Source organism: Methylobacterium nodulans ORS 2060, from assembly GCF_000022085.1.
Classification (GTDB): Bacteria; Pseudomonadota; Alphaproteobacteria; order Rhizobiales; family Beijerinckiaceae; genus Methylobacterium; species Methylobacterium nodulans.
This window is the reverse complement of record NC_011894.1, coordinates 438,694-553,152: the sequence shown is the minus strand read 5'-3', so window position 1 is coordinate 553,152 and position 114,459 is coordinate 438,694. Positions and strand designations below refer to the sequence as shown.

General features: G+C 70.9%; 97 protein-coding genes (2 of these 97 cut by a window edge). 38 read left to right on the top strand and 59 right to left on the bottom strand.

The features are described from left to right. The 4 genes in view from MNOD_RS02410 to MNOD_RS02395 are tightly spaced (at most 40 nt apart) and all read left to right on the top strand, a layout consistent with a single transcriptional unit that may run on beyond the window. Positions 1-984 carry the 3' portion of an ABC transporter permease subunit gene (locus MNOD_RS02410; RefSeq protein ID WP_015927241.1) on the top strand. 27 nt of this gene lie to the left of the window's left edge, so 984 of the gene's 1,011 nt are visible here — the last part of the coding sequence; its start codon lies off the left edge, out of view; its stop codon occupies positions 982-984. A gap of 40 nt (positions 985-1,024) precedes the next feature. Further along, positions 1,025-1,936 carry an ABC transporter permease subunit gene (locus MNOD_RS02405; protein WP_015927240.1) on the top strand — a complete coding sequence of 304 codons (912 nt, stop codon included), beginning with the start codon at positions 1,025-1,027 and terminating at the stop codon, positions 1,934-1,936. Between the two features lie 4 nt (positions 1,937-1,940). Beyond that, entirely contained in the window at positions 1,941-2,963 is a 1,023-nt protein-coding gene (locus MNOD_RS02400) for an ABC transporter ATP-binding protein (protein WP_015927239.1), read from the top strand. Next, on the top strand, positions 2,960-3,949 hold the full coding sequence (locus MNOD_RS02395) for a peptide ABC transporter ATP-binding protein (protein WP_015927238.1): 990 nt from the start codon (positions 2,960-2,962) through the stop codon (positions 3,947-3,949). Before MNOD_RS02400 ends, MNOD_RS02395 begins: the two co-directional genes overlap by 4 nt. Before the next feature lie 287 nt (positions 3,950-4,236). Here MNOD_RS02395 and MNOD_RS02390 read toward each other — a convergent pair whose 3' ends face one another. Next, positions 4,237-5,121, bottom strand: coding sequence for a LysR family transcriptional regulator (locus MNOD_RS02390; RefSeq protein WP_015927237.1), 885 nt, complete (start codon positions 5,119-5,121; stop codon positions 4,237-4,239). A gap of 428 nt (positions 5,122-5,549) precedes the next feature. Between MNOD_RS02390 and MNOD_RS42560 the strand changes: the two genes are divergently transcribed. From MNOD_RS42560 to MNOD_RS02375, 3 genes are all read left to right on the top strand, one after another. Further along, positions 5,550-13,556, top strand: a complete 8,007-nt coding sequence (locus MNOD_RS42560; RefSeq protein WP_015927236.1) for a glycerophosphodiester phosphodiesterase family protein — start codon at positions 5,550-5,552, stop codon at positions 13,554-13,556. A gap of 326 nt (positions 13,557-13,882) precedes the next feature. Continuing rightward, positions 13,883-14,701: a nucleotidyltransferase family protein gene (locus tag MNOD_RS02380; protein WP_015927235.1), complete on the top strand. Its 819-nt coding sequence runs from the start codon at positions 13,883-13,885 to the stop codon at positions 14,699-14,701. Continuing rightward, the gene (locus MNOD_RS02375) at positions 14,694-15,416 is read left to right on the top strand and encodes a metallophosphoesterase family protein (RefSeq protein WP_015927234.1); all 723 of its coding nucleotides are present in this window, start codon (positions 14,694-14,696) and stop codon (positions 15,414-15,416) included. The genes MNOD_RS02380 and MNOD_RS02375 overlap by 8 nt, the downstream gene beginning before the upstream one ends. Before the next feature lie 17 nt (positions 15,417-15,433). Here MNOD_RS02375 and MNOD_RS02370 read toward each other — a convergent pair whose 3' ends face one another. The 11 genes from MNOD_RS02370 to MNOD_RS02320 all read right to left on the bottom strand — a co-directional run bounded on the left by MNOD_RS02370 (position 15,434) and on the right by MNOD_RS02320 (position 26,329). Beyond that, positions 15,434-16,420 carry an SDR family oxidoreductase gene (locus MNOD_RS02370; RefSeq protein ID WP_015927233.1) on the bottom strand — a complete coding sequence of 329 codons (987 nt, stop codon included), beginning with the start codon at positions 16,418-16,420 and terminating at the stop codon, positions 15,434-15,436. Positions 16,421-16,604: 184 nt separating this feature from the next. After that, complete coding sequence (locus tag MNOD_RS02365; protein WP_015927232.1) at positions 16,605-17,297, bottom strand: DUF4336 domain-containing protein; 693 nt, start codon at positions 17,295-17,297, stop codon at positions 16,605-16,607. A 27-nt stretch (positions 17,298-17,324) separates the two neighbouring features. Beyond that, on the bottom strand, positions 17,325-17,915 hold the full coding sequence (locus MNOD_RS02360) for a TetR/AcrR family transcriptional regulator (protein WP_043747872.1): 591 nt from the start codon (positions 17,913-17,915) through the stop codon (positions 17,325-17,327). A gap of 438 nt (positions 17,916-18,353) precedes the next feature. After that, positions 18,354-19,151, bottom strand: coding sequence for a GntR family transcriptional regulator (locus MNOD_RS02355; protein ID WP_015927231.1), 798 nt, complete (start codon positions 19,149-19,151; stop codon positions 18,354-18,356). A gap of 116 nt (positions 19,152-19,267) precedes the next feature. Next, positions 19,268-20,029: an ABC transporter permease gene (locus tag MNOD_RS02350; protein WP_015927230.1), complete on the bottom strand. Its 762-nt coding sequence runs from the start codon at positions 20,027-20,029 to the stop codon at positions 19,268-19,270. Further along, positions 20,026-20,952, bottom strand: coding sequence for an ABC transporter ATP-binding protein (locus MNOD_RS02345; protein WP_015927229.1), 927 nt, complete (start codon positions 20,950-20,952; stop codon positions 20,026-20,028). The genes MNOD_RS02350 and MNOD_RS02345 overlap by 4 nt, the downstream gene beginning before the upstream one ends. Before the next feature lie 65 nt (positions 20,953-21,017). Beyond that, positions 21,018-21,968: a S1C family serine protease gene (locus MNOD_RS02340; protein ID WP_015927228.1), complete on the bottom strand. Its 951-nt coding sequence runs from the start codon at positions 21,966-21,968 to the stop codon at positions 21,018-21,020. A 110-nt stretch (positions 21,969-22,078) separates the two neighbouring features. Further along, positions 22,079-22,450 (bottom strand): response regulator transcription factor, encoded by a 372-nt coding sequence (locus MNOD_RS02335; protein WP_015927227.1) that lies wholly within the window; start codon positions 22,448-22,450, stop codon positions 22,079-22,081. Then, the gene (locus MNOD_RS02330; protein WP_015927226.1) at positions 22,447-23,319 is read right to left on the bottom strand and encodes a S1C family serine protease; all 873 of its coding nucleotides are present in this window, start codon (positions 23,317-23,319) and stop codon (positions 22,447-22,449) included. The genes MNOD_RS02335 and MNOD_RS02330 overlap by 4 nt, the downstream gene beginning before the upstream one ends. A gap of 436 nt (positions 23,320-23,755) precedes the next feature. Beyond that, the gene (locus MNOD_RS02325; RefSeq protein WP_015926940.1) at positions 23,756-24,808 is read right to left on the bottom strand and encodes an IS110-like element ISMno16 family transposase; all 1,053 of its coding nucleotides are present in this window, start codon (positions 24,806-24,808) and stop codon (positions 23,756-23,758) included. Between the two features lie 246 nt (positions 24,809-25,054). Further along, positions 25,055-26,329 (bottom strand): glycosyltransferase family 4 protein, encoded by a 1,275-nt coding sequence (locus MNOD_RS02320; protein ID WP_015927225.1) that lies wholly within the window; start codon positions 26,327-26,329, stop codon positions 25,055-25,057. A gap of 99 nt (positions 26,330-26,428) precedes the next feature. On the opposite strand from MNOD_RS02320, the gene MNOD_RS02315 reads away from it, so the two are divergent. Together MNOD_RS02315 and MNOD_RS02310 are read left to right on the top strand one after the other, a co-directional pair. Beyond that, a complete protein-coding gene (locus MNOD_RS02315) occupies positions 26,429-27,697 on the top strand; it encodes a glycosyltransferase family 4 protein (RefSeq protein WP_015927224.1) in 1,269 nt (422 codons plus the stop codon). Between the two features lie 73 nt (positions 27,698-27,770). Then, positions 27,771-29,186 (top strand): DegQ family serine endoprotease, encoded by a 1,416-nt coding sequence (locus MNOD_RS02310; protein WP_015927223.1) that lies wholly within the window; start codon positions 27,771-27,773, stop codon positions 29,184-29,186. Here the strand turns inward: MNOD_RS02310 and MNOD_RS02305 are convergent. Next, positions 29,176-29,385 carry a hypothetical protein gene (locus MNOD_RS02305; protein ID WP_015927222.1) on the bottom strand — a complete coding sequence of 70 codons (210 nt, stop codon included), beginning with the start codon at positions 29,383-29,385 and terminating at the stop codon, positions 29,176-29,178. The genes MNOD_RS02310 and MNOD_RS02305 overlap by 11 nt on opposite strands. Before the next feature lie 268 nt (positions 29,386-29,653). On the opposite strand from MNOD_RS02305, the gene MNOD_RS02300 reads away from it, so the two are divergent. From MNOD_RS02300 to MNOD_RS02275, 6 genes are all read left to right on the top strand, one after another. Next, the gene (locus tag MNOD_RS02300) at positions 29,654-30,073 is read left to right on the top strand and encodes a DUF2852 domain-containing protein (RefSeq protein ID WP_015927221.1); all 420 of its coding nucleotides are present in this window, start codon (positions 29,654-29,656) and stop codon (positions 30,071-30,073) included. Positions 30,074-30,203: 130 nt separating this feature from the next. Further along, positions 30,204-31,460 carry a GTP cyclohydrolase II gene (locus MNOD_RS02295; protein WP_015927220.1) on the top strand — a complete coding sequence of 419 codons (1,257 nt, stop codon included), beginning with the start codon at positions 30,204-30,206 and terminating at the stop codon, positions 31,458-31,460. 280 nt (positions 31,461-31,740) lie between these two features. Next, positions 31,741-32,997, top strand: coding sequence for a URC4/urg3 family protein (locus tag MNOD_RS02290; protein WP_015927219.1), 1,257 nt, complete (start codon positions 31,741-31,743; stop codon positions 32,995-32,997). Between the two features lie 51 nt (positions 32,998-33,048). Next, positions 33,049-33,711: a uracil phosphoribosyltransferase gene (gene upp / locus MNOD_RS02285; RefSeq protein WP_015927218.1), complete on the top strand. Its 663-nt coding sequence runs from the start codon at positions 33,049-33,051 to the stop codon at positions 33,709-33,711. 111 nt (positions 33,712-33,822) lie between these two features. Next, the gene (locus MNOD_RS02280; RefSeq protein ID WP_015927217.1) at positions 33,823-34,830 is read left to right on the top strand and encodes an NAD(P)H-quinone oxidoreductase; all 1,008 of its coding nucleotides are present in this window, start codon (positions 33,823-33,825) and stop codon (positions 34,828-34,830) included. Positions 34,831-34,927: 97 nt separating this feature from the next. Next, the gene (locus tag MNOD_RS02275; RefSeq protein ID WP_015927216.1) at positions 34,928-35,242 is read left to right on the top strand and encodes a hypothetical protein; all 315 of its coding nucleotides are present in this window, start codon (positions 34,928-34,930) and stop codon (positions 35,240-35,242) included. A 64-nt stretch (positions 35,243-35,306) separates the two neighbouring features. Here the strand turns inward: MNOD_RS02275 and MNOD_RS02270 are convergent, their stop codons facing one another. The 9 genes from MNOD_RS02270 to MNOD_RS02230 form a co-directional block, all read right to left on the bottom strand. Further along, positions 35,307-36,188: a 3-hydroxybutyryl-CoA dehydrogenase gene (locus tag MNOD_RS02270; protein ID WP_015927215.1), complete on the bottom strand. Its 882-nt coding sequence runs from the start codon at positions 36,186-36,188 to the stop codon at positions 35,307-35,309. A 169-nt stretch (positions 36,189-36,357) separates the two neighbouring features. Further along, a complete protein-coding gene (locus tag MNOD_RS02265) occupies positions 36,358-37,308 on the bottom strand; it encodes an electron transfer flavoprotein subunit alpha/FixB family protein (protein WP_015927214.1) in 951 nt (316 codons plus the stop codon). A 31-nt stretch (positions 37,309-37,339) separates the two neighbouring features. Continuing rightward, a complete protein-coding gene (locus tag MNOD_RS02260) occupies positions 37,340-38,089 on the bottom strand; it encodes an electron transfer flavoprotein subunit beta/FixA family protein (RefSeq protein ID WP_015927213.1) in 750 nt (249 codons plus the stop codon). A gap of 230 nt (positions 38,090-38,319) precedes the next feature. Continuing rightward, positions 38,320-38,895 (bottom strand): cob(I)yrinic acid a,c-diamide adenosyltransferase, encoded by a 576-nt coding sequence (locus tag MNOD_RS02255; protein WP_015927212.1) that lies wholly within the window; start codon positions 38,893-38,895, stop codon positions 38,320-38,322. 111 nt (positions 38,896-39,006) lie between these two features. Then, positions 39,007-39,597, bottom strand: coding sequence for an acyloxyacyl hydrolase (locus MNOD_RS02250; protein WP_043747866.1), 591 nt, complete (start codon positions 39,595-39,597; stop codon positions 39,007-39,009). 274 nt (positions 39,598-39,871) lie between these two features. After that, a complete protein-coding gene (locus tag MNOD_RS02245; RefSeq protein WP_015927210.1) occupies positions 39,872-40,909 on the bottom strand; it encodes a transporter in 1,038 nt (345 codons plus the stop codon). A gap of 2 nt (positions 40,910-40,911) precedes the next feature. Further along, positions 40,912-41,121, bottom strand: a complete 210-nt coding sequence (locus MNOD_RS02240; protein WP_015927209.1) for a hypothetical protein — start codon at positions 41,119-41,121, stop codon at positions 40,912-40,914. Between the two features lie 218 nt (positions 41,122-41,339). Next, complete coding sequence (locus MNOD_RS50265) at positions 41,340-42,023, bottom strand: hypothetical protein (RefSeq protein ID WP_015927208.1); 684 nt, start codon at positions 42,021-42,023, stop codon at positions 41,340-41,342. 718 nt (positions 42,024-42,741) lie between these two features. Continuing rightward, complete coding sequence (locus MNOD_RS02230) at positions 42,742-42,972, bottom strand: hypothetical protein (RefSeq protein ID WP_015927207.1); 231 nt, start codon at positions 42,970-42,972, stop codon at positions 42,742-42,744. Between the two features lie 254 nt (positions 42,973-43,226). Between MNOD_RS02230 and MNOD_RS02225 the strand changes: the two genes are divergently transcribed. Beyond that, the gene (locus tag MNOD_RS02225) at positions 43,227-44,942 is read left to right on the top strand and encodes an IlvD/Edd family dehydratase (protein ID WP_015927206.1); all 1,716 of its coding nucleotides are present in this window, start codon (positions 43,227-43,229) and stop codon (positions 44,940-44,942) included. Here MNOD_RS02225 and MNOD_RS02220 read toward each other — a convergent pair. Further along, positions 44,930-45,874, bottom strand: coding sequence for a hypothetical protein (locus tag MNOD_RS02220; RefSeq protein ID WP_015927205.1), 945 nt, complete (start codon positions 45,872-45,874; stop codon positions 44,930-44,932). The two genes, MNOD_RS02225 and MNOD_RS02220, sit on opposite strands and share 13 nt — an antisense overlap. A 77-nt stretch (positions 45,875-45,951) precedes the next feature. Then, positions 45,952-46,599: an alpha-ketoglutarate-dependent dioxygenase AlkB gene (locus MNOD_RS02215; RefSeq protein ID WP_015927204.1), complete on the bottom strand. Its 648-nt coding sequence runs from the start codon at positions 46,597-46,599 to the stop codon at positions 45,952-45,954. Between the two features lie 82 nt (positions 46,600-46,681). Here MNOD_RS02215 and yddG point away from each other — a divergent pair, with 82 nt between their 5' ends. After that, positions 46,682-47,566, top strand: coding sequence for an aromatic amino acid exporter YddG (gene yddG, locus MNOD_RS02210; RefSeq protein WP_015927203.1), 885 nt, complete (start codon positions 46,682-46,684; stop codon positions 47,564-47,566). Between the two features lie 206 nt (positions 47,567-47,772). Here the strand turns inward: yddG and MNOD_RS02205 are convergent, their stop codons facing one another. Together MNOD_RS02205 and gloB are read right to left on the bottom strand one after the other, a co-directional pair. After that, positions 47,773-48,219, bottom strand: a complete 447-nt coding sequence (locus MNOD_RS02205; RefSeq protein ID WP_015927202.1) for a cupin domain-containing protein — start codon at positions 48,217-48,219, stop codon at positions 47,773-47,775. A 159-nt stretch (positions 48,220-48,378) separates the two neighbouring features. After that, positions 48,379-49,146 (bottom strand): hydroxyacylglutathione hydrolase, encoded by a 768-nt coding sequence (gene gloB, locus MNOD_RS02200; RefSeq protein WP_015927201.1) that lies wholly within the window; start codon positions 49,144-49,146, stop codon positions 48,379-48,381. A gap of 206 nt (positions 49,147-49,352) precedes the next feature. On the opposite strand from gloB, the gene MNOD_RS02195 reads away from it, so the two are divergent. From MNOD_RS02195 to MNOD_RS02180, 4 genes are all read left to right on the top strand, one after another. Then, positions 49,353-50,093 carry a class I SAM-dependent methyltransferase gene (locus MNOD_RS02195; protein ID WP_015927200.1) on the top strand — a complete coding sequence of 247 codons (741 nt, stop codon included), beginning with the start codon at positions 49,353-49,355 and terminating at the stop codon, positions 50,091-50,093. A gap of 7 nt (positions 50,094-50,100) precedes the next feature. After that, a complete protein-coding gene (locus tag MNOD_RS02190; protein WP_015927199.1) occupies positions 50,101-50,808 on the top strand; it encodes a MarC family protein in 708 nt (235 codons plus the stop codon). 136 nt (positions 50,809-50,944) lie between these two features. Next, on the top strand, positions 50,945-51,742 hold the full coding sequence (gene dapB, locus MNOD_RS02185) for a 4-hydroxy-tetrahydrodipicolinate reductase (protein ID WP_015927198.1): 798 nt from the start codon (positions 50,945-50,947) through the stop codon (positions 51,740-51,742). 31 nt (positions 51,743-51,773) lie between these two features. Next, positions 51,774-52,400 (top strand): 2,3-bisphosphoglycerate-dependent phosphoglycerate mutase, encoded by a 627-nt coding sequence (locus tag MNOD_RS02180; protein WP_015927197.1) that lies wholly within the window; start codon positions 51,774-51,776, stop codon positions 52,398-52,400. 110 nt (positions 52,401-52,510) lie between these two features. Here the strand turns inward: MNOD_RS02180 and MNOD_RS02175 are convergent, their stop codons facing one another. Then, positions 52,511-53,470 (bottom strand): ring-cleaving dioxygenase, encoded by a 960-nt coding sequence (locus tag MNOD_RS02175; protein ID WP_015927196.1) that lies wholly within the window; start codon positions 53,468-53,470, stop codon positions 52,511-52,513. Positions 53,471-53,635: 165 nt separating this feature from the next. Here MNOD_RS02175 and MNOD_RS02170 point away from each other — a divergent pair, with 165 nt between their 5' ends. The 3 genes from MNOD_RS02170 (at position 53,636) to MNOD_RS02160 (ending at position 56,047) form a co-directional block, all read left to right on the top strand. After that, positions 53,636-54,571, top strand: a complete 936-nt coding sequence (locus tag MNOD_RS02170) for a glycosyl hydrolase (protein ID WP_015927195.1) — start codon at positions 53,636-53,638, stop codon at positions 54,569-54,571. Beyond that, a complete protein-coding gene (locus tag MNOD_RS02165) occupies positions 54,568-55,425 on the top strand; it encodes a PIG-L deacetylase family protein (RefSeq protein ID WP_015927194.1) in 858 nt (285 codons plus the stop codon). The genes MNOD_RS02170 and MNOD_RS02165 overlap by 4 nt, the downstream gene beginning before the upstream one ends. A gap of 445 nt (positions 55,426-55,870) precedes the next feature. Continuing rightward, the gene (locus MNOD_RS02160) at positions 55,871-56,047 is read left to right on the top strand and encodes a metallothionein (RefSeq protein WP_015927193.1); all 177 of its coding nucleotides are present in this window, start codon (positions 55,871-55,873) and stop codon (positions 56,045-56,047) included. A 141-nt stretch (positions 56,048-56,188) separates the two neighbouring features. Here the strand turns inward: MNOD_RS02160 and MNOD_RS02155 are convergent, their stop codons facing one another. The 8 genes from MNOD_RS02155 to MNOD_RS02120 form a co-directional block, all read right to left on the bottom strand. Continuing rightward, on the bottom strand, positions 56,189-57,211 hold the full coding sequence (locus tag MNOD_RS02155) for a UDP-glucuronic acid decarboxylase family protein (protein ID WP_015927192.1): 1,023 nt from the start codon (positions 57,209-57,211) through the stop codon (positions 56,189-56,191). A gap of 58 nt (positions 57,212-57,269) precedes the next feature. Beyond that, positions 57,270-58,418 (bottom strand): CgeB family protein, encoded by a 1,149-nt coding sequence (locus MNOD_RS02150; RefSeq protein WP_015927191.1) that lies wholly within the window; start codon positions 58,416-58,418, stop codon positions 57,270-57,272. Next, the gene (locus MNOD_RS02145; protein ID WP_015927190.1) at positions 58,415-59,512 is read right to left on the bottom strand and encodes a CgeB family protein; all 1,098 of its coding nucleotides are present in this window, start codon (positions 59,510-59,512) and stop codon (positions 58,415-58,417) included. The genes MNOD_RS02150 and MNOD_RS02145 overlap by 4 nt, the downstream gene beginning before the upstream one ends. A gap of 85 nt (positions 59,513-59,597) precedes the next feature. After that, entirely contained in the window at positions 59,598-60,710 is a 1,113-nt protein-coding gene (locus MNOD_RS02140; RefSeq protein WP_015927189.1) for a CgeB family protein, read from the bottom strand. Then, on the bottom strand, positions 60,707-61,867 hold the full coding sequence (locus tag MNOD_RS02135; protein WP_015927188.1) for a glycosyltransferase family 4 protein: 1,161 nt from the start codon (positions 61,865-61,867) through the stop codon (positions 60,707-60,709). The genes MNOD_RS02140 and MNOD_RS02135 overlap by 4 nt, the downstream gene beginning before the upstream one ends. Beyond that, positions 61,852-63,150, bottom strand: a complete 1,299-nt coding sequence (locus tag MNOD_RS02130) for a TIGR04295 family B12-binding domain-containing radical SAM protein (protein ID WP_015927187.1) — start codon at positions 63,148-63,150, stop codon at positions 61,852-61,854. The genes MNOD_RS02135 and MNOD_RS02130 overlap by 16 nt, the downstream gene beginning before the upstream one ends. Positions 63,151-63,247: 97 nt before the next feature. Further along, a complete protein-coding gene (locus MNOD_RS02125; RefSeq protein WP_015927186.1) occupies positions 63,248-64,342 on the bottom strand; it encodes an NAD-dependent epimerase/dehydratase family protein in 1,095 nt (364 codons plus the stop codon). After that, the gene (locus MNOD_RS02120) at positions 64,339-65,457 is read right to left on the bottom strand and encodes an NAD-dependent epimerase/dehydratase family protein (RefSeq protein ID WP_015927185.1); all 1,119 of its coding nucleotides are present in this window, start codon (positions 65,455-65,457) and stop codon (positions 64,339-64,341) included. The genes MNOD_RS02125 and MNOD_RS02120 overlap by 4 nt, the downstream gene beginning before the upstream one ends. 337 nt (positions 65,458-65,794) lie before the next feature. Between MNOD_RS02120 and MNOD_RS02115 the strand changes: the two genes are divergently transcribed. Next, positions 65,795-66,592, top strand: a complete 798-nt coding sequence (locus MNOD_RS02115) for a lytic murein transglycosylase (RefSeq protein WP_015927184.1) — start codon at positions 65,795-65,797, stop codon at positions 66,590-66,592. 159 nt (positions 66,593-66,751) lie between these two features. On the opposite strand, the gene MNOD_RS02110 is transcribed toward MNOD_RS02115, so the two are convergent. Both MNOD_RS02110 and MNOD_RS02105 read right to left on the bottom strand, forming a co-directional pair. After that, entirely contained in the window at positions 66,752-67,906 is a 1,155-nt protein-coding gene (locus tag MNOD_RS02110) for a DUF2778 domain-containing protein (RefSeq protein ID WP_043747857.1), read from the bottom strand. Positions 67,907-68,705: 799 nt separating this feature from the next. After that, a complete protein-coding gene (locus MNOD_RS02105) occupies positions 68,706-70,937 on the bottom strand; it encodes a putative bifunctional diguanylate cyclase/phosphodiesterase (protein WP_015927182.1) in 2,232 nt (743 codons plus the stop codon). A gap of 448 nt (positions 70,938-71,385) precedes the next feature. Between MNOD_RS02105 and MNOD_RS02095 the strand changes: the two genes are divergently transcribed. From MNOD_RS02095 to MNOD_RS02075, 6 genes are all read left to right on the top strand, one after another. Next, positions 71,386-74,217, top strand: a complete 2,832-nt coding sequence (locus MNOD_RS02095; RefSeq protein WP_015927181.1) for a PAS domain S-box protein — start codon at positions 71,386-71,388, stop codon at positions 74,215-74,217. Positions 74,218-74,330: 113 nt separating this feature from the next. Further along, positions 74,331-74,477, top strand: coding sequence for a hypothetical protein (locus tag MNOD_RS45945; protein WP_015927180.1), 147 nt, complete (start codon positions 74,331-74,333; stop codon positions 74,475-74,477). 196 nt (positions 74,478-74,673) lie between these two features. After that, positions 74,674-74,922 (top strand): HP1242/YdcH family protein, encoded by a 249-nt coding sequence (locus tag MNOD_RS02090; protein ID WP_015927179.1) that lies wholly within the window; start codon positions 74,674-74,676, stop codon positions 74,920-74,922. A 15-nt stretch (positions 74,923-74,937) separates the two neighbouring features. Next, the gene (locus MNOD_RS02085; protein WP_015927178.1) at positions 74,938-75,333 is read left to right on the top strand and encodes a hypothetical protein; all 396 of its coding nucleotides are present in this window, start codon (positions 74,938-74,940) and stop codon (positions 75,331-75,333) included. After that, positions 75,330-75,593, top strand: a complete 264-nt coding sequence (locus MNOD_RS02080) for a hypothetical protein (RefSeq protein WP_015927177.1) — start codon at positions 75,330-75,332, stop codon at positions 75,591-75,593. The genes MNOD_RS02085 and MNOD_RS02080 overlap by 4 nt, the downstream gene beginning before the upstream one ends. A 139-nt stretch (positions 75,594-75,732) precedes the next feature. Beyond that, the gene (locus MNOD_RS02075) at positions 75,733-76,548 is read left to right on the top strand and encodes a universal stress protein (RefSeq protein ID WP_015927176.1); all 816 of its coding nucleotides are present in this window, start codon (positions 75,733-75,735) and stop codon (positions 76,546-76,548) included. A 15-nt stretch (positions 76,549-76,563) separates the two neighbouring features. Here MNOD_RS02075 and MNOD_RS02070 read toward each other — a convergent pair whose 3' ends face one another. Beyond that, a complete protein-coding gene (locus MNOD_RS02070) occupies positions 76,564-77,304 on the bottom strand; it encodes a helix-turn-helix domain-containing protein (protein ID WP_015927175.1) in 741 nt (246 codons plus the stop codon). Positions 77,305-77,527: 223 nt separating this feature from the next. Here MNOD_RS02070 and MNOD_RS02065 point away from each other — a divergent pair, with 223 nt between their 5' ends. Then, positions 77,528-79,297, top strand: coding sequence for a methanol/ethanol family PQQ-dependent dehydrogenase (locus MNOD_RS02065; protein WP_083786653.1), 1,770 nt, complete (start codon positions 77,528-77,530; stop codon positions 79,295-79,297). Between the two features lie 346 nt (positions 79,298-79,643). On the opposite strand, the gene MNOD_RS02060 is transcribed toward MNOD_RS02065, so the two are convergent. Genes MNOD_RS02060 through MNOD_RS02030 form a run of 7 tightly spaced genes read right to left on the bottom strand, consistent with a single transcriptional unit; the run spans position 79,644 to position 87,880 of the window. Continuing rightward, complete coding sequence (locus MNOD_RS02060) at positions 79,644-80,639, bottom strand: SDR family oxidoreductase (RefSeq protein WP_015927173.1); 996 nt, start codon at positions 80,637-80,639, stop codon at positions 79,644-79,646. Beyond that, a complete protein-coding gene (locus MNOD_RS02055) occupies positions 80,636-81,526 on the bottom strand; it encodes an SMP-30/gluconolactonase/LRE family protein (protein ID WP_015927172.1) in 891 nt (296 codons plus the stop codon). Before MNOD_RS02055 ends, MNOD_RS02060 begins: the two co-directional genes overlap by 4 nt. A gap of 15 nt (positions 81,527-81,541) precedes the next feature. Then, positions 81,542-83,263, bottom strand: a complete 1,722-nt coding sequence (locus MNOD_RS02050) for a GMC family oxidoreductase (protein WP_015927171.1) — start codon at positions 83,261-83,263, stop codon at positions 81,542-81,544. A gap of 7 nt (positions 83,264-83,270) precedes the next feature. Continuing rightward, complete coding sequence (locus tag MNOD_RS02045) at positions 83,271-83,945, bottom strand: gluconate 2-dehydrogenase subunit 3 family protein (RefSeq protein WP_015927170.1); 675 nt, start codon at positions 83,943-83,945, stop codon at positions 83,271-83,273. After that, the gene (locus MNOD_RS02040) at positions 83,938-84,999 is read right to left on the bottom strand and encodes a hypothetical protein (protein WP_015927169.1); all 1,062 of its coding nucleotides are present in this window, start codon (positions 84,997-84,999) and stop codon (positions 83,938-83,940) included. The genes MNOD_RS02045 and MNOD_RS02040 overlap by 8 nt, the downstream gene beginning before the upstream one ends. Next, complete coding sequence (locus MNOD_RS02035) at positions 84,989-86,083, bottom strand: enolase C-terminal domain-like protein (RefSeq protein WP_015927168.1); 1,095 nt, start codon at positions 86,081-86,083, stop codon at positions 84,989-84,991. The genes MNOD_RS02040 and MNOD_RS02035 overlap by 11 nt, the downstream gene beginning before the upstream one ends. 3 nt (positions 86,084-86,086) lie before the next feature. Then, entirely contained in the window at positions 86,087-87,880 is a 1,794-nt protein-coding gene (locus MNOD_RS02030; protein WP_015927167.1) for a thiamine pyrophosphate-requiring protein, read from the bottom strand. Between the two features lie 275 nt (positions 87,881-88,155). Between MNOD_RS02030 and MNOD_RS02025 the strand changes: the two genes are divergently transcribed. Next, complete coding sequence (locus tag MNOD_RS02025; RefSeq protein WP_244424759.1) at positions 88,156-88,863, top strand: Crp/Fnr family transcriptional regulator; 708 nt, start codon at positions 88,156-88,158, stop codon at positions 88,861-88,863. Between the two features lie 450 nt (positions 88,864-89,313). Here the strand turns inward: MNOD_RS02025 and MNOD_RS02020 are convergent, their stop codons facing one another. Continuing rightward, positions 89,314-89,523 (bottom strand): TOBE domain-containing protein, encoded by a 210-nt coding sequence (locus tag MNOD_RS02020; RefSeq protein ID WP_015927165.1) that lies wholly within the window; start codon positions 89,521-89,523, stop codon positions 89,314-89,316. Between the two features lie 188 nt (positions 89,524-89,711). Here MNOD_RS02020 and MNOD_RS02015 point away from each other — a divergent pair, with 188 nt between their 5' ends. From MNOD_RS02015 to MNOD_RS02005, 3 genes are all read left to right on the top strand, one after another. Continuing rightward, on the top strand, positions 89,712-91,592 hold the full coding sequence (locus MNOD_RS02015; RefSeq protein WP_015927164.1) for a PHA/PHB synthase family protein: 1,881 nt from the start codon (positions 89,712-89,714) through the stop codon (positions 91,590-91,592). Positions 91,593-91,691: 99 nt separating this feature from the next. Continuing rightward, a complete protein-coding gene (locus MNOD_RS02010) occupies positions 91,692-93,134 on the top strand; it encodes a bifunctional enoyl-CoA hydratase/phosphate acetyltransferase (RefSeq protein WP_015927162.1) in 1,443 nt (480 codons plus the stop codon). Continuing rightward, positions 93,131-94,300, top strand: coding sequence for an acetate/propionate family kinase (locus MNOD_RS02005; protein ID WP_015927161.1), 1,170 nt, complete (start codon positions 93,131-93,133; stop codon positions 94,298-94,300). The genes MNOD_RS02010 and MNOD_RS02005 overlap by 4 nt, the downstream gene beginning before the upstream one ends. Positions 94,301-94,732: 432 nt before the next feature. On the opposite strand, the gene MNOD_RS02000 is transcribed toward MNOD_RS02005, so the two are convergent. From MNOD_RS02000 to MNOD_RS01990, 3 genes are read right to left on the bottom strand one after another with little or no spacing between them, the layout of a single operon-like run. Next, complete coding sequence (locus MNOD_RS02000; protein ID WP_015927160.1) at positions 94,733-97,627, bottom strand: NHLP bacteriocin export ABC transporter permease/ATPase subunit; 2,895 nt, start codon at positions 97,625-97,627, stop codon at positions 94,733-94,735. Continuing rightward, positions 97,624-99,801, bottom strand: coding sequence for an NHLP family bacteriocin export ABC transporter peptidase/permease/ATPase subunit (locus MNOD_RS01995; protein ID WP_015927159.1), 2,178 nt, complete (start codon positions 99,799-99,801; stop codon positions 97,624-97,626). Before MNOD_RS01995 ends, MNOD_RS02000 begins: the two co-directional genes overlap by 4 nt. A gap of 6 nt (positions 99,802-99,807) precedes the next feature. Further along, entirely contained in the window at positions 99,808-101,076 is a 1,269-nt protein-coding gene (locus MNOD_RS01990; protein ID WP_015927158.1) for an NHLP bacteriocin system secretion protein, read from the bottom strand. Between MNOD_RS01990 and MNOD_RS01985 the strand changes: the two genes are divergently transcribed. After that, positions 101,075-101,839: a hypothetical protein gene (locus MNOD_RS01985; protein WP_244424645.1), complete on the top strand. Its 765-nt coding sequence runs from the start codon at positions 101,075-101,077 to the stop codon at positions 101,837-101,839. The two genes, MNOD_RS01990 and MNOD_RS01985, sit on opposite strands and share 2 nt — an antisense overlap. A 177-nt stretch (positions 101,840-102,016) precedes the next feature. On the opposite strand, the gene MNOD_RS01980 is transcribed toward MNOD_RS01985, so the two are convergent. The 7 genes from MNOD_RS01980 to MNOD_RS01950 form a co-directional block, all read right to left on the bottom strand. Beyond that, entirely contained in the window at positions 102,017-103,669 is a 1,653-nt protein-coding gene (locus MNOD_RS01980) for an ABC transporter ATP-binding protein (protein WP_015927156.1), read from the bottom strand. Further along, positions 103,666-104,538: an ABC transporter permease gene (locus tag MNOD_RS01975; protein WP_015927155.1), complete on the bottom strand. Its 873-nt coding sequence runs from the start codon at positions 104,536-104,538 to the stop codon at positions 103,666-103,668. Before MNOD_RS01975 ends, MNOD_RS01980 begins: the two co-directional genes overlap by 4 nt. Beyond that, complete coding sequence (locus MNOD_RS01970) at positions 104,535-105,476, bottom strand: ABC transporter permease (RefSeq protein ID WP_015927154.1); 942 nt, start codon at positions 105,474-105,476, stop codon at positions 104,535-104,537. Before MNOD_RS01970 ends, MNOD_RS01975 begins: the two co-directional genes overlap by 4 nt. Before the next feature lie 7 nt (positions 105,477-105,483). Beyond that, positions 105,484-107,061: an ABC transporter substrate-binding protein gene (locus MNOD_RS01965; protein ID WP_015927153.1), complete on the bottom strand. Its 1,578-nt coding sequence runs from the start codon at positions 107,059-107,061 to the stop codon at positions 105,484-105,486. 176 nt (positions 107,062-107,237) lie between these two features. Next, positions 107,238-108,965, bottom strand: a complete 1,728-nt coding sequence (gene ureC, locus MNOD_RS01960) for an urease subunit alpha (protein WP_015927152.1) — start codon at positions 108,963-108,965, stop codon at positions 107,238-107,240. Positions 108,966-108,998: 33 nt separating this feature from the next. Further along, the gene (locus MNOD_RS01955; RefSeq protein WP_015927151.1) at positions 108,999-109,619 is read right to left on the bottom strand and encodes an urease subunit gamma; all 621 of its coding nucleotides are present in this window, start codon (positions 109,617-109,619) and stop codon (positions 108,999-109,001) included. Between the two features lie 78 nt (positions 109,620-109,697). Further along, complete coding sequence (locus MNOD_RS01950) at positions 109,698-110,540, bottom strand: urease accessory protein UreD (RefSeq protein WP_015927150.1); 843 nt, start codon at positions 110,538-110,540, stop codon at positions 109,698-109,700. 95 nt (positions 110,541-110,635) lie between these two features. On the opposite strand from MNOD_RS01950, the gene MNOD_RS01945 reads away from it, so the two are divergent. After that, complete coding sequence (locus MNOD_RS01945; RefSeq protein ID WP_015927149.1) at positions 110,636-111,073, top strand: cupin domain-containing protein; 438 nt, start codon at positions 110,636-110,638, stop codon at positions 111,071-111,073. Positions 111,074-111,198: 125 nt separating this feature from the next. Here the strand turns inward: MNOD_RS01945 and MNOD_RS01940 are convergent, their stop codons facing one another. From MNOD_RS01940 to MNOD_RS01930, 3 genes are all read right to left on the bottom strand, one after another. Further along, the gene (locus tag MNOD_RS01940; RefSeq protein WP_015927148.1) at positions 111,199-112,512 is read right to left on the bottom strand and encodes a M16 family metallopeptidase; all 1,314 of its coding nucleotides are present in this window, start codon (positions 112,510-112,512) and stop codon (positions 111,199-111,201) included. Positions 112,513-112,555: 43 nt separating this feature from the next. Next, positions 112,556-113,935: a M16 family metallopeptidase gene (locus MNOD_RS01935; RefSeq protein WP_015927147.1), complete on the bottom strand. Its 1,380-nt coding sequence runs from the start codon at positions 113,933-113,935 to the stop codon at positions 112,556-112,558. 286 nt (positions 113,936-114,221) lie between these two features. After that, positions 114,222-114,459 carry the 3' end of a hypothetical protein gene (locus MNOD_RS01930; protein WP_015927146.1) on the bottom strand. It continues 425 nt past the right edge of the window, so the window shows 238 of its 663 coding nt (coding positions 426-663); its start codon lies beyond the right edge, outside the window; the stop codon is at positions 114,222-114,224.

Below are 114,459 nucleotides of genomic sequence, written 5' to 3'. Positions count from 1 at the left end.
AGCCTGATCGTGCCGACCTTCATCGGCATCACGCTGGTCGCCTTCTTCCTGATCCGCCTCGTCCCGGGCGATCCGATCGAGACCATGGCGGGCGAGCGCGGCATCGATCCGGCCCGCCACGAGGCCCTGCGCCACGAGCTCGGCCTCGACCGGCCGATCCTGGTCCAGTACGGGATCTATCTCGGACGCCTGCTCCAGGGCGATCTCGGCAAGTCGATGATCACGCAGGAGACCGTGATCAACGAATTCGCCAGCCTGTTTCCTGCCACGGTCGAGCTCGCGGTCTGCGCCATCCTGTTCGCCGTGCTGCTCGGCCTTCCGGCCGGCATCCTGGCGGCGGTCAGGCGCAACTCCATCTTCGACCACGGGGTGATGGGGCTCTCGCTCGCCGGCTACTCGATGCCGATCTTCTGGTGGGGCCTGCTCCTCATCCTGCTGTTCTCGGTGCAGCTCGACCTCACGCCGGTCTCGGGCCGCATCGCCGTGCAGTATTACGTCGAGCCGGTGACCGGCTTCCTCCTGATCGACAGCCTGCTCTCGGACGACAGGGGCGCCTTCGGCTCGGCGCTCGCCCATCTGGTGCTGCCGGCCATCGTGCTCGGCACGGTGCCGCTGGCGGTGATCGCGCGCATGACCCGCTCGGCCATGCTGGAGGTGCTGGGCGAGGACTACATCCGCACCGCCCGGGCGAAGGGGCTCTCAGGGATGCGCGTCATCGGGCTGCACGCCCTGCGCAACGCCCTCATCCCGGTCGTGACCGTGATCGGCCTGCAGGTCGGCGTGCTGTTCACGGGCGCGATCCTGACCGAGACCATCTTTTCCTGGCCGGGCATCGGCAAGTGGCTGATCGAGGCGATCGGCCGGCGCGACTACCCGGTGCTCCAGGGCGGCATCCTGCTCATCGGCGCCGTGGTGATGACGGTGAACCTCCTCGTCGATCTCGCCTACGGCCTCATCAACCCGCGCATCCGGCACATGCGATGACGCATACGCCCGAACTCCGCCCAACCCTGTCGAGGTGGTCATGACCGCCGAGGTGATGGAGACCCCTTCCGCCGCCGCCCCAAGCGCGACGCCGCCGCACCCGCTGAAGGAATTCTGGTCCTATTTCCGGGCCAATACGGGCGCGGTGATCGGGCTTGCGGTGATCGTGCTGGTGCTCGCCCTGGCGGCGCTCGCGGACGTGGTGGCGCCGCACTCGCCCACCCTCACCAACGAGGCGATGTTCCTGAAGCCGCCGTTCTGGCAGCAGGGGGGCTCGCTCGCCTATCCGCTCGGCACCGACGCGATCGGGCGGGACATCCTCTCGCGGCTGATCCACGGGGCGCGGCTCTCGCTCACCATCGGCATCGCGGTGGTCGCGCTCTCGATCCTGGTCGGCACCGCGCTCGGGCTCGCGGCGGGCTATTTCCGCGGGATCGTCGACATCGCGATCATGCGGGTGATGGATATCATCCTCACCCTGCCGAGCCTGCTGCTCGCCATCGTCATCGTGGCGATCCTCGGGCCCGGGCTGATGAACGCCATGCTGGCGGTCGCCGTGGTGGTCCTGCCCCATTACGTGCGCATCGCCCGCGCGGCGGTGCTGGCCGAGGCGTCGCGGGACTACGTGACCGCCGCGAAGGTCAGCGGGGCGGGGACGCTGCGGCTGATGTTCAAGGAGATCCTGCCGAACTGCATGGCGCCGCTGATCGTCCAGGCGTCGCTCGGCATCTCGACGGCGATCCTCGACGCAGCGGCCCTCGGCTTCCTCGGCCTCGGCGCCCAGCCGCCCGCCCCCGAATGGGGCACGATGCTGGCCGATGCCCGCGAATTCGTGCTGCGGGCGTGGTGGGTCGTCACCTTTCCCGGGCTCATGATCCTTATCACCGTGCTGGCCTTCAACCTCCTGGGCGACGGCCTGCGCGACGCCTTCGACCCCAAGCTGAAGCGGTAGCCCCGTGCCCCTCCTCGAGATCGAGAATCTCTCCGTCGAGTTCCCGAGCGCGGGCGGCGTGATGCGCGCCGTCGACGGGGTCTCGCTCAGCCTCGAAGCGGGCGAGGTGCTCGGCGTCGTCGGCGAATCGGGCTCCGGCAAGAGCGTCACCATGCTGGCGCTGATGGGGCTCGTCGCCTATCCGGGCCGGGTGCGCGCCGACCGCCTGCGCTTCGAGGGCCGCGATCTCCTCACGCTGTCGGCCCGCGAGCGCCGTCGCCTCACCGGCAAGGACGTCGCGATGATCTTCCAGGAGCCGACGACGAGCCTCAATCCCTGCTTCACGGTCGGCTTCCAGCTCGCCGAGACCCTGCGGCTGCACGAGGGGATGGGCCGGCGGGCGGCCCGCGACCGGGCGGTGGAGCTGCTCGCGCAGGTGGGCATTCCGGCGCCCGAGAGCCGCCTCGGCGCCTATCCGCACCAGCTCTCGGGCGGCATGAACCAGCGGGTGATGATCGCCATGGCGATCGCCTGCAACCCGAAGCTGCTGATCGCCGACGAGCCGACGACGGCGCTCGACGTCACCATCCAGGCCCAGATCCTCGACCTGCTGCTCACCCTGCAGCGGGAGCGCGGCATGGCCCTCGTGCTCATCACCCACAATATGGGCGTGGTGGCCGAGACGGCGCAGCGCGTGATCGTGATGTATGCGGGCCAGGTGATGGAGGAGCAGAAAGCCGCCGCGCTGTTCGCGGCGCCCCAGCACCCCTACACGGCGGCGCTCCTCGCGGCCCTGCCGGAGCGCAGCGAGGGCGGGCGGCTCGCCACGATTCCCGGCGTGGTGCCGGGGCTCTTCGATCGGCCTTCCGGCTGCCTGTTCAGCCCGCGCTGCACCGACGCGACCGAGCATTCGCGCCGGGTGCGCCCGGAGCTGCGCGCCTGCGGCGAGGGCAGGGTGCGCTGCCACTATCCGCTCGGCGACCCGCAGCGCACGGCGCGCATCGCAGAGGACGGGCGGGTCGGCGCCACCGAGGCGGTGACGTCGTGAGCGCGCCGGTCGTCGAGGCGAAGGATCTCCGTCAGGTCTACGAGATCCGCCGCGGGTTTTTTCGGGCACCGGCCCGGCTCCAGGCCGTGGGCGGCGTCTCCTTCGCGGTGCAGCCCGGGCGGACGCTCGCCGTCGTCGGCGAATCCGGCTGCGGCAAGTCCACCCTGGCCCGCATGGTGACGCTGATCGAGCCGCCGACCGCCGGCTCCCTCACTCTCGACGGGATCGACGCCGTCGATCCGCCGCGTGCCGATTGGCGGCGGCTGCGGCGCATGGTGCAGCTCGTGTTCCAGAACCCTTATGGCTCCCTCAACCCGCGCCGGAAGGTCGGCGCCATCCTGGAGGAGCCGCTCGCCATCAACACCGACCTGGCGCGGCCCGAGCGCACCGCGCGGGCCCGCGCCATGCTCGCCAAGGTCGGCCTGCGGCCCGAGCATTACGACCGCTACCCGCACATGTTCTCCGGCGGCCAGCGCCAGCGCATCGCCATCGCCCGCGCGCTGATGCTGAGCCCGAAGCTCGTGGTGGCGGACGAGCCGGTCTCGGCCCTCGACGTGTCGATCCAGGCGCAGGTGCTCAACCTGCTGGCCGATCTGCAGCAGGAGCTCGGCCTCGCCTACCTGTTCATCTCGCACGATCTCGGCGTCGTCCGGCACATCGCCCACGACGTGCTGGTGATGTATCTCGGCCTCGTCATGGAGCAGGGCGAGAAGGGGCGGATCTACGCCGCCCCGCTCCACCCCTATACCCAGGCGCTTCTCGGGGCGACGCCCGGCCTCACGGGGGCGAAGCGCAAGCGGATGGTACTCGGTGGCGACCTGCCCTCGCCCCTCTCGCCGCCGAAGGGCTGCGTCTTCTCGACCCGCTGCCCCTATGCGACCGATCTCTGCCGCGCCGAGCGTCCTGCGCTGCGCCCGCTCGACGGCCGGCTCGTCGCCTGCCACTACGCCGAGACCTTCCTGGCCGAAGCGCCCGCCGCGGCCTGATTCCGCGCTGTCGCTTCTGCGAGTGCATTCCAAGAGACTTCATACGGCGTCCGGCCGAGACGAGTGCGCGCAAGAAACCCCTCTCCCGTGCGGGAGAGGGGCAGGGGTGAGGGTCCCGGACCCTTCAGAATAAAGCCGAGACGGTGGTGCTGGCAGCGGCCCGGTTCAGTCGTCTTGCTGAACCACCTGGGCCCTCACGTGGGATCTTCGATCCCCATACCCCTCTCCCGCACGGGAGAGGGGATCCCGCGCCCTCTTGTCTCCGAACAGATCAGCCGGACACCGTATCATGCCATCTCCGGAGGCTCGCTGCGCCAGCTTCGTGCGCCGTCGAAGAAGGCCCGGACCAGCGGCTGGTTGCGCCGCTCGGCGAGCGTGATGGCATATTCGTCGATGCCGATCCGGGCATCGACGATCGGCACGAAGGCGAGGCGGGAATCGTGGCCGAATTCCCGGTCGGCGACCACCCCGCAGCCGAGCCCGCCGGCGACCGCCTCGCGGATGCCGTCGCGCGTCGAGATTTCCAGGACCGGGCCGGTCTCGACGCCGTGCTCGGCGAGATTGGCCTCCAGCACCGCCCGGGTGCGCGAGCCGCGCTCGCGCAGGACGAGAGCGAGGCCGGCGAGATCGCGCATCGCGATGCGCCGCCCGGCGAGCGGATGGCTGCGCGACACGCACAGGCCGATCTTCATCGACATCAGATAGACGCCGTGGAGCTGATCGGTGTCCGGCCGGGTCGCCGTCACCCCGACATCGGCCCGGAAGTTCTGCACCTGTTCGACAACGCGGTCGGAATTGTCGATCACGAGCGAGAAGGTGAGCTGCGGCCGGCTCCGCTTCAGCGCCTGGAGAATGGCGAGCGGCACGATCGGCCCGTCGCCGGCGACGCGCAGATGGCCGGCCTCGCCGTCGCGCGGGGCGCGGCGCAGGAAGCGCTGGGCTTCCGCCTCGGCCTCGAACAGGCGGGTGGTGATCGCGAACAGCTCCCGGCCGTTCTCGCTGAGCACGGCGCCGCGCGGCTTGCGGTCGAAGAGATGGAGACCCGAGGCCGCTTCCAGCTCGCGGACCTGACCGGAGAGCCCTGACTGGCTCACCGAGGCCTGGCGGGCCGCTTGGGTGAAGCCTCCGGCGCTGGCGACGAGGTGGAAGGCCCGGAGTTTGCTGATCGACATGCCCTCTCGCCCGCTCCCCGGTGACGGACCGTACCGGCGGCACGGTCAAGTCACGCCGACGCCTGGGCACCCGGCAGGCGCAAACCCTGCGGGCCGGGGGCATGCGGCCCCGATTCGTCGAGGCTCGCCGGCTGCCGTAGTGCCGCTACGAGCTTGTCGAACCTCCCTCGGCCTTGGACCGAATGCCGTCCGGCAGAGCGCGCCCGATTCTCATCCGATGCTCTAGGGCGCGGAGCGTAACACCTTGATGACATCGGCGCCCGCCCCGGAAACATCCTGCGGGGCGATGTGCACCATCGAAAATCGTTATGGCTGAGGAGCCGAGTTCTCGGCGAACTGTCACAGAGACGAAGAGCGCCGTTGCTAGCGGTCGCCGCAACCGAGGCCGCCCGGCCTCCATCGGCCAGCGGATGCGAAGAGGCGCGATCATGTCCACGACCACCCCGGCGAATGCAGTCGAAGCATCGACCGACTGGATGCTCGGCATCGTCAAGGCTGCGCCGAACCAGACCCTGCGGGTCGCTCCCGGCGGCACGGGCACGGCGAGCGCCTATACGCTGGTCTACGACGTCTATGTTCCCGCGGCGAATGCGGGCGGCTGGCTGCCCTTCCTGCAGACGGACTCGGCCAACAGCAACGACGGCGACCTCTTCGGCAAGATCGAGGCCGGCAGCTACGGCATCGGCATCGGCGGCGACTACAAGGGTTCGGCCAAGCTCGATGCCTGGAACCGCATCGCCTTCACGGTCGAGACCCAGAATGGCGAGGTGGCGATCGGCAAGTACATCAACGGCGAGTTGGTCGGCAGCCAGACCTCGACCAGCACCGATCGCTACGCCATCGACAGGAGCAAGGGCTTCCTGATCTTCTCCGACGAGGACGGCGAGACCTCCGCGGGCTACCTCGGCAGCTTCCTGTTTGCCGACCGGGCGCTGAGCACCGATGAGGTCAAGGCGCTCGGCGGAGCGTCGAAGGAGGGCGTGTCGAAGGCGGCCATTGCGGGCGCCAGCCAGTTCGATTTCACCGACGGCACGCTCAACGCCACCTTCGGCACGGCGACCCTGCAGGCGACCGGGCTCACACCGACATTCGGCACCCCGGCAACGCTCGGCATTCCGGCCATGCCGGACGCGAGCGAGGTGCTGACGCCCGGCCGGGCCAACGACTTCCTGGTGATCGCCCATCGCGGCGCGCAGGCCTACCGCCCCGAACATACGCTCGAAGCCTACAAGCTCGCGATCGACATGGGCGCGGATTTCATCGAGCCCGATCTGGTCTCGACCAAGGATGGCGTGCTGGTCGCCCGCCACGATCCCTGGCTCGCCTCCGTGAAGCTCGATGCGGCCGGCACTATCGCGCGTGACGCGAATGGCAAGCCGATCGTCACGAGCCAGACGACCAATGTCGCCGACATCGCGAAATTCGCCGACAAGCTGACGGTCAAGGACTATGCCGGCGGCAAGGTCGCGGGCTGGTTCGTCAGCGACTTCACGCTCGCCGAGATCAAGGAACTGCGCGCGCGCGAGGACCAGCCCCAGCTCCGCCCGGGCTCGGCGAGCTATGACAATCAGTTCCAGATCCCGACGCTGGCCGAGATCATCGCCCTCGTGAAGCAGACCGAGGCCGATACGGGGCTGACGATCGGCATCTATCCCGAGACCAAGGACCCGACGTTCCACAAGATTCAAGGTCTCGATACCAGCAAGATGCTGATCGACGCATTGAAGGAGGCAGGTTTTATCGATCCGAGCCGTGTTTTCATCCAGTCCTTCGAATTCGCCAATCTGATCGAGCTCAAGACGAAAATCATGCCGGCCGCCGGCGTGAATCTCCCGCTCGTGCAATTGGTTTATTTCCAAGCCCCCTATGTTCCTGACGATGTCGCCTACAATTTCTCCGGCGCGCCCGGTGCCGATCCTTCGGTCTATAATGTGCTGGGTCTCAACCTCTCGGCGACGTCCACCTATGAGGCTTTCACGACCCCGCAAGCTCTGAAGACGATCGCCAACCTCTATGCATCGGGCCTCGGCCCCGACATGCCCTTCGTCATCGACGCTGCAACCGGTGCGCCCAAGCAGCTTCTCCTCGATGTCCATGCGGCCGGTCTGAAGGTGCATCCCTACACGCACCGCGACGATGCCTTCGGCGCCAATTCGAAGAGCTTCATCGACGCCCTGACGAAGGCCGGCGTGGACGGCGTCTTCACGGACAATACGGATACGGTGGTCAACGCGGTCCTCGCCGCGCAGCCGGTTCAGGACGCGGCCGGCACCTTCACGGGCGTGCCCTCGCTTGGCGGCGATCCCGGCGTGCTCCATGTCCCGGCCCCGGCGAAGAAGACCGACGGCTTCGTGTTCGATCCGGCCATCGACGGCACGGCCACGACCTACACCATGATCTTCGACGTGCTGGTCAAGACGGGTGATTTCGCGGGCGACTGGAACGCGCTGTTCCAGACCAACCTGACCAATGGCGACGACGCCAAGTTCTTCATGAAGAAGGACGGTGCGACCTTCGGCATCGGCAAGGGCGATTATCACGGCAGCGCCACCCTCGACACATGGCACCGCATCGCCGTGACGCTGACCGCCAATGGCGACGGCACCTCGACCATGCGCAAATACATCGACGGGGTCGAGGTCGGCAGCTCAGCCTATGCGACGGCGGATTACACCATCGACGACAAGGGCGTGCTCCTGTTTGCCGATAACGACGGCGAGGGCGTGCCCTCGCACCTCAACAGCTTCTACTTCACCGACCGGGCGATGACCGGCGACGAGATCAAGGCGCTCGGCGGGTCGAAGGTCGGCGGCGTGCTCGCGGCCGCGCCCGCGCAGGGCCGTGCCACCCAGTTCGACTTCGCCAACGGAACCCTGGCGGCCAGTTTCGGCAGCGGGACGATGGCGGCAGCCGCCACCGTGGTGCCGCCGGAGCCGGCCGCCGACAAGCAGGCCGTCGTCTTCGGCACGCCGGAATCGCTCGGCCTGCCGGCGCTTCCCGGCGGGCAGGACGGCGTCATCAGCGCGCCGAGCTTCGATCCCGACCACGGGCTCGAATTGAAGCCGGGCTTCGCCCCGAAGAACGGCAGCGCCACCTTCGACACCTACACAATCGTCTATGATCTCTATCTGCCGAAGCAGACCGGCCTCGGCTCGATCTTCCAGAGCGATCTCAGCAGCCGCAGCGACGGCGATCTCTGGCTCGGCTTCAGGGACGACCAAGCCGTCCTCGGCACCGACAGCCAGGATGAGGGCAGGATCACCCTCGATGCCTGGCATCGCCTGGCCTTCTCTATCGAGCGGATCAGCAGCGACTCCTTCACCCTGAAGAAATATGTCGATGGCGTAAAAATCGGCCAGCAGACCGTCAAGAACGACTTCGTCATCGGCGACAAGGGCTTCCTGCTGTTTGCCGATGACAGCAACGAAACGCCGAAATTCTCACTGTCCTCCGTCGCCTTCATGGAGAAGACCCTGAGCGAGAGCGAGGTCGCGGCTCTCGGCGGCGCGAGTGCCGGCGGTCCGTTCACCGCGCCCATCGCCGGGGTGAACGGCGTCCAGTTCGACTTCAGCAAGGGCGAATTCAGCCCGAGCTTCGGCAGCGGCACCCTGACCGCGCGCGCGCCCGGCGTGGTGGAGCCGCCGCCGCCCGCCAGCGTGCGGGTGGGCGCCCCCATCAAGGACATGCTGGTCACGCCCACGGCCGCGAACACGGTCATCGACCTCGCCGGCGTCTTCGCCGGCAACAATCTCACCTACAAGGTCGAGACCGCCGAAGGCCGGGTGGTCAACGCTTCGGTCGCGGACGGCAAGCTGACGCTCGACTTCGGCGGCCTCGGCCATTCGGATGTGCGGGTGACGGCGACGGATGCCGCCGGCAATACCGCCGCCGATGCCTTCCGCGTTCGTGTCGCCGGTCCGAACGCCTATACGATCGCGGTGCTGCCCGACACGCAGGACTATACCGACCAGAACACCGCCAACGGCCCGCCCGAAACCTTCTACCGCATGACGGAATGGCTGGCCGCCCATAAGGATGCGCGCAAGATCCAGTTCGTCGCGCATGTCGGTGACGTCACGCAGAACAATCTGCCGACCGAATGGGTCGTCGCCGAAAAGGCCATGCGCACGCTCGACGGCAAGATCCCCTATTCGCTGCTGCCGGGTAATCACGACCAGGCGAATGGCGGCACGGCGGCCAATCACTCATCGGTCAATCTCGACACGCTGTTCTCGCCGGAGAAGCAGGCGGCGACCAACCCCAATACCTTCCGCGGTGTCTACGACCAGGAGCCGACCTCCAGCCGCAACAATTACCACACCTTCACCGCGCCGGACGGCACCAAGTGGCTGATCCTGTCGATGGAGTTCGGCCCGCGCGATGACGTGATCCGCTGGGCGAGCGAGGTGCTCGACAAGCATCTCGACCACCGGGTCATGATCATCTCGCATTCGCTGACCGACTTCGCCAGCCGCCACGACGCCGCCGGCCTCGGCCTCTATGATGAAGGCACCGGCGCCGATTACGGACTGCGCAACGATCCGCAGAGCGTCAATGACGGCGAGACCGTCTATCGCCTGCTCTCGGCCAAATATCCGAACATCAGCTTCACCTTCTCCGGCCATATCTTCGGCGACGGGGCGGAGACCAATGTCAGCTACTCGCAGCACGGCAATCCCGTGTACGAGATGCTGGTCAATTATCAGAACGGCATTTCCCGTGAGATCACCGGCAACGGCAACGAAGCCCTCGGCAATCGCGGCGGCAACGGCGCCATCCGGCTGGTGACGATCGATCCCGACAACAGGACGCTCTCGACGGAAACCTACTTCACCGAATTCGACGATTATCTCGACGGCTATCGCGTCAAGCCCGAGCTCGACCGCAACGGGCTGACGGGCTCCTACCGCGGTCACCAGGAGGAGTTCGGCAACGTCGAGCTCGGGGCGCCGGAGCTGCGCGCCGTCGCCAAGGCCGGGGATGACCTCTACCTGTCCGCCCCGGCCGGCGCGGACAGGCTGGCGGTGACGCTCAACGCCTCGCGCACGCTCGATCCGGCGCACGACATCGCTTCCTATGTCTGGCGCAATGCCGATGGCGATGTCATCGCCAGGGGCGCCAAGCCGACGGTCGATCTCGCCGTCGGCCGGCATCCGCTGACGCTCGAAGTGACGGACGCCAAGGGTCACGTCACGACCGATCAGAAGCTGGTGGTCGTCAAGGGCGATGCCACGCTGCTGGTCGAGAACTTCAACGACGGCAATGCCTACGGCTGGGTGAAGCCCCCCGTCCCCGTCAAGACGCTCTCCACCGGCACGCCGGCCGAGTTCGGCCTGCCGGCGCTCCCGGGCGGCGAGAAGAAGGTGGCGTTCGTCCCGGCGCTGCCCTCGAACGAAGGGCTGCGCGTCACGCCCAATCTCGGCGCGCCCGCGGGCACGCGCATCGCCTCCTATTCGGTCATCTTCGACATCCTCGTCCCGCCCGGCCAGGGTGACTGGACGAGCCTGATGCAGACCGACGTCGCCAACAAGAGCGACGGCGATCTGTTCATCCGCAGCAATGGCAACGGCACCGGCGGCATCGGCATCAGCAGCAATTATACTGGCAGCCTGCAATACGGCGCCTGGCAGCGCGTCGCCTTCACCTTCAAGGAGGAGGCCGACGGGACGGTCACCCTGAACAAGTTCATCGAGGGCGTGAAGGTCGGCTCGCAGAGCGTGTCCGGCGACCGCTTCAAGCTCGACGTGAGCCAGGGGGCGCTGTTCTTCTCGGACGAGGACGGCGAAGTCTCGAAGCTCTATGTCTCGAGCCTGCTCATCACCGACAAGGTCTACACGGAGGCCGAGATCGCGGCCCTCGGCGGAGCCAAGGCCGGCGGCATCGTGGCGTCAGCGCCGACGCCGCTCTCCGTGCAGTTCGACTTCAACGATGCCGGCCTCAGGCCGAGTTTCGGCCCGGCCGAGATGAGCTTCGGCTCGCTGGACAATACTGGCAGCAGCGGCAATTTCGTGGTCAAGGGCTCGGTCTTCGCGCGCCCGACGGCTGCAGAGGGGCAGGCCGCGCCGGAGGCCAGGCTCTACGACCAGTCCGACGCCAAGGGCAATCTGCTGCTCTGGGGCGACGCCACGGCCAAGTCCTGGTCCGACTATGCCTTCGAGGCGACGCTGCAATCGACCGACAATGACGCCATCGGTCTTGTGTTCTCCTATCAGGACGCCCAGAACCATTACCGCCTGACCTTCAACGGCAAGACCAACCGGCGCGAACTCGTCAAGGTCAAGGACGGCGTCGAGACCGTGCTCGCCTCCGCGGCCAAGGGCCAGCCCTTCCAGACCGACATGGCGGTGAAGGTCGCGGTTCTCGACGGCAAGATCAGCGCCTTCCTCAATGGAAGCTCGATCTTCGACGGCGTCGTCAAGGATGCCACCGATCCGCTTAAAGGGGGTACGGTCGGCCTCTATTCGAGCGAGCAGCGCTCCTCGATGTTCGATGATCTCGTCGTCACCAAGGTCAAGGCGCTGGCGCATGCCGGTGCGGATCAGCGGGCGATCGATTTCGACGGTGACGGTCTGGCTTCCGTCCGGCTCGATGCCGGTGCCTCGCTCGGCCTTGCTGACATCGTCAGCTATCGCTGGACCGATGCGAATGGTGATGAGGTCGCCACCGGCATTGAGCCGGAGGTGAAGCTCGGCCTCGGCTCCAACGCGCTCACGCTGACGGTGACCGACGCCAACGGCGCCACGGCCACCGACCGCGTCGATATCGATGTGATGGCCAAGAGCCAAGTGCTGCTCAACGAGAGCTTCGGCTCCGCCGAGGCGCTCGCCAAGTGGCGGATCCTTGACGAGGGCGAGTCCGGAGGCGTCGGGCCCGATGGCAAGTCCTCGCAATGGGAACTCCGCGACGGCCGGCTCGTGCAGCTCTCCGACCTGCAGAGCCGCCAACTCGAATGGCAGGGCGGGGCGACTGCTCCCAACCTGTGGACGCGCGGCTGGAGCCCCCTCGGCGATGGCGTGAACGTCCTGCGCCGCGGCACGCAGGCGATCTACGACGATCCGGCGGCGAAGGAGTGGACGGATTATTCCGTCGAGGCGACGATCAAGACGCTGGACAACGATGCGCTCGGCTTCCTCATCCACTATGTGGACGCCAAGAACTACTACAAGGTCGAGCTCGACGCGGAAGGCAATTACGATCGCAAGGCGGGCAACGGCGCGGGCAGCCTGTTCCAGATCACCCGGGTGCGCGACGGTGTCGAGGAGGTTCTCTATCAGGTTCCGGCCAAATATGAGCCGGGCACCGAGATGCGGCTGCGTGTCGACGTCATCGGCGGCAAGATCTCCGCATTCCTCGATGGCGAGGCCATCTTCGCCTATCCGATCGAGGACCACGCCCATCCGAAGGGCACTGTCGCCCTCTATTCCTGGGGTAGCGAGGGCGTCAGCTTCGACGACGTCCGCGTCATCGCGCCGGGTGAGGCAGCGCCCGGCAACCTCCAGCTTTCGGGCGGGGAGGGCGACGATTCGCTCACCGGCAGCGCCGGGAACGACACGATCCGGGGCGGGGCCGGCAACGACACCCTGAAGGGCTTTGCGGGTGCCGACCAGCTCTTCGGGCAGAACGGGAACGACACGGTGTGGGGCGGAGCCGGCAACGACTTCGTCTCGGGCGGCTTCGGGGCCGACAGCGTCTCGGGCGATGCCGGCGACGATCTCGTCTTCAGCGACGACGATGATGATGTCGCGGATGGCGGGGCGGGCAACGACCGCGTCTATGGCGGCACCGGCGCCGACCTCGTCTTCGGCGCGGCCGGTGACGACCAAGTCTATGGCGAGTGGGGCAACGACTTCGTCAGCGGCGGCGAGGGCCACGACTTCGTCTCGGGCGGCTTCGGCAACGACGAGGTGAATGGGGATGCCGGCAACGACCTGCTCTTCGGCGACGACGGCGACGATGCGGTCTCGGGCGGGGAGGGCGATGACCGCGTCTATGGCGGCACCGGCAACGACCTGGTGAGCGGGGAGGCGGGCGCCGACCAGGTGTTCGGCGAGCAGGGTGAGGACGTGCTGCTGGGCGGGGCGGGCTCGGACTACCTATCGGGCGGGGCGGGCGCCGACCAGCTGTTCGGGGGCGAGGGCGCGGACCTGTTGTTCGGCAATGCGGGCGCCGACGCGCTGACGGGGGGCCTTGGGTCCGACGCATTCGCGTTCGGGCGCGGGGACGGTCAGGACGTGATCCGGGACTTCGTGACCGGGGGCGCGGAGCGGGACGTGATCGCGTTCAACAACGGCGCGTTCGGGTCGTTTGCGGCGGTGCAGGCGGCGCTGCGGCAGGAGGGCTCGGATGCGGTGATCGCCTACGGCACGGGCGACACGATCACGCTGCAGAACGTGCAGGCGACCAGCCTCACCGCCCAGAACTTCACCTTCGCCTGACCTGATGCCAACGGCCCAGGCTGCTGACGCAGCGGGCCGTTGACCTCTCTCGAAGGGTCGATGCCAAGCCTCAGGCTTGGCGACCCTTCGAGACCGAAACCAACGGGCATTGTCAAAGCCCGCCGGCATGAGTTCACCACCGGCTGCCGCCTGACGGATGAGCCCTGACGCGGCCGCAAGGCGCCCCCCGATGGCAGCCCCACCGGCCCTCAAGCTAATGGTTGCTCAACATGAGGAACGGGGCGGCGTCCATGCAGGTCAGGTGCGATTGAGGCGGGCGGCCTAGTGCTCCGGAACCGGAGCCGCTCCCGGTCGGTTGGAGCGGGATGCCGGATCCCCGCTCTCCCCTGCCGCAGGTCATCGCGAAGGCGGAGCCAACGCTCGTCAGCCCGGAGGCCGAGGCCTTCTATGCCGAGGCGATCTCCCGGCTCGTCGCCTCGGGCCTGCCCTTCCTTCTTGCCGGCACCTACGCGGTCAGCGCCTATACGGGGATCACCCGCGAGACGAAGGATCTCGACGTCTTCTGCAAGGCCGGGGATGCGCCGCGCATCCTCGCCCATTTCCAGGACCTCGGCTACACGGTCGCCATCGAGGACGAGCGTTGGCTTGGCAAGGTCTTCGGCGACGGGCATTTCTTCGATGTGATCTACGCCTCGCCGAGCGGCGCGACCCCGGTCACCGAGGCGTGGTTCGCCCATGCCCACCAGATCGAATTGTTCGGCCATACCGTGCGGATCATCGGGCCGACCGAACTCGTCTGGTCGAAGGCCTTCATCCAGATGCGCAACCGCTTCGACGGCGCCGACGTGGCGCACACGATCCTGCGGGCACACGAGGCAATCGATTGGACGCGGCTCCTCGCCTACATGGAGCAGCACTGGGAATTGCTGCTCATGCATCTCCTCGCCTTCCGCTGGATCTACCCGACCGACCGCGAGGTGGTGCCGGCTTGGCTCCTCGACGAGCTGCTCGACCGGCTCGCCCAGCTGCGCAAGCTGCCGCCGCCGCAGATGAAGATCTGCCGCGGACGCATGCTGTCGCGGGTCGATTACGCGATCGACGTCAAGGAATGGGGCTACGCGGATCTCGGTGGCGAGGGCGCGTGGCGGGACGACATCACGGAGAATGCTCAGGACCATGGCTGACCGCACCGGATCGCTCAAGGTCGCCGCCATCGGTGATCTTCACGTCAAGGAAGAGGGGCAGACCTCGTACCGGGACCTGTTCGGCGAGATCTCGCGGGAGGCCGACGTGCTGGTTCTCGCGGGCGACCTGACCGATCTCGGCACGGCGCGGGAAGCGGAGATCCTCGCCGAGGAGCTGCGCGCCTGCGCGATCCCGGTGGTCGGGGTGCTCGGCAATCACGATTACGAATCGGGGACGCCCGAGGAGGTCTGCCGCATCCTGCGCCAGACCGGGATGCGGCTCCTGGAGGGACAGTCGGTCGAGATCGAGGGTGTGGGATTCGTCGGCGTGAAGGGCTTCGTGGGCGGCTTCGGGCGCTTCACGCTCGGCGCCTTCGGCGAGGCCGCCATCAAGGCCCTGGTGGCCGAGAGCCAGCACGAGGCGATGCGGCTCGAGAATGCCATGCGGCATGTGGCGAGCCGCCGGGCCCTCGTGGTGCTGCACTACGCACCGGTCGCCGCGACGGTGCAGGGCGAGCCGCCCGAGATCTTCCCCTTCCTCGGCTCCTCCCGCCTCGCCGAGACGATCGACCGGTTCGAGGTCGGCGCCGTGGTGCACGGCCACGCGCACCGGGGCACCTTCGAAGGCCGCACGCCCGGCGGTGTCCCGGTCTACAACGTGGCGATCCAGATCCCGAAGCCGAACGGCCGACCCTACGCGCTGCTGGAGCTCTGAGCCGGCCGGAGCCCGGATCAACGCGCCCGCGCCGCCGCCCGGGTCGAGGCGAGCAGCATCAGGCCGGCGGCGCCCATGACCGCGCCGACCGTGCTCAGCGTGCGCGCCGAGGGCAGGCCCTTGCGGGCCCGCCAGCCGCCGCTCGTCCGCGGCCGTTCGGGAACCGGTGCGCGGATCGCCCCGTGCGTGATCGGCGCCGGCCGAGCCCGGTCGAGGGCCCGATGGATGGCGATGCCCATCAGGTGCTCGGTCGGCCAGGGGGCGAGCGCATAGGCGGCCTGGGCGAGGCGGGCGGGCCAGCCCACCGCGACCTCATCGTGGGGATGGCGCACGAGATACACGAAGGTCTCGGCCACGTCTTCGGGCGCGTAGACGAGCGGCCCGGTGTCGATGGCGCGCCCGGAGACGTTCGCCCCGTGCTCCAGCCCGGGCGTGTCCACGATCGTGGGGAAGACCGAGCAGACGTGGATGTGCCGGTGGCGGCGCAACTCCTGGCGCAGGCTCGCGGTGAAGCCGCGCAGGCCGAACTTGCTCGCCGTGTAGGCCGCCGCGAAGGGGGTGGGTGCCCAGCCGCCGAGCGAGATGGTGGTGATCAGCGTCCCGTGGCCCTGGCGCAGGAAATAGGGCAGGGCGGCGTAGGCGCCGTAGACGCCGCCGAGCAGGTTGACCTCGATGGTGCGGCGGTGGAGGTCGAGGGGCGCGTCCTGGAACGGGCCGAACACGCCGGTGCCGGCGTTGTTGATCCAGACGTCGAGGCCCCCGAAGGCCTCGTGCGCGGTGCGGGCGAGGTGCTCGACCGCGTCGGGGTCGGTGACGTCCGTCGGCACGGGGATCGCCTTCCCGCCCTGCGCGCGGCACTCCCGCGCCAGATCTTCCAGGGCCTCGCGGCGCCGGGCGGCGAGCGCCACCCGGGCGCCCCGACGCGCGAAGGCCAGGGTGGCCGCGCGGCCGATGCCGCTCGATGCGCCGGTGATCACAACCACGGCATGGCGCAGGTCGGTCATGCGAACCTCCGGGTCGGGGTGTCTGGCAACGCAACCCCGGCCTTGGGGCCGATGTTCCGTCCGCTCGGGTGCCCACAGCACAGGCAGCGATCGCGCGGGCGTCGCTCGCGCGGCAGTACAGCAATGCCCCGTCATGATCTTCATCACGCGCTGATGGCAGCGGCGGTTCAGGGCCAAATGACTTTCAGGCTACCAACCATCTGAATGCACGCCGCAGGAATGCTTGGCTGTCTTCGATGACAGGCGTTCCATGCGCCATCAACACCTTTTCAGAGGGCCATGCGAGAATGCGTTCGAGCGATCCGCGGGCCGCATGGCGATTGGTGAAGGCTGCGCGGAACTTTCGAGGCACCGATGGTTCCGGGCCAAGCATAAGGTCCCATTTCGCAACGATCGAGCGCCAGCCCGAAAACCAGCCGGCGGGAAATTGCTGGATCAGATCGGTGAAGATCACGGTGCCGCTCTTGCGGTGAAAAAACACCGCCTCACTGGTTATCGCGTTGCCTCGCACTACAACGTATTCGATCTCTCCGGACCACTCCGGAACTGACGCGCCGTCCAGCTCGTCGTCAAATGCTATGTCTTTGCGCTTCTCTTGCAGTCCAGGAGCGGCATAGATCCGTGCATCTGGATAAGCATGCTTCCAATCAGCGATGAACAGGTGATGCAGCGAGTTGGGCGCCACCAGATAGCGGACCTTTCCGAGAGCATCGACATCGGCGCGAAGGTCCTCCGTCAATGCAACTGGCGACCATACGAAAAGGTTTTCGCCAGACAGACTTATGACAACCATGCGCGTCGGGTAGTGAAATCCAAGCATGGCCACGACATCAGAACCATTGGCCGTCCATATCGCGTGACCAAATTCTTTCAACATGCTCGATCCTGCTGTCGGAAAACTCTGTTACGGGGTTGAACGTGAGGATTGCTCGCCGATGCCTTCGACAACGATACGGATGAGATGTCTGATGTCCTCCTGGCTGAATGGCCTGCCTGAAAGAGCCGTGAGCATGGCTTGGGCATAGATGCCGAGCAGAACGAGCGACATGAAATTAGGGTCGTCATCCTTGCGAATGACACCCTGCCGTTGGCCAAGAACGAGAAGGTCTCGGACGAGCCGCTGGAAGGAGGGACGATCTGGCGGAGGTTCAAGAGATGGCCGCTCCGTGGGGGCAAGGGCAAGTCTCGCAATGGAAGGATTAGCCAAGCACCAGCTCGCGCTGTCGAGAAAGACTTTCTCAAGGAGCACAAGGACGTCTTCATTCACCTCCATGCGCGCACGATAAATCTCATCTCCGGCCTCCACACGGGCGATGAGATGAAGTGCGATTTCCTCTTTCGAGCTGAACAGATTGTAGACCGTCTTGCGGGTCAGACCTGCGCGCGTCGCGATTTCCTCTACCGATGTGTTAGTAAAACCCAGCTCTCGAAACGCTTCGTCAGCAGCGTCGAGGATGAGGCTTCGAGACCGTTCCGTTCGCTTGGGGGATGTCATTTTTACACATTAGTGTAAATTTACTCATATGTAAATAACAAATTGCCCGTGTGGATATATGCAACTTAAAACTGAAACATATCCAAAAACGAACGAGCGTATAAATCGCACTTTCGATCAGTGAGCGCGATGTCCCGAACAGAACGATCCCGCAGGCAAATCCTTGACGCCGCCATCATCGAATGCCCGGCTGTCGCAGGCGCCGCTGAACATTCCCGACATCCACCCCGGTATTGCCGAAACCTATCGGAGCAGGATCGAGCGACTGACCGCCGCGCTCGCTCATCCCGACGACGCGCCGGAGATGGCCGAGGCCATCCGTGAGGTGATCGAGCGCATCGTCATCACCCCTGGCCCGACGCGTCACGACCTCAGCATCACCCTGCAAGGCGAGCTTGGCACCATCCTTGGTTGGATCGAGCGCACTGGCAAACCCGGCTACAGGCCCAAGCCCGACACCCCCTCATCCCGTTTGTCGGTCTCGGTCAAAACAGGGGGATCGATCCCGGACATGTCGAAATATTCCGCGTTGAGCCAGGCGATGCCGCCGAGCTCCGCGAGCAGGCCGTCGAGATGCGCGCCCATGGCGGCGCAGGCCGCGGCGGGGTCGCGTGCCCGGATGGCGTCGAGCACCGCCCGGTGCTCGATGAGGATGCGCGCGAACCGTCCCGGCTGCGGCAGGGTGAGGCGCCGGAAGCGGTCGACCTGGATCTTCACCTGCCGGGTCAGCCGCCACAGGCCCGGATAGCCGGCCGCCCCCGCGACCGCGGCATGGAAATCCTCGTCCCGCTGCCGGAAGGCCTCACGGTCTTGATCCGCCGCGGCCTCGTCCAGGGCGACCATGATGCGGTCGAGAGCGGCGAGATCGGCAGGCTTCGCGTGCTCGGCCGCAAGCCGGGCGCTCGATTCCTCGAGCGCCCGGCGGATCACGATGACCTCCGGCAGGTCGCGATAGGGAATGCGGGCGACGTAGGTTCCGGCTTGGGGGAAGATCTCGACCAGCCCCTCGTCGGCGAGCTTCAGCATCGCCTCGTGGACCGGCGTGCGGCTCACGCCGTAGCGGGCGGCGATCTCCTTCTCGTTGATCGGCTGGCCGGGCAGTCGGGCGAGGGAGGCGATCTCGGTCCGCAGCTCCTGGCAGATCACCGTCGCGGCGGACGGCGCCCGGCCCGGCCGCGGCGTGGACGGGATGCGGTTCGGCGCCTTGCGCATCATCGGCGTGGGGATGTCCGCCATCAATGTCGTCCCTCAGCCCGCCGGCGCTCGGGCGCCGGTCTCGGAGGGTCTCACTGAGCCGCACCGTAGACTGAGATATCAGATCGGCAAGAGGGTGCGCTCGGGAAGGGGTGCGGTCAGGTCTTCAGCCGGTAGCCGGTCCGGAACATCCAGGTGACGAGGGCGAGGCAGATCGCCAGGAAGGCGAGCGCCATCACGAGGCTCACCCCCACGCTGACATCGCCATGCCCGTAGAAGCTCCAGCGGAAGCCGCTGATCAGGTAGACGACCGGGTTGACGAGGCTGAGCCCCCGCCAGAAGGGCGGCAGCATGTCGATGGAGTAGAAGCTCCCGCCCAAGAAGGTCAGCGGCGTGACGATGAGGAGCGGCACGAGCTGGAGCTTCTCGAACCCGTCCGCCCACAGGCCGATGACGAAGCCGAACAGGCTGAAGGTCACCGCGGTGAGCACCAGGAACAGCACCATCCAGACCGGGTGCTCGATGCGGATCTGCACGAAGAGCGACGCCGTCGCCAGGATGATGAGCCCGAGCAGGATCGACTTCGAGGCGGCTGCCCCGACATAGCCGGCGACGATCTCGATGGGCGAGATCGGGGCGGAGAGGATCTCGTAGATCGTGCCGGAGAAGCGCGGGAAGTAGATGCCGAAGGAGGCGTTCGCGATGCTCTGCGTGAGGAGCGAGAGCATGATCAGCCCCGGCACGATGAAGGCGCCGTAGGGCACCCCCTCGATGACCGTCAGGCGCGAGCCGATCGCCGCGCCGAAGACCACGAAGTAGAGCGAGGTCGAGATCACGGGCGCCACGATGCTCTGCAGCAGTGTGCGCCAGGTGCGCGCCATCTCGAAGCGATAGATGGCGCGGATCGCGGGCCAGTTCATGCGGGATCCTTGACGAGGCCGACGAAGATGTCCTCGAGCGAGCTCTGCCGGGTGTGAAGGTCGCGGAAGCGGATGCCGGCCGCGCGCAGGTCCGTGAGCAGGGCCGTGATGCCGGTGCGCTCGCCCTGGCTGTCGTAGGTGTAGGTGAGTTCGGTGCCGTCCTCCGAGAGGTCGAGGCGGTGGGCCGAGAGCGTGTCCGGCACCGCGACGAGGCGGGTCTGAAGCTGGAGGGTGAGCTGCTTGGTGCCGAGCTTGCGCATCAGCTCGGTCTTGTCCTCGACCAGGATGATCTCGCCGCGGCGAATCACGCCCACCCGGTCGGCCATCTCCTCGGCCTCCTCGATGTAGTGGGTGGTGAGGATCACGGTGACGCCCTGGTCGCGCAGCCGCCGCACGAGGCGCCACATGTCCTGGCGGAGCGCGACGTCGACGCCCGCCGTCGGCTCGTCGAGGAAGAGCACCTGCGGCTCGTGCGACAGCGCCTTGGCGATCAGCACCCGCCGCTTCATGCCGCCCGAGAGGGTCATGATCCGGCTGTCGCGCTTCTCCCACAGCGAGAGATCCTTCAGCACCCGCTCGATATGGGCCGGGTCCGGCCTCAGGCCGAACAGGCCGCGGCTGAAGCTCACCGTCGCCCAGACGGTCTCGAAGGCATCGGTGGTGAGTTCCTGCGGCACAAGGCCGATGAGGCGGCGCGCCTTGCGGTACTCCGCCCGGATGTCGTGCCCGTCCACCGTGACGCGGCCTTCGGTCGGGCTGACGATGCCGCAGATGATGCCGATGAGCGTCGTCTTGCCCGCCCCGTTCGGGCCGAGCAGGGCGAAGATCTCGCCGCGGCGGATCTCGAGGGAGACGGATTTCAGCGCCTGGAACCCGGAGGCGTAGACCTTCGACAGGTTGGCGACGGCGATGATCGGCGACATCACGCTCCGGCGGGTTGGCGGGGCCGGCGCGCCCTCTAGCACATCGCGGGGCCGGCGAAACGCGCTCACGGGCCGCGCTCGCTCGGAACCACGGCGTGATCGCGCACCGCGCCGTCGCGCAGCACCGTGACGGCGACCGGGCGCCCGATCCGCCCCGCGCCGAGGAGTCGCACGAGGTCGTCGGCGCCCGCGACCGGGGCGCCGTCGAGGGCGAGGATCACGTCGCCGGCCTTGAGGCCGCCACGGGCGGCGGGGCCCTCGGGCACCACCTCGCCGATCCGCACCGCCTGCGGCCCAGCGCCGACCGCGACCGCGATCCGCCGGGGTAGCGGCAGGGTCTGGGCGACGATGCCGAGATGGGCCCGCCGCACTCGCCCGTGCGCGACGAACTCGCCGACGACGAATCGCGCGGTGTTGCTGGAGACCGCGAAGCACAGGCCCTGCGCGCCGCCGATCATCGCCGTGGCGATGCCCACGACCTCGCCCGACGCGGCGACGAGCGGCCCGCCCGAATTGCCGGGATTGAGCGCGGCATCGGTCTGGATGACGTCGTCGATCAGCCGGCCGCTGCGGGCGCGCAGGGTCCGCCCGAGCGCCGAGACGACGCCCGCCGTCACGGTCGATTCGAAGCCGAGCGGGTTGCCGATGGCTACGACGAGGTGGCCGCGGCGCAGGCGCTTGGACTCGCCGAGCCGCGCGGCCGCCGTCCCGGCGGGGAGGTCCGCCCGCAGCAGCGCGAGGTCTGTGTCGGGATCGTCGCCGATGACGGTCGCCTCCGCGCCGGCGCCGTCCGCCAGCGCGAGGCGGACCCGGCGGCCGCCCGCGACCACGTGGCTGTTGGTGAGCACGAGCCCGTCGCCCGCGATGACGACGCCCGAGCCGAGGCCGCGCCCAGGGCTCTCGACCCTGACCACGGCCGGACCGACCGCCTCGACGATGCCGGCGACGGTTCGGGAATAGGCGTCGAGGGGCGCGTCGCGCAGATCGTCGTCCGGGATGGAGGCATCATGCAGCATGGCGGATCTCTGCGAAGCGGGAATCGCCGAACGGGGAGGTCGCGACGCTCCTCAAGGTGAGGCGCGTCGCGGGTGCCGATGGCATCGAGGCGGTTTCATGCCGGGAGACCTCACAGGTGGATCACACCGCGCCGGGCCGCATGGGCGACGGCATCGGTGCGGCCGGTCGCGTCGAGCTTGTCGAGGAGCGAGCCGACATGGAATTTCGCCGTGTGGACCGAGATGCCGAGGCGCCGGGCGATCGCCTTGTTCGAGGCACCCTCGGCGAGCAGGCTCAGCACTTCGATCTCGCGGGGCGTCAGGCCGACATCGGGGCCGGCATCGGGCGTCGCCGCGCTGCCGGGAGGCAGGGTCAGGACCGCGTCCGCGGCCTCGCCCGGGCGCGCGAGGCGCAGGCCCGGCACATCCGCGAGCAACGCCACCAGCCGGTCCGCGAGGCCCGGCTCCGCCACCTCGAGGGCGATGACGATGGGATCGCTCACGGCCTCTCGCCGATGGTCAGGGCCACCTCCAGCGGGGCGCCGCCGCGGCTGATAGCGAGCGTCACCGTGCTGCCTGGGCTGCCCGGGCCGAGGGCCGCCTGGAGCATCCCGAGGCCCCGGATCGGCTGCCCGTTCCAGGCGGTGATCATGTCACCCTGGCGCAGGCCGGCCTGCGCGCCGGGGCCGCCGGGCTCGACGCTCATCACCATCAGGCCCGTGCTGCCGTCCTCGCGCCGCACCGCCTGGAGGCCGAGGCCGAGATAGCCGAGGGGAATCCGGCCGCTGGATTCGAGATGGGGCGCGACCCGGCCGATCGTGGCGGCCGGGATCACGAGGGCCCGGCGGCGCGGTCCGAACACCACCATGCCGATCGCGCGCCCGGCCGGGTCGAGGGCGAGACCGCCCTCGCCGGAGCGGCGCAGCGCCAGATCGAGTTCGATCCGCGCGTCGATCTCGCCACCGCGCAGGCTGCGCCAGGCCGGGCCCGCGCGCGAGACGAGGCCGAGCGCGACCGTCGGCGCGCCCTCCTCGGCGCCGACCGCGACGGCGAGGCTGCCGGCGGCCACCGGCCCGGGATCGAGGGGAGCCGGCGGCAGGTCGGAGCGCCCGATGCGCAGGAGCGCGATGTCGGTCGAGGGATCGCGGCCCGCGAGCGTCGCCGCCACGGTTGCGCCGTCGGCGGTGTGCACGGTGATCGCGCCCTCCTCGGCCAGCGCCTCGTCGGCGGTGACGATGAGGCCGGACTTCCAGGCGAAGCCGCTCGCGCGGTGCCGGTGGGAGTGGACCGCGACGATGCTCGGCGCTGTGCGGGCGACGAGCCCGGCGAGGTCCTGTGAGAAGGCCAGAAGGGGAGAGGCGGGATCGGGCATCGCGGGGGCTCCTGAGCGGATTCCCGGAATGTGAGGTGTGCGGGCAAGCCTGGCACCTGCCCGGGTGGGGAGGTGCGCGCGCTCGCGCATTCGCAGACCGGATCAGAGATTTTCCGCCCCTTTCCCGGACGACTGGAGCGATAGCGGAAGGAAATCCGGGACCCATATGTGGACGGCCCGTTCTCGCAAGCGGACAATCCCGGTCCGGCTCTGCCGTTGCATCCATATGTTCGGCCTTCGGGTGCGGCTCTGCCGACCGCGGCCCAGGTGGTGGTGCGCGACACGCCGCCCAATCAGCACAGTGACCTCGAACGGCCCTTGGATCCCCCGGAGTGAGGCATGTCACGACAGCCGAGCTGACCAACCATCTCCCGCTTGCAAGCTCATGGGCGCCTCACCGGCCCCCGGTTCCCTCCTGATCGCGCCACCGGCCCGGTCAGGCCCGGGCCGGCTCCGCCCCTCCCATCGGCGGGCCGGCCCGGGCCGGGTCGTAGCTCGCCCCGCTCACCAACAGCCGCCAGGCGATCCGCGCCAGCTTGTTGGCCAGCGCCACCGCCACCAGCCGCCGCGCCTTGCGCGCCACCAGCCGCGTCAGCCAGCCCGCCAGCCCCGCGCTCTCCGGCTTGAGCTGGCGCAGCACCGCCATCGCGCCGGCCACCAGCACGCTGCGCAGTTGCTCGTCGCCCGCCCGCGTGATCCCGCCCAGCCGCGGCTTGCCCGCGGTCGCGTGATCCTTGGGCGTCAGCCCCAGCCAGGCCGCAAAGTCCCGCCCGCTGCGGAACGCCTGGGGGGCCGGCGTCTTCAGCACCAGCAGCGCCGCGCCCACCGGACCGATCCCCGGCACGGCGCTCAGCCGCCGGCAGCTGGCGTTGCCCCGCTGCCACACTTTGAGCTGGCGGTCGGCCTCCTGCACCCGGGCCTCGATCTCCTGGTACTCGGCCCACAGCGCCGCAAACAGCGGGCGGGCCAGAGCCGGCACGCGCGGGTCCTCGGCCAGGCGCGCGACCAGTTCCGCGAGACGGGCCAGCCCCTGAGGCGCCGCCAGCCCGAACTCGGCCGCATACCCGCGCAGGCTGTTGCTGACCTGGGTGCGCCGCTTGAGCCATTGCTCGCGCAGGCCCGTGAGCATCAGCGCCGCCTGCTGCTCGGCGGTCTTGACCGGCACGAAGCGCATCTGCGGCCGGCTGACCGCCTCGCACAGGCCCGCCGCATCGGCCGCGTCGGTCTTGGAGCCGGGCACGTAGGGCTTGACGTGCTGGGGCGCGATCAGGCGCACCGTGTGGCCCAGCCCGGCCAGGGTGCGGGCCCAGTGATGCGAGGCCCCGCAGGCTTCCAGCGCCACCAGGCAGGGCGGCTGCTGGGCGAAGAAGGCCAGCATCTTGCTGCGCGACAGCTTCAGCTTCAGCACCGGCCGCTCGGCCGCATCGACCCCGTGCAGCTGGAAAACAGACTTGGACGTATCCAGCCCAATGCGGATAATCTCGCTCATGGACGGCCTCCTCGGATGAGATCCTGACGACCTCATTCTGGCACACACTGATGCCGTGGGGGGCCGTCCACACCATCAGCACAAGGACGTGCCGCGAAGCGGCTCAATAGTCCAGCACTGGCGCTGACAATGCGGTCGCTGCGCGACGTCTTCTGCTGGGTCCCGGGTCGCATTCCGCTGACGCTGCATGCGCCCGGGACAGGGGGGCTGGCGAGAAGAGATTGGGCAAGGCGATCCTCGATCGCGTCAGCCGACGGGGGCGAGCCGGGGCCGGTCTCCGGCCCGCGCCGCCGCGGGCTCCGCCGAGCCTTGCCGCAGGACGAGCCCGTAGACCTCCTCCAGCCGGTCGCAATGGGCCGACAGCGTCAGGGGCTTCGCCCAGTAGCGCCGGTAGGCTTCGGCGCCGAGGGCCGTGACGGTGGCCGGGTCCCGGAGGCGGGTGAGGCGTTCGGCGAGGGCCGCGGCGTCGCCCGACGGAAACCAGTAGCCCGTCTCGCCATCCGCTACCGCCTCGCGGCCCGCGCAGGCATCGCTGACGACGACCGGCGTGCCGAGCGCCAGCGCCTCATAGACCGTCAGCGGCTGGCCCTCGTACCAGATCGACGGGAAGACCAGGGCGGAGGCGGCCCGCAAGGCGTCCCGCACGCCCGCCGCATCCCGCCAGCCGAGGAGTCGCGCCTCGGGATAAAGCCGGCGCAGGGTCTCGGCCTCCGGCCCGTCGCCGACGAAGACCGGCGCGATGCCGGCAAGCCGCGCCGCCTCCGCCAGCAGTACCACGCCCTTCTCGGTGGAGAGGCGGCCCACATAGGTGATGGGCCCGCTCGCGCCCGCTGGTTTCGGCCCCGCATCCTCGACCGCAATCGGGTTGTCGATGCGGTGGCGGCGCACCCCCGGCGGCAGCAGGGGGCCGGCCACCTCCTCCTGCAGGGCGCTGATCGTCACGACGTCCCGGATGCCCTCCGGCCAGCGCGCCACACGCTCCAGCAGCAGGTGGCGGGCGAGCCGCATCGCCTTGCGGGGATAGCTGCGCATGTCGCAATTCGCCGCCATGCAGGCGCCCGAGAGCGGCCTGCGATGGCAGATTTCGTGCCGGCGGTAGTCGTAGAGCCCGCCATTCGGGCAGACGAGGAAGAACTCGTGCATCGTGTAGAGGGCGGGCAGCCCGGCCCGCCGGATCGCCGCGAAGATCGACGGCGAGAGCGCCTTCGCCCAGGCATGCATGTGGACGAGGGTGTGGCGCGGGTCGCGGCCGGCGAGCAGACCCGCGAGCGCCCGCTCGGCCGGCCCGTTCCACAACATCTGGCCCGCGAAGGCGAGTTTCGAGGTGGCGGTCGTGATGTCGGGCTGGCCGAGGCAGGTGACGCCGATTCCGGCCGCAGCGAGCCGCGGATCCACCGGCCCGACCGCGGCGAGCAGATCCACCCGGTGGCCACGCGCCGCAAGCCCGAGGGCGGATTCGATCGCGACCTTCGCCTGTCCGCCATTGACGTGGCCGTGATCGAGAATGAGGACGACGTCCATGAAAAACCTGCTCCGCCGGAGGACCTGTTTACGGGCCGGCAGTTGAGCCCCGGTAAAGTCGCGCCACACCGCCCGCCGGGCGGGCGCGGGATTTTTCCCATGCACGTCGCCATCCTGACGAATTTCTGCCTGCCGCGCGGCGGGGGCGAGAAGGTCGCGATCGAATCCGCTCGTGGGCTCGCCGAGGCGGGCGTGGCGGTGAGCTTCCTGCATGGCGTGGACGGGCCCGCCGACCCGATGCTCGATCACCCGGGCATCCGGCGCATCGGCCTCGGGCTGACGGATGTGTGGGACGAGCCGGCCTGGCGCGGCGCGCGCGACGGCATCTGGAACCGGCTGGCCGCAAGGCGCCTTCGCGCGGCGCTCGCGGAGCTGCGCCCCGACTGCCTCCATCTCCACAACTGGACCCGCAGCCTCTCGCCCGCGGTGCTGCCGGTGCTGGCGGGATGCCGCCTGCCCGTCGCTGTCACGCTGCACGACTACTTCCTGGTCTGCCCGAACGGTGTCTATTACCGCTTCGACCGGGCCGAGCCCTGCAGCCTCGCTCCCCTCGGCGCCCGATGCCTCGCTTCTCCCTGCGATCCGCAATCGCGCGCCCACAAGCTGGTGCGCGTGGCGCGCGCGGCCGCGACCCGGATTGGTCTGATGCGGGGTTTTGGCGATCGGGCGATCGACCTCGTGCATGTCTCGGATGCGAGCCGGGCGCGGCTGGAGCCGATGCTGCCGGGAAGCGGTTTTCGCCATCACCGGATCGACAATCCGGTGCGGGTGGAGCGCCGTGCCCCCGCGGATCCGGCGCGCGGCGATGCGGTCGTCTTCGTCGGCCGCTTCACCCGGGAGAAGGGGGCGGACCTCGTCGCGGAGGCGGCCCGGATGGCCGGCCTGCCTGCCCTCTTCATCGGCGACGGGCCGCTCGCCGAAAAACTCGCTGCGATGCCGGGCGTCGAGGTGCTGGGCTGGCGCGAGCCCGCCGCCGTGGAGGCGCTGCTGCGGGCCCGGGCGCGGGCGGTCGTCGCCCCCTCCCGCTGGCTGGAGACGGGACCGCTCACCGTCTACGAGGCGCTCGCCTGCGGCATTCCGGCCATCGCCTCGAACCGGGCGGGGGCGGCCGCGCGGATCGTGCCGGGGGAGACGGGCTTCGTCACCGCGCCGGAGGCCCATCTTTTGGCCCGCATCTTTCATGACCTCGCCGACGACGCCCTCGCGCGGCGCATGGGGCTGGCGGCGCATGCGCGCTACTGGGCCGCGCCCCTGACCCTCGCGGCGCATGCGGAAGGCGCGGCCCGGCTCTACGCCACCATGATCGGCCGGCCGGCGCCGCTCGGCGCGACGGCCACGGCGCCATCTTTTCAGCGCAGTCCTGTATAGGGGAGAGAGGACGATTCGCCGGCTCGGGATCTCTTGGCCGGCACGTCCCTGATCTTGTCCGGAGCCCTGCCCGATGCGCCTTCCGACGCGCCTTGCCCTGGTCGCCGCGCTCGCCCTCGGCCCCGCCGCCGCCGTGGCCGACCCTGCTCCCCCGACGCGCGCCCTGCCGGAGAGCCGCGGGCAGGTGCAGCTCTCCTTCGCGCCCCTCGTGCGCAGGGCCGCGCCCTCCGTCGTCAACGTCTACGGCGCGCATGTCGAGAGGCGCTCGGCCAACCGCAACGCGATGGATGAGTTCCTGCGCCGCTTCTTCGGCGAGACCGGGCCGGGCGGCACCCAGGAGCGGGCGCAGCGCTCCCTCGGCTCGGGCGTGATCGTCGATGCCGCGGGCCTCATCGTCACCAACAACCACGTCATCGAGAACATGAACGAGGTGAAGGTGGCGCTGAGCGACCGGCGGGAATTCCCGGCGGAGATTGTTTTGCGCGACCCCCGCACCGACCTCGCGGTGCTGCGCATCAAGGCCCCGGGCGGGCTCTCCGCCATGGAATTCGGGGATTCCGAGGGGCTTCAGGTCGGCGATTTCGTGCTCGCCATCGGCAACCCGTTCGGCGTCGGCCAGACGGTGACGCAGGGCATCGTCTCGGCGCTCGCGCGCACGCAGGTCGGCTCGGCGGATTACCAGTTCTTCATCCAGACCGACGCGGCCATCAACCCGGGCAATTCGGGCGGCGCCCTCGTCGACCTCAACGGGCAGCTCGTCGGCATCAACACGGCGATCTTCTCGCAGTCGGGCGGCAGCCACGGCATCGGCTTCGCGATCCCGGCCAGCATGGTCAAGGCGGTGGTCGAGACCGCCAAGGGCGGCGGGCGCCTCGTGCGCCGGCCCTGGCTCGGCGCGCGGCTCCAGAACGTCACGCCGGACATCGCCGACAGCGTGGGCCTCGATCATCCGACCGGCGTGCTGGTCGCCAGCATGGTTGCCAAGAGCCCGGCCGAGGAAGCCGGCCTCAAGCGCGGCGACGTGATCCTGAGCGTCGACGACCGGCCCGTCGACGATCCCGAAGCCTTCGGCTACCGCTTCGCCCTCAAGGGGATCAGCGGCGAGACGAAGCTCGCGGTGCTGCGCGGATCGAACCGGATCACCGTGCCGGTCCGCCTCGCCCCCGCGCCGGAGACGCGGCCGCGCGACACGCTCAAGATCCGCACGCGCTCCCCCTTCCTCGGCGCCACGGCGATCAACCTCTCGCCGGCGGTGGCCGAGGAGCTTCAGCTCGATCTGCCGGCCGATGGCGTGGTGATCGCCGACGTCGATGGCGGCAGCATCGCCCACCGCGTCGGCCTCCAGAAGGGCGACGTGATCGTCGCGGTGAACGGGGTTCCGGTCACCACCACCAGGGATCTCGACCGCATCACCCGCGGCGCCCTCTCGGCCTGGGAGGTGACGATCAACCGCGGCGGGCAGCAGCTCACCTCGGTCTTCAGCGGCTGAGGCGCCCAAGCCCGAAGCCGAGATCGGCCTGGGCCCGCCCGCCCGGGATCGTCGCCAGCACGGCGCGGGGGGATTCCCGCATCAGCAGGGCGAGCGGCAGCAGCGCCGCCCAGCCGGCGATGGTCGCGGCGACCTCCCGCAGGCGCGCCGCGACCGGGGCGACGGGGAGGGGGCGGCCGTGCTGGTAGAGCGTGATCATTGGTGCGTCTCCGTTCCGGGCGATGCGAACGCGCATCCCATGCCCTTGAGTGCCGCGAGCCGATCGGATCCGTGTGCGCTGCCGCACGGGGCCGTACGGCACAGAAAACCCCCTCTCCCGTTCGGGAGAGGGGGTTTTCTGTGCCGTTTCGGAAACGAGCACGTGCCCGAATCCCGCTTACGATTCTCGTCCGTCCCGCCCTTGAAACCCTTCGGGCGCCCCCGCATGTAAATGTCGTTCACATTCACATCTCCCCGGGAGACACGACGTGACCTTCTCTTCCGCCCCCTGGTCGAACGGCCGCGCCTGCCGCGGCGCCGGTCCGTTCCCGCGCCGCTCCCTGGAGATCGGCGCGATCGTCCTCGGTTTCATCTATGTCTGGCCGCTCGCGGTCGCCTACGTGGTGTGGAAGCTCATGGGATATCCGGCCTTCGACGAACTGAAATCCTTCGCCGAGCGCGCCTTCCGCGGCGGATTTGGCGGCGCCGGGGCCTTCCGGCCGGGCACCGGCAACTGGGCCTTCGAGGAGTATCGCCAGCGCGAGCTGGAGCGCCTGGAGGAAGAGCGCCGCCGCCTCGAAGAGGAGAGCCGCGCCTTCGCGGAATTCGTCGAAGAGCTGAAGCGCGCCCGCGACCGCGAGCAGTTCGACGCCTTCATGGCCAAGCGCCGCGCCGGCTCGAACTACTGACGCTCTCAAAGATCTCCTCGAATCTTGACGGTTCGGCCGGATTCGGCCATCGTCATCGAGGTCAAGCCAACGAGGCTCCCCGGGCGGACAGCGCGGGGAGCCTTCGCCGTTCAGGATGAGGCGGGACCGCATGACCACATCCAACCGCTCGACGCATATCCGGCTCACCTCGCATCCCGAGCCGCGCGCCGCCCGCTGGCCGATCCGCTGGGGCGCGGCCGACCCGCGCGAGCGCGGGCCCGTCATCGGTACGGTCACCAACCCGGCCGACCGCAACGTGATCGGGGCGAATGGCGGCGCTTATTCGCTCTACCGGGCGCTCGCGATCGCCGGCCGCGCCCTCAATCCCCTGGCGCGGCCCGACCTCACCAACACGCATCCGGTGGTGCCGATCGGTCCGCACCCGCAATGGGCGGAGCCCGACCGGATCGTCTCGCTCGATCCCTGGGGTCACCTGCCGGGCGAGATCTTCGCCCGCGAGATCGCCACCGGCACCGACATCCGTCCGACCATCGCGGTCACCAAGGCCCGGCTCGGCCTGCCCGAGATCCTGGCGGCGATCGGTGCCCATCGCCTCGCACCCGATGGCAGCATCCTGCACGCGAGCGGCGACATTGCGGTCACCAAGATCGCGATCGACCCGGTCTGGTACCTGCCGGGCGTGGCTGCGCGCTTCGGCACCACCGAGACGGCGCTCCGCCGCACCCTGTTCGAGCAGACGGGCGGCATGTTCCCGGAACTCGTCACCCGGCCCGACATGCAGGTCTTCCTGCCGCCGATCGGCGGCTGCACGGTCTACATCATGGGCGACGCCGCGCGGATCGCCGAGCCCGGTACCCGCATCGCCTGCCGGGTGCACGACGAGTGCAACGGCTCGGACGTGTTCGGCTCGGACATCTGCACCTGTCGGCCCTATCTCACGCACGGCATCGAGGAATGCGTGCGCGAGGCGCAAGGGGGCGGCGTCGGCGTGATCGTCTACAACCGCAAGGAGGGGCGGGCCCTCGGCGAGGTGACGAAGTTCCTCGTCTACAATGCGCGCAAGCGGCAGGAAGGGGGCGATTCCGCCGCCACCTATTTCGAGCGCACCGAATGCGTGGCGGGCGTGCAGGACGCGCGCTTCCAGCAGCTCATGCCCGACGTGCTGCACTGGCTCGGCATCCGCCGCATCGACCGGCTGATGTCGATGTCCAACATGAAGTACGACGCGATCACCGGGTCGGGCATCGAGGTCGGCGAGCGGGTGCCGATCCCGCCGGAACTGATCCCGCCCGACGCCGCGGTCGAGATCGAGGCCAAGAAGGCGGCGGGCTACTACACGCCCGGCGAGGCGCCCGATGCCGCCGCCCTCGACACGGTGAAGGGGCGGGATCTCGACCGGTTCTGATGCGGGAGGATCGGTCTGGCAGACGGGCTGCTCCGCGATCGAAACCGACGGTTGTGGAGGCCGGACCGGCCCTCATGCTGAGGTGCTGCGTAGCAGCCTCGAAGCACGCCTGACCGGTGCTCTCATCCACCGGAGACTGAGGACCAGCGGTCAGGGGTGCTTCGAGGGCCGGCTGCCGCCGGCCATCTCAGCATGAGGAGCGAGGCAGCCTCCATGACGGTCAGTTTCGATCGAGGAAGGGTGAGGTTTCCGGAAGCGTCGGCTTAGGAAAGGGACCGTCGTGAGCGTGCCGCAGGACAGAAATGAAACCCCGTCCGTTCAGGACGCCCGCTGGCTCCTCACCCCGGAGGCGGTGCGCGCGCGGGCCGAGGGTCTGCTCGCCCTCGGCCTCGACGGGGGCCTCGAGCACTTCGCCGTTCATCCGGACAGACTCGGTCCTTGCGCGGACGCGGTGGTCGAGACCATCCGCGCCGCCTATCCGGACCTCGACATCCCCTATCACGCCCGCTGGCGGCACTTCTCCGTCGGCGGCTTCGACCGCTGGGGCAGCCTCCTGCAGGCGGCGTCCTGGGAGGACGTGGCCGCGCGGGCGCGGGCGGCCTTCGACCTCGTGATCGTCAGCGTGCTGCTTGATGCGGGCGCCGGCCCGACCTGGCGCTACGAGGAGGGCCGCACGGGCGAGACCTATGCGCGCTCGGAAGGGCTCGCGGTGGCGAGCTTCGACCTCTTCATCTCCGGTCTGTTCTCGGAGGCGCCGGAGGATCCCTTCCGGGTCGATGCGCGGGCGCTCGCGAGCCTGACCGTCGCCGATCTCGCCCAGGGCTTCCAGGTCACGCCGACGAACCCGCTCGTCGGCCTGGAGGGGCGCACCGCGCTGCTCAACCGGCTGGGTCAGGTCGTCGCCGCGGATCCGGACGGGTTCGGTCCCGAGGCGCGCCCGGGCGGGCTCTACGACCGCCTCGCCGCACGGGCGACGGACGGCGCGCTGCCCGCGACCGCGATCCTCTCCGCGCTCCTCGCCCATCTCGGCCCGATCTGGCCCGGCCGCATCACCCTCGACGGGGTCGATCTCGGCGACACCTGGCGCCATTCCCGCGCCGGAGGGGAGGGGGAGACGGCGGGGCTCGTGCCGTTCCACAAGCTGTCGCAGTGGCTCGCCTACTCGCTGCTGGAGCCTCTGGAGGAGGCGGGCCTGACCGTGACCGGCCTCGACGCGCTCACGGGCCTGCCGGAATACCGCAATGGCGGCCTCTTCCTCGACACCGGCGTGCTGACGCTCAAGCGGCCCGAAGAGGCGTCGCGGGCGCATCCGGTCGAGTCCGAGCTCGTGGTCGAGTGGCGCGCCCTGACGGTGGCGCTCCTCGACCGGCTGGCGCCGCTCGTGCGCGAGCGCCTCGGGATCGGCGACCCGGCCGACCTGCCGCTTGCCAAGGTGCTGGAGGGCGGGACCTGGGCGACGGGCCGGCGGCTCGCCCGGGCCCTGCGGCCGGACGGGACGCCGCCGCTCGCCATCGCGAGCGACGGCACGGTGTTCTAAAGCCGGGGGACCCGGCTACACTCGGACATAGCCACGCTTGAGGGGGATCAGATGCAGGGTGCGAGCACGCGGGAGACGACGGGAGCCGCGCCGGTCACGGTCGTCTCCCATCCGCTGGTGCAGCACAAGCTGACGCTGATGCGGGACAAGGCGCGCTCGACCAAGGGCTTCCGCCAGCTGCTGAACGAGATCGGCACGCTGCTCGCCTACGAGGTGACGCGCGACCTGCCGCTGGAGCCGATCGAGGTCGAGACGCCCCTCGTGACCATGCAGGGGGTGCAGATTGCCGGCAAGAAGCTCGTTCTGGCACCGATCCTGCGCGCCGGCATCGGCTTCCTCGACGGCATGCTCTCTCTCGTGCCCTCGGCCCGCGTCGCCCATGTGGGCCTCTACCGCGATCCGGACTCGCTCCAGGCCGTCGAGTACTACTTCAAGGCGCCGTCCGATCTCGCCGACCGTACGGTGCTGGTCCTCGACCCGATGCTCGCTACCGCCAATTCGGCCATTGCGGCGGTGGACCGGCTGAAGGAGCGCGGCGCCCGCGACCTGCGCATCGTCTGCCTGATCGCCGCGCCGGAGGGCCTGGCGAAGTTCCGGGGCGCGCATCCCGACGTGCCGGTCTGGACCGCCGCCATCGACAGCCACCTCGACGAGCACGGCTACATCATCCCCGGGCTCGGGGATGCCGGCGACCGGATGTACGGGACGCGCTGACCGCTCGCGCCGCCGTCCGGCCCCGCGCATGGCCGGGGATCTTGGCCCGGGATCTTGCCAAGCCGCGCCAACGTGTCAGGTAGGGGCCAAACAACCGCGAGGAGCCGCCCCATGCCCGCCCTTCCCGACACCATGCGCCAGGTCCGCTTCAACGGGGCCGGCGGGCCGGAGGTGATCGGCATCGAGACCGCGCCGGTGCCGAAGCCCGGGCCGGGTCAGGTGCTGATCGAGGTCGTGGCGGCGGGCGTGAACCGCCCGGATTGCCAGCAGCGCGCCGGCAAGTATCCGCCGCCGCCCGGTGCCACCGACGTCCCGGGGCTCGAGGTTGCGGGCCGCATCGCGGCTCTCGGCGAGGGGGTGACCGGCCTCGCCGTGGGCGACGAGGTCTGCGCCCTCGTCATCAGCGGCGGCTACGCCGAGTTCTGCCTCGCCGAGGCGCCGCTGTGCCTGCCGAAGCCCGGCCCGCTCTCGCTGATCGAAGCCGCGGGCCTGCCGGAGAACTACTACACGGTCTGGACCAACGTGTTCGAGCGCGGGCGCCTGCAGAAGGGCGAGCGCTTCCTCGTCCATGGCGGGTCGAGCGGCATCGGCTACACGGCGATCCAGCTCGCCAAGCATTTCGGCGCGACCGTCTACGCCACGGCCGGCTCGGCGGACAAATGCGCCTTCTGCGAGCGGATGGGCGCGGACGTGGCGATCAACTACCGGGAGACCGACTTCGCCGAGGAGGTGAAGCGCCTCACGGACGGCAAGGGCGTCGACGTGATCCTCGACATGGTCGGGGCCTCCTATCTGGAGCGCAACCTGAAGTCCCTGGCGCTGGAGGGCCGCCTCGTCGTCATCGCGTTCCTGCAGGGCTTCAAGGTCGAGTCCTTCAACATGACCCCGATCATGGTGAAGCGCCTGACCTTCACGGGCTCGACCCTGCGCCCCCGCACCACCGCCCAGAAGGCGGCCATCGCGGAGGGGCTGCGCCGGGAGGTCTGGCCGCTCCTGGAATCCGGAGCGCTCAAGGCCGTGATCCACGCCACCTTCCCGCTGGAGCAGGCGCGGGAGGCCCATGCGCTCATGGAATCGAGTGCGCATCTCGGCAAGATCATGCTGACCACCGGTCGATAGGCCCGGCCTCTCCGCGGAACCGTGGCTGCCCGGCGGCCGTTGCCCGGGCAGAACGCCGCCGAATGGTGGCCCCACCCACAGCCCCGGAGAGATCCCCATGGCCATCGACGACCGTCGGGTCGAGACGACGACCGAAGCCCGCCAGGGCACCAAGGGCAAGCCCGTCCTCTACGTGCTCCTCGGCAGCCTCGCGCTCCTGGTGATCGCGGCCGTGGCGCTCCTGACCTGGAATGGTGCGAACTCGCCCAAGGACTATGCCAGCCAGAGCCAGGACGCCTCGCGCGCCCAGATCACCGGCTCGGCCGGCGGCAAGGGCAACGTGACCAACCCGAGCAGCCACGTGCCGGCCGGCAACCCGGCCTATCCGCAGCCGTCCCAGCCCACCACGACCGGTTCGACCAACCCGCGGTGAGGCGAAACGCGAAGGGCCCCTCTCCCGCCGGAGAGGGGCCCTTCGCGCGGAATGACCTGCCCCGTCAGCGGGTCGGGACCGGCTCGGGCCCGCGATAATCGTAGAAGCCGCGCTTCGACTTGCGGCCGAGCCACCCGGCCTCGACGTATTTCACCAGGAGCGGGCAGGGGCGGTACTTCGAATCCGCCAGGCCCTCGTAGAGCACCTGCATGATCGACAGGCAGGTGTCGAGGCCGATGAAGTCGGCGAGCTGCAGCGGCCCCATCGGATGGTTGGCGCCGAGACGCATCGCCGTGTCGATGGAATCCACCGAGCCGACGCCCTCGTAGAGCGTATAGATCGCCTCGTTGATCATCGGCAGCAGGATGCGGTTGACGATGAAGGCCGGGAAATCCTCGGACACCGTCACCGTCTTGCCGAGCCTGTTCACGAAGGTCCGGGCCGACTCGAAGGTCGGGTCCTCCGTGGCGATGCCCCTGATCAGCTCGACGAGCTGCATCACCGGCACCGGATTCATGAAGTGGATGCCGATGAAGCGCTCGGGCCGGTCGGTCGAGGCGGCCAGCCGCGTGATCGAGATCGACGAGGTGTTGGTCGCCACCATCGTCTCGGGCCGCAGCGAAGGGCACAGCGCCGAGAAGATGTTGCGCTTGATCGCCTCGTCCTCAGTCGCCGCCTCGATGACGAGGTCGCAGGGGGTGAACTCGTCGAAGCTCTCGACCGGCTGGATCCGCTCGATCGCGGCCCGGCGCGCCTCCTCCGTGATGGTGCCCTTGGCGACCTGACGCTGCAGGTTGCCGTTCACCGTCGCCAGCCCGTTCTTGAGGCGCTCCGGATCCCGGTCGTTGAGGCGCACGTCGAGGCCCGAGACGGCGCAGACATGCGCGATGCCGCTGCCCATCTGGCCGGCCCCGATGATCCCGACAGTCTTGATCTCGATGCCCATCGCCGTTTCGCCCCGCACCGCCCCGACAGGACCCAACCGGCAGCGGGGCCCCTCCGTCTTCACATTCTAACATGCCACGCGGGGCCGCGCCGTCTCGTTAAGACGACAGGCGGCCCCGCATCGTCGTCGCCGCGCGGGGCAGCCCCCGCATTCCGCGCGGGCAAACGCCTCAGCCCTTGGCCTTGGCGATCTCCTGCTGGAGCTCGGGCACGATCTGGAACAGGTCGCCGACCAGGCCGTAATCCGCCACCTGAAAGATCGGCGCCTCCTCGTCCTTGTTGATCGCCACGATCACCTTGGAATCCTTCATCCCCGCCAGATGCTGGATCGCCCCCGAGATCCCCACCGCCACGTAGAGATCCGGCGCCACCACCTTGCCGGTCTGGCCCACCTGCCAGTCATTCGGCGCGTAGCCCGCATCCACCGCCGCCCGCGAGGCCCCCACCGCCGCCCCCAGCGCATCCGCCAGCGGCTCGATCAGCTCCCTGAACTTCTCCGCCGAGCCCAGCGAGCGCCCGCCCGACACCACGATCCGGGCCGAGGCCAGCTCCGGCCGGTCCGACTGGGCGATCTCCTCGCCCTTGAACGCCGACTTCACCTCCGGCGCCACTGCCGCTGCCGCCGCCTCGATCGGGGCTGGCGCGCCGCCCGCCTCGGCCGCCTTGAAGGCGGCGGTGCGCACCGTGATCACCTTTTTCGGCTCGCTCACCTGCACGGTCTGGATCGCGTTGCCGGCATAGATCGGCCGCTCGAAGGTGTCGGGCGCCACCACCTTGGTGATGTCCGAGACCTGCGCCACGTCGAGCAGCGCGGCGACGCGCGGCAGCACGTTCTTGCCCTCGGTGCTCGCCGCCGCGATCACCGCGTCGTAGCCCGCCGCCAGCTCGGCAAGCAGCGCCGCGGTCGGCTCGGCCAGCAGGTGGTCGAAGGCGGCGTTCTCGGCCAGCAGCACTTTTTCGACACCCTCAAGCCGGGCGGTGGCCTCGGCCGCCGGCCGGCTGCCGGCGCCGGTCACCAGGGCGTGGACCGGGGCGCCGAGCTGCCGGGCGGCGGTGAGCGCCTTCAGGGAACCGTCCTTGGGCGCGCCGTGGGCGTGCTCGACGAGAAGCAGGGTGGCCATCTTCCGTGTTTCCTCTCGATCGGGAGGCGCGTCAGAGGACGCCGGCCTCGCCCTTCAGCTTGCTGACGAGTTCGGCCGCCGAGGCGACCTTGACCCCGGCCTGGCGGCCGCCCGGCTCGACAGTCTTGAGCACCTTCAGCCGCGGCGCGACATCGACCCCGAGCGCCGCCGGCTCGAGGGTGTCGAGGGGCTTCTTCTTGGCCTTCATGATGTTGGGCAGGCTGGCGTAGCGCGGCTCGTTGAGGCGCAGATCCGTGGTGACGATCGCCGGCAGCGCCAGCGTCAGCGTCTGCAGGCCGCCGTCGATCTCGCGGGTGACCTCGAGGCTGCCCTCGCCGAGCTCGATCCGGTAGGCGAAGGTGCCTTGCGGCCAGCCGAGCAGGGCGGCGAGCATCTGGCCGGTCTGGTTGGCATCGTCGTCGATGGCCTGCTTGCCGAGGATGACGAGCTGGGGCTGCTCCTTGTCGACCAGGGCCCGGAGGAGCTTGGCGACGGCGAGCGGCTCGACGGGGGCGTCGGTCCTGACCAGGATGCCGCGATCGGCACCCATGGCGAGCGCGGTGCGCAGCGTCTCCTGGGCCTGTTGCGGCCCGATCGAGACGGCGACGATCTCGCTGACCTTGGCTTTCTCTTTCAGCCGGATGGCCTCCTCGACGGCGATCTCGTCGAAGGGGTTCATGGCCATCTTGACGTTGGCGAGGTCGACGCCCGAGCCGTCCGGCTTCACCCGGATCTTCACGTTGTAGTCGACCACCCGCTTCACGGGCACCAGAACCTTCATGATCGTCGCATCCTTCCGGACCGGGACGATCGGGCGGTCGCGCGCGCGTCGCGCCTTAAGTGCCGACCATCCCTCAAGGGAGCAAGGTGGCGGACCGTAACGGCCGATTTTCGGAAATGTCAACGCGGAGTAAGGCCGGGGTGCCGTCCGCCGGCGGGCGCCGCGGGAGAATCGTTTCGAAAATTCGGTATGGCAGGTCCGAGAGAGCGGCCACATGCCGGCCCGGCGCCTCACCCCCGGTTCTTGCCGGGCACCCAGAGCACGTCCTTGGCCCCGCCGTCATTGGCGACCCGGGAGGCGACGAACAGGAAGTCGGACAGGCGGTTGAGGTACTGGATCGCCACCGGCGAGACCCGCTCGCCGGGGGTCGCGGCGAGTGCCACGGCCAGCCGCTCGGCCCGGCGGCAGACCGTGCGGGCGAGGTGGAGTGCCGCCGCCGCCGCGGTCCCGCCGGGCAGCACGAAGGAGCGCAGCGGCTGGAGGCCGGCATTGAGCGCGTCGATCTCCCGCTCCACCCGCTCGACCTGCTCCGGCACGATGCGCAGGGGCTCGTAGGCGGGCGGGGTGTCGCTCTCGGGCGTGGCGAGGTCGGCGCCGAGGTCGAAGAGATCATTCTGGATGCGCGAGAGCATCGCGTCGAGATCGCCGGTGCTGTGCTGGCGGGCGAGGCCCACGCAGGCATTGGTCTCGTCGACGGTGCCGTAGGTCTCGATGCGCAGATCCGCCTTGGAGCGGCGCTCGCCGCTCGCCAGCGCGGTGGTGCCGGTATCGCCGGTGCGGGTGTAGATGCGGTTGAGGACGACCACGGCTTTACGGACCTCGTGCGGCTGTCGGACTCGTCTACACGAGGGTGCCGGCCGTTCCAATTGGACCGGGGGCGGGAGCGAGGGGCCGCCGCTCGGCCGAGGTTCCCGGCGTCAGAACGTGTAGGCGATCTTGCCGCCGACATTGGTCAGGCCGCGGTTCGCCACGCAGAGGCCGGCATTGGACTGGTGCTCGATCGTGGCGAGCACGCTCCAGTGCTCGGTGATGCGGAAGCCGACCGAGCCCGCCTCGCGGAAGAGCGGCGAGCAGCCGAGCGCGTTGAAGCCCGGCGGGACGAAGCGGCCCGTCGCGCCGTTGTGGAACGAGGCGCCGAAGAAGCCTTCGACGAAGAACCGCTCGGTGATGTCGAAGGTCCAGGTCGCGCCCAGATAGGCGTAGCTGGTGCGACCGGCCGTGTTGTAGCTGCCGCCCACGGTCGGGCGCGGGATGAACTGGTTCCAGAACGGGTCCGGCGTGAGGGTCGGCTTGGCGAGCAGGACCTCGCCCGTGACGTTGCCGCTGCCGCTCTCGGGGCTCCAGGGATCCTGGACGGAGCCGCCGATGCGCAGCTCCGACACGATGCTGAGCGGCTGCACGGGCGGATGGTAGTCCGGAGCCGGAACCGGCGCCGCGAGATCGGCGGCCTGGACAGGATGGCCGGCCGCGACCGCGAGCGCCGCTAGACCCAGGAGAATGGCACGCATGATGGTTGAGACCCGAGACGTTCCTTCCGGGAACGCGCTGAAGCCTAGCTGCTGCGCTCCTGCTTCGTCTCGGCAGCCATCCGGCATTCCGCCATTTTCCCCGAGTTGCGGCAGTGGGGCCACACTCGCGGCGCGGGCAGATTCGCCCGACGGGCGAGGCGCTGCCACGGGGGCTGCCCGCCCGCGACGGGCTTGAACGAGGCGAGCGCCGGGGTCTGCGGTCGATCGCTCGTCGTGACGAGCCGCGCCGCCCTGCGCCGCGGCCCCGGGCGGTTCAGCGGCGCGGCGTGCGCAGCCCGAGGCTGCGAATCACGAGATAGACCGCGAGCGCCGAGGCGACCGCGAGGGCGAGGGCAATGGTCGAGCCCTCCTCGAAGTCCGACAGGAACAGGCCCTTGGTGTTCATGCCGAAGACGCCCGTGACGAGGGTCGGCGGCAGGAACAGCGCGGTGAGAACCGAGAGGGTGAAGAGCTGGCGGTTGGACTGCTCGGCGAGCCGCGCCGCGAACTCCTCCTGGAGGAGGCGGCTGCGCTCTGCCATCGCCAGCATGTCGCGGTCGAGCGAATCGAGGCGCTGGGCGATGCGGGCCGCCGTGGCGACCTCACGGTCGGGGAGCCCTTCGGCTTCCCCCTCTTCCTCGAAGCGGTGAAAGGCGGCGCGCAGCCCCAGGAGCTGCCGGTGCAGCCGCACCGCGTCGCGGCGGATCGGGCCGAGGCGACGCCGCTCGTCGCGCACGGCCTCGTCCAGGATATGATCCTCGATGGCGTCGAGCTCGTCCGAGAGCGCCGCGCCTGTCGCCGCCATGGCGCCGACCACGTGGCCGACGAGGGATTCGAGCAGGCGCACCGGCGCCGTGATGGTCTCGCCCTCCGCGGCGGCCTGACGCGTGCGGTCCGGCCCGACCACGGGATGGCGGCGCCCGCTCACGAGGAAGCGCGGCCCCATCACGAAGTGCAGGCGGCCCGCCGGGTTCGGCTTCGTCGCCGCCTCCTCCCGGGCGAGGTCGGCCACGACACCGCCGACGAAGCCGCCCTCGACGGCGATGCGCTGGTGCTCGTCGCGCGCGAAGGCCGAGGAAGCGAGCCGCGGCGGCCCGAGCCGCCCCTCCGCGATCAGGCCCTCGATGCGGGCATCCGCAAGGTTGAGGTGCAGCCACAGGAAGCCCTCGCCGAAGCTGCCGGGCGCCGGCACCTCCTCGTCGTGCCGGACGAGGCGGCCCCTGCCCGTCTCGTCGAAGACCATGGCGAAGAGCAGGCCCGGCAGGGCCGGCTCGTCGCAGAGGAGCCGCGGCGTGGCGGTGGGCGTCGCCACGGTCAGGCCACCCGGACGAGGATCGCGCAGAGCGCGCCCGAGAGCGCCGTCGCAACCGGCAGGGTGAGGAGCCGCGCCACGGCGCGATTGCGCAGGGTCGCGAGCGGGTGGCCGGACGGTCTGCCGTCGCGGTTCGGCCGTCCTTGGCGCGGCTGCGGCGCTCCCGGCGGGCCGTCCAGCCTCCCCACGCCACCGGCCGCTGAACGCGCCATCGCCGTTTCCCCGCTCCGCCGGACCCGCCTGGGCGGATCCTTGCGCAGACCCTGATCCGCGGGGGATGACACTTGTGTGACGCTTCCCGCGCGACGGTCGGGGGCATGGCCTGCGCGGGCTGTCGCGGCCTCGCGCCACGACGGCCCGCTCAAGGGTTGCTGCCGTCTCTTGTCGTTCCGGGACGCACGGGCCGGTTCGCAGCGGAGCGGCCTCGCGCTCACTCCATCATGTTCATGAGGTCGCCGACGCGCATGTCGCGGATGGAGTCGAGGGACATCCCGCCCATGCCTCCCATCCCACCCATCATGCCGCTGATCTGGCGCATCCAGTAATTGGCCTCCCGCATGGCGGAACGGCTGCCGCCGAATCTGGCGAAGCCCGCCGGGATGCCCGCATAGTCGCGCCGCGGGGACCGCACGGCATAGTGCCGCCGCGGCGTGGCTGCATGGACGGCCGGGTGGCGCACCATCGCGGTGCGGGCATAGTGGCGCCGCATCGTCAAGCGCACCGGCGCCTGACGGGGCGTCATCATCCGTGGCGCCGGACGAGCCGCCAGGGTCCGCCGGACGGGCGCGGGATGCACGGCAATCCGCGGGGGCTCCTGACGCCGCGTCGCCATCCGCTGGGGCGCCTCCGGCCGGGCGGGCGCCACCCGCTGGGCGGATTCCACCCGCTGGGCGGGCCCCTGGACCTCGTTCATCACCGTGCGGCAGGCCGGGCTGAGATTGGCGGATTCCCGCCGCAGGCACGACGTGATCGCGCCGACATTGGGGATCGCCGAGGCACACAGACGCCAGACATCCGGCGTGCAGGCGGCCCGCTGCTCCGCCGTGCCCTGGGAGAAGGCCGGCGGCGCCGCGAGCAGCAGCGTGACCGCTGCGAGGATCGAAGAGGACTTCATGCGGATGTTCCTCCAACGTGGGAGAAGGACAGCTTCGCTGAAGAAGCCGCTTTTGTCTCGCCCTGCGGTTGGTACGAGGCGGTGTGACGGCGCACGCTGGGCGGACATCCTCTCCGGTGATCTCGGGAAACCTTGTTGATCGGCCCCGCCCCGGGGTCAGGACATGGCCTCGCGAGCCGTCTCGCGGCCGACCCGGCTCTGGGTGCGGCCGTTGCCGAAAGTCGCCGAAATAGGTCGCGAGCCCGGCGGCGAGCCGGATCGCCCGCATCTCAGAGGCTGTGGATCTTTCGGTTTTGGACTTTACTAAACTCAGTAAAATCAATCACTTAGCGGACGTCAGAAGGCCAAAAATCCAAAAGACTCACACGCTCTCAGTATGAGTTCGCCACCGGCTGCAACGACCCTGAGGGATGAAACCGGCTATGAGCACTCCCTGCCATGGCACCCCCACTGGTCCTCATGCTGAGGTGCTCCGAAGGAGCCTCGAAGCACCCCTGAGCGGTGATCCGAGACTCTGGGAGACGGGATGAGCGGTCAGGCGTGCTTCGAGGCTCGCTAGACGCTCGCACCTCAGCATGAGGGCCGTAGCGGCTGCCACGCACACGCAGGTCAGTTTCATTTAGGAGCCTGGCAGCTTCCACGCGCGTCGTCCGGGACGAGAGGGCCGCTCATCTGCCGGCGTCGGGCTGCTTCCGCGGGGCGCTCGTCCGGTGAACGCTCAGTCCTCGACGGCCAGGAACTCTGCCGTGCCCGCCTTCACGTCCGTGCCGCGGCCGGTCTCCCAGTCGCCGGGATCGAGCTGCGCGAGCAGGCTCGCGATCTCCTCCGGAAAGACGCCGCTGCGGTCGAGCCCGAACATCCCATCGAGGACCGGGATCAGACTCTCGACGAGCACCCGCGGCGAGTCGGGACGCGCCGTCGTCTCAAGGGCGGGAGCAAGCGCGAGCATGGCGAAAGGCCGCTCCGGAGCGCACGACACCGCGCGCACCGCGCCGGGGGGCGGTGCGCGAGGGCAGCGTCTGTCGGTGATCGATGAAGCTGGACTATAGGGCCGCTGCATGAACGGCGGCTGATAGAACCCGGCCGGTTCCGTTCAGACGAAGCGGATTCACCGGGAACGTGCCGGATTTCCCCGGAGCCCCGGGACAGGCCCGGCAATGAGGATTAGAAGCGGTCGAAACGCCGGCTGCGGGGAGGAGCACGATGAGCAAGGGGTTGCGCAAGGGGCTCACGAGCTACGGCGATGCCGGTTTCTCGCTCTTCCTCCGCAAGGCCTTCATCAAGGCCATGGGCTATTCCGACGACGCGCTGAACCGGCCGATCGTCGGCATCACCAACACCTATAGCGACTACAATCCCTGCCACGGCAATGGTCCGGCGCTGGTCGAGGCGGCCAAGCGCGGCGTGATGCTGGCTGGCGCCATGCCGATGGTGTTCCCGACCATCTCGATCCACGAGAGCTTCGCCCATCCGACCTCCATGTTCCTGCGCAACCTGATGGCGATGGACACGGAGGAGATGATCCGGGCCCAGCCGATGGACGCTGTCATCGTCATCGGCGGCTGCGACAAGACCCTGCCGGCCCAGATCATGGCCGCGGCGAGCGTCGACCTGCCGACCGTGGTGATCCCGGTCGGGCCCATGGTGGTGGGGCACCACAAGGGCGAAGTGCTCGGCGCCTGCACGGATTGCCGCCGCCTCTGGGCCGCCCATCGGGCCGGCGCGATCGACGAGCAGGAGATCGAGATGGTGAACGGGCGCCTCGCGCCCTCCGTCGGCACCTGCATGGTGATGGGCACGGCCTCCACCATGGCCTGCCTCACCGAGGCGATGGGTCTGTCGCTGCCGCTCTCGGCGACGATTCCCGCCCCTCATGCGGAGCGCGTGCGCCTCGCCGAGGCGAGCGGGCGGCGTGCGGCCGAGATGGCGGTCGCCGGGGGGCCGCGTCCGAGCGCCATCCTGACGCCGGCCGCCTTCCGCAACGCGCAGACCGTGCTCCAGGCGATCGGCGGCTCGACGAACGGGCTCATCCACCTCACGGCCATAGCCAGGCGCGTCCGCGCCGAGATCGACCTCGACGCCTTCGACGCGATCGGCCGCGCGGTGCCGGTGCTGGTCGACCTCAAACCCTCGGGCGACCACTACATGGAGCATTTCCACCATGCGGGCGGGGTGCCCCGCCTGCTTGCGGAACTCGGCGACCTCATCGACCTCGACGTGCCGACCGTGGCGGGAGAAAAACTGCGCGACGTCGTGGCGGCGGCCGAGATTGTGCCGGGCCAGACCGTCATCCGCAGCCCTGCCGATCCGATCAAGCCGACGGGCGGGCTCGCCGTGCTGCGCGGCAACCTCGCGCCCCGGGGCGCGCTCATCAAGCACGCGGCGGCGAGCGAGCGCCTCCTCCAGCACACGGGGCGGGCGCTGGTGTTCGAATCGATCCCCGAGATGGCCGCGCGGATCGACGACCCGGATCTCGACGTCTCGCCCGACGACGTGCTGGTGCTGTGCAATGCCGGTCCCAAGGGGGCGCCCGGCATGCCGGAGGCGGGCTACCTGCCGATCCCCAAGAAGCTCGCTCGCCAGGGCGTGAAGGACATGGTGCGCATCTCGGATGCGCGGATGAGCGGCACGGCCTTCGGCACGATCGTGCTGCACGTCACCCCGGAATCCGCGGTGGGCGGCCCGCTCGCCCTGGTGCGGACCGGCGACAGGATCCGCCTCGACGTGGCCGGGCGGCGCATCGACCTCCTGGTGGACGAGGCGGAACTCGCCCGGCGCGCGGCGGCGCTGCCGGCGCCGCCGCGGCCCGCCTGGGCCGAGCGGGGCTATGCCCGCCTGTTCCACGACACGGTCACGCAGGCGGACGAGGGCTGCGACTTCGATTTCATGCGGCCGGGCGGGGCTGCTCAGGGAAACTGAACGGCGTCGACAACCTGCCGGAAGCGGGGCAGCACCGAGTCGCGGTCCTGCGCCTTTACGACGCCGACCGCACGGAAATAGCCGTCCGGCTTGAAGCGGATGGTCTGGGACACCACCACCGGCATGCCGGAGGGGATATCGGTGGCCCGCGCCACCAGTTCGTGCCAGTCCGCGCCGCCCTGCCGGAAGATCTGCGAGCGCTCGATGGCGAAGTCCTTCATGGTCTGGTTGGAGTAGAGGGCCGCCTTGGCGAAGGCGTCCCGCTGCTCGGCCGGCAGCGGCGGCTGCACCGCCTCGGCCAGAACCAGGATCGGCTGGTCGAGATTCATCATCTGGTCCTTCGGCCCGGCGGTGTAGAGCACCGAGTTGCCGGCGAGCACCCGGACCGGGCGGAAGCCCGCCGTCTCGGTGACCCGGAAGGGCAGGGCGGCGACCTGCTGGTCGAGGGTCAGCGCCGCACGCACCCGCACGCTGGTGAGCATCTTGCGCATCGCCTCGTCGGTCTCGGCCCCCGGCAGCGTCTGGCCGATGACGAGGCCGGTCACGGTCGGGTCGGCGATGAGCAGCACCCATTTGGCGATTGTCGGCGCGCCCGGCTGCTCGATCGGCTGCTCGCCGGTGAACAGGATGCCCTTCCGGTTGTCGCCGAGGGTCAGCTCCTCCCGGTTCTTCACCGTGAGCCCCTGCGCCTTCAGGCTCTCGGCGGTGAAGCTCGCGGTGAGCGCGGCATAATCCTGCGGCGGCAGCTCCACGACCGAGACCGTCGCGCCGCCGCCCGGCCGCTCGAACCCGGTGAAGCGGCGGGAGATCTGCATGTCCTGGATCGGCTCGAAGCCGAAGCGGGAGCCGGGCGGATAGACCGGCTCGGCGGCGAGGGCCGCGCCCGACAGGACGAGGCTCGCGAGCAGGGCGGCGAGGACGCGCAAGGACATGGATCGCGATCTCCTGCGGCCGGCACCGGGTCCGGCCGGATCATGCCGGCGATGGGTCGGCCCCTCGCCGGCCGCTGTCAAGCGGGGCGGGCAGCGGACACACGTCGCAGGGTGAGGTTGAGGCGACCGCCCGGCGGCACGGCCTGCGGGAGCAGCGGGGCGGCGAGGAGATCGGGGGGTTCCGCGACGATCCGGTCGATGCCGTGAAAGATCAGGCGCGAGGCCCCGCCGATCACCAGCGCGTCGCCGCCGCGCAGGCGGATCGAGCGCGTGGGATCGCCGCGGCGCAGGCCGCCGTAGCGGAAGATTGCCGTTGCCCCGAGCGAGAGGGACAGGACGGGGGCCGCGAACTCGGCCTCGTCCCGGTCCTGGTGCAGGCCCATGCGGGATCCGGGTGCGTAGAGATTGACCAGGCAGGCCTCGGGCGGGTGCGGGAAGCCGACGAGGTCGTCCCAGGCGGCGAGGAGTGCGGCCGGGATCGGCGGCCAGGGGCGGCCGGTCTCGGGATGATGCGGCTGATAGCGGTAGCCGGCCCGGTCGGAGACCCAGCCGAGGGGGCCGCAATTGGTCATCTGCACCGAGAAGGGCTTGGCCGTCCGCGGCATGGTCGGCGTGAAGGGGGGCGCCTCGTCGATCACGCGGGCGAGCTCGGCCGCGAGCGCGGCCTGCGCGGCGGGGCCGAGATAGCCCGGATGCTGGACGAGGCCCGGAGCGAGTTCGATCAGGGGCGGTCTCCCGATGGGCGGATCCGTCCCCTCTACCCGATTCCGGATGAGCCGGCGCTGCTCCCTGTGGTAAGGCCCTGCCATGACCGTCCGCACCGCCACCCTGACCGGATCCGGGGCGATCCTGCTCTGGTCGCTCCTCGCGCTCTTCACCGCGGCCTCCGGCGCCGTGCCCCCTTTCCAGCTCGCCGCGATGACCTTCCTGATCGGCGGTCTCCTCGGCTGCGCGAGCTGGATCGTGCGGCCCTCCGGGGTTGCGGCCCTGCGCCAGAAGCCTGCGGTCTGGGCCCTGGGGCTCGCGGGTCTGTTCGGCTACCACGCCCTCTACTTCGCGGCCCTGCGCCTTGCGCCGCCCGCGGAGGCCGGGCTCATCAGCTATCTGTGGCCGCTCCTGATCGTGCTGTTCTCGGCCCTGCTGCCGGGGGAGGGGGGCCTGCGCGCGCCGCATCTCGTCGGCGCGCTTCTCGGGCTCTCCGGCGTCGTGACGCTTTTCCTCGGCCGCGGCACGCTCAGCTTCGAGGCCGCCGCCCTGCCGGGCTACCTCGCGGCGCTCGCCTGCGCCTTCCTGTGGTCGGGCTACTCGGTGCTGTCGCGGCGGGTGGGCGCGGTGCCGACCGACGCGGTGGCGGGCTTCTGCCTCGCCACCGCCGCCCTGAGCCTCCTCTGCCATCTCGCCTTCGAGACCACAATCTGGCCCGCGACGGTCAGCGAATGGGCGGCGGTGGCGGCGCTCGGCCTCGGCCCGGTCGGTGCGGCCTTCTATCTCTGGGATATCGGCGTGAAGCGCGGCGATATCCGGCTCCTCGGCGTCGGCTCCTACGCCGCACCGGTGCTCTCGACCCTGATCCTGGTGGCCGCCGGCTACGCGCCCGCAACGCTCTCGCTGGCCCTCGCCTGCGGGCTCATCGTGGCGGGGGCCCTGGTGGCGACGCGGGCGGGCGCAGAGAAGCGCGAGCGTGTGGCGTAGAGCATTTTCCGACGGAGTGGACGCCGGTTCGTCGCAGACAATGCGGCACAATCAAAAACCGAGAGCAGGATCCGTTCACGGTGGAACGGATCCTGCTCTAGAGCCGTGCCCGTTTCGGTTGAAACGGGCACGGCTCTCAAGTCTTTGATTTTTCGCGCTCCCTTACGCCGAACCGGCATCCACTTCGGCGGGGAGCGCTCTAGGCGTCAGCCCCGCGGCATCGGCCGCCAGTTCGGCGGTGCGAGTTCGAAGCCCTCGAAGCGAAAGCCGGGCGCCACCGTGCAGCTCACGAGCGTCCAGGCGCCGAGGCTGGTCGCCGTCTGCCAATGGCCGGCCGGGACGACGATCTGGGGCCGCTGGCCGCGGGCGAGGTCCGGGCCGAGATGCCGGGCCTCGGCGTCGTGGCCGTTCGGGCTGACGGTCAGGACGAGGGGCGCGCCCGCGTGCCAGAGCCAGATCTCGGCCGCATCGACCCGGTGCCACTCCGAGGTCTCCCCGACATCGAGCAGGTAGTAGATCGCCGTCGAGGCCGCGCGGCCATCGATCTCCCGCGGATCGCGAAAAGTCTCGCGAAAATGCCCGCCCTCCGGATGCGGCTTCAGGTCGAGGAGGCGCACCACCTCGGCGGCGGTGAGGCTGGGGGAGGAGGTCACGTCACGGGATCCTTGAGGGAGGCGGAAGCGGGCACGAGCCCGCCGTGATCATGCACCACCCACCCCGCGAGGGGCGGGCGCACCGGCACGTCGAACCGGAACCGGCCCTCGGCACCGACGGATGCGCGCGCCTCCGAGGCCGGAGCGAGGGCGCGCGCATCAGAAGCGGTTCTTCCATTCGCGCAGGGCTGCGAACACCGCGGCCGGATCGGAGCCCGGAGCCATGTCCACCGAGCGCGCGAGCGCCGGCTCCCCGGCGCGCAGGAACGGATTCGTCGCCTTCTCCTCGCCGAGGGTCGTCGGGATGAGGAAGCGCCCGTCGCGCTTCACCCGCTCGGCGAGCTCGGCCCGGGCCTTGAGGTTGCTGTTGTCCGGATCGGCCGCGAGGGCGAAGCGGGCATTCGAGAGCACGTAGTCGTGGCCGGAATAGATCGCGGTCTCGTCCGGCAGGGCGAGGAAGCGGCTGAGCGAGCGCCACAGCACCTCGGGTGGGCTCTCCATCACGCGGCCGCAGCCGAGGGTGAACAGGGTGTCCCCCGCGAAGGCGAGGCGCTCGCGCTCGAACCAGTAGGTGACGTGATCGGCGCAGTGGCCCGGCGTCTCCCAGACCGTCCCGACGAGGGAGCCGACCTTGACCACGTCCCCCTCGCGCACCGTGGCGTCGACCTCCGGCACGGCATCCCCCGCCTTGGCCGGCGCGGTGACGCGGGCGCCCGTGCGGGCCTTCACCTCCGGGATGCCCTCCACGTGGTCGAAGTGCCGGTGGGTGACGAGGATGTCGGTGAGCCTCCAGCCGGTCTCCTTCAGGGCACGCAGGACCGCGCCCGCCTCCGGCACGTCGATGGCCGCGCAGGCGCTGGTGACGGGGTCGTGCAGCAGCACCCCGATATTGTCGCTTCGGCACAGGAAGGTGCGGATCTCGGGCATCGTCGTCTCCCCTCGGGTCGGGGACAAGATAGGGCGGGGCGCCGCCGCCGGGGATCCGGCACGGGGTATTGCGGGGAGGCTCGGGGTTGGTTTTTCTCCCCGCCTTGCCGTGCGGCCCGACAGCGCCCATTGATGACCCGGACGCGACAGGGCGGGGTCGGACCTCCGGCCCCCCTTCGTCGCGTCGCGCGAGCATCCAGTCTTCAATGAGCGTCGACGTCACCGATCTTCGCGCCTTCTACAGCGGGCCTCTCGGCGCCGTGACGCAGCGCCTTGTCGGCCGCACGGTGCACCGGTTCCTCGGCTCCGTCGCCGGCCTGCGGGTGCTCGGCCTCGGCTACGCGGTGCCGTATCTCGGGCCGGTGCGGCACGCAGCGGAGCGCACGCTCGCCTTCATGCCAGCCATGCAGGGGGTGGTGAACTGGCCGGCCACCGGTCGCTCGGCCTCGGCCCTGGTCGATCCGACCATGATGCCCCTGCCGGAGGCGGCGGTGGACCGGGTGATCCTGGTGCATGCCATCGAGGCAGTGGAGAGCCCCGCCGAGTTGCTGCAGGAGGTCTGGCGCGTGCTCACCCCGGGCGGACGGCTGGTGCTGGTGGTGCCCAACCGCCGCGGCCTCTGGGCGCGGCGCGACGCCACGCCCTTCGGGCACGGTCAGCCCTACAGCCGCTCGCAGCTCGGCCGGCTGATGCGCGAGACGCTGTTCTCGCCCGAGGGCTGGGCCGAGACGCTCTACGTGCCGCCCGTCGAGGGCTGGATCACGCTGCGCACCGCGAGCGCCTGGGAGAGGGTCGGCACCAGCCTGTCGCTGCCCTTCGCCGGCCTGCACGTGGTCGACGCGATCAAGCAGCTCCACCGGCCGGTGACCGTGCAGGCCCGCCGCGCGGCGCGGCTGCGCGCCCCCGTGCTGGTGCCGGCGCCCGCGCCGGTGCCGGGAGGCGTCTGAGCGCCCCATGCCCGCCATCGAATCCGCCCTGCAGAGCTTCCTGCTCGCGCTTCCCGCCCTGTTCTCGATCATCAACCCGCTCGGAGGGGCGCTGATCTTCGCCGAGGTCACGGGCCGCCGCACCCATGAGGAACGGGTGCTGCTCGCGCGCCGCATCGGCATCTACGCGGCGGCGGTGATGCTGGTCTCGCTCTGGCTGGGCGCCACGCTCCTCAGCTTCTTCGGCATCTCGCTCGCGGCGCTTCGCATCGCGGGCGGGCTCGTGGTGGCGGCCCAGGCCTGGCGGCTGCTCGCCGTGCCGGAGGAGCGCGAGGCCCGCAAGGCGGCCGACGCCGCGTCCGCCAAGACGCGCGACCGGGAAGTGGGCGTGGAATCCGGCGGGCTCGACGAGATCGCCTTCTTCCCGCTGACCCTGCCCTTCACGACGGGGCCCGGCACGATCTCGGTCATCATCGCGCTCGCGGCGAGCCGGCCGGAGGCGGGCGCGGCCCGCTGGGGCTTCCTGCTCGGCGCCACGCTGGCGGTGCTGGTGATCGCGGCCTCGGTGCGCATCGCCTATGCGTCGGCCGACCGGGTGGTGAAGCGCATCGGCCATGCCCGGGCCCGGGTGCTCGGGCGCCTCTCGGCCTTCCTGCTCCTCTGCATCGGCACCCAGATCACCCTCACGGGGGTGAGCGATGTGCTCGAACCCCTGCTCGCGGCCCGGGGGCGCTGAGCCCTCGGACTGCATCTGTCCGAACGGAGAGCCGGACTCCACCTGTCCTGGACGGGTCGGGGCGCCTTGGCAGGAGAGGCCCCGCCCTGTAGACCCCGCACGCGGCCCGGTTGCGCCGCAGCAAGGAGCGGACGCCATGCGTCTCGTGGTGGTGGGCGCCTCCGGGCGCATGGGCCGGATGCTGATCCAGACGGTCGTCGGCACTGAGGGTTGCACATTGGCGGGGGCGGTTGCGCGTGAGGGCTCGGCCGCGATCGGCGAGGATGCGGGCGTGCTCGCCGGCCTGCCGCCGCTCGGCCTTGCCGTCACGGACGACCCGCTGCGGGCTTTCGCGGAGGCCGACGGCGTCCTCGATTTCACGGCGCCGGCCACCACGGTTTTTTACGCCGAACTCGCCGCGCAGGCCCGCCTCGTCCACGTGGTCGGCACGACCGGCCTCTCCGCGGACGACCTGAAGAAGCTCGACGCCGCCTCCCGCCACGCGCGCATCGTGCGTTCGGGCAACATGTCCCTCGGGGTCAACCTGCTGGCGGGCCTCGTGCGGAAGGTGGCGGCGACGCTCGGCGAGGAGTTCGACATCGAGATCCTGGAGATGCATCACCGCCACAAGGTCGATGCGCCCTCCGGCACGGCGCTCCTCCTCGGGAAGGCGGCGGCCGAGGGACGGGCCGTGGCGCTCGCCGAGCGCAAGGTGGCTGTGCGCGACGGCCATACGGGCGCCCGCGTCCCCGGCACGATCGGCTTTGCGACCCTGCGCGGCGGCAGCGTGGTCGGCGAGCACAGCGTGATCTTCGCCGGGGCCGGCGAGCGGATCGAGCTCACCCACCGGGCCGAGGATCGCGGGATCTTCGCGCGCGGGGCGGTCAGGGCCGCGCTGTGGGCCTTCCCGCAGAAGCCCGGCCTCTACGACATGGACGACGTCCTGGGACTCTGATCCCCGGCATCACGGAGCGGCTTGAAAGACCATGGAGCGCCTTCTCGTCCTCGCGCGGCACGGCCAGAGCGAGTGGAACCTGAAAAATCTCTTCACCGGCTGGCGCGATCCGGACCTCACCGAAATCGGCGTCGCCGAGGCGCGGGCGGCGGGCCGGCGGCTGAAGGCGAAGGGCATCCGGTTCGACGTCGCCTTCACCTCGGCCCTGACCCGGGCCCAGCGCACGGCCGAGCTGATCCTGGAGGAGCTCGGCCAGCCGGACCTGCCGACCATCGCCGACGCGGCGCTGAACGAGCGCGATTACGGCGACCTCTCGGGCCTCAACAAGGACGACGCCCGTGAGCGCTGGGGCAAGGAGCAGGTCCATGTCTGGCGCCGCTCCTACGACGTGCCCCCGCCCGGCGGCGAGAGCCTGAAGGACACGGTCGCCCGCGTGCTGCCCTACACGATGCGCGAGATACTGCCGCGCGTGATGCGCGGCGAGCGGGTGCTGGTGGCGGCCCACGGCAACTCCCTGCGTGCCCTCGTCATGGTGCTCGACGGGCTCACCACCGAGACGATCCCGGGCCTGGAGCTGTGGACCGGCGTGCCGCTGGTCTACCATCTGAAGGCCGACACCACGGTCGAGAGCAAGGAAGTCCTCGACAAGGACGTGTAGGGCGGGGCGCCGCTTTTCATACGGCTTCCGGTTGATCTGTTCGGAGACAAGAGGGCGCGGGATCCCCTCTCCCGAGTGGGAGAGGGGATCCCGCATCTGCTCCTTCACGCTTACAGCGGCTTCAGCCCCGCCTCGATCTGCGCCCGGCGCGGCTCCAGGAAGGGCGGGAGCGCGAGGCGCTCGCCGAGCCTGTCCAGGGGCTCGTCCGTCGCGAAGCCCGGGCCGTCGGTCGCGATCTCGAACAGGATCCCGTTCGGCTCCCGGAAGTAGAGGCTGCGGAAGTAGTAGCGGTCGACCGGGCCGCTCGACGGCACCCGCAGGGTCCGCAGCCGGTCGGCCCAGGCCTCGTACGCCGCATCGGGGATGCGGAAGGCCACGTGATGGACGCCGCCGGCCCCGGGCCGGGCCGGGCCGAGATCGGGCTCGGCCACCACGTGCAGCTCCGCCGCCGGGCCGCCCGCCCCCATCGCGTAGACCCGCACCGGCCGCTCCGCCGAGCGCTCGGCCGCCGCGTCGCCGGCCGGGTACTCGCGCATCGGCCGCATCCCGAGCACGCCGGTGAGCACCGCCTCCGTTGCGGCCGGGTCGGCGACGCTGAGCAGGATCGGCCCGAGCCCGCGGATCTGGTGCTCGGCCGGCACCGGGCTGCCGGCCCAGGGATGGGCCTCGCCGGCGCCGCCATCGTCCACGAGGCCGAGCCGCTGGCCCTCCGGATCCTCGAAGTCGAGGGTGAGCCGCCCGTCGCGCTCCACCGGCAGGCGGTGGCTGACCCCCTGGCGGCCGAGATGCTCGCGCCACCACGCGATGGCCTCGGGGCCGGCCACCCGCAGCAGGGTGCGGGCGATGCTGTTCGTGCCGCGCCGCTCGCGCGGGGCCGGCCAGTCGAAGAAGGTCAGGTCCGAGCCCGGCGAGGCGACACCGTCGCCATAGAACAGGTGAAAGGCCGAGACGTCGTCCTGGTTGACGGTCTTCTTCACGAGGCGCTGGCCGAGCACGCGGGTGTAGAAGGCGAAATTGTCGGCGGCCTGCGCCGTGACGGCGGTGAGGTGGTGGATTCCGGTGAGCTGCATCGGGGGATCTCCATCGGTCGGTCACGACGTGCGCGTTCCGCGCCCTTGCCGCCAGGGCCTCACCTGCCAAATCGCCTTTGCGTGCGTGCAAGGCCGTGCCTTGCCCCACCGCTCCCCGGCCGCCATGAGGGGCAGGACGAGCCGTCACACAGCTGAGGAGCCCGCATGATCGAAGCGGCGATGATCTGGAACGAGCCCAACAACAAGTCGCATTGGGATCCCGAGATCGATCCGGGCTGGCACCTCTTCGCCGACACGCTCGCCTGCGCGGCGCAGGCCCTCAAGCAGGAGGCGCCCGCGCTGCCCACCGTGCTGGGCGGCCTCTCGCCCATCGATCCGACCTTCGTGCAGTTCCTCGATTCGAAGCGCGCCCTCGACCATGTCGACGTCGTGGCGGTGCATGGGTTCCCCCTCGACTGGAACCTCTGGCAGATCAACGAGTGGCCGGCCAAGCTCGCCGAGATCCGCGCGGTGACGCCCAAGCCCGTCTGGGTGACGGAGGTGGGCGTGTCGACCTTCGGGGCCGAAGAGGTGCAGGTCTTCGGCCTTGAGCGCACCGCCGCGCTGCTGATCGGCCGCACGCCGCGCATCCACTGGTACAGCCTCTACGACCTGCCGCAGGCCTGGGGCGCCACCACCCGGCACAAGGAGGCGGAGGGCTCCTCCTACTACCGCCACTTCTACATGGGGCTCCTGCGCGAGGACGGGACGCCGAAGCCCGCACTCGAGCAGTTCGGCCGCTACGCCCCCGCGATGGGGCTGTGCCAGTGGTTCCATTTCGAGGACCATCGCCTCGACGACGCTGTCGCCTGGATGCGGCGGCTCGGCGTGCGCTACCTGCGCACCGGCCTCTCCTGGGCCGATTCCTTCCGGCCGAACGCCCTCGACTGGTTCGACCGGCAGATGGAGGCGCTCGCCGAGTTCGACGTCACGGTCACCTTCTGCTTCACGCCCGAACACCGGGGCATCGCGCCCCACCACACCAGCCCGCCCCAGGTGAAGGAGGAATTCGCGGAGTTCTGCACCGCCATGATCCGGCGCTATGCCGGCCAGCTTCGCCCGCGGTCGGACGCCCTCGCGATGCCGGCTTCCCTCGCATGAGCGCCGTCGTCACCGGGCCGCTGGCGCCGACCTCTCCGGAGGCGGAGGCCTTCCTCACGGCGCTGGCGCATCCGGCCCGCGGCCCCGTGAGGGCCGGCCACGCGGCGCTCGTCGTGGCGCATCCCGACGACGAGAGCATCGGCTGCGGCGCGCAGCTGCCGCGGCTCGCCGGCCTCGCGGTCATCCACGTCACCGACGGTGCGCCGCGCAGTGGGCCGGATGCCGCGCGCCACGGTTTCGCGGATCCGACCGCCTACGCGGCCGCCCGTGCCCGGGAACTCGATGCGGCGCTGACGCTCGCGCGCGTGCCGCCCGAGCGGCGCCTCGCCCTCGGCCTGCCGGATCAGGGCGTCGCGGAGGCGCTGGCGGCGCTCGCCCGGCGCCTCGCCGAGATCTTCGCGGCGCGCGGCATCACGCTCGCGCTCACCCATGCCTACGAGGGCGGCCACCCGGACCACGACGCGGTGGCGCTGGCCGTGCAGGGGGCGAAGCGGCTGATGGGCGGAGCCCTCGCGGTGATCGAGATGCCCTATTACCATCGCGGCGCGCAGGGGCCGGAGGCCGGCGCCTTCCTGCCGACACAGCCGCCGCGGCGGGCCATCGCGCTCCACCTCGATCCGGAGGATTGCGCCCTCAAGGCCGACCTGTTCGCCGCGCATGCGACGCAAGCCGCGATCCTCAACCGCCTGCCGATCGCCCTCGAACGGTTCCGCGAGGCGCCGGCCTACCGCTTCGATACCCTGCCGAACGAGGGACGGCTCCTCTACGAGGAGTGGCAGCTGGGGCTGAACGGGGCCCGCTTCCTCGACCTCGCGCGGGCGGCGGAGCGGGAGATCGCCGGACTTTGTCCTTGAATAGAAACTGACCTGAAAACTGACCTGAGTGGAAGCCGCCCCGCTCCTCATGCTGAGGTGGCCGGCGGGAGCCGGCCCTCGAAGCACCCCAGACCGGTGATCCCGGCCAAACTGGTGTTTCGGAGGACCCTTCCGGGGTGCTTCGAGGCTCGCTGCGCGAGCACCTCAGCATGAGGGCCGGTGGGGCTGCCTCATCAGGAAGCGCTCGTTCGGCCGGTTTCATCCGTCAGGGTTAGTGCAGCCGGTGATGAACTGATTCCGGGATGCCTCGCTGTCAGCTGGTTCCGTCTGGGGCGCTCGGAGTCCGTCCGGACGGAGGACCGGTGCCGGAGAACCCGCCGTCATTGGCCCCTCGTCAGGGAGCGGAGGAGCGGCATGCGCGTCCTCTCGACATACGCTAGGTAAAGCTGACAGACTGACGCCGTGAGTCCATCAGGAGGGCACGATGAGTGATCCGGTCAAGGTCGAGATGGTCAAGTGTGCCTGTCAGGATTGCGTCTGCGTCGTTCCGCTCGCCAAGGCGGTGCAGCGCGATGGGCGGGCCTATTGCTGCGACGAATGTGCCGCCGGGCATCCGGACCACGCCGGGTGCGATCACGCCGGCTGCACCTGCCACGGTTGAGCGGGCCGCGCCCGCTCGGCGCCCGTCCCGGCGGTGTGGGGGCCGGTTCGCCGGAGACCAACGCGGGGCGATGAAGCGCCGAGAACCATGGTCCGTTCCGGACGGGACGGACACAGGCCCGCGTCGGTGCTCGCGGGTCCCTCAGACCAGGACCGCCCGGCGCTCCTCCGGCACGACGACGCCTCGCGGGCCGTCCTCGGCCTCGTCGGCGAACCACAGGATCGTGGCCTTGAGCCCCTGGTCCAGCGGGACCTTCGGGGCCCAGCCGAGCAGCTCCTGAGCCCGCGCGATATCCGGCCGGCGGCGGCGCGGGTCGTCGGTCGGGAGCGGCCGGGTCACGATCGCCGAGGGCGAGCCCGTCATCGCGAGCACCCGCTGCACCAGATCCGAGACGGTGAGCTCCACCGGGTTGCCGAGATTGACGGGCGGAACGGCGAAGCCCGGCGCCTCATGCGCCATCAGCCGCACGAGGCCGTCGATCAGGTCGGCCACGTAGCAGAAGGACCGGGTCTGCGAGCCGTCGCCGTAGACCGTGATGTCGTCGCCCGCCAGCGCCTGGCAGACCACGTTCGACACGACCCGGCCGTCATCGGCCCGCATGCGCGGCCCGTAGGTGTTGAAGATGCGCGCCACCCGCACCGCGACGCGGCCGGCCCGGGCATAGTCGTAGCACAGCGTCTCGGCCGCCCGCTTGCCCTCGTCGTAGCAGGCGCGCGGCCCGGTCGGATTGACATGGCCCCAATAGGCTTCGGCTTGGGGATGCACCTCCGGATCGCCGTAGATCTCCGAGGTCGAGGCCTGCAGCAAGCTCGCGCCCGCGGCTTCCGCCAGCATCAGCAGGTGGCGCGCGCCGAGCACGCTGGTGAGGAGCGTGTGCTCCGGATCGGCCTGGTAATGCGGCGGAGAGGCCGCGCAGGCGAGATTGTAGATGCGCTCGAAAGGGCGGCGGCGCAGGGAGGCGGGCAGGGGCCGCACGACGTCGTGCTCGATGAGCTCGAAGCGCGGCTCGCGTTCGAGGTGGCGCAGGTTGCGGCGGCGTCCGGTGAGGAAGTTGTCGAGGCAGATCACCCGGTCACCCCGGGCCAGCAGCGCCTCGCAGAGGTGGGAACCCAGGAACCCCGCGCCGCCGGCGACGAGAACGGTCGGGCTCTTGCGATTCGTCATGGGGCCTCCTCTGCCGTGTGCCTCGCCGGGAAGGCCACGCCTCCGGGCGGAAAGGTACTTACCTTCGCTCCCCAACGCGCTCGCTGAAGCCGAGTTTCCATACATGCTGTGGGTATTTCTGCGCGGCCCTGGCGCGGGCCTCGCCGAGCGCCGCTTCGAGTTCCGTCGCCCGATGCGCGGCACTGTGGGCGGCGAGCACGCGGCGGCGGGCCGCCCGCGCGAGGGCCGCACGGTCGGGTTCGGGGGTCTCGGTCAGGGCACGCAGCACCGCCTCCGGGCCGTCCGCCGCCACGATCTCGCGCCCCGGCGTCAGGATCGTGTCGAGGCCGGGCCAGGCATCCGACAGGATCGGCGTGCCGCAGGCGGCGGCCTCGAACAGGCGGACGCTCGGGCTGTAGCCCGCTTCCCGCATGTCGGCGCGGGTGACGTTGAGGGTCCAGCGGCTCGCCGCGTAGAAGGCCGGATGATCGGCGGGACCGACATGCTCGCGCCGCTCCACATTGGCCGGCCAGGCGATGTCGGCGGGGTATTGCGGCCCGGCGACCACGAAGCGCAGGTGGGGCGCCCGCCGGGCGGGCTCGATCAGCAGCCGCTCCAGGGTCGGCTGCCGGTCCGGGCTGTAGGTGCCGAGATACGAGAGATCATAGGAAGGCTTGGCGCCGCCCGGGGTGTAATGCGCCGGGTCGACGGAGCAGTAGAGCGCTCGCGCGAGCGGTGAGCCGTGCTCCCGCTCCAGGCGCGCCAGCACCGGCCCGCCCGTGAAGGAGAGATAGAGGTCGTAGGCGCGGATCAGGTCGGGGGTGAGGTATTCGTGGTCGCCGCGGGCGAGCTTGGCGAGGGTGACGGGCGTGTCGATGTCGTAGAAGGCCGCGACGCCGCCGGCTTCGCGCATCGCCGCGATGGCCCAGCGGCCGACCGCGACGCCGTCCGGCACGTAGGAGCCGACGATCGCCGCATCCGCCCGCAGGAGCCGCGGGCGCAGGTCCTTGAGGGAAGCGAGGTCGGGATAGAGGATCAGCTCGCAGTAATCCGGATCGGCGAGGTCGCGATGCGCCGCGTACCAGGGCACGTCCCGTTCCAGGAAGGTCACCCGGTGGCCCCGCGCCGCGAAGGCCTTCAGCAGCGCCCGGTAGGTGGTGGCATGGCCGTTGCCCCAGGACGAGGACAGGCTGAGGCCCAGAACCACGAGATCGAGGGGCCGGCTCACGCGACGCTCCTCGCGCGCCTCGAAGCGAGCGCCGCCCGCAGGATGGCGTCGACCTCAGCGCCGCGCCGCGCATAGGTGTGCTCCGCGAGGATGCGCCGGCGGCCCGCCGCGCCGATGGAGGCGGCGCGCTGCGGGGTCAATGCGGCGACGTGCTCGGCCACGTCCGCGCCGTCGCGGGCGACCAGCACCTCCTCGTCGGCCTTGAGGAACATGTCGAGGCCGACCCAGGCGTCGGTGATGAGGCAGGCCCCGGCGCCCGCGGCCTCGAACACCCGGGTGGCCGGCGACCAGCCCGTCGCCGCCATCGAGTCCCGGGCGATGTTCAGCACCGCCCGGGGCGTCACGTTGAAGGCGTTGTGGTCGCGGGTCGAGACGTGGCCGATGTGGCGGACATTGGCAGGCAGCGCCCGCGAATCCCAGCCGTTGCCGCCGATCAGGAAGGCCCGGTCCGGCAGGCGCTCGGCGGGCCGCAGGAAGAACTCGTCGACCCGGGCCTCCCGGTCCGGCAGGCGGTTGCCGAGGAAGGAGAGATCGGCGGCGAAGCGCGGGTCCGCCGGCACGGGATGGTGGGTGTCCGGGTCGAGGGCGTTGTAGACCGGGACGCAGCGGCGCGCGCCGAACTCCTCGTAGGCCTCCACCACCGGCGGCCCGCCGCCATAGGTCAGGACGAGGTCGAGGGCGGGGAGGGTGCGGCGCAGCGGATGATCGGGCGCGGTCCGCAGCTCGGCCAGGGTTGCGGGGGCATCGACGTCCCAGAACAGCCGCACGGCATCGGGCCGGGCCGCCGCGGTCACGCCCGCGAGCAGCAGGTCGTCGAACACGCCGACGCCGGAGGCCTTCACCACCACGTCCGCCCGGGCGGCCTGCGCAATCACCGCCCGCGCGGCCTCCTCGGTCGCCGGATAGACCGTGACGGAGGCCCAGTCCGGCGGGTCGATGTCCCGGTGCCGCTGCCGGTCGAAGGCGTCGGGCTCGTAGAAGGTCGTCCGCCAGCCCCGCCGCGCGAGGTCGCGGATCAGGCCGCGGTAGTAGGTGGCCGCACCGTTCCAGTAGGAGGAGAGGAGGCTGGAGCCGTAGAAGGCGATGGTGCTCATCGGGCCGGCGCCCCCGCGGCAGGAGGGGGCACGGGAGAGGGGGAGTTCGGCCTGCGCATGATCCTCGGTTCCACCAACTCCCTCCTCATCCGGCTGCCTTCAGGCTTAGTGGTCCCGCGAGACGCTCCGCCACCGCCATGAGTTCCGCGGCCCGGTGGGCGCAGGTATGGCGGGCGCGAATCGTCGCGAGGCCGTGAGCGGCGATCTCCGCGCGAAGCGCAGGATCGTCGCGCAGGGCCCGCAGATGCCGGCCCATCGCGGCCTCGTCCCCGGCCATCAGGAAGTCGCGGCCGGGCGTGAACAGGCCCTCGCTGTCGCGCCAGGGCGCCGAGACGAGAGGGATGCCGCAGGCCAGCGCCTCGAACACCCGGATCGTCGGGATGCCGGGCAGCGCCTCGACGTAGAAGCGCCGCGGCACATGGATCGTGGCGAGATGCCGGGCGAAGACCTCCGGCGCGCGGGCATTCGGCAGCCAGCCGCGATAGCGGGCGCCATAGCGGTCGAGGGCGGCGCGGGCCTCGTCGGGATAGCGCACGCCCCAGACGTCGAGGGACAGGCCGGCATCGCGGGCCGGGCGGAACAGGAAGGATTCGAGCTCGGCGCTGCGCTCGCCGTCGCCCCAGTTGCCGATCCAGACCAGGCCGGCGCGGCCCGTCTCCTGCGCCGGCGGGCGGAACAGCCTGGTGTCGGCGGCCTCGTGCCAGACGAAGACGCAGCTGCCCCAGCCCCAGCCGCGATAGACGGCGGCCAGCGTCTCCCCGAAGGCCAGCACGCCGTCATAGCCCGAGAGGTCGTAGGCCCGCATGGCGGCGGGCTCGCTCACCGCCCGATGATGCGTGTCGTGGAACAGGAGCGTGAAGCGTCCGCCCGCCTTGCGGAGCGCGCCGATGCGGGCGACGAGGGCCGGCTCGTTCCACTCGTGGACGAGGACGAGATCCGCCCCGTCGAGGGCCTCCGCCGGGTCGAAGCCCGGTGGGTCGATCCGCGAGGACAGCTCCGGATAGGGCCCGAGCGAGGCGGCCGCGCCGGCCTCGCCGTGATCGGCGACGAGATTGGCGAGGCTCCAGGCGCCCGCGGGCTCGTGCACCGCTACGTCGTGGCCGAGCGCGATCAACTCGCGCAGGGTGCCGCGCAGAAAATGCGCGTTGCCATGGTTCCAGCACGAGCGCAGGGAATGCGTGAAGACGACGATCCTCACGCGGGCGCTCCGGCGCGCCGGGGCGTCTCGCCGAGCACGGCCTGATAGGCGGCGAGCACGCCCGCCCCCATCGCCTCGACCGTGAGGGCGTCCGCCCGCACCTTCGCCTCGGCGCCGAGCCGGGCGCGGATTGCCGGATCTCCCGCCACGAGTTCGATCGCGGCGGCAAAGCCCGCATCGTCGTCCGGATCGATGAAGATCGCGGCGTCGTCCCAGAGCTCGCGGAAGGTCGGGATATCCGAGAGGACGAGGGCGCAGGCCGCGCTCGCGGCCTCCAGCACGCCGAGGCCGAAGGGCTCGTAGCGGGCCGCCGAGACGTAGATCGGCGCGCCCGCAAGCCAGCGCGCCATGTCCTGATCGGTCAGCCGCCCGAGGCAGCGCAGATGCCGGGGGGCGAAGCAGGCGGCGTTGGGGCCGTCGAGCGGACCGGCGGCCAGAAAGGGGCGCGGGGCGAGGCGGGCCGCGACCCGGTCGAGGGTCGCGGCGTTCTTGCCCTCGTCCCAGAGGCGGCCGGCCGTGAAGGCGAAGGGCGAGGCGGCGGCACCGCGCGGCGTGCGGTGGCCGCGCTCGGCCGGGCTGCGACGGCCGTTCGGCACGACCCAGGGCAGGGCCGGGAGCGCGTAGGTGGCGGCGGTCGCCTCCGCGAAGGCGCGGGTAGGGCTCAGCACCGCGGCGGCCCGTCGGTAGCCCTCGCCGGCAAGGGCGGCCCGCCAGGCGAGGTCGGGCGGCAGCGGCCCGCCGCGCATGGAAGCCCACCAAGTGGCGACGCAGGAATGCGCCACCGCCACAATCGGAACCGGGAACAGCGCGATGGCCGCGAGCGCCGGGCTGTTGAGATGGACGAGATCGGCGCCGGCCCGCTCGGCCTCGCGGGCGACCCGCCAGGCGGCGGTCTCGACCTCGCTGCGGGTGAGCGCCGTCCAGTCGAGGGGCACGTCCATCACCCGCAGGTCGAGCCCCCGGATGGCACGCGCGGCGCGCAGCTGGTCGACGCTCGGCTCAGGCCCCAGCACCGCGAGGGTGATGCCGAGGCCGCGGCGCTCGAGGTCGAGGCAGAGGTCGAGGGCGTATTGCCAGACGCCGCCGACCGCATCCGCGGTCATGAACAGGTTGAGGGAGGGAGCGCGCGGGCGCGCGGCGGTCAGGCCGGGCAGCATGCGGATTCCAGTTCGGTCAACGGGGCCGGCCGCTCGTCCTGGATGTCGCTGAAGCGGTCGAACTCGGCGAGGTAATGGGCATGCGCCCGCTCCCAGGCGCGGCCGTCCGGCTCGCCCCAGAGGCGGCGGTAATCCGGCGAGGAGGGGTAGGGATAGAGGGGTACCGGGTCGTTGGCCCAGACGCCGGCGGCCTGCAGGCGCTCGCGCCACGCCGCCACCAGGGCGGGGTCGTCGCCCGCGACCTTGATCAGGTTCGCCTGCACGAAGGGCACCGAGCGCCGGGCGTGGATCAGGCGCTCGGCGAGGTCGTCCGTCGACACGCGGCAGTTCTTGTCGAGCAGGGCCCGGCCCTCCTCGGTCAGGCTCTCCACCCCCGCCTCGATGGAGACGCAGCCCGCCGCGCCCAGGAGGTCGAGCATGTCGGGCTTCCACAGGTCGATGCGGGTCTGCACCCCGAACGACACCGCTCGGCCGACGAGCGCTTCGAGGAGCGGCTTCTGCGGCAGGAAGATCTCGTCGATGAAGTAGAGGTAGGTCACGCCCTGCGCGATCAGGCGGTCGATCTCCTCCAGGATGATGGTGAGGTCGCGGCGCCGGTACTTGTCGCGGAAATCGATCTTGGCGCAGAAGGTGCAGGTATAGGGGCAGCCCCGCGACGCCTCCACTTCCGCACCCGGCCCGTCCGGCGCGCGGTCGAAGCGGTGGTGATGATGATGGTGGCGGGCGATCCACGCCTCCGGCCAGGAGAGGGCCGGGAGATCGGCGAAGCGCGCCGCGGCCGGTCCGCCCGTGACGGTGATCTCCAGGCCGTCCCGGTAGGCCAGGGCGGGCACGCGATCCGGCCGCTCCAGGCCGCCCGAGGCCAAAGCCGCGACGACCTCCTCGCATTCGCCCCGGACCACGAAGTCGCAGCCGAGCTTGGTGAGCGCCGTCTCGGGCGTCACCGAGCCGTGCGGGCCGACCACGACGGTCCTGCCCCCGCGCTCCCCGAGCGCGTCGAGGAAGGCCCGCGGAACCCGCAGCTCCGGCTGCGCGCAGCGCCAGAACAGGTAGGTCGGCGCCGTCGTCACCACGGTCATGGCGGGGCGGAAATCCGCCACGCGGTCCGCCAGCTCCTCGAGCGAGAGCCCGTCCAGGGCTCCGTCGAGCATCAGCACATCATGCCCGGCCGCTTCCAACAGCACCTTGCAGGCCCCGAGCTCGATCGGCAGGTGGGGTTCCCGGCAGCCGAAATAGATGCTCTGCGTGAAGGTCCAGGTCGGATTAACGAGGGATATTCTCACCGATGGAGGTCCTGACGCCTGGGGAATACTGGGGTGACGATCTGGAGAGATCTGGCGGAGCGGCGTTCGGCGACAAGGGCTTGTGCCCCGATCCTGGTTAAGCGGAGGATACCGAGGCGGCCAGGCGGCGTGGCGCGGACTCCTCCGGCAGCACGAGGCCGCGAGCCTCGGCGAGCCAGCGGGCGAGGTCGCGCAGCCCGGTCCGCCAGGCGATCGGGGCGTCGAGCCCGAGATCGGCCGCGGCGCGGCGGGTATCCGACACGTAGTAGCGCTGGTCCCCGGCCCGCCAGTCGTGGAAGGAGAGGTCGAGCGGCTGCGCGACGAGGTCGCGGATCGCGCCGAGCACCTGCCGCAGGCTGACGGCATTCGCAGGCCCACCGCCCAGATTGTAGGCCCGGCCGCTCACCTGCCCGATCCGCGCCAGCGCCGCCCGGTAGGCGGCGACCGCATCGGCGACGTGGAGGATGTCGCGCACTTGGTAGCCGTCGCCGTAGATGGCGATGGGCTGCTCCGCCAGGGCCCGGATCAGGAAATGCGCCACCCAGCCCTGGTCCTCGGTGCCCATCTGCCGCGGGCCGTAGATGCAGCTCATGCGCATCACGCAGGTCGGCACCCCGAAGCTGCGGGCGTAGTCGAGCACGTACTGGTCGGCGCCACCCTTCGAACAGCCATAGGGCGTGTGGAAGTCGAGGGGGCGGTCCTCGCCGATCCCGTGGCGGTGCAGGGTCTCGTCCGCGGGCCGGTAGGCCTCCCCCTCGCGCCGGAAGGCGAGGTCGGCGAGGTCGCCGTAGACCTTGTTGGTCGAGGCGAAGATCAGGGGGGCGGGATCGGGGCGGCGGCGCAGGGCCTCCAGCAGCTGCAGGGTCGCCCCGAGATTCACGTCGAAATCCGTCGCCGGTTCGACGAGGCTCGTGGTCACGGCGACCTGGGCGGCGAAGTGGAACACGGCCGCCGCATCGCCCGCCGCCGCGGCCAGGGCGGCAGTGTCGCGCACATCCGCCACGACGGCCGAGATCCGGTCCGGGTGGCGGCGCTTCAGCCAGTCGAGATTGGCCTCGACGCCCGGCCTCAGCAGGGCGTCGTAGATCAGAACGTCGCGGCCCTCGGCCGCGAGCGCGTCCGCGAGGTTCGCGCCGATGAAGCCGGCCCCTCCCGTGATGAGGATCGGCCGCAATCCGCCCGGGCTGGTCATGCGACGAGCCCGCGCTTCTCGAGTTCGCGGCGCGCCTCGGCGACGCGGTCCTGCGCATCCTGCTGCGCGGCCACCCAGGCGGCGAGTTCCGCAAGGCCGTCCGCGAAGTCGCGCCGGGGCGCATAGCCGAGCTCGGCCTTGGCCTTGCCGATATCCGGGATGCAGTGGCGGATGTCCCCGGCCCGCATCTTGCCGGCGATCTCCGGGACGATGTCGGTGCGGCCCATGGCGCGGGCGAGCAGGGTCGCCACCTCGCGCACCGAGCGGTACTCGCCCGAGCCGATATTGTAGACCTGACCCGCGGCCTCGCGCCGGTCGAGGGCGAGGAGGAAGGCCTGCGCCACGTCGTCGACCTGCACGAAGTCGCGCAGCTGGTGGCCATCCTCGAAGATCACCGGCGCGGCCCCGTTGTGGAGCCGCGAGGCGAAGATCGCCAGCACCCCCGTATAGGGGTTCGAGAGCGCTTGGCCCGGCCCGTAGGCATTCCATAGCCGCAAAGCCACGCCCTCCATGCCGTAGGCGGGGGCGAGCATCAGGGTCAGGCGCTCCTGCGCGTATTTCGACAGGGCATAGACCGAGGCGAGGGCCGGGCGTTTCCACTCGGGCGTCGGGACGGGCTTGAGCGGGCGGCCCCGCGCATCGAGCGGATCCCAGGGCGCCTCCGGGCCGGAGCGGGGCTGGCGCGCCACGTCCTCGATGAGCGCCCCCTCCGAGTCGCGGTAGAGCCCCTCGCCGTAGACGCTCATGGAGGAGGCGACGACGACCCGCTGCACCGGCCGCTCGATCAGCGCCTGGAACAGCACCGCCGTGCCGAGGTCGTTGACCGAGACGTAGCGCTCGACCGCGTACATGCTCTGCCCCACGCCGACCTCGGCGGCGAGGTGGATGACCTTGTCGATGCCGATCAGCGACTGCGCCACGGCGGCCGGGTCGCGCACGTCGCCCCGGCGCAGGTCGACCGCATCCGGCAGATCGTCCGGCCGGCCGAGGCCGCCATGCACCTGATCGATCAGACTGTCGAGGACACGAACCCGGTCGCCCCGTGCGACCAGCGCCCGGGCGACGGCCCGGCCGATGAAACCGGCTCCGCCGGTGATCAGGATGCTCTGCGACACGCATACGCCCTTCGGCTGCCGACCCCTTTGGCGGGATCCAGAGACATACATCCCAACCGTATGTAAGTTCCTTTCGCGCGCCGAACAGCCCCGGTCCGCGATCCGTCTCGGCGGGCGAAGCAGGCGCCGCGCGATCGCGCCGGCGGCTTCGCGGGCGCGGCGCTCGACCGGTCGAGGAGCGGCGATGCGCCGGCACAACAGCGGCCGCACATCGTCCTCGGCATGGAGCGTGAAGACGATCCGCGGATGTCCGGGCTGTAGCCTTGGCCGCTGGAGCGGTTAAGTAGCACCCGAAGATGGGTGGTTCGCTCGTTCGCTGCCCAAAGGGGAGTATTCGATGATCAATTGCGGGTACGGAAGGCCCTTGGTCGCGGCGGGTTTCGCGGCCTTCGTGTTCACGGCCCATGCCGCGCAGGCTGCGCAATGCGGCAACGGCCCCGCCGGGTTCGAGGCGTGGAAGCGGGAATTCGCCGAAGAGGCGCGGGGACGGGTGGGCGCGACGGGCGTCTCGGCCCTGATGGGCACCTCCTATTCCTCGGCGACCATCGCGGCGGATCGGGGCCAGAAGAGCTTCCGCCTCTCGCTCGATCAGTTCCTGGCCAAGCGCGGCGGCCCGGCCATCGTGTCGCGCGGGCGGGCGCTCAAGCAGTCCAACGCGGCGCTCTTCGCCTCGATCGAGCAGCGCTATGGCGTGCCGCCCGGGCCGCTCCTGGCGATCTGGGGCATGGAGACGGGCTTCGGCGCGAGCCGGGGCAACGTCAACACCCTGTCGGCCGTGGCGACCCTGGCCTATGATTGCCGCCGCTCCGCCTACTTCACCGACCAGCTCTATGCCGCGCTCACCCTGGTCGACCGGGGCATCCTCTCGCCGAGCACCCGCGGCGCGGCCCACGGCGAGGTCGGCCACACGCAGTTCCTGCCGAAGAGCATTCTGAACTACGGCACGGGCGGCAGCCTCGACAGCGTGCCGAACGCCCTCAACGCGACCGCGAACTTCCTGCGCGCCCATGGCTGGCAGCGCGGGGCCGGCTATCAGCCGGGCGAGCCGAACTTCTCGGCGATCCAGGGCTGGAACTCGGCTTCCGTCTACCAGCGCGCGATCGCGCTGATCGGCAGGCGCATCGACGGCGAGTAGAGCCTTATCCAGTGGCGGGGATGCCGGTTCGCCGCAGACGATGCGGCGAACCCGACGATCGGGAGCGACGTCCGGTTCACCGTGAACGGATCCGCTCCCGGCCTTGCCGGCCGGCGTGACGGGACCGGGAGAGCCGCAGGCGGTCTCTCCCGATCGCGCTCAGGCCCCGTTGCCGCCCGCGGCCGGACGATCGGACAGGCCGATGCGGCGGTCGTTCGTGCCGGGCGGTCCGTCCTGCCCGCGGCCGGCGACGACGACGAGGCGCTGGACCTCTCCGCGCAGGAAGGCCTGCAAGAAGCGGTTGTAGTCCTTGAAGGAGACGCAGCCGTTCGAGGCCCCGCTCGGCCCGAGCATGTAGGTATGCGCCAGGAGCCCGACCCGCCCGTGTACGGCGCCGCTGCCGCCCACCGGCGTGAGGCGGATCGCCCGCACGCCGTGGAAGAGCTTCTCGCGCTCGGTCAGGTCGTAGGTGCCGGGCGGCGTGGCGCCGCGCATGCGCACATGCACGAAGCGCGGGTCGTCCATGTGCGGGCCGAGGCCGGAATGGGCCTCCAGCCGCTCGCCGTTCGGCAGGGTCACGGTGCGGGCGCTGATGTCGTAGACGGCGGTCGCCCGGGCCACGTCCGGCCCCGGAACGGGGCTGAGGCGCCGGTTCGGCGCCGGGACGACGGGGTTGCTCTCCAGCGCCGCATAGGCGAGGCCGGGGCTCGAAGCCGGCGGAAGATCGAACAGCTTCTCGATGAAGGAGCGGTTGTCCTCGACCGGGGGGAGGGGCGAGGCGACGCCTGCGCGCTGCGCCGCGGACCGGCTCGCGCCGCGGGCCGGCTCCGCCGTTCGCGGACGGCGCAGTTCAGGCGGGCGCGGCACCGGCAGGGGCACGGGCTGGGCGAGCCGGGCGGGATCCTGGCTCAGGTCGTCCGGCGCGGCGGTGCGCGCCTCGTCCGGGGTCTCCGAAGCCGGCGCCTCGACCGGATCGGATGGTGGGGCCAGGGCCGCCTCCAGCACGGAATCGAGCAAGGCGCTCTGCCAGGGCACGGGCGTTTCGACGGACAGGCCCTGCACGGGGGGAGCCGGAGCCGCATCGGCGCGGGTCACGGCCGGCGGGGCCTCCTCGACCGGGGCGGGCGGCGCCTCGGCCTGCCCGCGGCTTCCGGTCGGGGCCGGGGGCGCCTCGGCCGGGTGCCAGTCCCCGCTGACGGTGAGGCTCAGCAGAGCGATGAGGGAGGCTGCGAGCGGCCCGGCGCGGCGAGCGGGACGAGTCGCCGCCGCGGCGCTCGCCGATGGGGGGTCGAGGACCATCTGCAAGCCGGCCACCGTGCTCGTCTCCCTGGCTCGTCTGCCTAGCGCGGTGGGCCGGCCGTCGCGCTCCGCGTGCCCGAAGGCGCCCAGATCGGCGAGGCCCCATCCGCCGTGCAGAGGAAAGCTCAGCGCTATCGGCATTTTCGGGGCAAGACTGTGGTCATTCGAAGGTCGACGCCGATAACGTGCCCGAGGACCTCGCCTCGCAGTCGAATTCACGTGCTCGGATCGTCCCAGGCGGGGTTGATAAGCTTGGCTGTAAGCAGTGAAGCTAGGCCATGTCTTGCCGATATTATGCTCAAGCTTGATTCGCTGCACGGCCGATGGCGGCGATGGTGCTTGCAGTTCCGCCCCGGCCCCGACCACGCGGCCGCAGGCGACGTCCGCGAGGCGCAACTCCTCGCCGGGCATCTCGGCCGCAACGCTGCGGCGCTCGCTCTGTCTCAAGCGAGCTTGGCCTGCGTGGCAGCTCACCCCGCTCCTCATGCTGAGGTGCTGGGCGATCGAAGATCGCGCAGCCTCGAAGCACGCCTGACCGCTGGTCCGAGGCTCTGGTGGCCGGGAGCACCGATCCGGGGTGCTTCGAGGGCCGGCTCGCGCCGGCCACCTCAGCATGAGGAGCGGGGTGAGCTGCCACAGATGGGAGCGTTTAGTCAGCCGGCTTCATCCGTCAGGGGCGGCCCGGCCGGTGGTGAACTGGTCGCCGCGTGAGTGGCGGTGCTCCTCCGCCGTCTCGTCGCGGCCGCCCAGGAGCGCGAGACCGCAGCGGCGACGGCGCCGCATCGGGAAATGCGCGGCAGGGCGTCGCGCAGGCTCACCCGTCCCGGCGGCGCAGGTAGTCGCTGAGGCGGGTGACGGCGGGCGGCAGCGGCTCGATGAGGACGTCGCCGGCGATCGGCTGCGCACGCGGCGTCCCGAACAGCACGCCCTGCGCGAGGTCGCATCCGGCGGCCCGCAGCGCCTCCCACTGCTCGCGGGTCTCCACCCCCTCCGCCACCGTCACGCGGCCGAGATGGTGCAGCAGGCCGATCAGCGCCTCGACCACGGCGCGCTGTTCGCGGCCCTGCACGAGACCGCGGATGATCGAGACGTCGAGCTTCACGGCATCGAACGGGATGTCGCGCGGAAGCTGGAGGGACGAGAGGCCCTTCCCGAAATCGTCGAGCGCGACGCGCACGCCCCGCGCCCGCAGGGTCCGCAGGCGCTGCGCCACCCGGTGGCGGTCGTCGATCAGGATCGCCTCCGTGACCTCGATCTGCAGACGCTCGGGCGGCAGGCCGGTCTGCCTGAGCACGGCGTCCACGAGATCGATGAAGTCGTCCGTCTGGAGCTGCGGTCCTGAGACGTTCACCGCGACGAGGTGATCCTCCGTCCAGGTCGCCGCCTGGCGGCAGGCTTCTGCCAGGACGAGCTGGCCGAGATCGACGATCGCGCCGCATTCCTCGGCCAGCGGGATGAAGCGGCTCGGCGGAATCTCGCCCAGGCGCGGATGCCGCCAGCGCAGCAGCGCCTCGTGGCCGACGATGCGCCGGGAGGCGAAGGACACGATCGGCAGGTAGACGATGGTGAAGGCGCCGTCGCGCAGACCCGCGGCGAGATCCTCCTGCAGCCGGCGGCGCGCCTCGATCGCCGCGACGAGGGACTCGTCGTAGCGGCAATGCCGCCCGCCGCCGTCGCGCTTGGCCCGGTCGAGCGCGAGGCCCGAGCGCTTGAGGAGCATCTCACCCCCCGACCCGTCCTCCGGCCAGACCGCGACGCCGACGCTGGCGCGGATCTGCACCTGCCGGTCCGCGACCACGACCGGGGCGGCGAGATGCTCGACGATCTGCCGGGCCACGGTCTCGGGCGGGCGGGCGCGCTCGCTGTCGATCTGGAGCACGGCGAACTCGTCGTCGCCGAGACGGAAGACCCGGTCCAGGGTTCCGGCCTCGACGACTTGAGCGAGGCGCCGGGCGAGCCCCGCCAACACCTGATCGGCGAGGGCATGCCCGAAGGTGATGTTGATGTCCTTGAACCGGTCGAGATCGATGCGATGCAGCGAGAACGTGGTGTTGTTGCGCACGCAGGCGGTGATCTGCGCCCGCAGCGCCTCGTCGAAGGCGGCGCGGTTCGGCAGGCTCGTCGCCTGGTCGCGATAGGCCAGCATGCGGATGCGCCGGTCGGCCTCGTGCCGTTCCCGCAGGCTGCGCACCGCAATGGCGTAGGCGGCATCCCCCGTGGACCAGGGTCTCGCGCGGACCTCCACCGGAACGGTGGTCCCGTCGGCGCAGCGCAGGCGCGTCTCGTGCGAGGCGGGGCTCTCCGCACCGGCAAGCAGTGGTAGGCTGTCCGGATCCGTCAGGGCCGCGAGCGCCTCGCCCCGCAGGGCCTCGGCCGGCCGGCCGATCAGCGCGCAGAAGCTCGGATTGACGTCGAGGACGCGGCCGTCCCGGACGACGACGATGCCCTCGAAGGACGCCTCGGTCAGGGCCCGCAGGCGGGCGACGGCGTTGCGCAGGGCGGCGGCCCGCGCATCGGCCACGATGCCATGCGTGGCGACCGCCAGGAGAAGCGCGCTCGCCGCCGCGACGGCCCCGGCGATCGCGTCCCGCGACAGCAGGGGCGTGGGCAGGGGTGGGGCATCCGGCACGACGCTCGCGGCCGCGAGCGCCAGAACCTGGAGGCCGCAGAGGCCGAGCGCCAGCAGGAAGCTCGCCGCGATGCACGCCGGAACGCCCGGTCGCCGGATCGCGAGGCGGATCGCGCCGGCCGCGAGCATCGTCCCGGACAACACTGCGCCCGCCGCGAGTCCGGTGTCCCAGACGATCCGGCCCGGGACGACCGTCCCTACAGGGCCGAGGAGGTGAAGGGCTGCGAAGCCGGCCGCGAAGAGGGCGACCGCGGGGCCGGCGAAACCCTGCCGCAGCGGAGTCCAGGCCCCGTTCAGGCCCCGGCCCGCGGCCAGGAACGACAGCATTGCAAAGGCGGTCGCTGCGGCCAGAAGCACATTCAGCGCAAGCAGATGCGGAATGTGCTCGTTCGTAAGGCATGAGAACAGGCCAAGCATTGCCCCGCATCCCTACGCAACATTGATCATTCGCTATGAGATGAAATGATTATCAAACAATTAAGTGATCTTAATCCGTATTTCGAGCCGGGGCGGCGCGGCTCCGGGGCCCGGCCGGCCCGATGCCGGCGTCGGGGCGCTCGCCGCGCTCAAGGCCGGAGGGGCCGCCCTCGACCGCGTGAGGGGCGTCCTAGAGCCGTGATCCGACCCGATCGGGTCGGATCACGGCTCTCAGCTCTTGATGTGACGCGCTCCCCTGCGCCGAATCGGTGCCCACTTCGGCGGGGAGCGCTCTCGTGACGGCCGGGCCGCCGACGCCTCCGGAATTCGGAGCGGTGTCGGCGCAACAGGACGAAAATCTAGCTCGGCAGCCGTATCCGCCTCGGGACGGCGCGCTACATCACGGCGATCATATCCCTGGGAGCCGCCCCGCAACAACCACGCCGCAATGACCCACATCGCGACAGCACCAGGGGCGACCGCCAGCAGGCCCGGCTTCGCCGTCGGCGAGGCCGGGCGCCTCGCGGCCCTGCGCAGCTATGCCATCCTCGACACACCGCGCGAGGCCGAGTTCGACGACATCGCCCAGATGGCGGCCCAGGCCTGCGGGACGCCGATGGCGCATATCAATTTCATCGATGCGCACCGGCAGTGGATCAAGGCCGCGGTCGGGCACGACATGCGGGAGATGCCTCTCGAATTCGGCTTCTGCACGGAGCTGCTCGGCTCGCCGGACATCCTCCTCCTGTCCGGTCTCGACGCCGATCCGGGCCGCTCCGGGAACGTGCTCGTCGCGGGCGCCCCGCACCTGCGCTTCTATGCCGGCGTGCCCCTGGTCACGCCGGACGGATACGCCATCGGGACGCTCTGCGTCCTCGACCGCGTGCCCCGGACCTTGACCGAGCCGCAGCGTTTCATCCTCAAGGCCCTGGCCCGGACCGTGATGGCGCAGCTCGAGATGCGCCGGACGGACGCAGCCCTGCGCGCCAGCGAGGAGCGCTACCGCTCCCTCTTCAACTCGATCGATGCCGGGTTCTGCGTCGTCGAGATGGAGTTCGACGCGGCGGGCCGGGCCGCCGATTGCCGGTTCCTCGAGGTCAATCCGGCCTTCGAAGCCCAGACGGGCCTCGTGGGCGCGGTGGGTAGGCGGCTGCGTGACCTCGACCCGGACCACGACCAGCCCTGGTTCGACATCTCCGGGCAGGTGGCGCTGACGGGGCGGCCGGTGCGCTTCGAGAATGCCGCGCCGGCGCTCAAGCGATGGTACGACGTCCATGCCTACCGGGTGGACGACCCGGCCCGGCATCGCGTCGCCATCCTGTTCAACGACATCACGCGGCGGCGCGAGAACGAGATGGCGCTGCTCGAGCGCGAGGCCGAATCGCGGCTCGTGGCGGATGCGATGCCGGCGCTGATCGCCGCGATCGACCGGAGCTTCACCTACCGGTTCGTGAACGCCGCCTACGAGACGTGGTTCGGGCATCCGCGCGAGGCCGTTCTGGGCCGGACCATGAGCGAGCTGATCGGGCCGGCGGAGTTCGCCTTCCGCCGTCCCTATGTGGAGCGGGCGCTCGCCGGGGAGGAGGTGCGGCTCGAACGGAACTGGCCCTGGCCCGACGGCCGTCCGCGCGTCGCCGATATCCGCTACCTGCCGCGCCGCACGCCCGAGGGCTCGATCGACGGCGTCTACGTCTTCGTTCACGACGTCACCGATCGCAAGCGCGTCGAGGATTTCCTGGAGGCAAAGGCCCAGTCCCTGGAGGCGCAGATCGCCGCCCAGGCCCGCGACCGCGACCGCATCTGGACCCTGTCGCCGGTGCTCAAGGTCGTGGCGACGGCGCGGGGCGAGGTCCTGTCGGTGAACCCCTCCTGGGTCCGCACCCTCGGCTGGTCGGAGGCCGAGAGCCTCGGGCGCTCCCTCCTCGACTTCGTGGCCCCGGAGGACCGCGACGTGATGACGGGCGAGCTGGAGCGGCGCCTGTCCGGCGTGCCGGGCGGCGACATCGAGGTCGCGTTCCTCACCCAGACCGGCGAGCCGCGGCGCATCCTGTGGACCATCGTGCCGGAGGAGGGGACGCTCTACGGCTTCGGCCGCGACGTCTCCGAACAGCGGCGGGCCGAGGAGGCGCTTCGGCAGTCGCAGAAGCTCGAAGCGGTGGGCCAGCTCACCGGGGGCGTGGCGCACGACTTCAACAACCTGCTCACCATCATCCGCTCGTCGGTCGATTTCCTGCGCCGGCCCGACCTGCCCGAGGAGCGCCGGCGGCGCTATCTCGATGCGGTCTCCGACACGGTCGACCGCGCGGCCAAGCTCACCGGCCAGCTCCTCGCCTTCGCCCGCCGCCAGGCGCTCAAGCTCGAGGTCATCGACGTCGGGGTGCGGCTGCAGGCCGTGGCGGAGATGCTCGATGCGGTGACGGGCGCGCGCATCCGGGTGGTCACGCAAGTTCCGGACCGGCCCTGCTTCGTGCGCACGGACTTGAGCCAGTTCGAGACCGCGCTGGTGAACATAGCGGTCAATGCGCGCGATGCGATGAACGGCGAGGGCACGCTGACGCTGCGGCTTGCGTGCGGCTGCGCGCTGCCGGCCATCCGCGGCCATGCGGGGGCGCCCGGCCCCTTCGCGGCGGTGTCGCTGACCGATACCGGCGCCGGCATCCCGCCGGACCTGATCGGGCGCATCTTCGAGCCGTTCTTCACCACCAAGGAGGTCGGCCGCGGCACCGGGCTCGGCCTGTCCCAGGTCTTCGGCTTCGCCAAGCAGTCGGGCGGCGACATCGCGGTCGAGAGCACCCCCGGCCAGGGCACGACCTTCACGCTCTACCTGCCGCAGGTCGAGATGGCGGATGGGCTCGCGGGGGGCGATCCGGATGCCCGCTCCCTGTCCCCGGCGGGCAATGGCCGCCGGGTGCTGGTGGTGGAGGACAATGTCGAGGTCGGCCGCTTCGCCTGCCAGATCCTGCAGGATCTCGGCTTTACGCCGGAATGGGCGTCGAATGCCGAGGAGGCGCTCGAACGGCTGGAGCCCGACGGAGCGGGTTTCGACGCGGTGTTCTCGGACGTGGTGATGCCCGGCATGGGCGGCATCGCGCTCGCCCGCGAGCTCCGCCGCCGGCTGCCGTGCCTGCCGGTGGTGCTGGCCTCCGGCTACAGCCACGTGCTGGCGCAGGAGGGCGCGCACGGGTTCGAACTGCTGCACAAGCCCTATTCCGGGGAGGAGCTGGGCCGCCTCCTGCACCGCGTGACCGCGCGGGCCCCCGCCGCGCCGCACGGCGGATAGGGCCTGCGCGCCGCCGCCGTGGAGCCGGAGCGACCGCGAAGCAATCAGCCGGAATTCGGATGAGTTCGCCCCCGGCTGCGCCGACCCTGACGGAAGACGCGTCAGGAGGCGCCGTGCGGAGTGCCGCCCCCGAATATGGTGAGTTCGACGCGAAGAAGGTTTTTCTCGACACCAGGGTGAAGCCGAGCCCGGGCTTGATCCGCGGACGGGTCGATATCGATCCCCGGATGGTGGGTGCCGGCGTCACCTGCAAGTTCTGAGATGGTCCGGGGCCGCGCCGGCGCGGCCCCTTCGGCGCCCGCCAGCGAATGCCGCCAGCGGAGCCTTGCGCTGGATCAAGGATCGGCCGGGCCCGTCGCGCAGGATGAGACCGCCTCCGAAGAGGCCGGGCCTGCCCGGGAAGCGGCGCCACCGCCGGGATCCGGAACGGCCCCAGACCGGTGAAGGAGACCTGCGGTGTCCCATGTTCCGCACGAGTTGACCGACGAGTTCCCCGGCCAAGCCGACCGCATCCGCGCGCTCAAGCTCGCGGACGGCCGCTTCGCCGCGCTGGTCGAACGCTACCACGCGGTGAACCGCGCCGTGCATCGGATGGAGGCCCGGATCGAGCCGGTCTCGGAGGAGACGGAGCAGGGCACGCGGCGCGAGCGCATGCGCCTCAAGGACGAGATCGCGCGGATGCTCGATGCCGAGCCGGCCCTCTGACACCGGGAGAGCGCCATGCTGTCGACCATCACCCTGACCCTGGCCCGCTGCGCCGAGTATCCGGAAGGCAGCGCGGGACGCGGCTATCAGATCACCGCGCCGCTCGATCCGGACGGGCATCTCGATCAGGTGCGCTGGCGCGAGGCGCGCGACCATTGCCGGGTGCGCCGCTTCTGGACCGGCGAGCCCGACCGCCACGGCCGTCTCGTGCACCGGGCGGGCGGTCCCGGCGGCGCGACCTGGCTGATCGATTACGACGACCGCACGGCGGAGGACGACGAGACCGGCTACCGCCTCGGGGTGCATCGCTTCGTCGAGGGCGAGTACGTGTCGGTGCGCGGCGCCGACGAGGATGGGCTCCACACATTCCGGGTGGCTCGCGTCGCCCGGGCGCCGGGAGGCCCGTCATGAGCGCGGTCGCACTCCCGGAACCGGGCCAGCCGCCCATCGACGCGGCGTGGCTCGCCGCCCTGCAGCGGATGTGCATGGATCTTCCGATCGCGATGGCCGGCGAGATGGGCGACCTCATGGTCGCGGCGATCGCGCCTCCCACGGCGGAAGGGGACGAGACCGTGCTCGGGGCCGCGCCGCAGCCGGACGCGTCGCCGGATCCTCACCGCGAGGATCTCCCGTCCCACGACCTTCCGGATATCGAGAGCTGCTTCGCGTGAGGCGGATTTCCGCATCGCCGGCGGGCAGGACGAGGCCACCGGCTGCGACGCCGGACGGAAGGGGCCCTCCCGGGCGATGCTCGGACCATTCCTGTCCCAGACCCTGCCGGGTCGAGGCGGCGCGACGCGGGAGGCGATCATGTCTATTGCGAGCATCATGACCTCCGTCGATCTCGGGCCGGGAGCGGCGGAGCGGGTTCGCCTCGCCGCCGGGCTCGCCGCCCGGTTCGAGGCCACGCTGACCGGCATTGCCGCCCGGCCGTTCCCCGCCGCAGGCCCGATCGACCGCGGGGTCGAGATCCAGGCCATCGCCGATGAGGGGCGGGCGCGCCTCGCGGACGAGCTGCGGCAGGTCCGGAGCGTCTTCGCCCGGGGCGCCGGCGAGGGCGTCCGCACCGCCTGGCAGCAGGGCGATGGCGATCCCGAGGGCTTCCTCATCCGGCAGAGCCGGGGCGCCGACCTCGTGGTGGTCTCCCGCCGCGGGCCGCGCGATCCGGATCCGGGGCCCTTCGGCGTCGCCCCGGACCGGATCCTCATGGAGGCGGCCCGGCCCGTGCTGGTCGTCCCGCCCGGGCTCGAGCATCTGCGGGGGGCCCGGATCGTCGTCGCCTGGAAGGACACTCCGGAGGCGCTCCGGGCGGTCTCGGCGGCCCTGCCGTTCATCGTGCAGGCGGATCAGGTCTTCGTTGCGACCGCCGGGGAGGGGGCGCGGTTCGAGGGCGGCCAGGACGTCGCCGAGCTGCTCGCCCGGCACGGGGCGCATGTGACCACGCATCTTCTCTCCGCCCCGCCCCGGGAGACCACCGACGAGATCCTGCGCTTCGCCGCCCGGCAGGACGCGGACCTCCTCGTGATGGGCGCCTATGGCCATGCCCGCCTGCGCCAATGGCTGTTCGGCGGCGCGACGCGGGAGATCCTGCGCATGGTGCCGGTCTGCTGCCTCATGAGCCACTGAGCCGGAGGCGGCAGGTCAGCTCGCCGCCAGGGCCTCCAGGCGGGCCGGATCGAGCAGCCGCACCCCGCCGGGGACGATCAGGACCGTGCGCTCCCGATCGAGGCGGGTCAGCATCCGGCTCACGGTCTCGATGGTGAGGCCGAGATAATCGGCCATGTCCTGGCGGCCCATCGGCAGTTCGAGAGTGACCGAGGCACGCCCCATGCGGGCATAGCGCTCCCGCAAGCCCACCAGGAAGCTCGCGACCCGCTCCTCCGCGGTGCGGCGGCCGAGGAGAAGCATCTGGTCCTGCGCGAGGGTCAGCTCATGGCCCGCCCGCTCGTGCAGGCTCCGCAGCAGATGGGGCTTGTCGTCGACGAGGGCGCCGAAGGCCCGGCGCTCGAACCGGCACACCGTCACGGGCGTGAGCGCCTCGGCCGAGACCGAGAAGCGGTCCTCGCGGGCAAGTCCCAGGAAGTCGCCGGGCAGCGCGAACCCCATCACCTGCCGCCGTCCGTCCGACAACAGGCGCGTCAGCCGCAGCGACCCGTCGATGACGTTGAACACGGCCTCCGCCGGCTCCTCCTGCCCGTACAGGACCTGGCGCTTGTCGAGGCTCAGGTGCTGGCCGAGGGTCTCCAGCACGGCAAGCTCGTCGAGGGCGAGAACCGAGCAGACGCTGATCGGACGCACCTTGCAGTCGACGCAGCTATTCCGGGGCCGACGATGGGAGCACGCTGTCCCGAACGCGTCGCACGAACCCGTGTCCACCAGCATGCCGATTCATCCCCCTCGGAAGCCCGCCGCTCCCGCTTCCCGTGAGGATGCGCGATGGCCGCGGCCGCGCCTTGATCCAGCGCAAGTCCGCATCCGAAGGCCGAGGGTCGTCGCGCCACGCTTTTGCCCGTCCGCCCGGCCAGAACGACCGGGATCCGCCCCGCACCGATTGCCCGAAGACCTTCCGCCAAGAAATGCCCCGCCAAGAGAGGTCCGCCGCTTGATCAGACTTCTCGTCCTGTTCGCCCTCGGGCTTTCCGCACTGCCGGCTCGCGCGGGCGATTCCCCGGCGAAGCCGGTCCTGCAGACGGTCGACTACGCCAACACGCGCTACGCGGCGCTCGACCAGATCGATGCCGGCAATGTCGGCCGGCTTCGGGTCGCCTGGACCTTCTCGACGGGGGTGCTGCGCGGCCACGAGGGCGCGCCGCTCGTCATCGGCAGCATCATGGTGGTGCACACGCCCTTCCCGAACGTCGTCTCCGCCCTCGACCTCGACCATGAGGGCCGGGTGCTCTGGCGCTATTCCCCGCGCCAGGAGGCCAACGTGATCCCGGTGATGTGCTGCGATACGGTCTGGCGCGGTCCGGCCTATGCGGGCGGGCGGCTCTTCCTGCAGCTCGCCGACACCACGGTGGTGGCGCTCGACCTCGCGACCGGCCGCGAGCTGTGGTCGGTCAAGAACGGCGATCCCGCCCGGGGCGAGACCAACACGGCGACGGTCCTGCCGGTCAAGGACAAGCTCATCGTCGGCATCTCGGGGGGTGAGTACGGAGCCCGCTGCCACGTCACCGCCTACGACCAGGCGACGGGCCGCCGGCTCTGGCGCGCCTACGCGATGGGGCCCGATGCCGACATGCTCATCGACCCGGAGCGGACGACCGAGCTCGGGCGTCCGGTCGGCCGGGATTCCTCGCTCCGGAGCTGGGAGGGCGACCAGTGGCGCCTCGGCGGGGGCTGCAGCTGGGGCTGGTTCTCCTACGACCCGGACCTCGACCTCGTCTATTACGGCACCGGCAATCCCTCGACCTGGAACCCGGCCCAGCGCCCGGGCGGCAACCGCTGGTCCATGGCGATCCTCGCCCGCGACCCGGATACCGGGATGGCGCGCTGGGTCTACCAGATGACGCCCCACGACCAATGGGACTACGACGGCGTCAACGAGATGATCCTGACCGACCAGGACATCGACGGGCGGCCGCGCAAGCTCCTGACGCATTTCGACCGCAACGGCTTCGGGTACACCCTCGACCGGGCGAGCGGCGAGCTGCTGGTGGCGGAGAAATTCGATCCGAGCGTCAACTGGGCGCGCCGCATCGTCATGGATCCCGGCTCGCCCGCGCACGGCCGGCCCGAGATCGACCCGCGCTATGCGCCCGAGACGGCGGGCGAGGACGAGACCACCACCGGCATCTGTCCCGGGGCGCTCGGCGCCAAGAACCAGCAGCCTGCGGCCTACTCGCCGCAGACGCGCCTGTTCTACGTGCCGACGAACCACATGTGCATGGATTACGAGCCCTTCCGCGTCACCTACAGCCCGGGCCAGCCCTATGTCGGCGCGACCCTGACCCTGCATCCGCCGGCGGGTGCGGAGAATACCGGAGCCTTCATCGCCTGGGACGGGACCCGGGGGCGGATCGCCTGGTCGATCCCGGAGCCGTTCTCGGTCTGGTCGGGGGCGCTCGCGACGGCGGGCGGGATCGTGTTCTACGGAACCCTCGAAGGCTACCTGAAGGCCGTCGACGCCAGGACGGGCCGGGAGCTGTACCGCTTCAAGACCCCGTCAGGCATCGTCGGCAACGTGACCACCTACATGCATCGCGGCCGGCAATACGTGGCGGTGCTCTCAGGGATCGGCGGCTGGGCCGGCATCGGGCTCGCCGCGGGTCTCACGGATCCGGCGGAGGGCTCCGGCGCCGTCGGGGGCTACGCGGCCCTGTCGCAATACACGGCGCCGGGCGGCGTGCTCACGGTCTTCGCGCTGCCGGAGTGATCCGCTTTCCCGGGCGCATGAAGCGATAGCGGAATGCGACCCGGGAACCAGCACAAGACGTCGCGCAGCGACCGCATTGTCAGCGCCGTTGCCGGAATGTTGAGCCGCTTCGCGGCAAGTCCTCCTGCTGGATTCCGGATCTCCTTCCGCTGACGCTGCAGTCGTCCGGAAAAGGGGCCGCAAGAGAGGTTTGCGGTCTGGGGCGGAGGCAGAGCATCTCATCCGAAATCCGATTGATTGCTCGGCGATTGCTGTCGCAATCGCGCGGCAAGGCGGATTTCGGCTCCGCTCAATCGCCGCGCGGGCTTGGTGATCCAGTTTCCGAACCGATCGTCCGGAACCCGGATCACCGGGGCCATTGCCGGCGCGCCGCCAGGAGCGCGCCGCCGGCCAGCAGCCCGAGCGCCAGCCCGGCCTTCAGGGTGCTCGGCCGCGCCGCCACCACCCGGCCGTGCGCGCGGGCATCGAAGCGGCCATGGGCGCCCGGGGCGGTATCGACCGGCGCGAAGAGGTTGTCGGGGCGGCCCGGCACGGCCGGGGCATCCGTCATCTCGCCGCGATATCCCTGCCGGGCGAGGAAGCGGTCGATCAGGCCCGGGGCCGCCATGGTGCCGAGGATGGCCTTCCAGGCCGGCATGCCGATCCAGATCTCGCGGGGCGCCCTGCGGGCAGCGCGGACGACGTGCCGCGCGATGGCCTCGGGCTGGAAGATCGGCGGCACCGGTTGCAGCCGGCGCGGCAGGACGGAGCGCGCCCAGTCGAATTGCGGCGTGTTCACGGCCGGCAGCTGCACCATGGTGAGGCGGACCCGGCTGCCGTCGTGGAGAAGCTCGCTGCGCAGGGAATCGACGAAGCCGCGCACGGCGGCCTTGGCGGCGCAGTAGCTCGCCTGGAGCGGGATCGACCGGTAGGCGAGCGCCGAGCCGATGCACAGGATGGTGCCCCGGTCGGCCGGCACCATGTGCCGGAGGGCGGCGAGCGTCCCGTGCACCTGCCCCAGATAGGTGACGGCGGTGACCTGCCGGAACTCGTCCGGGTGCGTGCGCTGCACGGGGGCGTACATCGTCACCATGGCGTTGTTGACCCAGACGTCGATGCCGCCGAAGGCGGAGGCGGCCTCGTCGGCGGCCCGGAACACCGCCGCTGCATCGGCGACGTCCGCCTCGATCCCGAGCGCCCGCGCGCCCAGCCGCCGAAGCTCCGCGACCGTGGCGTCGAGGCCGCGCCGCCCCCGCGCCAGCACGGCGACATCGTAGCCCTGCCGGGCGAATTCCGCCGCGACGGCCCGCCCGACCCCCGCGGTCCCGCCCGTGACGATGGCCCTCGGCCTGCCTCCGGTCATGGGCGGGTCTCCCCGAAGAGGGGGCGCGGTTCTCCGCGCACGCCCGGCCGCAGCCGCAGCACGGCTCCGTCCTGCGGCGAGCCCGGCTCCCCGTGGGTGGCGCTGGTGACGAAGAGGGTCGCGAGGTCGCCGCCGCCGAAGGCCATCATGGTGGGATAGCGGACCGGCAGGGGCAGCCTGCGGTCGAGGCGGCCGTCCGGCGCGTAGCGGTGCAGGCAGCTCCCGCCGTGGATGGCGCTCCAGTAGAACCCCTCGGCGTCGACCGCGCCGCCATCCGGCACGCCGAGACCGGAGGGAACGGCCGCGAAGGGCTGCCGCAAGCCGAGCCGTCCGCGCGCCGCGTCGAAGGCGACCGCGTCGATGCGGCCGGCCCGGCTGTCGGCAAGGTAGAGGCGGCCTCCGTCGGGGCTCCAGGCGAAGCCGTTGGCGACGAAGGCCGTCTCGGCGTGGCGCACGAGGCCCCCGGCCAGGGTGAAGGCGTAGAGGTGGTCGGCTCTGGGCTCGGCCTTCACGCCGGGCAGCGGATCGAACATCGTGCCGAGCCACAGCCGTCCGGCCGGATCGCAATCGCCCTCGTTGAAGCGATGCGTGCGCGGGTCGAAGGGCGGACCGGCCAGCCGGTCGAGGTCGCCGCTCGCGAAGGCGAGCGCGAAGATCCCGGAGCGCAGGGCGACGATGGCGCCGGACCGGTCGGCGAGGAGCGCATAGCCGCCGATCTCCGCGGGCAGCGTCCAGCGCCTTGTGTCGCCCGTCTCCGGATCGGTGCGGAACAGGGCCGGGGCCTTGACGTCGATCCAGTAGAGCGCCGGCTCCCGCCCCGACCAGAAAGGCGCCTCGCCGATCACCGCCCGGGCCTGCACCAGGATGTCGATCCGTGCGGGCGTCATCGCGGCCTCCCGGTCTCAGGCTGATGAGGCGCGGGCCGCGCCGGAGAGGTCGCCCCGCGCGGCGAGCGCCGCGATCCGGTCGGCGGTGCGCAGGGCGATCGCCTGGATGGTGAGCGAGGGGTTCACGCCGCCGACCGTCGGGAAGACCGAGCCGTCGCAGATCCACAGATTCGGAATGTCCCAGGAGCGGCAATCGGCGTCGACCACGCTGGTGCGGGGATCGCTGCCCATGCGGGCCGTGCCGTTGAGGTGGCAGGTGTCGTTCTCCTGCTCCCAGATCTCGCCTCCGCCCGCGGCTTCGAGGGCGCGACGCATGAAGGCGAGGCTGTGCCGGTTCACGGCCTTGTCGTTGTCGCACCACGAATAGGTGATGCGGGGGATCGGCAGGCCGTACTGGTCGGTCTCGTCCGCCAGGGTCACGCGGTTGCGCTCCTGCGGCATGTACTCGGAGACGACCTTGAGACCGGCGACGTGGTTGTAGCGCTGCATCTCGGCGACGAGCGCCTCGCCCCACAGGCCGCGGCTGCCCGAGAGCGTGCGGCTCCACAGGACCGGGAGCGGCCCCTGGCTCATGTAGCAGTAGCCGCCGAAGAAGTCCTTGCCGCGATCCTCGTAGTTCCAGTGCTCGGTGAGGGCGAGCGAGGGCGGTCCCTTGTAGGAGCGGATCTCCTGCTGCATGACGCCCCAGACGGCCTGGTTGCCCTGCACGGTGAGATAGCGGCCGACGAGCCCCGAGGAATTGGCGAGCCCGTCCGGGAACTCGGCATTGGCGGACATTAGGAGCAGGCGCGGGGTCTCGATCGCGTATCCGGCCACCACCACGTTGCGGGCCTTCTGGAAACGCCAGCGCCCCTCACGGTGGTAGTGCAGGCCGGTGGCGCGCCCGGCGCTGGTCTCGATCCACCCGACCATGGCGAGGTCGCGGATCTCGGCTCCCGCCCGGAGCGCGCGGGGCAGCCAGGTCACCAGCACGCTCTGCTTGGCGTTGGTCGAGCAGCCGAGGGTGCAGAAGCCGCGATAGACGCAAGGGGGCGAGTCCCCGCGGGGCGCCGAGACGGTGGCGAGCGGCGTCGGCGCCCAGCCGATCCCGAGCGCCTCGGCCCCGCGCGCCAGCACCCGGGCGGCCGCGTTCAGCTCGTGCGCCCGGTAGGGGTAGCGCGGGCGTTTGGGCCCCCACGGATAGGTGACGGGCCCCGAGATCTTCAGGGCCTGCTCCACCTGCCCGTAATAATCCCACATCTCGCGCCAGTCGATCGGCCAGTCGGCGCCGTAGCCGAGCAGCGTCCGGGAGCGGAACCATTCGGGCCGGAAGCGTAAGGAAACCATGGCGAAGTGCACGGTCGAGCCGCCGACCGACCGGCCCGAGTTGTTCGAGCCCAGCTGCAGCGGGTTCTCGCCGTCGACCAAGCGCTCGTCGGTCCAGTAGAGCTTGGACTGATGGCTCTCGTCGGAGGCGAAATCCTCCAGCGGGCGCCAGTAGGGCCCGGCGTCGAACGCCACGACGGAGAAGCCCTCCTCGGCGAGGCGGCAGGCGAGGGTGCCGCCGCCGGCCCCCGTGCCGACGATGGCGAAGTCGACCTCCTCGTCGTCGCGGTGCTGGCGCATGGGCACCCATTCGCCGATCCGCATCACGTTCGGCGCCCGCCCGTCGCGGGCGCGGGGCACCCGCATCGGATCGTCGTCCGGGACGGCGAAGCGCGGGTTGTCGGCGGCGCCGCCGGTTCCGGGAAGCCTCATCGATGCCTCACATCCGCCCGACCCGGAGGTTGGCCTGCCGGGCCTCCTCCTCGCGGCCGGGCTTGGCCTCGGCCGCCTCCCAGGGGTCGCGCCGATCGAAATCCATCCGCACATAGCCGCGCGGGCTCGCCGGGCCGCCCCAGCCGATCTCGCTCCAGGCGGCCGGGTGCGCGTAGTAGGCGCGGACGCAATCGTCGACGAGCCGCTGGCCGAAGAACAGGTCGCAGGGCATGCCGCCCCAGGCCGCCTGGGCGAGCTCCCCCCGGGAGGCGGCGGCCAGCAGGGCGTCCTGGGCCGCTTCGTCGAGGAGGTGGAAGCGGAGGCCATGGGCGGCCAGGGCCTCCGCGTCGAGCGCCCGCAGGCCCCGGCGCCATGCCTCGTCCTCCGGCGGCATCCGCGCGTCCCGGTAGCCGTCCCGCTCGCCCCGGTGCAGGCGGTCGTCGATCAGGGCAGCCACCGGGATGCGGTCCGGCTCGCCGGGCGGCTGCGGGACGATGCGCGCGCAGATTGCCCGCAGGGTCTCGAATTCCGCATCGGTGAAGAAGCGGTGCGTCCCCGGCCCGATGGCGAGCCGCTCGTCGATGACGGCGCGGGTTTGGGCGTTCCAGGACGGCCCGTCGCGCTTCGCCAGCACGTCGTAGCCGGGATAGAGATCGCGCCGGACGGCCTTCGGCTCAGCCATGGTCGTGACGCTCCATGAGGTCGAGAGCGGCGAGCCCGGCGAGCGCGATGCCCGTGAAGGCGGGCGGGGCCGGCAGGGGAGGGCCGTCGAGGAGGTTCTGGCGCCAGTTGCGCCAGCCCCCCATGGCGCGGCTGACGCCGTAGGCATGGAGCGCGACCCCGCCGAGGCCGAGCGCCGCCGTCGCCCGCAGCCATGCGCGCGTGACGGGGCGCCGGCCGCGCGGGGACCAGGCCGCCCAGGCCATCAGGGCGCCCGCGAGGGGCGGGACCGTCACCGGGAGCAGCATCGCCGGGTTGTGGAAGGCGCCGCGGAAATGCAGCAGGCCCGCCTCGCCCACGGTGCCGGCGAGGCCGAAGGCGGTCCCGGCGGCGAGCAGCGGGCCGGCCGGGAGGCCGAGGAGGCGGGGATGGTCCGGATCCGCCGCGCGGACATGCTCCGCCGCGACCCCGAGCGCCCCCGCGAGCGTCAGCGCGAAGGGCGCCCCGATCGGCGCGGCATAGAAGAGGTTGTTCCAGGAATAGCCGCCCTCGCGCTTGCCGACGTTGTAGGCATGGAAGCCGAGCCCCGCGAGACCGGTGACGGCGGCGGCGGCCTGCACGGCGTGCCGCAGGCGCGAGGCCTCCCGCCCGGCCGGGCCGGCGCCGTGGAGCGAGCAGGCGAGGACCGCGCTCGACACCAGGACCGGCGTCACCATCGCCCGGTTGAAATACTGGCCGCGCTCGTGTTCGAGGCCGCTGTCGAGGAGCACCGAGGTCGCAAGCAGCGTCGAGGCCCGGTTGAGGCGCCGCGCCGCCTCGGCCGCAGCGCCGTCCGGCCGGCCCGGCGCCGGTTTGCGCGAGCGGCCGGCGGCGATCCAGGTCGCGGCGCCGATGCAGGCCGCCGCGCACGCGAGCGCCGCCACCGGATGCGCCGTCAGCCGGATCCGGGCCGAGACCGCGGGTCGGCCAAGTGCAGGTCGGCCAAGTGCGGGACGGACCGGTCCTGCGGGCCGGACCGGCGCGCCGGATCCCGCCCGCGGGCTCGGCGGATCCTCTGCGTCGATCTCAAACCGCATAGCGCTCCGCATCCTGCTGCCTGAAGGTCAGCCCGTGGCCGGGTCGGGTGAGGTCGGGCGCGATCTGCCCGTCGCGCGGCACCGGCGCCCCCTCGAACAGCATCGCCTCGATGCGCACGTGGTCGTGGAACCATTCGAGGTGGCGCAGGCGCGGGACGGCGCAGGCCGCGTGAAGATGCAGCGCCGGGGCGCAATGCCCCGACAAGTCGGTGTGATGGGCCGCGCAGAGCGTGCCGGCGGCGAGGAAGCCGGTGATCCCGCCGCAACGCGTGACATCCGCCTGCTGCACGTCGACCGCGCCCGCCGCCAGCAGGCGGCGGATATCGTCGAGGTCGTAGGCGTATTCTCCGGCCGCGACCTCGATGCCGGCCGGCACCCGCTCGCGCACGAAGCGCAGGCCCGCGATGTCGTCGCTCGACACCGGCTCCTCGAACCAGCGCACGCCGAAGTCGCGCGCGGTCTCCGCCATGGCGAGCGCGGCCCTCGGCGCGAAGGCCCCGTTCGCGTCGATGAACAGCTCCGCCGCGCCGATGGCCGAGCGCGCGAGGCGCATGCGCGCGGGATCGCGCTCCGGGAAGCTGCCGATCTTGATCTTCACGGCCCGGCAGCCGTCGCGCCCGACGAAGCCGGCGAGCTGCTCGGTGAGCTGTGCGTCCGAGTAGCTCGTGAAGCCGCCGCTGCCGTAGATCGGCACGGCCGGCCGCGCCGCCCCGAGGAGACGCACGAGCGGCAGGCCGAGGAGCCGCGCCTTCAGGTCCCACAGGGCGGCGTCGAGGGCCGAGATCGCGGTCGCGGCCATCCCGGCCCGGCCGATGTTGCGCACCTCGCGCCAGAGCCGGGCGGTCAGGGCCGGGACGTCGAAGGGATCGCCCCCATCGAGCAAGGGGCCGAGGGTGCCGGCGATGAGGCCGGCATCCCCCGCATGCGAGTAGGTGTAGCCGAGGCCCGTGCAGGATCCCGCGGTGATCGCCGTCACCACCAGGGTGGTGCGGCGCCACGCGAAGGTGCCGTCCGCCTCCGGCGCGTCGGTCGGGACCGCATAGGCCCGGGCGGAGACGGCGCTGATCGGGGCCTCGGGGCGCATGCCTCAGCCGCCCTCGCCGGGCAGGACGCGGGAGAGCACCTGCCGGGCCGTGTCGGCGAGGAGATGCCCTTCCTTGGGCTCCCCCTGCCAGAGCATCGCCATGAAATTCCGAGCCTGTTCCAGGGTGATGTGGGGCGGGAGCGGCGGGACCTCGGGGTCGGTCTTCACCTCCAGAACCACCGGAACGGGGCTCGCCAGCGCCTCGTCCCAGGCGGTGCCGACGCGCTCGGGATCATCCACGTAGAGGCCCTTCAGGCCGATCAGCTCGGCGAAGCGGTGATAGGGCACGTTCGGGATCACCTGGGTCGCCTCGTATTTCGGGTTCCCCGCCTGGACGCGCTGCTCCCAGGTCACCTGGTTCAGGTCCTCGTTGTTGAACACGCAGCAGATCCAGGTCTGGTTCGGCCAGAGATGCCGGTACTTCGCGACCGTGATCAGCTCGGCCATGTTGTTCATCTGCATGGCGCCGTCGCCCACGAGGGCGATCACCGGCCGGTCCGGGTGCGCGACCTTGGCGGCGATGGCGTAGGGCACGGCCGCCCCCATCGAGGCGAGGCCGCCCGAGAGCGAGCACATCATGTCCCGCCGGATCTTCAGGTCGCGGGCGAACCAGTTCGCGCAGGAGCCGGAATCCGAGGTGATGATGGCCCGGTCGGGCAGGCGCGGCGACAGCTCCCAGGTCACCCGCTGGGGATTGACCGGGTTCGCCTTCGCCATGGCGCGGTCGCCCGCCTCCTTCCACCATGCAGTGACGCCCTCCTCAATGCGGTTCCGCCATTCGCCGCCCGTGGGCTTCTGGTTCAGGAGCGGCAGCAGGGCGCGCAGGGTCTCTTCGGAATCGCCGACGAGCGGCACCTCCATCGGGTAGCGCAGCGAGAGCATCTCGGCCTTGAGGTCGATTTGCACGCCGCGGGCCTGGCCCGGCTTCGGCAGGAACTCCGCATAGGGGAAGCCGGAACCGATCATCAGGAGCGTGTCGCACTCCGTCATCAGGTCCCAGCTCGGCTTGGTGCCGAGGAGCCCGATCGAGCCCGTCACCCAGGGCAGGTCGTCGGGCAGGGCCGCCTTGCCGAGGAGCGCCTTGGCGGCGCCGGCCTGGAGCCGCTCGGCCACCGCGATCACCTCGTCTGCGGCGTGCAGCGCGCCGGCCCCCACCAGGATCGCCACCCGCTCGCCCGCATTCAGCACCGCGGCGGCCTGCTTCAGGTCGGCATCCTTGGGCAGCACGCGCGGATCGCTGTAGCCGACGCCCGATTGCAGGGTGCCGTGCTTGCGCGGCGGATCCTCGTAGGGAGCGTCCTGCAGGTCGTTCGGCAGCACGAGGGCGGTGACCTGACGGCCCGCCCTGGCGATGCGCACCGCCCGGTCGACGAGGTGGCGCACCTGCGCCGGGGCGCTCGCCTGCTGCACGAAGGCGCCGGCCACGTCCTTGAAGGCGCTCGTGAGGTCGAGTTCCTGCTGGTAATGGCCGCCGAGCGCGTTGCGGGCCTGCTGGCCCACGATGGCGAGCACCGGCATATGGTCGAGGCGGGCGTCGTAGAGGCCGGTGATCAGGTGGGTCGCCCCCGGCCCGGAGGTCGCGAGGCAGACGCCGAGCTCGCCCGTGAACTTGGCGTAGGCGCAGGCCATGAAGGCCGCCATCTCCTCGTGCCGCACCTGGATGAACGCAAAGGGCGGGTCGTGGCGCTGCATCGCCCCGAGCAGCCCGTTGATGCCGTCGCCCGGGTACCCGAAGATCGTCCTCACACCCCAGTCGGAGAGGCGCTGACAGACGAAATCACCGACCGTTTCAGCCATCGAACATCACCTGTCGTGTGGAGAGCACCAAGGGTGTAACGTGAGAGATCGGGTTCGGATCGCGGTTCCGACGGAGTTCGCGGGCGGCGACGGCCAAGCCCAGGGAAGAGCGGCGACTCCGGCGCTCTCTCAACGGGTGTGGGTCGGGCGCAGGTTCCTGAGCGAGGGTTGCCTTTGCGGCAAAGCCGGTACGGTAGCGGACGAAGTGAAGCACGGCCCCGCCCTCGGCCTGCCGGGCCGAGCGGTCGCGGGGATGACGGGTGGTTGCGTGCCGAGTGAACTCCTTGCCTCCTCCCCGTAATCTCCTGCTGGCGTCCTTGAGCCCGGAGGACTGGTCGGCGGTGGCGCCCCGCCTGGAGCGCGTGACGCTGCGCCCCAGGCAGATCCTCGAAGAGCCCCGGACCGAGATCCGCGCCGTCTACTTCATCGAGCGGGGCTTCGCGGCCGTGCAGGTTCGGACCCAGGCCGACGGCACCCACGGCGTCGGCTTGGTCGGACGTTTCGGCATGACGGGGTTGTCCCTGCTGCTGGGCACCCGCCGGGCGCCGTTCCGCATCAGCGTCCAGGTCGCGGGCGAGGCATTCCGCCTCGATGCCGCGGAGGCCGCCGCCCTGTTCGCGGAGAATACCGCCCTGCGCCGTCTGGGGCTCGCCTACATCCAGGCGGTCATGGTGCAGGGCGCTCAGCTGAGCCTGTGCAATGCGCGCCATTCCATGAAGCACCGCGTGCGGCGCTGGCTGCTCCTCGCCCAGGACTGGCTGGGGGAGCCGGAAATCGCCGTCAGCCACCAGCTCATCGCGGGCCTGCTCGGCGTCAGGCGGGCGAGCGTGAGCGAGCAGATCGAACGTCTGGAGCAGGCCGGGATCGTGCGCCAGCAGCGGGCCTCCATCACGGTGCTCTGCCGCGAGGCCCTGGAGCAGGACAGCTGCGAATGCCATGCGCTCATCAGCGCGGAATACCGGCGGCTCTTCACCCGCAGGTGAGCCCGCCGTGGGATCGGCCGCGCAGCGCCGTGATCATGGGCGGCCGGAGCCGCGCCCCGGGCGCATCATCCGACATCCGGATGTTTGCTTCGCCAGGCAGATTTTCGCTTCGGTCCGTCGCCGCGCGGGCTTGATGATCCGATTTGCGATCGGAGCGTTCGCAGACCGGATCACGGTTTCTCTGCCCCTGTCCCGGATCTCCTTCCGCTGACGCTGCAGTCGTGCTGGCCCGAACGGGCCCGGAAAGAGGGAGCGGACATCCTCGCCTGGGCTGACGCAAATCGAACCTGACATGCATGGAGGCCGCCACGCTCCTCAGCATGAGGGCCGGTGGGTTGCTACAGGCGGGAGCGCTCGTTCAGCCGGTTGCATCTGCCAAGGTCAGCGCGGCCGGCGGCGAACTCATCCGGCAGCCGGTTGCCTGCTCCGCCATTCGGATTCCGGCTTCGCTCAGTCGACCGCAACCATCACGTCCGACGCCTTCACGACCGCATAGGCCTCCGCGCCGACCGCCAGCTTCAGGCTGTCGACGGATTCGTTGGTGATCGAGGCGGTGACCACCTGACCGGGCGCGATCTCGATTTTCACATGCGCCGTGGTGGCGCCCTTCTCGACCGACACCACCTTGCCCTTGAGCAGATTGCGCGCGCTGATCTTCATGGCTTCTCATCTTTCCGTCCAGCCGGGCGATCGGCCCCGATCACGCCGAGCGCATGTGAAACGGCGGATCGATCCGCCCGCAGCAGGTCGGACGACTCTGCCGTACCCGCCCGGCCCGGGCCATGATCTGGATCATGGGGCGGCTCCGCTTGCTCGGCTAGGGTCCTGGCGAGAGCTGGAGACCAACCATGCCCGCCACCTCCATCCAGATGCATCCCCCCGATCACGTATGGCCGGTCCAGGCCGCGACCCGGCCGAAGCCGCTCGCGCCCACCAATGACCGCAGGGCCGATCCGGCGCCCACCAATGACCGCAGGGCTGATCCGGCGCTCACGGATGCCGACCGCGAACTCCTGATGACGAGCGAGGCCATCGACCTCGCCCTTCACGCGGCGGCGGCGCGCCTCACGGGCGGGCTCTCGCCGGCGGCCCTCGCCAATGCCTGGCTCGACTGGGGCGTCCACTTGGCCTTCTCGCCGGGCAAGCAGACCGAGCTCCTGGTCAAGGCGGCCCGCAAGAGCAGCCGCCTCTCGCATTTCCTGCTCCGGACCCTGATGCCGCCGGGGCGGGCCGAGCCCTGCATCGCACCGCTGCCTCAGGACCACCGCTTCGATGATCCGGCCTGGCAGGCATGGCCCTTCAACCTCGTCTACCAGTCCTTCCTGCTCAACCAGCAATGGTGGCACAACGCCACCACGGGCGTGCGCGGCGTGTCGCGGGCGCACGAGAACCTCGTTGCCTTCACGGCGCGCCAGATGCTCGACGGCGTCTCCCCGTCGAACAATCCGATCACCAACCCGGTGGTGCTGAGCGAGACCCTGCGCAGCGGCGGCGCCAACCTCGTGCAGGGCGCACTCAACGCCATGGAGGATGCGCGGCGGGCGCTCGCGGGATCGAAGCCCGTCGGCGCCGAGGGCTTCGCGGTCGGACGCGAGGTCGCCGTCACGCCGGGCCGGGTCGTCTACCGCAACAGCCTGATCGAGCTGATCCAGTACGCGCCGACCACACAGGCGGTCCGGCCCGAGCCGATCCTGATCGTGCCGGCCTGGATCATGAAATACTACATCCTCGATCTCTCGCCGCAGAACTCGCTCGTCCGCCACCTCGTCGGGCAGGGTTTTTCGGTGTTCATGATCTCCTGGCGCAATCCGGGTCCGGAGGACCGAAATATCTCGTTCGACGATTACCGGCGCCTCGGCATCATGGCGGCGCTCGACGCGATCGCGGCGATCGTTCCGGACCGGCCGGTGCATGCAGCGGGCTACTGCCTCGGCGGCACGCTGCTCTCGATCGCCGCCGCCGCCATGGCGCGCGACGGCGACGCGCGGCTCGCCTCGCTCACCCTCTTCGCCGCGCAGGTCGACTTCACCGAGGCCGGCGAACTCACCCTGTTCATCAACGAGAGCGAGATCAGCTTCCTCGAGAGCCTGATGCAGAGCGACGGGACCCTCGACGCGAAGCAGATGGCCGGCGCCTTCCAGCTGCTGCGCTCGAACGACCTGATCTGGTCGCGCATGGTGAACAGCTATCTCCTCGGCCGGCGCGAGGCGATGACCGACCTGATGGCCTGGAACGCCGACGCGACCCGGATGCCGGCACGGATGCATGCCGAGTACCTGCGCAGCCTCTTCCACGACAACGATCTCGCGGAGGGCCGTTTCGCGGTCGGCGGCCGGCCGGTGGCGCTCACCGACATCCGTGCGCCGGTCTTCGCGGTCGGCACCGAGCGCGACCACGTCGCGCCCTGGCACTCGGTGTTCAAGCTCATCCTGCTTTCCGATACCGAAGTGACCTTCCTGCTCGCGAGCGGCGGCCACAATGCCGGGATCGTGTCCGAGCCCGGCCGTCCCCACCGCCATTTCCGCGTGCACACGCATCGCGCCACCGACCGCTACCTCGACCCGGAGACCTGGCTGCAGGCCGCCCGGCTCGAACAGGGATCCTGGTGGCCGGAATGGACTGCGTGGCTCGCCGCGCGCTCCGGGCCGCCTGGCCCCCCGCCGCGGATGGGGGCGTCTGGCAGCCAGGATCTGGGCCCGGCGCCCGGTACCTACGTGCGGGAGGGCTAATCCATGGCATCTCCGATCGCGGAGCGCGGCGGCCCGGCCGCCCGCCTCGGCGCCCGCATCGTCCCCATCCTAGAAAGCGGCTTGCACGCGGTGGCCTGAATGGAACCCCTCCAGTACATCGAGAACCGCACCCTGGCGGAGATCCGGGTCGGCGACACGGCGAGCCTCACCCGGACGCTGAAGCCGCAGGACATCAGCCTGTTCGCGGTCGTCTCCGGCGAGGTGAACCCGGCCCATCTCGACAAGGACTACGCCGAGGCCGATCGCTTCCATGGCGTCATCGCGCATGGGCTGTGGGGCGGCTCGCTGATCTCGGCCGTGCTCGGCACCGAGCTGCCGGGGCCGGGCACGATCTATCTCGGCCAGTCGCTGCGCTTCCTGCGGCCGGTGCGGGTCGGCGACGCCATCACGGCGCGCGTCACCGTGCGCGAGAAGGATGCGGCCCGCGCGCGGCTCATCCTCGACTGCACCTGCCTCAACGCGCAGGGCGAGGCGGTCATCACCGGCGAGGCCGAGGTGCTCGCCCCGACCGAGAAGGTGCGCCGCCCCCGCGTCCTCCTGCCGGAGGTCCACCTGCACGAGCGGGGCGCGCAGTGGCGGCGCCTGATCGCGGCGGCGCAGGGGCTCGCCCCGATCCGCACGGCCGTGGTGCATCCATGCGATGCGGTCTCGCTCCGGGGCGCTCTCGCGGGGGCCCAAGCTGGCCTCATCGCTCCGGTGCTGGTCGGGCCGCGGGGCAAGATCGCGGCGGCGGCCGAGGCTGCCGGCCTCTCCCTCGACGGGCTGGAGATCGTCGATGCACCCCACAGCCACGCCGCCGCAGAGCGGGCGGTGGCGCTGGCCCGGGCCGGAACCGTGGCGGCCCTGATGAAGGGGGCGCTCCATACCGACGAGATCCTGGCAGCGGCCGTGCGCAAGGAGACGGGCCTGCGCACCGAGCGGCGCATGAGCCACGTCTACGCCCTCGACGTGCCGCACTACCCCAAGCCGCTCTTCATCACGGATGCGGCGGTCAACATCGCGCCGACGCTCGAAGAGAAGCGCGACATCGTGCAGAACGCCATCGATCTGTGCCGGGCGCTCGGCCTCGCGCAGCCGAAGGCGGCGATCCTCTCGGCGGTGGAGACGGTGTCGATGAAGCTCGGCTCCACCCTCGATGCGGCGGCGCTCTGCAAGATGGCCGAGCGCGGCCAGATCACCGGCGGGATCGTCGACGGGCCGCTCGCCTTCGACAACGCCGTCTCGCGGGAGGCCGCCGCCACGAAGGGGCTCGCCTCGGCGGTGGCGGGGGATGCCGACATCCTGGTGGCGCCCGATCTCGTCTCCGGCAACATGCTGGCCAAGCAGTTGATCCATCTCGCGGGGGCGGATGCGGCCGGGTTGATCCTCGGGGCGCGGGTGCCGATCATCCTGACGAGCCGATCCGACAGTGCCGAGGTGCGCGAGGCCTCCTGTGCGCTCGCCCAGCTCTTCGTGCACCGGGCCGGTGCCGCCGCGGCGCCGGCAGGAGCCGCCGCGGGTCCCGTAGGAGCCGCCGTATGAGCGATGCGATCCTGGCGATCAATGCGGGCTCGTCGAGCCTGAAATTCGCCCTCTACGCGGCCGGCTCGCTGGCGCTGCTGTGCCGGGGCGGCGTCTCCGGTCTCGGCGGCCCGGTCGCCGTGGAGGCGTCGGGTCCGGTGCCGCTCGCGACCGGGGCCCCACCGCCGGCGGGCAGCAACCACGCGACCGCCATCGCGTGGCTCCTCGATGCGGTCCGGCGCATGCCGGACCTCGTCCTGCGGGCGGCGGGACACCGGGTCGTGCATGGCGGGCGGGACTACGCCGCCCCCGTCCTGATCGACGGCGCGGTCCTCGATGCGCTCGAGCGGCTCGTGCCCCTCGCCCCGGCGCATCAGCCCCACAACCTCGCGGCCATCCGGGCGGTGGCGGCGGCCTGGCCGAACCTGCCGCAGGTCGCCTGCTTCGACACGGCCTTCCACCGCACGCAGCCGCGGTTGGCGCAGCTCTTCCCGATCCCGCGGGCGCTCACCGACGCGGGCATCCTCCGCTACGGCTTCCATGGACTCTCCTACCAGCATGTCGCCGAGACGCTGCCGGAGGTCGCGGGCGAGCGGGCGGAGGGCCGCGTGATCGTGGCCCATCTCGGGCACGGGGCCAGCCTCTGCGCCATGCGGGCGCGGCGGAGCATCGCCTCCACGATGGGCTTCACGGCCCTCGACGGGCTGATGATGGGCACCCGCTCCGGTGCCGTCGATCCGGGGCTGGTGCTTCACCTCATCCGCGAGCGCGGCCTGGATCCGGCCGCGGTGGCCGACCTCCTCAACAACCGCTCCGGCCTCCTCGGCGTCTCCGAACTCAGCGACGACGTGCGGGTGCTCCAGGAATCCGGCGACCCGCGGGCCGCGGAAGCGCTCGACCTCTTCGCCTACCGGGCGGTGCGCGAGGCCGGCTCTCTCATGGCGGCGCTCGGCGGCCTCGACCTCATCGTTTTCACGGCCGGCATCGGCGAGCACGCGCCGCGGGTCCGGGCCGCGATCGCCGCCGGCCTGTCCTTCGCGGGGGTGGAGCTCGACGAGGAGCGCAACGCGGCCGGGCGAGGCCGCATCAGCCGCGACGGATCCCCGGTGGCAGTCTATGTCGTGCCGGCGAACGAGGAACTGCCGATCGCGCGGGCCGCCGCGCGGCTGGTCCTGGGCGCCGGTTAGGAAGCCCTCGGAGAGCCGGATTCCGGCTCTCCGGCCGCGCACGGCCAGTCGCGCCTCTCCCGGCCCGCGGTGGCCGATATGGAAGATGCGGTTTCCGGACGGTCGGTTCGCAGACAGGATCGCCGCGCCTTTTCCCGGACGACCACAGCGCCAGCGGAAGGAGATCCGGGACCCAGCACGGTGAGTTGCCGCGAAGCGGCGCCGGTTGCCTCCACCGTGGCCGACAAGCGGGCGCTGCGCGACTTCTCGGCTTAAGTCCCGGGTCGCATTCCGCTTTCGCTGCATGCGCCCGGGATAGGGGGGAGCGGACATCCTCGCCTGGGCTGACGCGGTCTCGATCGACAACGCACCAGCTTGGGGTGCGCCGATCCCTATGGCTCATCCTGAGGCTTCATCCGTCAGGCCGGGAGCATTTCGGTCCCGTCCTTCGCCCTACAAGAGCTGCCGCTGCGCGAACTCGGCGAACAGGCCGGGCGCCGCGATGAGTTCGTCGAACGTGCCGGTCTGGACGATGCGCCCCTCGGCGAGCACGACGATGCGGTCGGCCTCCCGCACGGTGCTCAGCCGGTGCGCGATGACGAGGCGGGTCACGTTGAGGGCCCCGAGGGACGCGCTCACCACCGCCTGCGACCGGTTGTCGAGGGCGCTCGTCGCCTCGTCGAGCAGCAGGATCCGGGGCCGGCGGGCGATTGCGCGCGCGATCAGCACGCGCTGCCGCTGGCCTCCCGACAGGGTGTTCACCCCCTCGGCCACGACGGTCTGCAGGCCCATCGGCATCGCCCGGATGTCGGCTTCGAGCCCCGCCAGCCGGGCGGCCTCCCAGGCCTGATCCAGCGGCAGGGGGACACCCCCGCAGATGTTCTCGTACAGGCTGCCGGTGGCGAGCCGCCCGTTCTGCAGCACGACCCCGAGCTGGCGGCGCAATGCGCTGACGTCGAGGGTGTCGAGCGCCTTCCCGTCATAGAAGACCGCGCCGGATTCCGGCGTCTCGAAGCCGAGGAGCAGGCGGAACAGCGAGGACTTGCCGCTCCCCGAGGGCCCCACGATCGCCACGTATTCGCCGGGCGCGATGCGCAAGGAGACGGTGTCGAGGACGGGCGGCCCGAAGGGGGCGTACCGGAAGGTGACGCGCGAGAGCTCGATCGCGCCCGCCAGCTCCCCCGGCGGCTTGCGGTCGTCCGCGATCTCCGCCTCCGCGGCGACGAGCGGGCGCATGCGGGTGACGTGCGGGATCGCCACCAGGGCCTCGCTGATCCCCGAGGCCCACAGGCCGATCCCCGCCATGGTCTGGCCGAAGGCGGCGAAGAAGGCGAGGAAGGCGCCGAGATTCTGCGTCAGCGTGCTGCCCAGCGCCGAGGCTGCGGCGAAGATCGCCAGGGTGGCGAAGGTCGGGAAGGCGGTCTCGACGACGGCGAGCCCGTTGCCGATCCGCTGGGCGGCCAGGAAGTGACCCTTCTGCGTGGCGAAGAGCTGCGACCAGACCGCGAGCGCCCGGACGCCCGCATGCGCGACCCGCAGCTTGCCGATCCCTGCAAAGAGCTGGAGCACGAAGCCCGCCACCCGGCCCTGGCCGTCGAAATGCCGGCTCTCGTGATAGAGGCGCAGCGCACTCGCCGCCAGGATGAGGAGGCCCCGCAGGAGGGCGAGCGCCACCGCGATGAGCGCGAGCGTCACGTCGTAGACCAGCATCAGCCCGATGCTGAACCAGCAGAAGACGCCCGCGAGCAGGCTGCGCAGGGTCCGCCCCGTGAGCAGGCGCCGCACCGCGTCGATCCCCATCGCCCGGTCGACGAGGTCGCCGACCGTGTAGTCGCGAAAAAGCCCGGCGCGCAGCCGCAGCAGGCGGTCGATCATGGCGGCCTGGAGCGTCCAGTCGATCAGGCCTTCGAGGCGCAGCACGGCGAGCCCCTCCAGCGCCTGCACGGCGGCGGCGGCGATCGCCGTCACGGCGAGCGCGATGGCGCAGACCGTGAGCTGGTCGAGCTCGCTGCGGGGAATGGCGGAATTGACGAGAGCCTGGGTGATGAGCGGCGAGACGAGGGCGAGGAGGCCCAGCACCACGGCCGGCAGGACGATGCCCGCGATGGTGCCGCGCGCGCGCCGCAGCGCGAAGGCGAGGAGGTCGCGCAGGGTGAGGGCCCGGGCGGGCAGGGTCGGATAGAAGCTCGCCGCCTCGACGGCGAGTTCCGCAGCGAGGGCCGCATCGACGCGCCGCCGCGTCCCCGCGGCCGGATTCGTCATCACGTAGCCCCGGCGGTCGCGGACCAGCGCCACCGGATCGCCTGCCTCGCCGTGCCATCCGAGCAGCGGCCCGACATCCTCGCGCCACCACGTGCCACGCAGCAGGGTGCGGCGCACGCGCAGCCGCGACGCGCGGGCGATCTCGACCACGGCGACGAAGTCCTGCGCAGTCCTGCGGCGGCCGGGCGGGCGCACGATCGGAGCGGGGATCGTCTCGGCCAGGATGGTGCAGGCGGACAGAAGCGGATCGTCCGGATCGACGGAGGGGCGGCTTTGCTCGGGGCGGCGCGCCACGATTCCGCTCAAGCGCCCGAACAGCTCGGCCGAGCGCACCGCGTCGAGCTCGGACCGGCGGGCGAGGCGTTGCGCCTCGCGGGCCTCCTCGCCCGTTGCGGCCTCGTGCAGGGCGGCGACCGCGCAATGGTGGAAGCAGTCGAGCGCCTCCCAGAGCCGGTCATCCTCCGGGCCTGCGCTCGCGGCAAGGCGGCATCCGTCGGGGCCGGCCTCGATCCACAGGCCCGCGGCGAGGGGCAGGGGCAGGCCGCCGGGACCGAGGGCCGGCTCGCGACCGAGGAGGCGCCCGGTTCCGGCCTCGACCGCGACCCAGCGCAGCGCGCGGGCCGGCCCGCGCCGCCGCTCGCCTGGCTCCAGCGCCTCGGCCCCGCCTTCCGCCTCGCGGATGTCCCAGCTCGGATGCGACCCGGCGATCACGCCGGCAAGACGCGCGATCCAGGCCTCGACGAGGTCCCGGCGCGCCCAGGCTTCGCGCGCGACGATGCGAGCCTCGGTGCCGGGCGTGCCCACGGCGATGATTTCGAGGCGCTCGCCCCCCTCTCCGGCCGCCTCGGGGATAGGCGGGATGAGGCCGCCGCTCTCGATCCGCAGGAGGTGACGGCGCGGGCCGGCCACGCCCCCTGCCGCGTGCCGGACGGCGAAGAGGTCGGCATGGCCTAAGACGACCTGCAGCAGCCTGTCCGCGCGGCCGAGCCGCACCGGATGCCGGCCATCGAGGATGACCTGCGGGGGGGGCAGCGCCTCCTCCACCAGGGCGAGCCCGCCCGGCTGCCGCGTCCGCGCCTCGGTCATTGCTGGGCCACCAGATGGGCGTAGGCGCCCGCGCGGGCGATGAGCTGCTCGTGCGTCCCCCGCTCGACGATCCGGCCCTGCTCCAGCACGATGATCTCGTCGCAATCCCGGATCGTGCTCAGGCGGTGGGCGATGATGATGCAGGTGCAGCCCCGCCGCCGCAGGTTGTCGTCGATGGCCTTCTCGGTCACCGGGTCGAGGGCGGCGGTCGCCTCGTCGAGCACGATCACCGACGGGTTCGCGACGAGGGCACGGGCGATCTCGATGCGCTGACGCTGGCCGCCGCTGAAATTGGTGCCGCCCTCCACCACCCGGCAATCGTAGTTGCCCGGCCGCGTCGCGATCTCCCCGTGGATCGCCGCGTCCTTGAGGGCGAGGGACAGGTCGGGCTCCGCCACGGTGGGATCCCACAGGGTGAGATTGTCCCGCGCCGTGCCCTCGAACAGGACGACGTCCTGGTCGACATAGGCCACCGAATTCGCGAAGACCTCCGGCGGGATGGCATCGAGCCGGCGGCCGTCGATCCGCACCTCGCCCGACCAGGGCTTGAGCAGGCCGCAGATCAGGCGCCCGAGGGTGGATTTCCCGCTGCCCGACAGGCCGACCAGGGCAAGCCGGGTGCCGGGCTCGATGGTGATCGAGAGATCCGCAAGCAGCGGCGGCTCCAGGATCGCGTAGCCGAAGGAGACGTCCCGCAGCTCCACGCGGCCGACGAGCTTGGGCGGCAGCGGCTCGGATTCCGGCTCCGGTGCCGGGTGGTCCACCGGATAGTTGTAGACGTCCTCCAGCCGCTCCAGACCGCCCTTGATGGTCTGGATGCTGCCGATCTGGTTGACGAGCGCGGTGATCGGCTCGGAGAAGCTCGCCATCAGGGACTGGAAGGCCACGAGGCCGCCGAGGGTCAACGAGCCCTCGATCACCCTCAGGCCGCCGATGCCGAGGATCGCCGCGAGGGTCAGCCCGGAGATGAGGGTCGGGACCGCCTCGAGCAGGGTCGAGGCCGCGCCGAGTTCCTGCTCGGCGTTGAGGGCCTTGGCCTGGATCCCCGCCCACTGGGCGAAGGCCTCGTCCTCCAGGCCGCTCGCCTTGAGGGTCTCGATGGTGCGCACCGCGCTGATCGTGCTGCCGAGGAGCTTGCCGCGTTCGAGGGCGAGGCTGCGGCTCAGATCCTCTCGGCGCCCCGCGATCAGCCGCAGCGCCAGGACGTTGAGGAGCGAGAGGGTCACGCCGATCGCGGCAAGCAGCCCGTCGTAGACCGCCATGGCGGCGGCGAAGAACACCAGCGAGGTGAGGCTGAGCGCGTTGCTCACCACGCCGCCCGAGAGCAGGCGGGCGATCTCTTCGTTGGTGGCGACCCGGTTGGCGATGTCGCCCGCGTGGCGCTGGGCGAAGAACTCCATCGGCAGTGCCAGGACGTGCCACAGGAATCGGCTCGTCATCACCACCGCGAGCTTGGTCTGCAGCCGCAGGGTCAGCGAGAGCTGCAGCGCCGTCACGCCGGCCCGGAACAGGGCGGTGAGCCCCATGCCGATGAGGAGCGGCACGAGCCAGCCCTTCGAGTTCTGGATCAGCACCTCGTCGACGAAGACCTTGGTGAAGCCCGGGATGAGGATGCCAGGAACGATCAGCGCAAGGCTCACGCCGACCACGAGGCCGACGGCTGCGCGCGAGAAGCGCAGCTCCCGCAGCAGCAGCAGCAGGCCCTGCGGCTTGCGTCCGAGCCTGCGGAACTCGTCCGTCGGCTCCATCGCCAGGGCGACGCCCGTGAAGGCGAGGTCGAGCTCCGTCATGGTGATGCGGCGGCGGCCCATGGCCGGGTCGTTGATGAAGGCGTGATCCCCCCGGATGCCTTCGAGGACCACGAAGTGGTTGAAGTTCCAATGCAGGATGCACGGCATCGGCAGCTCGTGCAGGGTCGCGGGCTCTTTGCGAAAACCCTTGGCGGCGAGGCCGAAGCGCCGCGCCGCCTTGACGATGTTGCTGGCCTTGCTGCCGTCGCGGGAGACCCCGCAGGCGATCCGCAGCTGTTCGAGCGGCACCCAGGCCCCGTGATGGGCGAGGACCATGGCGAGGGCCGCCGCTCCACACTCGACGGCCTCCATCTGCAGCACGGTCGGGGTCGCCTTGACGGACGCCCGGGCGCCGAGGCTGCGGAGGAGGCCGGCGAGGCGCATGGGAGGCTACCCGGCGAGGCCGGTCAGGCGCTTGAGCATCGGCACCACGAGATCGAGGGGGCGCTGCTCGCGGGTGGTGATCTCGGCCTTGGTGAGCGTGCCGCTGGTGAGCCGCAGGTCCGGCCCCTTGCCGACCGCCCAGCGGTAGCCGCTCGCTGTGCCCGGATCCGGCTGGAGGCGCACGAGAGCGGCGTAGGGCGCCCCCTCCTGCGAGAAGCGGGTGACTAGGCTGTCGTTGTGCAGCACCGCGGCCATGCCCTGTGGCGTGATCGGGAAGTCGGAGATCGACACCACCGTCCCGACGAGGGTTCCGAACTCCTCCCGCTTGACCGTGCTCGGCTCGAGGCGGGTCTCCATGCCGGGCTTCACGGCCTTGCCCTTGTCGGCCGGGATGTAGATCACGGCCTCCAGCGCCTTGCCCTCGGTCTCGACCGCGATCACCGGCGTGCCGACGGAGAGGACCGAGCCCGGCGAGACCTTGATCTCGAGGACGCGTCCCTCGATCGGGCTCGTCACCTGCGTGTTGCGCCCGAGTTCGCCGGCAAGCTGCTCCATCTGGCGGCGCGCCTCGTTGAGGCGGAACTCCGAATCTTGGATGTCGCGCTCGCGCTGGGTTTCGAGGTCGGCCTTCTGCGAGCGCAGCTTGAGCACCTCGTTCTGGGCGTCCTGGCGGCGCTGGCGCGCGTCGGTGAGCTCGCGCCGCCGGTCCTCGACGATCCGGCGGGTGGTGATGCCCTTGGAGAGCAGCATCTCCAGGTTCTTCACCTCGCCGGCCAGATAGTCGATGCGCTGCTCCGTGGCCTGGACGATCTGGGTGAAGGCCTCCTCCAGCTTGGCGAAGTTGCGTGCCTTGGCGGCGAGCTCGCTCTCGGTCTTGGCCTTGAGCGTGGTGTGCTCGCGCTCACGCTCGCGGTGGACCTCCACGGCGTTGCGGTAGCGCTGCTCGATCTCGGTCTGGGCGATGCGGGCGACCGTCTGGCCCTGTGCGACGCGGTCGCCGACCGCGACCTCGATCGTCGCGAGGCGGCCTGCCGTGGCCGAGACCGCATCGACCACTCGCCCGCCCACGCTCACGAGAATGCCCTCGCCCGCCGCGCGGGTCGGGATACGCCCGACGACGCTCCAGGTCAGGGCCGTCGTGAGCAGAAGGGCGATGACCGCGCCCAGGATCCAGTCGGCGGGCTTGGTGATGCGGACAAGATGATCGAGCTGTTCGGGCGACGAGGCACGTTCCAGCGAAATCGCCCGGAAGGTCCGCTGCGGGGATGGACTCATGACGTCTCGCCCGGACCGCACCTCGTTCGGCCATCGACAGATCCCGCGCGGTTCCGACGCCGGCGCGGTGCCGGACCCCGTCGTGTCGATTGGCACAGCCGGGCTTGAGTGTAGTAGGATTTCGCCGCATGACCAGCGGAAACCTTGCCCGGATCCGGCCGGACTGACGCTCACGAGAGGACGGGGGCCTGCGATGCGGACGGGATCTGGTGCGCACCCCCCTGTCGAGGGCGCTCGCGGCCGGCGCACCTCGCGCGTGCCGCACGGGCTCCGATTCGTCCGGCACCGGTCCGCGATCCTGATCGCACTGGCGCTGCTGACGGTTCCGCCCGGCTCCGCGCCGGCCCGGGTGCTCAGCGACGGCGATCTCGCGAGCGTCGCGCGGATCAAGCCGCTCTTCGTCGACGTGCTGAACGACGTGTCGCAATCCGCGCAGCGCGCGGACCTCTCGGGCGCCGACAGCGACTGCCTCCGCTCCACCCTGCGCGCCCTGCTGCAGATCTCCGAGGAGCTGAAGGGCTACGAGTCGCTGATCACCATCGAGGGCGAGCTCGTCGATTTCGGCGACGACGCGACGCTCAAGAGCGTGCTGCGCTTTGCCGTGGAGAACGCGCTCAAGATTCTCGACATCGAGCGGCGGCGCCTCGGCGAACTCTCGGACCAATGTGCCCGCTATCCGCTCTCCGCGGCCAAGACGCGTCAGGCTCTGCAATTTATCGACAGCACGCAGGCCATCCTGAGGGCGGTGCAGCCGCGGCTCTAAAATATACGGGCTCTGCGGGCGAGATGGAGGACGCGCGGGGAACCCCTCTCCCGTGCGGGAGAGGGGATCCCACGGTTCCCGCGCCCTCTTGTCTCCGAACAGATCAACCGGAAACCGGATCACTCGGCCGGCTGCGAAAGCGGCGACGAATGCCTCCGTGGCCCTCCTTGAGGCGGCCTATTGCGGCGGCGCCGCGTTCGCGGCGCGCGGGCCCGCCTCTGGCCGAAGGGCGCTCGCGCCCGGCGCGGCGGCGAAGAGCGCCTTCGTGTAGTCGTGGCGCGGATCGGAAAAGAGCGCGGCGGTCTCGCCCTCCTCGACCACGCGGCCGTTCAGCATGACGATCAGGTGGTCGCAGAGGCGCGCAGCCACGCGCAGGTCGTGGGTGATGAACAGGATCGCGAGGTTCAGCCGCTCGCGCACCTCCTCCAAGAGGTCGAGCACCTGGGCCTGCACCGAGACGTCCAGTGCCGAGACCGCCTCGTCGGCAATGAGCAGGTCCGGCTCCATGGCGAGCGCCCGCGCGATGGCGATGCGCTGGCGCTGTCCGCCCGAGAATTCGTGCGGGAAGCGGTCGAGTGCGTCGGCATCGAGCCCGACGAGGCCGATCAGCCGGCGGGCGCGGGCCAGGGCCTCGTCGCGCGCCATGCCGTAGTTGCGCGGCCCCTCGGTGATCGATTGGCCGACCGTGCGCCGCGGGTTCAGCGAGCGGTAGGGATCCTGGAAGATCACCTGCACGCGCCGCCGGTAGGGATGCAGGGCCCGGTCCGACAGCCGGGCGATATCGGTGCCGTCGAGGCGGATCTCCCCGGAGCTGGGATCGACGAAGCGGGCGATGCAGCGGGCGAGCGTCGACTTGCCGGAGCCGGATTCGCCCACGATCCCGAGCGTCTCCCCGGGCTTCAGCGCGAGGCTGACCCCGTCGAGGGCGCGCACATGGCGCCCCGCCCGCGAGAACAGGCTGCCGCCATAGGTCTTCTCCAGGTCGCGGACGGTGAGAACGGGCGCCTGGGCGGCGGGGCGCTGGCGCGGCGGGGGCGGCGTCGCGGAGGGCACCGCGGCGATCAGCATGCGGGTATAGGGATCCTGCGGGTGATGCAGCACCTCGCGGGCCGGCCCCGCCTCGACGAGGCGCCCGCCCTGCATCACGGCGACCCGGTCGGCGATCTCCGCCACCACCCCGAAATCGTGGGTGATGAACAGGATCCCGGCCTCGCGCCGCGCCTGCAGCTCGCGCAGGAGGCGCAGGATCTGGGCCTGGGTCGTCACGTCGAGGGCGGTCGTCGGCTCGTCCGCGATGATCAGCGCCGGATCGTTGGCGAGCGCCATGGCGATCATCACCCGCTGGCGCTGCCCGCCCGAGAGCTGGTGCGGATAGGCGCCGGCCATCCGCTCGGGATCGGGCAGGTGCACGTCGCGCATGAGCGCGATCACCCGCGCCCGGCGCTCGGCCGCCCCGAGCCGGTCGGCATGGGCCTCCAGGATCTCGTCGATCTGCGCCCCCACGGTCAGCACCGGGTTCAGCGCCGTCATCGGCTCCTGGAACACCATCGCCATCCGGCCGCCGCGCAGGCCCCGCAGGCGGGCGGGCGTGGCCTTCAGCACGTCCTCGCCCTGCAGCAGGATCTCCCCCCGCGATGGTTTCAGGACGGGCGGCAGCAGGCCCATCACCGCATGGGCCGTGACCGACTTGCCTGAGCCCGACTCGCCGACGACGCAGAGGATCTCGCCCGGGGCGACCGCGAGCGAGACGCCCTCGACCGCGTAGGCCCGGTCGGCGCGCAGCGGCAGCGGGATGGCCAGATCCCGGATCTCCAGCACGGGCGCGGTCATCGGACGCCTCCGAGACGGCGGGCGAGGCGCGGGTCGAGGGCGTCGCGCAGGCCGTCGCCCAGGATGTTGACCGCGAGCACCGTCGCGGCGACGCAGAGGCCCGGGAACAGGATCACCCAGGGGGCGAGCTGGAAGGCCTGGCGCCCCTCCGCCATGATGTTGCCCCAGCTCGGCACCTCGGTGGGGATGCCGGCCCCGAGGAAGCTCAGGATCGCCTCCGTGAGGATCGCCGAGGCGCAGACATAGGTGCCCTGGACGATCAGCGGCGCGACGGTGTTCGGGAGGACGTGGCGCAGGAGCAGGAGCGGCAGCCGGGTGCCGGCCCCGATCGCCGCCTCGACATAGGGCTCCTCCCGCACGGTGAGCACCACGCCGCGCACCAGCCGCGCGACGCGGGGGATCTCCGGGATGGTGATGGCGACGATCACCGTGCCGATCCCTGCGCCCGACAGGGTGACGAGCGCGATGGCGAGCAGGATCGACGGGATCGCCATGACGCCGTCCATCACCCGCATCACCACGGCGTCGAGCCAGCGGATGTAGCCGGCGACGAGCCCGATCGCGAGGCCCGCCGCCACCGCGATCGCCGCCACCGCGCCCCCGATGGCGAGGGAGACCCGCGCTCCGTAGACGACCCGGCTGTAGACGTCGCGCCCGAAGGCGTCGGTGCCGAGCCAGGCGGCGGCGGAGGGCGGGCGCAGGCGCAGGCGGGGGCGGAGCTGGATCGGGTCGACCGTGCCGAGCCAGGGGGCGGCGAGGGCCGCCACCAGCACCAGGAGGAGCACCGCGAGGCCGAACAGCACGCCCGGATGGCGCAGGGCCGGCGGGAGGCGGCGGGGGCGGGGGGCTGCCGCGATCGACGCGCTCAATAGCGGATCCTCGGGTCGAAGAAGAGGTAGGTGAGGTCGATTGCGAGGTTGATCAGCACGTAGAACCCCGAGAAGAGCAGGATCACGCCCTGGATCACCGGGTAGTCGCGGGCGAGCACCGCATCGACGGTGAGGCGTCCGAGCCCCGGCAGGTTGAACACGCTCTCGGTGACGACGACCCCGCTGATCAGGAGCGCGATGCCAAGGCCGATCACCGAGATCACCGGGACGGCGGCGTTGCGCAGCGCATGGCGGGTGAGCACCCGGCGCTCGCGCAGCCCCTTGGCCCGCGCGGTGCGGATATAGTCCTCCCCCAGCACCTCCAGCACGCTCGCCCGCGTCGTGCGCGCGATGAGGGCGATGTAGATCACCGAGAGGGTCAGCGTCGGCAGGATGAGCCGCTCGATGAAGGGGCCGAACCCCTCGCGGATGCTGACATAGCCTTGCACCGGCAGAAGCCCGAGCTTGAGGGCGGCGCCGAAGATCCAGAGATAGCCCAGAACGAAGACCGGCACCGAGAAGCCGAGCACCGAGAAGGCCATCACCGCCCGGTCGATCCACGTGCCGTGGCGCCATGCGGCCACCACCCCGAGCGGCACCGCCACCAGAACCGCGAACAGGATCGTGGTCGTGGCGAGCGCGAGCGTGGGCTCGATGCGCTCGCCGATCAGCCGCGTCACCGGCTGGTTCGAGATGATCGAGGTGCCAAGATCCCCATGCAGGAGGCGCCAGAGCCAGGAGACGAATTGCTGCAGCATCGGCTCGTCGAGGCCGAGCCGGGCCCGGATCGCGGCGATCTGCTCCGGGGTCGCCGCGTCGCCCGCGAGGATCGCCGCGGGATCCCCGGGGGCGAGCCGCAGCAACCCGAACACCACCACCGCCACCACGCCCATCACCGGGAGGGTGGCGACGAGCCGTCCGGCGACGAAGCGGAGCATCGGCCCCTCACTGCTTCTCGATGTTCCAGAACACCGGAGCCGGCCCCTGCAGGATGCCCTTCAGGGAGCTGCGCACCGCGAGCGGCGAGGTGTACTGCCCGGTCGGGAAGTACATGCCGATCTCGTAGGCCCGCTTCTGCACGTCGGCGGCGATGAGCTTCTGCTTGGCGGGATCGGTCTCGCGGGCATAGGCGTCCCGCATCGCCTCGATCTCCTTGTCCTCGGCCCAGCCGAACCAGCCGCCCTGCTTGCCCTTGCCGTTCACCCCGACATTGGCGATGGGGTTGAGCATGTCGGCATTGACCCAGGTGGTGTGGAAGATGTTCCAGCCGCCCTGGTCCACCGGATCCTGCTTGGCGCGGCGCCCGACCAGCGTCTGCCAGTCCATCGACTGCAGGTCGACCTTCATGCCGATATTGCGCAAAGCCTGCGCGGTCACCGGGCCGAGCGGCGCCACGATGGCGAGGTCCGTCGGCTGCATGATCACGATGGGCCGCCCGTCATAGCCGCCCTCCTTGAGGAGCTGCTTGGCCCGTGCCGGGTCGAGCTTCGGCGCCCCCGCATCGGTCGCGTTCGGCGTGCCGCAGACGAACATCGCCAGGCAGGGCTGCATGTAGTCCGGGTTGCCGATCTGCGCGTCGAGATAGTCCTGCTGGTTGACCGCGGCGAGCACCGCCTGCCGGATCTTCGGGTTGTCGAAGGGCGGGTTGAGCCAGTTCATCCGGAGCATGCCGGAGAAGCCGAGCGGGTTGTAGTTGTTGATGACGATGCCCTTGGCATCCTTCAGGATCGGCAGGAAGTCGTGCGGCGGCTGCTCGATGTAGTCGATCTCGCCATTGATGAGGGCATTCACGGCGGTCTGGTAGTCGGGGATGTTAATCCACTCGACCCGGTCGAGCTTGACGACCTTGCCGCCGGCGAGCCAGCTCGGCGGCTCGGCGCGGGGCACGTAGTCGGGATTCTTCTCGTAGACGACCTTGAGGCCGGGCTGGAACTCGGCCTTGACGAAGCGGAATGGCCCCGAGCCGATCTCCTCCGGCACGTTTTTGTCGGCCGGCGTCTCGGCGATGCGCTTGGGCATGATGAAGGGCACGTTCGACGACGGCTTGCCGAGCGAGGCGAGCACGAGGCCGTAGGGCTGCTTCAGGGTCAGCGTGAAGGTCTTGTCGCCCACGGCCTTCATGGCCGTGGTGTATTCCATGAGTTTCTGGCCCATGCCGTCGCGCTTGCCCCAGCGCTCGATCGAGGCGATGCAGTCCTCCGCCGTGACCGGCGTGCCGTCATGGAATTTCAGCCCATCGCGCAGCGTGAAGGTATAGGTCAGCTTGTCGTCACTGACGGAATAGTCCTTCACCATCTGCGGCCTGATCTCGAAACGCTCGTCCGTGGCGAAGAGCGTGTCGTAGATCATGTAGCCGTGGTTGCGGGCGATGTAGGCGGTGGTGATGATCGGGTCGGTGATGCGCAGGCCCGAATGCATCACGGCCTTGAGCACGCGTTTGTCCTGCGCGGCGGCCTGACCGGCCGCCAGCACCAGGGCCGCCCCGAAGGCAACCGCCATCCGTCTCGTCAGACCCGACCGCATCCTCGTTCTCCCCGCTGAAGCGCCGGTGGTCCTATGCATGCGGCGGACCAGGAACCGCCGACCGACATCGGATCGGATCGCGGGGCAGGTGTCCAGGGGGGGAGCGACGTTTCCGCCGGACATCTCCCCTCTCCCGAGCGGGAGAGGGGACACGCTGCGCGTCGTCCGCGCTGAGTTCAGAAGAGAAAATACCGCTGCGCCATCGGCACCACCTCGGCGGGCTCGCAGACGAGGAGCTGCCCGTCCGCCCGCACGTCGTAGGTCTCGGGATCGACCTCGATCACCGGCGTGGCGTCGTTGAGAATCATGCTGCGCTTGCCGATGCCGCCGCGCACGTTCTCGACCGCGACGAGGTCCTTCTGCACGCGCAGCCGGTCGCGCAGGCCCGCTTCGACCGCCGCCTTCGACACGAAGGTGAGGGAGGTGGTGGCGGGCACCCGGCCGAAGGCGCCGAACATCGGCCGGTAATGCACCGGCTGGGGCGTCGGGATCGAGGCGTTCGGGTCGCCCATCGGCGCCGTCGCGATGGCGCCGCCCTTGATGACGAGGTCGGGCTTCACGCCGAAGAAGGCGGGCGACCACAGGACGAGGTCGGCGAGCTTGCCCGGCTCGACCGAGCCGATGTGCTTCGCCACGCCGTGCGCGATCGCCGGGTTGATCGTGTACTTCGCCACGTAGCGCCGGGCGCGCAGGTTGTCATTGCCGGCCGAATCGCCCGGCAGGGCGCCGCGCTGGCGCTTCATCTTGTCGGCGGTCTGCCATGTGCGGATCACCACCTCGCCGACGCGGCCCATGGCCTGGCTGTCCGAGGACATGATCGAGAGGGCGCCGAGATCGTGCAGGATGTCCTCGGCCGCGATCGTCTCCTTGCGGATGCGGCTCTCCGCGAAGGCGAGATCCTCGGGGATCGCGGGCGACAGGTGATGGCACACCATCAGCATGTCGAGATGCTCGTCGATGGTGTTGCGCGTGTAGGGCCGGGTCGGGTTGGTGGAGGAGGGCAGCACGTTCGGAAGCCCCGCCACCTTGATGATGTCGGGCGCGTGCCCGCCGCCGGCCCCCTCGGTGTGGAAGGCATGGATGGTGCGGCCCTTGAAGGCCGCGATCGTGTCCTCGACGAAGCCCGATTCGTTGAGCGTGTCGGTGTGGATCATGACCTGCACGTCGTGGGAATCCGCGACCGTAAGGCAGCAATCGATCGCAGCGGGCGTCGTGCCCCAATCCTCGTGCAGCTTGAGCGCGCAGGCGCCCGCCCGGATCATCTCCTCCAGGCTCTCGGGCCGTGAGGCATTTCCCTTGCCGGCGAAGGCCAGGTTCATCGGGAAGGCGTCGGCGGCCTCGATCATCCGGGCGATGTGCCAGGGGCCGGGCGTGCAGGTGGTGGCGAAGGTGCCATGCGCCGGGCCCGTCCCGCCGCCCAGCATCGTGGTGACGCCGGAATTCAGTGCCTCCTCGATCTGCTGCGGGCAGATGTAGTGGATGTGGCTGTCGAAGCCGCCCGCAGTGAGGATCTTGCCCTCGCCCGCGATTACCTCGGTGCCGGGCCCGACCACGATGGTGACGCCGTCCTGAATGTCCGGATTGCCGGCCTTGCCGAGCGCCGCGATGCGCCCGCCTGTCAGGCCGACATCGCATTTCACGATGCCCCAATGATCGAGGACGACCGCATTGGTGATCACGGTGTCGACGGCACCGGCGGCGTTGCTCGCCTGCCCCTGGCCCATTCCGTCGCGGATCACCTTGCCGCCGCCGAACTTCACCTCCTCGCCGTAGCGGGTGTGGTCGTGCTCGACCTCAATGACGAGGCAGGTATCGGCGAGCCGGATGCGGTCGCCCTTGGTCGGGCCGAACATGCCCGCATAGGCGGCGCGGGGCAGGCTCGCGGGTTTGGGCGTGTTGGACACGGGGAGAGAATCCTTCGGAAGCAGAGGGGGCGGTCAGAGCTGACCCATCACGTCGCCGCGGAAGCCGTACACTTCCCGGGCGCCGCCCATCGGCACCAGCGTCACCTCGCGGGTCGCGCCCGGCTCGAAGCGCACCGCCGTGCCGGGCGCGATGTCGAGGCGCTGGCCGCGGGCCTTCTCCCGGTCGAAGTGGAGCGCCGGGTTCACCTCGAAGAAATGGTAGTGGGAGCCGACCTGGATCGGCCGGTCGCCGGTATTGGCCACCTCGATCACGGTGCGCGGGGCGCCCGCGTTGAACACGATCTCGCCTGGGGGCGTCGTCACGGCGCCCGGCACCTCGGCGGAAGGCGCGCCCCGGATCGGGTGGTGCACCGTCACGAGCTTGGTGCCGTCCGGGAAGGTCGCCTCGACCTGGATGTCGTGGATCATCTCCGGCACGCCCTCCATCACCTGGGAGGCGTCGAGCACCTGCGCGCCGGCTTGCATCAGCTCGGCCACGGTGCGCCCGTCGCGGGCGCCCTCGACCACGAAATCGGTGATGAGCGCCACCGCCTCGGGGAAGTTGAGCTTCACGCCCCGGGCCAGACGGTTGCGGGCCACCTGGGCCGCCATGGCGACGAGGAGCTTGTCCTTCTCGCGGGGGGTCAACAGCACGGGCGCGTCCTCGAGATTCTTAAAGCCCCGGCATCCTTCACGAGGCTTGAGCAGGAGGCAAGAAGCGCGCCGGGCGGGTCAGGTCTGCCAGACGCGGGGCAGCGGAACCCCGCGGAATCCTTCGAGGATCCGCGTCGCGGCCTGCCGCAGGGGGCCGATCCCGCGGGCGAGCAGGCGAACCGCAAGCAGGCCGTTCCAGGCGCTCGCCCCGGCCTCGATGCCGAGGCCCTCGCATCCCGCCGTCTCGATCAGCGCCCGCATCTCCTCGAGCCGCGCCTCGGCATCGGCCGCGACATGGATCAGGGTCGCGAGCGCCCGGGCCCCGCCGGCGATCGCCGGCCGGGCCATCTGGTCGGCGATGGGGCCGTCCAGGCGAAGCGTGTCGGCATAGACGAGGCGGCCCGCCCGGGACAGCCGCCAGACGTCGTGGAGGAGGCCCTCGCTCACGGTCTCGCCCCGGGCGGCGCGGCCGAAGACCAGCGCCTCGAACAGGGTCAGGGTCGCGCCGGGAGCAAGCTCCGCCGTGAGGCGCCGCCGCAGCCGCGCGCCGTCATACAGGATCGTCTCCTGCGGCAGCCATGCGAGCCGGGCGCCCTCCGCCACCCGGAGATCCGCCGCGATCTCGGTCACGGGGCCGTCCGAGCGGTAGATCTTCTCCGCCGCCGTGGTGGTGAGGACGAGGTCCGCCCCCGGGGCGAGATCCGCCGCAATGGCGAAACGGTCGCCGCAGGCGATCCCGCCCGCGCTGTTGAGGAAGACGCCTTCGAGCGCGCCGCCCGCCATCTGCGGCAGGCGCAGGCGTAAGGGGCCGCTCTCGGCGAGGTCCGTCAGGCGGGTCGCGCCGCCCGGCATCCGGCCGGCGACGAGCATGACGCGGCCGTCGGAGCGCTGGCGCTGCGGCCAGGGGGCAGGGGAGGACATCGCCGCTGATTTTAAGCGTGGCGGTGGCCCGCCGCGCAAGTCGCTTCCGCGGCGCGGCCGGGCTAGAATCCGGGTCTTCCTTGCGGAGCGAGCGCATGTCCGACGTCGTCGACTCTCCCACCTGCCGCGTCGTCCGCGCGGGCGACGCGTTCGTGGGCAAGCAGGCCCTGACCTATGCGCCGGGGATCTCGGCCGAATCGGTCGGGTCGCGCGGCATCCATCTCCAGACCGTGACCATGCCGCCCGGCGCCCGGGCGAGGGCGCATCTGCACGAGGGGCACGAGACGGCCCTGCATGTGCTGAGCGGGGTCGCCGGCATGTGGTACGGGCCGCGCCTGGAGCATCACATGTGGAACCGGGCCGGCGATTACGTCTACATCCCGGCCGGCGTGCCGCACCTGCCCTACAATGCCAGCCGCACCGAGACCTGCATCGCCGTGATCGCGCGCACGGACCCGAACGAGCAGGAGAGCGTGGTGCTGTTGCCGGAGCTGGACGAGGTGCGGCCGGCCGGTGAGGACCCGATGGCCTGATGGGGTCCGGGGCCCGCGGCCTCGGCGGATCCAAGGCGGAGTCTTGGTGGGTTCGGGCGAAGCCCGATGCAGGGGCATCCTGCCCCTGCACCCCGGCCAGAGGGCCGTCGGCCCTCTGGACTCCCTCAGATCTCCGTCGGCCGGCCGGCGGCCACCACCAGGAGGCGGCCGTCGCCGAGGGTGCGCGCGGCGGCGCGGCGGATGTCGTCCTGGGTCACGGCGGCGATCAGGCCGTTGCGGCGGCTGATATAGTCGATGCCGAGCCCCTCGAAGGCCACCTGGACGAGCTGGTGGGCGATCTTCGTCGAGGTGTCGAAGCCGAGCGCGTAGGAGCCGGTCAGGTAGTCCTTGGCCTTCTGCAGCTCCTCGTCGGAGGGCCCGTCGCGGGTGAGCCGCGCGATCTCCTCCCCGATCACCGACAGCGCCTCGGCCACGCGCTCGTTCTTGGTGGCCGTGTAGCCCCAGACCATCGAGGCGGCGCGGTGGCTCACCAGCGAGGTGCCGACCGAATAGGCGAGGCCGCGCTTCTCGCGCACCTCCTGGAACAGCCGCGACGTGAAGGCGCCGCCGCCCAGGATATGGTTGAGCACATAGGCCGGGATGAAGTCCGGGTCGCGCCACGGCACGCCGTCGGCGCCGAAGCGGATCACCGATTGCGGCACGTCGAGATCGACCACGATCCGCCGGCCCGAGCCCGCGGTGCCCAAGCCCGCGATCCGGGTCGGCGGCACCTCGGCGAGCGGGCCGCCCTCGGAGAGAGGCCCGAAGGCCGCGTCGAGGGCGCGCTGCAGCGCCGCCTCGCCGATCGCGCCCACCGCCGCGACCTTGACCCGCGCGCGGCTGATCAGCCGGCGGTGCAGCGCCACGAGGTCGTCGCGAGTGATGCTCGCCACGCTCTCGAGCGTGCCGCCGGAGGGGCGGCCATAGGGATGGCCCGGATAGGCCTCGGAGAAGAAGCGGCGGGAGGCCATCACGCCGGGGTCGTTCTGCTGGTAGCGGATCCCCGCCAGCATCTGCGCGCGCACGCGCTCGACCGCCGCCTCGTCGAAGCGGGGCTCGGCGAGGGCGAGTGCCAGAAGCTCGATCGCCTCGTCCGCGTGCTTGACCAGCATCTTGAGCGAGCCGCCGACCGCGTCGGGCCCGGCATGGAAATTGAGCTCGATCGCCCGCGCCGCGAGCCGCTCCTGGAAGGCGTCCGAGCCGTAGGGGCCGGCGCCCTCGTCGAGAAGGCGCGACAGCATCTGCACCGCGCCGGACTTGCCCTCCGGGTCCTGGGCGGCACCGCCCTCGAAGGTGAAGGCGAGCGCGACCAGCGGGACGACGGGGGACTCGACGTGCCACGCCTCGACACCGCTCGCGGCGATCACGGACCGGGCCTTGGCCGGGGAGGAGGGGGTGGCGAGGGCGGCGGTCCGGGTGGCGGCGTCGGCCAGGGTCATGGGGACCTCTTGTCTTGGTGTCAGGTCGGGCGGGCGGCAGCCGTCAGGCGACGGCCGCATCGGCCTCGCGGGCCTTCGTCAGATAGCCGGTCACGGAGCGGGCCGGGGTGAGATAGCGCTCGGCCGCAGTCGCGAGCCGGTCCGCCTCCACGGCCTCGATGTCGGCGGGCCAGCGGCGCACCTCCTCGATGCTCTCGCCGATGGCGAGCGCCGAGCCGTAGATGCGGGCGAGCGAGGACTGGCTGTCCGAGGAATAGACCGTCTCGGCGACGAGCCGGGTCTTGGCGCGCTCCACCGCCTCGGGGGCCAGCGCCTCGGCGGGCAGGCGCCGCAGCGCCCGGTCGAGCGCCTCCTCCAGCCTCTCGAGGGACACGCCCTCGGCCGGCACGGCGTAGACCGAGAAGCGGGTGTCGTCCATGGCCGAGCCCATGTACCAGGCCCCGGCATTCACCGCGACGCCCTGCTCCATCACCAGCGAGCGGTAGAGATAGGAGGTCGGGCCGCCGCCCATCACCTCGGCGAGGAGTTCGAGCGCGTGACCCTCGCCGTCCTTTGCGGTGATGCAGGACGGGGTGAGGTAGAGGCGCTGGAGCGTCGGCTGCTCGACCTTCGGATCCGCGACGCTGAGCCGCCGGGCCGCGCGGGGCTCCGGCTCGCGGGGCCGCAGGCGCACCGGCCGCTCGCCGCGGGGCGCGACCTGCCCGTAGGTCGCCTCGGCGAGGCGCCGCACCTCGTCGCCGGTCACGTCGCCGGCAACCACCAGGATCGCGTTCTCGGGGGTGTAGAAGCGCTGGTAATAGGCGAGCGCATGGGTGCGGTTCAGCTCCTCGATCTCGTGCATCCAGCCGATGATCGGGATGCCGTAGGGGTGGTGGACGAAGAGCGAGGCGGCCATGGCCTCGGAGAGCTGCGCGCTCGGGTCGGTCTCGACCCGCATGCGGCGCTCCTCCAGCACCACGTCGCGCTCGGGCGCCACCACGGCGTCGTCGAGGACGAGGCCGGTCATCCGGTCGGCCTCGAATTCCATCATGGTCTTCAGGTTGTCGCGGGCGACGCGCTGGAAATAGGCCGTGTAGTCGAAAGACGTGAAGGCATTCTCCTGGCCGCCCAGGCTCGACACCGCCTTCGAGAAGGCGCCCGCCGGGTGCTTCGCGGTGCCCTTGAACATCAGGTGCTCGAGGAAATGCGCGATGCCGGACTGGCCGAGCGGATCATCGGCCGAGCCGTTGCGGTACCAGATCATGTGGGTGGCGACGGGCGCCCGGTGGTCGGGGATGACGACCACGTCGAGGCCGTTGTCGAGGGTGAAGGACGCGACCTCGGGCCCGCCCGCCTCGGCCCGCCCGTACGGCGCCGCATCGAGGCGCAGGGCGGGGCCGGGTCTGTCGGTCGGGCGGAGGAGAGGGCGCGTCCTGGAATGCATGCTGATTTCCTTGAAGCAGGGCCGCCGGAACCGACCGCGATGATGGTGGACCGCCCCCGTTAACGGAAGCCCTCCAGGCCCGCGCGCCGCGCGGGTCTGCATCCGGATGTGGGGCGGTTGAACATGCGTTTCTAGAACATTTTAAGGCGGAGGGCCTCCCTCCGCCCGTTTTGAGTCAATCTTTTCGGCCTGCCGCGAAGCTTTTCGGCCTGCGGCGAAGGTTCGGCGCGGGTCGAAGCTTGGCCCGCACTTGCCGCGACCCTTGGCCCGCGACCGGAGCGCAGCGTCACTGCTGCCGCGAGCGCAAGTAGGCGCGCGGATCGGCCTCTTCGCGGTCGCTGATCGGCATGCCCTTGGGGCCGCTATCCGAGCGGACGAGCCTGCCGCCCGGCGGCGCGCGGTAGCCGGTGGGCGGATCGGTCAGCATGTCGCGGCTCGGCTCAACGTCCGAGGGCGTCGCGTCCTCGTCCTTGCGGCCCTTGAACAGCTCCAGGGGGCTGAGCCAGGTCGCCTCGCGCACGTTG

Excerpts from the sequence above, each read along its gene's own strand:
- MNOD_RS02405 (WP_015927240.1), top strand. The coding sequence starts at position 1,025 with ATGACCGCCGAGGTGATGGAGACCCCTTCCGCCGCCGCCCCAAGCGCG.
- dapB (WP_015927198.1), top strand. The coding sequence starts at position 50,945 with ATGCGTCTCGTGGTGGTGGGCGCCTCCGGGCGCATGGGCCGGATGCTG.
- MNOD_RS02010 (WP_015927162.1), top strand. The coding sequence starts at position 91,692 with ATGGAACCCCTCCAGTACATCGAGAACCGCACCCTGGCGGAGATCCGG.
- MNOD_RS01980 (WP_015927156.1), bottom strand. The coding sequence starts at position 103,669 with ATGACCGCGCCCGTGCTGGAGATCCGGGATCTGGCCATCCCGCTGCCG.
- MNOD_RS02075 (WP_015927176.1), top strand. The coding sequence starts at position 75,733 with ATGTCTATTGCGAGCATCATGACCTCCGTCGATCTCGGGCCGGGAGCG.
- MNOD_RS02295 (WP_015927220.1), top strand. The coding sequence starts at position 30,204 with ATGACCACATCCAACCGCTCGACGCATATCCGGCTCACCTCGCATCCC.
- MNOD_RS02175 (WP_015927196.1), bottom strand. The coding sequence starts at position 53,470 with ATGCAGCTCACCGGAATCCACCACCTCACCGCCGTCACGGCGCAGGCC.
- gloB (WP_015927201.1), bottom strand. The coding sequence starts at position 49,146 with ATGCCCGAGATCCGCACCTTCCTGTGCCGAAGCGACAATATCGGGGTG.
- MNOD_RS02135 (WP_015927188.1), bottom strand. The coding sequence starts at position 61,867 with ATGCTGCCCGGCCTGACCGCCGCGCGCCCGCGCGCTCCCTCCCTCAAC.
- MNOD_RS01965 (WP_015927153.1), bottom strand. The coding sequence starts at position 107,061 with ATGCGGTCGGGTCTGACGAGACGGATGGCGGTTGCCTTCGGGGCGGCC.
- MNOD_RS01950 (WP_015927150.1), bottom strand. The coding sequence starts at position 110,540 with ATGTCCTCCCCTGCCCCCTGGCCGCAGCGCCAGCGCTCCGACGGCCGC.
- MNOD_RS02365 (WP_015927232.1), bottom strand. The coding sequence starts at position 17,297 with ATGTTGAAAGAATTTGGTCACGCGATATGGACGGCCAATGGTTCTGAT.
- MNOD_RS01985 (WP_244424645.1), top strand. The coding sequence starts at position 101,075 with ATGACGTCTCGCCCGGACCGCACCTCGTTCGGCCATCGACAGATCCCG.
- MNOD_RS02190 (WP_015927199.1), top strand. The coding sequence starts at position 50,101 with ATGCCCGCCATCGAATCCGCCCTGCAGAGCTTCCTGCTCGCGCTTCCC.
- MNOD_RS01945 (WP_015927149.1), top strand. The coding sequence starts at position 110,636 with ATGTCCGACGTCGTCGACTCTCCCACCTGCCGCGTCGTCCGCGCGGGC.
- MNOD_RS02180 (WP_015927197.1), top strand. The coding sequence starts at position 51,774 with ATGGAGCGCCTTCTCGTCCTCGCGCGGCACGGCCAGAGCGAGTGGAAC.
- MNOD_RS02230 (WP_015927207.1), bottom strand. The coding sequence starts at position 42,972 with ATGCTCGCGCTTGCTCCCGCCCTTGAGACGACGGCGCGTCCCGACTCG.
- upp (WP_015927218.1), top strand. The coding sequence starts at position 33,049 with ATGCAGGGTGCGAGCACGCGGGAGACGACGGGAGCCGCGCCGGTCACG.
- MNOD_RS02155 (WP_015927192.1), bottom strand. The coding sequence starts at position 57,211 with ATGACGAATCGCAAGAGCCCGACCGTTCTCGTCGCCGGCGGCGCGGGG.
- MNOD_RS01990 (WP_015927158.1), bottom strand. The coding sequence starts at position 101,076 with ATGAGTCCATCCCCGCAGCGGACCTTCCGGGCGATTTCGCTGGAACGT.
- MNOD_RS02390 (WP_015927237.1), bottom strand. The coding sequence starts at position 5,121 with ATGTCGATCAGCAAACTCCGGGCCTTCCACCTCGTCGCCAGCGCCGGA.
- MNOD_RS02355 (WP_015927231.1), bottom strand. The coding sequence starts at position 19,151 with ATGGCGGACATCCCCACGCCGATGATGCGCAAGGCGCCGAACCGCATC.
- MNOD_RS02360 (WP_043747872.1), bottom strand. The coding sequence starts at position 17,915 with ATGACATCCCCCAAGCGAACGGAACGGTCTCGAAGCCTCATCCTCGAC.
- MNOD_RS02270 (WP_015927215.1), bottom strand. The coding sequence starts at position 36,188 with ATGGGCATCGAGATCAAGACTGTCGGGATCATCGGGGCCGGCCAGATG.
- MNOD_RS02275 (WP_015927216.1), top strand. The coding sequence starts at position 34,928 with ATGGCCATCGACGACCGTCGGGTCGAGACGACGACCGAAGCCCGCCAG.
- MNOD_RS02340 (WP_015927228.1), bottom strand. The coding sequence starts at position 21,968 with ATGCTGCATGATGCCTCCATCCCGGACGACGATCTGCGCGACGCGCCC.
- MNOD_RS02165 (WP_015927194.1), top strand. The coding sequence starts at position 54,568 with ATGAGCGCCGTCGTCACCGGGCCGCTGGCGCCGACCTCTCCGGAGGCG.
- MNOD_RS02045 (WP_015927170.1), bottom strand. The coding sequence starts at position 83,945 with ATGGCTGAGCCGAAGGCCGTCCGGCGCGATCTCTATCCCGGCTACGAC.
- MNOD_RS02160 (WP_015927193.1), top strand. The coding sequence starts at position 55,871 with ATGAGTGATCCGGTCAAGGTCGAGATGGTCAAGTGTGCCTGTCAGGAT.
- MNOD_RS02015 (WP_015927164.1), top strand. The coding sequence starts at position 89,712 with ATGCCCGCCACCTCCATCCAGATGCATCCCCCCGATCACGTATGGCCG.
- MNOD_RS02055 (WP_015927172.1), bottom strand. The coding sequence starts at position 81,526 with ATGACGCCCGCACGGATCGACATCCTGGTGCAGGCCCGGGCGGTGATC.
- MNOD_RS02310 (WP_015927223.1), top strand. The coding sequence starts at position 27,771 with ATGCGCCTTCCGACGCGCCTTGCCCTGGTCGCCGCGCTCGCCCTCGGC.
- yddG (WP_015927203.1), top strand. The coding sequence starts at position 46,682 with ATGACCGTCCGCACCGCCACCCTGACCGGATCCGGGGCGATCCTGCTC.
- MNOD_RS01970 (WP_015927154.1), bottom strand. The coding sequence starts at position 105,476 with ATGCTCCGCTTCGTCGCCGGACGGCTCGTCGCCACCCTCCCGGTGATG.
- MNOD_RS02040 (WP_015927169.1), bottom strand. The coding sequence starts at position 84,999 with ATGCGGTTTGAGATCGACGCAGAGGATCCGCCGAGCCCGCGGGCGGGA.
- MNOD_RS02375 (WP_015927234.1), top strand. The coding sequence starts at position 14,694 with ATGGCTGACCGCACCGGATCGCTCAAGGTCGCCGCCATCGGTGATCTT.
- MNOD_RS02220 (WP_015927205.1), bottom strand. The coding sequence starts at position 45,874 with ATGTCCTTGCGCGTCCTCGCCGCCCTGCTCGCGAGCCTCGTCCTGTCG.
- MNOD_RS02265 (WP_015927214.1), bottom strand. The coding sequence starts at position 37,308 with ATGGCCACCCTGCTTCTCGTCGAGCACGCCCACGGCGCGCCCAAGGAC.
- MNOD_RS01995 (WP_015927159.1), bottom strand. The coding sequence starts at position 99,801 with ATGCGCCTCGCCGGCCTCCTCCGCAGCCTCGGCGCCCGGGCGTCCGTC.
- MNOD_RS02315 (WP_015927224.1), top strand. The coding sequence starts at position 26,429 with ATGCACGTCGCCATCCTGACGAATTTCTGCCTGCCGCGCGGCGGGGGC.
- MNOD_RS02305 (WP_015927222.1), bottom strand. The coding sequence starts at position 29,385 with ATGATCACGCTCTACCAGCACGGCCGCCCCCTCCCCGTCGCCCCGGTC.
- MNOD_RS02060 (WP_015927173.1), bottom strand. The coding sequence starts at position 80,639 with ATGACCGGAGGCAGGCCGAGGGCCATCGTCACGGGCGGGACCGCGGGG.
- MNOD_RS02105 (WP_015927182.1), bottom strand. The coding sequence starts at position 70,937 with ATGCTTGGCCTGTTCTCATGCCTTACGAACGAGCACATTCCGCATCTG.
- MNOD_RS01935 (WP_015927147.1), bottom strand. The coding sequence starts at position 113,935 with ATGCATTCCAGGACGCGCCCTCTCCTCCGCCCGACCGACAGACCCGGC.
- MNOD_RS02225 (WP_015927206.1), top strand. The coding sequence starts at position 43,227 with ATGAGCAAGGGGTTGCGCAAGGGGCTCACGAGCTACGGCGATGCCGGT.
- MNOD_RS02250 (WP_043747866.1), bottom strand. The coding sequence starts at position 39,597 with ATGCGTGCCATTCTCCTGGGTCTAGCGGCGCTCGCGGTCGCGGCCGGC.
- MNOD_RS02380 (WP_015927235.1), top strand. The coding sequence starts at position 13,883 with ATGCCGGATCCCCGCTCTCCCCTGCCGCAGGTCATCGCGAAGGCGGAG.
- MNOD_RS02005 (WP_015927161.1), top strand. The coding sequence starts at position 93,131 with ATGAGCGATGCGATCCTGGCGATCAATGCGGGCTCGTCGAGCCTGAAA.
- MNOD_RS02030 (WP_015927167.1), bottom strand. The coding sequence starts at position 87,880 with ATGGCTGAAACGGTCGGTGATTTCGTCTGTCAGCGCCTCTCCGACTGG.
- MNOD_RS02320 (WP_015927225.1), bottom strand. The coding sequence starts at position 26,329 with ATGGACGTCGTCCTCATTCTCGATCACGGCCACGTCAATGGCGGACAG.
- MNOD_RS50265 (WP_015927208.1), bottom strand. The coding sequence starts at position 42,023 with ATGAAGTCCTCTTCGATCCTCGCAGCGGTCACGCTGCTGCTCGCGGCG.
- MNOD_RS02240 (WP_015927209.1), bottom strand. The coding sequence starts at position 41,121 with ATGGCGCGTTCAGCGGCCGGTGGCGTGGGGAGGCTGGACGGCCCGCCG.
- MNOD_RS02145 (WP_015927190.1), bottom strand. The coding sequence starts at position 59,512 with ATGAGCACCATCGCCTTCTACGGCTCCAGCCTCCTCTCCTCCTACTGG.
- MNOD_RS02095 (WP_015927181.1), top strand. The coding sequence starts at position 71,386 with ATGACCCACATCGCGACAGCACCAGGGGCGACCGCCAGCAGGCCCGGC.
- MNOD_RS02350 (WP_015927230.1), bottom strand. The coding sequence starts at position 20,029 with ATGAACTGGCCCGCGATCCGCGCCATCTATCGCTTCGAGATGGCGCGC.
- MNOD_RS02035 (WP_015927168.1), bottom strand. The coding sequence starts at position 86,083 with ATGCGCCCCGAGGCCCCGATCAGCGCCGTCTCCGCCCGGGCCTATGCG.
- MNOD_RS02170 (WP_015927195.1), top strand. The coding sequence starts at position 53,636 with ATGATCGAAGCGGCGATGATCTGGAACGAGCCCAACAACAAGTCGCAT.
- MNOD_RS02325 (WP_015926940.1), bottom strand. The coding sequence starts at position 24,808 with ATGAGCGAGATTATCCGCATTGGGCTGGATACGTCCAAGTCTGTTTTC.
- MNOD_RS42560 (WP_015927236.1), top strand. The coding sequence starts at position 5,550 with ATGTCCACGACCACCCCGGCGAATGCAGTCGAAGCATCGACCGACTGG.
- MNOD_RS02345 (WP_015927229.1), bottom strand. The coding sequence starts at position 20,952 with ATGTCGCCGATCATCGCCGTCGCCAACCTGTCGAAGGTCTACGCCTCC.
- MNOD_RS02050 (WP_015927171.1), bottom strand. The coding sequence starts at position 83,263 with ATGAGGCTTCCCGGAACCGGCGGCGCCGCCGACAACCCGCGCTTCGCC.
- MNOD_RS02195 (WP_015927200.1), top strand. The coding sequence starts at position 49,353 with ATGAGCGTCGACGTCACCGATCTTCGCGCCTTCTACAGCGGGCCTCTC.
- MNOD_RS02080 (WP_015927177.1), top strand. The coding sequence starts at position 75,330 with ATGAGCGCGGTCGCACTCCCGGAACCGGGCCAGCCGCCCATCGACGCG.
- MNOD_RS02330 (WP_015927226.1), bottom strand. The coding sequence starts at position 23,319 with ATGCCCGATCCCGCCTCTCCCCTTCTGGCCTTCTCACAGGACCTCGCC.
- MNOD_RS02125 (WP_015927186.1), bottom strand. The coding sequence starts at position 64,342 with ATGACCAGCCCGGGCGGATTGCGGCCGATCCTCATCACGGGAGGGGCC.
- MNOD_RS02020 (WP_015927165.1), bottom strand. The coding sequence starts at position 89,523 with ATGAAGATCAGCGCGCGCAATCTGCTCAAGGGCAAGGTGGTGTCGGTC.
- MNOD_RS01940 (WP_015927148.1), bottom strand. The coding sequence starts at position 112,512 with ATGACCCTGGCCGACGCCGCCACCCGGACCGCCGCCCTCGCCACCCCC.
- MNOD_RS02370 (WP_015927233.1), bottom strand. The coding sequence starts at position 16,420 with ATGACCGACCTGCGCCATGCCGTGGTTGTGATCACCGGCGCATCGAGC.
- MNOD_RS02070 (WP_015927175.1), bottom strand. The coding sequence starts at position 77,304 with ATGCTGGTGGACACGGGTTCGTGCGACGCGTTCGGGACAGCGTGCTCC.
- MNOD_RS02115 (WP_015927184.1), top strand. The coding sequence starts at position 65,795 with ATGATCAATTGCGGGTACGGAAGGCCCTTGGTCGCGGCGGGTTTCGCG.
- MNOD_RS02280 (WP_015927217.1), top strand. The coding sequence starts at position 33,823 with ATGCCCGCCCTTCCCGACACCATGCGCCAGGTCCGCTTCAACGGGGCC.
- MNOD_RS02085 (WP_015927178.1), top strand. The coding sequence starts at position 74,938 with ATGCTGTCGACCATCACCCTGACCCTGGCCCGCTGCGCCGAGTATCCG.
- MNOD_RS02000 (WP_015927160.1), bottom strand. The coding sequence starts at position 97,627 with ATGACCGAGGCGCGGACGCGGCAGCCGGGCGGGCTCGCCCTGGTGGAG.
- MNOD_RS02260 (WP_015927213.1), bottom strand. The coding sequence starts at position 38,089 with ATGAAGGTTCTGGTGCCCGTGAAGCGGGTGGTCGACTACAACGTGAAG.